This window comes from Polaribacter sp. MED152 (assembly GCF_000152945.2).
Lineage (GTDB): Bacteria > Bacteroidota > Bacteroidia > Flavobacteriales > Flavobacteriaceae > Polaribacter.
Genome location: NC_020830.1, coordinates 807,400 through 922,742 on the forward strand (window position 1 = coordinate 807,400; position 115,343 = coordinate 922,742).

The 115,343-nt window shown below is 29.9% G+C and carries 107 protein-coding genes, 1 tRNA gene and 1 other RNA gene (2 of these 109 only partly in view); 51 read left to right on the plus strand and 58 right to left on the minus strand.

Annotated features, from left to right (window positions below; translation table 11 throughout):
• From MED152_RS03700 to MED152_RS03710, 3 genes are all read left to right on the plus strand, one after another.
• A protein-coding gene (locus MED152_RS03700; RefSeq protein ID WP_015480518.1) for an FAD-binding and (Fe-S)-binding domain-containing protein crosses the window boundary here: on the plus strand, nucleotides 1-523 show its 3' end. 2,381 nt of this gene lie to the left of the window's left edge; the window shows 523 of its 2,904 coding nt (coding positions 2,382-2,904); its start codon lies beyond the left edge, outside the window; its stop codon occupies nucleotides 521-523.
• Nucleotides 524-598: 75 nt separating this feature from the next.
• Nucleotides 599-1,843 (plus strand): nitrate/nitrite transporter, encoded by a 1,245-nt coding sequence (locus tag MED152_RS03705; protein ID WP_015480519.1) that lies wholly within the window; start codon nucleotides 599-601, stop codon nucleotides 1,841-1,843.
• A gap of 145 nt (nucleotides 1,844-1,988) precedes the next feature.
• Nucleotides 1,989-2,435 (plus strand): hypothetical protein, encoded by a 447-nt coding sequence (locus MED152_RS03710; protein WP_015480520.1) that lies wholly within the window; start codon nucleotides 1,989-1,991, stop codon nucleotides 2,433-2,435.
• A 71-nt stretch (nucleotides 2,436-2,506) separates the two neighbouring features.
• On the opposite strand, the gene MED152_RS03715 is transcribed toward MED152_RS03710, so the two are convergent.
• Complete coding sequence (locus MED152_RS03715; protein WP_015480521.1) at nucleotides 2,507-3,346, minus strand: OmpA family protein; 840 nt, start codon at nucleotides 3,344-3,346, stop codon at nucleotides 2,507-2,509.
• A 60-nt stretch (nucleotides 3,347-3,406) separates the two neighbouring features.
• Nucleotides 3,407-6,043: a valine--tRNA ligase gene (locus MED152_RS03720; RefSeq protein ID WP_015480522.1), complete on the minus strand. Its 2,637-nt coding sequence runs from the start codon at nucleotides 6,041-6,043 to the stop codon at nucleotides 3,407-3,409.
• 124 nt (nucleotides 6,044-6,167) lie between these two features.
• Between MED152_RS03720 and MED152_RS03725 the strand changes: the two genes are divergently transcribed.
• Nucleotides 6,168-6,575, plus strand: coding sequence for a DUF1573 domain-containing protein (locus MED152_RS03725; RefSeq protein ID WP_015480523.1), 408 nt, complete (start codon nucleotides 6,168-6,170; stop codon nucleotides 6,573-6,575).
• On the opposite strand, the gene MED152_RS03730 is transcribed toward MED152_RS03725, so the two are convergent.
• A complete protein-coding gene (locus MED152_RS03730; protein WP_015480524.1) occupies nucleotides 6,576-7,913 on the minus strand; it encodes an aspartyl protease family protein in 1,338 nt (445 codons plus the stop codon).
• Between the two features lie 151 nt (nucleotides 7,914-8,064).
• Here MED152_RS03730 and MED152_RS03735 point away from each other — a divergent pair, with 151 nt between their 5' ends.
• Together MED152_RS03735 and murB are read left to right on the plus strand one after the other, a co-directional pair.
• Nucleotides 8,065-9,255 carry a pyridoxal phosphate-dependent aminotransferase gene (locus MED152_RS03735; RefSeq protein ID WP_015480525.1) on the plus strand — a complete coding sequence of 397 codons (1,191 nt, stop codon included), beginning with the start codon at nucleotides 8,065-8,067 and terminating at the stop codon, nucleotides 9,253-9,255.
• Nucleotides 9,256-10,266, plus strand: a complete 1,011-nt coding sequence (gene murB, locus MED152_RS03740) for a UDP-N-acetylmuramate dehydrogenase (protein ID WP_015480526.1) — start codon at nucleotides 9,256-9,258, stop codon at nucleotides 10,264-10,266.
• 56 nt (nucleotides 10,267-10,322) lie between these two features.
• On the opposite strand, the gene MED152_RS03745 is transcribed toward murB, so the two are convergent.
• The 8 genes from MED152_RS03745 to MED152_RS03780 all read right to left on the minus strand — a co-directional run bounded on the left by MED152_RS03745 (nucleotide 10,323) and on the right by MED152_RS03780 (nucleotide 15,519).
• Nucleotides 10,323-10,994, minus strand: a complete 672-nt coding sequence (locus MED152_RS03745) for an SCO family protein (RefSeq protein ID WP_015480527.1) — start codon at nucleotides 10,992-10,994, stop codon at nucleotides 10,323-10,325.
• The gene (locus MED152_RS03750) at nucleotides 10,963-11,571 is read right to left on the minus strand and encodes a toxin-antitoxin system YwqK family antitoxin (protein ID WP_015480528.1); all 609 of its coding nucleotides are present in this window, start codon (nucleotides 11,569-11,571) and stop codon (nucleotides 10,963-10,965) included. The genes MED152_RS03745 and MED152_RS03750 overlap by 32 nt, the downstream gene beginning before the upstream one ends.
• A complete protein-coding gene (locus MED152_RS03755) occupies nucleotides 11,558-12,352 on the minus strand; it encodes a YHYH protein (RefSeq protein ID WP_015480529.1) in 795 nt (264 codons plus the stop codon). Before MED152_RS03755 ends, MED152_RS03750 begins: the two co-directional genes overlap by 14 nt.
• Before the next feature lie 19 nt (nucleotides 12,353-12,371).
• Nucleotides 12,372-12,665 carry an EF-hand domain-containing protein gene (locus MED152_RS03760; RefSeq protein ID WP_015480530.1) on the minus strand — a complete coding sequence of 98 codons (294 nt, stop codon included), beginning with the start codon at nucleotides 12,663-12,665 and terminating at the stop codon, nucleotides 12,372-12,374.
• Nucleotides 12,666-12,746: 81 nt separating this feature from the next.
• A complete protein-coding gene (locus MED152_RS03765; protein WP_015480531.1) occupies nucleotides 12,747-13,904 on the minus strand; it encodes a cytochrome-c peroxidase in 1,158 nt (385 codons plus the stop codon).
• Nucleotides 13,905-14,018: 114 nt separating this feature from the next.
• Nucleotides 14,019-14,513 (minus strand): Spy/CpxP family protein refolding chaperone, encoded by a 495-nt coding sequence (locus MED152_RS03770; protein ID WP_015480532.1) that lies wholly within the window; start codon nucleotides 14,511-14,513, stop codon nucleotides 14,019-14,021.
• Nucleotides 14,514-14,518: 5 nt separating this feature from the next.
• Complete coding sequence (locus MED152_RS03775) at nucleotides 14,519-14,827, minus strand: hypothetical protein (RefSeq protein WP_015480533.1); 309 nt, start codon at nucleotides 14,825-14,827, stop codon at nucleotides 14,519-14,521.
• Between the two features lie 116 nt (nucleotides 14,828-14,943).
• A complete protein-coding gene (locus MED152_RS03780) occupies nucleotides 14,944-15,519 on the minus strand; it encodes an RNA polymerase sigma factor (RefSeq protein WP_015480534.1) in 576 nt (191 codons plus the stop codon).
• Between the two features lie 101 nt (nucleotides 15,520-15,620).
• Between MED152_RS03780 and MED152_RS03785 the strand changes: the two genes are divergently transcribed.
• From MED152_RS03785 to lipA, 5 genes are read left to right on the plus strand one after another with little or no spacing between them, the layout of a single operon-like run.
• Nucleotides 15,621-15,824 (plus strand): hypothetical protein, encoded by a 204-nt coding sequence (locus MED152_RS03785; RefSeq protein ID WP_015480535.1) that lies wholly within the window; start codon nucleotides 15,621-15,623, stop codon nucleotides 15,822-15,824.
• A gap of 12 nt (nucleotides 15,825-15,836) precedes the next feature.
• Nucleotides 15,837-16,934: a glycosyltransferase gene (locus MED152_RS03790; protein ID WP_015480536.1), complete on the plus strand. Its 1,098-nt coding sequence runs from the start codon at nucleotides 15,837-15,839 to the stop codon at nucleotides 16,932-16,934.
• On the plus strand, nucleotides 16,931-17,494 hold the full coding sequence (locus MED152_RS03795; protein WP_015480537.1) for an RNA polymerase sigma factor: 564 nt from the start codon (nucleotides 16,931-16,933) through the stop codon (nucleotides 17,492-17,494). Before MED152_RS03790 ends, MED152_RS03795 begins: the two co-directional genes overlap by 4 nt.
• A gap of 53 nt (nucleotides 17,495-17,547) precedes the next feature.
• Nucleotides 17,548-18,768, plus strand: a complete 1,221-nt coding sequence (locus tag MED152_RS03800; protein WP_015480538.1) for an Nramp family divalent metal transporter — start codon at nucleotides 17,548-17,550, stop codon at nucleotides 18,766-18,768.
• 40 nt (nucleotides 18,769-18,808) lie between these two features.
• A complete protein-coding gene (gene lipA / locus MED152_RS03805) occupies nucleotides 18,809-19,678 on the plus strand; it encodes a lipoyl synthase (RefSeq protein WP_015480539.1) in 870 nt (289 codons plus the stop codon).
• A gap of 1,031 nt (nucleotides 19,679-20,709) precedes the next feature.
• Here lipA and MED152_RS03810 read toward each other — a convergent pair.
• The 4 genes from MED152_RS03810 to MED152_RS03825 form a co-directional block, all read right to left on the minus strand.
• Nucleotides 20,710-22,080 (minus strand): pyridoxal-phosphate dependent enzyme, encoded by a 1,371-nt coding sequence (locus MED152_RS03810; protein ID WP_015480540.1) that lies wholly within the window; start codon nucleotides 22,078-22,080, stop codon nucleotides 20,710-20,712.
• Between the two features lie 167 nt (nucleotides 22,081-22,247).
• A complete protein-coding gene (locus tag MED152_RS03815; protein WP_015480541.1) occupies nucleotides 22,248-23,210 on the minus strand; it encodes a sodium-dependent bicarbonate transport family permease in 963 nt (320 codons plus the stop codon).
• A gap of 81 nt (nucleotides 23,211-23,291) precedes the next feature.
• On the minus strand, nucleotides 23,292-23,600 hold the full coding sequence (locus tag MED152_RS03820) for a hypothetical protein (RefSeq protein ID WP_015480542.1): 309 nt from the start codon (nucleotides 23,598-23,600) through the stop codon (nucleotides 23,292-23,294).
• A gap of 10 nt (nucleotides 23,601-23,610) precedes the next feature.
• Nucleotides 23,611-23,856: a hypothetical protein gene (locus MED152_RS03825; RefSeq protein WP_015480543.1), complete on the minus strand. Its 246-nt coding sequence runs from the start codon at nucleotides 23,854-23,856 to the stop codon at nucleotides 23,611-23,613.
• A gap of 81 nt (nucleotides 23,857-23,937) precedes the next feature.
• On the opposite strand from MED152_RS03825, the gene MED152_RS03830 reads away from it, so the two are divergent.
• The gene (locus tag MED152_RS03830; protein WP_015480544.1) at nucleotides 23,938-24,861 is read left to right on the plus strand and encodes a LysR family transcriptional regulator; all 924 of its coding nucleotides are present in this window, start codon (nucleotides 23,938-23,940) and stop codon (nucleotides 24,859-24,861) included.
• A gap of 6 nt (nucleotides 24,862-24,867) precedes the next feature.
• On the opposite strand, the gene MED152_RS03835 is transcribed toward MED152_RS03830, so the two are convergent.
• Entirely contained in the window at nucleotides 24,868-26,103 is a 1,236-nt protein-coding gene (locus MED152_RS03835) for an ABC transporter permease (protein WP_015480545.1), read from the minus strand.
• Nucleotides 26,104-26,107: 4 nt separating this feature from the next.
• Between MED152_RS03835 and MED152_RS03840 the strand changes: the two genes are divergently transcribed.
• On the plus strand, nucleotides 26,108-27,376 hold the full coding sequence (locus MED152_RS03840) for an exo-beta-N-acetylmuramidase NamZ domain-containing protein (protein ID WP_041383367.1): 1,269 nt from the start codon (nucleotides 26,108-26,110) through the stop codon (nucleotides 27,374-27,376).
• A gap of 1 nt (nucleotide 27,377) precedes the next feature.
• Here MED152_RS03840 and MED152_RS03845 read toward each other — a convergent pair whose 3' ends face one another.
• Nucleotides 27,378-27,902: a YkgJ family cysteine cluster protein gene (locus tag MED152_RS03845; protein ID WP_015480547.1), complete on the minus strand. Its 525-nt coding sequence runs from the start codon at nucleotides 27,900-27,902 to the stop codon at nucleotides 27,378-27,380.
• A 76-nt stretch (nucleotides 27,903-27,978) separates the two neighbouring features.
• Here MED152_RS03845 and argS point away from each other — a divergent pair, with 76 nt between their 5' ends.
• The 8 genes from argS to MED152_RS03885 all read left to right on the plus strand — a co-directional run bounded on the left by argS (nucleotide 27,979) and on the right by MED152_RS03885 (nucleotide 40,085).
• Nucleotides 27,979-29,754 carry an arginine--tRNA ligase gene (gene argS / locus MED152_RS03850; protein WP_015480548.1) on the plus strand — a complete coding sequence of 592 codons (1,776 nt, stop codon included), beginning with the start codon at nucleotides 27,979-27,981 and terminating at the stop codon, nucleotides 29,752-29,754.
• Nucleotides 29,755-29,840: 86 nt separating this feature from the next.
• On the plus strand, nucleotides 29,841-31,229 hold the full coding sequence (gene lpdA, locus MED152_RS03855; RefSeq protein ID WP_015480549.1) for a dihydrolipoyl dehydrogenase: 1,389 nt from the start codon (nucleotides 29,841-29,843) through the stop codon (nucleotides 31,227-31,229).
• Nucleotides 31,230-31,463: 234 nt separating this feature from the next.
• Nucleotides 31,464-32,477, plus strand: a complete 1,014-nt coding sequence (locus tag MED152_RS03860) for a HEAT repeat domain-containing protein (RefSeq protein WP_041383368.1) — start codon at nucleotides 31,464-31,466, stop codon at nucleotides 32,475-32,477.
• Nucleotides 32,478-33,974, plus strand: coding sequence for a glycosyltransferase (locus MED152_RS03865; protein ID WP_015480551.1), 1,497 nt, complete (start codon nucleotides 32,478-32,480; stop codon nucleotides 33,972-33,974).
• A gap of 20 nt (nucleotides 33,975-33,994) precedes the next feature.
• A complete protein-coding gene (locus MED152_RS03870) occupies nucleotides 33,995-36,931 on the plus strand; it encodes a tetratricopeptide repeat protein (RefSeq protein WP_015480552.1) in 2,937 nt (978 codons plus the stop codon).
• A gap of 98 nt (nucleotides 36,932-37,029) precedes the next feature.
• Complete coding sequence (locus tag MED152_RS03875) at nucleotides 37,030-39,135, plus strand: DUF4838 domain-containing protein (RefSeq protein WP_041383370.1); 2,106 nt, start codon at nucleotides 37,030-37,032, stop codon at nucleotides 39,133-39,135.
• 20 nt (nucleotides 39,136-39,155) lie between these two features.
• Nucleotides 39,156-39,680: a DUF1573 domain-containing protein gene (locus tag MED152_RS03880; protein WP_051058576.1), complete on the plus strand. Its 525-nt coding sequence runs from the start codon at nucleotides 39,156-39,158 to the stop codon at nucleotides 39,678-39,680.
• Between the two features lie 24 nt (nucleotides 39,681-39,704).
• On the plus strand, nucleotides 39,705-40,085 hold the full coding sequence (locus MED152_RS03885; RefSeq protein ID WP_041383372.1) for a LysM peptidoglycan-binding domain-containing protein: 381 nt from the start codon (nucleotides 39,705-39,707) through the stop codon (nucleotides 40,083-40,085).
• A 49-nt stretch (nucleotides 40,086-40,134) separates the two neighbouring features.
• Here the strand turns inward: MED152_RS03885 and MED152_RS03890 are convergent, their stop codons facing one another.
• Nucleotides 40,135-41,622, minus strand: a complete 1,488-nt coding sequence (locus MED152_RS03890; protein WP_015480556.1) for a hypothetical protein — start codon at nucleotides 41,620-41,622, stop codon at nucleotides 40,135-40,137.
• 137 nt (nucleotides 41,623-41,759) lie between these two features.
• On the opposite strand from MED152_RS03890, the gene MED152_RS03895 reads away from it, so the two are divergent.
• A complete protein-coding gene (locus MED152_RS03895; protein WP_015480557.1) occupies nucleotides 41,760-42,362 on the plus strand; it encodes a hypothetical protein in 603 nt (200 codons plus the stop codon).
• Here MED152_RS03895 and rlmF read toward each other — a convergent pair.
• The gene (gene rlmF, locus MED152_RS03900; RefSeq protein WP_015480558.1) at nucleotides 42,359-43,213 is read right to left on the minus strand and encodes a 23S rRNA (adenine(1618)-N(6))-methyltransferase RlmF; all 855 of its coding nucleotides are present in this window, start codon (nucleotides 43,211-43,213) and stop codon (nucleotides 42,359-42,361) included. The two genes, MED152_RS03895 and rlmF, sit on opposite strands and share 4 nt — an antisense overlap.
• On the minus strand, nucleotides 43,213-44,805 hold the full coding sequence (gene bshC, locus MED152_RS03905) for a bacillithiol biosynthesis cysteine-adding enzyme BshC (protein WP_015480559.1): 1,593 nt from the start codon (nucleotides 44,803-44,805) through the stop codon (nucleotides 43,213-43,215). Before bshC ends, rlmF begins: the two co-directional genes overlap by 1 nt.
• A 203-nt stretch (nucleotides 44,806-45,008) precedes the next feature.
• On the opposite strand from bshC, the gene MED152_RS03910 reads away from it, so the two are divergent.
• Entirely contained in the window at nucleotides 45,009-47,483 is a 2,475-nt protein-coding gene (locus tag MED152_RS03910) for a M14 family metallopeptidase (RefSeq protein ID WP_015480560.1), read from the plus strand.
• Between the two features lie 40 nt (nucleotides 47,484-47,523).
• Here MED152_RS03910 and rimO read toward each other — a convergent pair whose 3' ends face one another.
• The 10 genes from rimO to MED152_RS03960 form a co-directional block, all read right to left on the minus strand.
• Nucleotides 47,524-48,879 carry a 30S ribosomal protein S12 methylthiotransferase RimO gene (gene rimO, locus MED152_RS03915; protein ID WP_015480561.1) on the minus strand — a complete coding sequence of 452 codons (1,356 nt, stop codon included), beginning with the start codon at nucleotides 48,877-48,879 and terminating at the stop codon, nucleotides 47,524-47,526.
• A gap of 57 nt (nucleotides 48,880-48,936) precedes the next feature.
• Nucleotides 48,937-50,583, minus strand: coding sequence for an amidase family protein (locus MED152_RS03920; RefSeq protein ID WP_015480562.1), 1,647 nt, complete (start codon nucleotides 50,581-50,583; stop codon nucleotides 48,937-48,939).
• A gap of 90 nt (nucleotides 50,584-50,673) precedes the next feature.
• Nucleotides 50,674-51,645, minus strand: a complete 972-nt coding sequence (gene ftsY / locus MED152_RS03925) for a signal recognition particle-docking protein FtsY (RefSeq protein WP_015480563.1) — start codon at nucleotides 51,643-51,645, stop codon at nucleotides 50,674-50,676.
• Between the two features lie 200 nt (nucleotides 51,646-51,845).
• Nucleotides 51,846-51,998 (minus strand): DUF4295 domain-containing protein, encoded by a 153-nt coding sequence (locus tag MED152_RS13490; protein WP_015480564.1) that lies wholly within the window; start codon nucleotides 51,996-51,998, stop codon nucleotides 51,846-51,848.
• A gap of 53 nt (nucleotides 51,999-52,051) precedes the next feature.
• The gene (rpmG, locus tag MED152_RS03930; RefSeq protein WP_015480565.1) at nucleotides 52,052-52,234 is read right to left on the minus strand and encodes a 50S ribosomal protein L33; all 183 of its coding nucleotides are present in this window, start codon (nucleotides 52,232-52,234) and stop codon (nucleotides 52,052-52,054) included.
• A 30-nt stretch (nucleotides 52,235-52,264) separates the two neighbouring features.
• Nucleotides 52,265-52,504 (minus strand): 50S ribosomal protein L28, encoded by a 240-nt coding sequence (gene rpmB / locus MED152_RS03935; RefSeq protein ID WP_015480566.1) that lies wholly within the window; start codon nucleotides 52,502-52,504, stop codon nucleotides 52,265-52,267.
• A gap of 81 nt (nucleotides 52,505-52,585) precedes the next feature.
• The gene (locus tag MED152_RS03940; protein ID WP_015480567.1) at nucleotides 52,586-53,830 is read right to left on the minus strand and encodes a competence/damage-inducible protein A; all 1,245 of its coding nucleotides are present in this window, start codon (nucleotides 53,828-53,830) and stop codon (nucleotides 52,586-52,588) included.
• A 318-nt stretch (nucleotides 53,831-54,148) separates the two neighbouring features.
• Nucleotides 54,149-54,757: a fumarylacetoacetate hydrolase family protein gene (locus tag MED152_RS03950; RefSeq protein ID WP_015480569.1), complete on the minus strand. Its 609-nt coding sequence runs from the start codon at nucleotides 54,755-54,757 to the stop codon at nucleotides 54,149-54,151.
• Nucleotides 54,758-54,764: 7 nt separating this feature from the next.
• Nucleotides 54,765-55,634: a formyltetrahydrofolate deformylase gene (purU, locus tag MED152_RS03955; protein WP_015480570.1), complete on the minus strand. Its 870-nt coding sequence runs from the start codon at nucleotides 55,632-55,634 to the stop codon at nucleotides 54,765-54,767.
• Nucleotides 55,635-55,654: 20 nt separating this feature from the next.
• On the minus strand, nucleotides 55,655-56,494 hold the full coding sequence (locus tag MED152_RS03960) for a 1,4-dihydroxy-2-naphthoyl-CoA synthase (RefSeq protein ID WP_015480571.1): 840 nt from the start codon (nucleotides 56,492-56,494) through the stop codon (nucleotides 55,655-55,657).
• 69 nt (nucleotides 56,495-56,563) lie between these two features.
• Between MED152_RS03960 and MED152_RS03965 the strand changes: the two genes are divergently transcribed.
• The gene (locus MED152_RS03965) at nucleotides 56,564-57,721 is read left to right on the plus strand and encodes a hypothetical protein (RefSeq protein WP_015480572.1); all 1,158 of its coding nucleotides are present in this window, start codon (nucleotides 56,564-56,566) and stop codon (nucleotides 57,719-57,721) included.
• A gap of 60 nt (nucleotides 57,722-57,781) precedes the next feature.
• Here the strand turns inward: MED152_RS03965 and MED152_RS03970 are convergent, their stop codons facing one another.
• From MED152_RS03970 to fsa, 3 genes are all read right to left on the minus strand, one after another.
• Nucleotides 57,782-58,204 (minus strand): hypothetical protein, encoded by a 423-nt coding sequence (locus tag MED152_RS03970; protein WP_015480573.1) that lies wholly within the window; start codon nucleotides 58,202-58,204, stop codon nucleotides 57,782-57,784.
• On the minus strand, nucleotides 58,204-59,862 hold the full coding sequence (gene menD / locus MED152_RS03975) for a 2-succinyl-5-enolpyruvyl-6-hydroxy-3-cyclohexene-1-carboxylic-acid synthase (protein ID WP_015480574.1): 1,659 nt from the start codon (nucleotides 59,860-59,862) through the stop codon (nucleotides 58,204-58,206). The genes MED152_RS03970 and menD overlap by 1 nt, the downstream gene beginning before the upstream one ends.
• 119 nt (nucleotides 59,863-59,981) lie before the next feature.
• Nucleotides 59,982-60,635 carry a fructose-6-phosphate aldolase gene (gene fsa, locus MED152_RS03980; protein WP_015480575.1) on the minus strand — a complete coding sequence of 218 codons (654 nt, stop codon included), beginning with the start codon at nucleotides 60,633-60,635 and terminating at the stop codon, nucleotides 59,982-59,984.
• Nucleotides 60,636-60,812: 177 nt separating this feature from the next.
• Here fsa and MED152_RS03985 point away from each other — a divergent pair, with 177 nt between their 5' ends.
• Entirely contained in the window at nucleotides 60,813-61,844 is a 1,032-nt protein-coding gene (locus MED152_RS03985) for a hypothetical protein (protein WP_015480576.1), read from the plus strand.
• Here the strand turns inward: MED152_RS03985 and MED152_RS03990 are convergent.
• Both MED152_RS03990 and ffs read right to left on the minus strand, forming a co-directional pair.
• Nucleotides 61,841-62,644: an SDR family oxidoreductase gene (locus tag MED152_RS03990; RefSeq protein ID WP_015480577.1), complete on the minus strand. Its 804-nt coding sequence runs from the start codon at nucleotides 62,642-62,644 to the stop codon at nucleotides 61,841-61,843. The two genes, MED152_RS03985 and MED152_RS03990, sit on opposite strands and share 4 nt — an antisense overlap.
• A gap of 51 nt (nucleotides 62,645-62,695) precedes the next feature.
• Nucleotides 62,696-62,794: signal recognition particle sRNA small type (gene ffs, locus MED152_RS13495), an RNA gene on the minus strand.
• Nucleotides 62,795-62,967: 173 nt separating this feature from the next.
• Here ffs and MED152_RS03995 point away from each other — a divergent pair.
• The 4 genes from MED152_RS03995 to MED152_RS04010 all read left to right on the plus strand — a co-directional run bounded on the left by MED152_RS03995 (nucleotide 62,968) and on the right by MED152_RS04010 (nucleotide 68,122).
• Nucleotides 62,968-63,495: a DUF4199 domain-containing protein gene (locus MED152_RS03995; RefSeq protein WP_015480578.1), complete on the plus strand. Its 528-nt coding sequence runs from the start codon at nucleotides 62,968-62,970 to the stop codon at nucleotides 63,493-63,495.
• A gap of 67 nt (nucleotides 63,496-63,562) precedes the next feature.
• Entirely contained in the window at nucleotides 63,563-64,519 is a 957-nt protein-coding gene (locus MED152_RS04000) for a glycosyltransferase family 2 protein (protein WP_015480579.1), read from the plus strand.
• Nucleotides 64,520-64,577: 58 nt separating this feature from the next.
• Nucleotides 64,578-66,293 (plus strand): phospho-sugar mutase, encoded by a 1,716-nt coding sequence (locus MED152_RS04005; protein ID WP_015480580.1) that lies wholly within the window; start codon nucleotides 64,578-64,580, stop codon nucleotides 66,291-66,293.
• Nucleotides 66,293-68,122, plus strand: a complete 1,830-nt coding sequence (locus MED152_RS04010; protein WP_015480581.1) for an ABC transporter ATP-binding protein — start codon at nucleotides 66,293-66,295, stop codon at nucleotides 68,120-68,122. The genes MED152_RS04005 and MED152_RS04010 overlap by 1 nt, the downstream gene beginning before the upstream one ends.
• Here the strand turns inward: MED152_RS04010 and MED152_RS04015 are convergent.
• The 3 genes from MED152_RS04015 to MED152_RS04025 form a co-directional block, all read right to left on the minus strand.
• Nucleotides 68,119-71,571 carry a pyruvate carboxylase gene (locus MED152_RS04015; protein ID WP_015480582.1) on the minus strand — a complete coding sequence of 1,151 codons (3,453 nt, stop codon included), beginning with the start codon at nucleotides 71,569-71,571 and terminating at the stop codon, nucleotides 68,119-68,121. The two genes, MED152_RS04010 and MED152_RS04015, sit on opposite strands and share 4 nt — an antisense overlap.
• Nucleotides 71,572-71,794: 223 nt before the next feature.
• A complete protein-coding gene (locus MED152_RS04020; RefSeq protein WP_015480583.1) occupies nucleotides 71,795-72,565 on the minus strand; it encodes a DUF1647 domain-containing protein in 771 nt (256 codons plus the stop codon).
• A 10-nt stretch (nucleotides 72,566-72,575) separates the two neighbouring features.
• The gene (locus tag MED152_RS04025) at nucleotides 72,576-73,988 is read right to left on the minus strand and encodes a CCA tRNA nucleotidyltransferase (protein ID WP_015480584.1); all 1,413 of its coding nucleotides are present in this window, start codon (nucleotides 73,986-73,988) and stop codon (nucleotides 72,576-72,578) included.
• Nucleotides 73,989-74,107: 119 nt separating this feature from the next.
• On the opposite strand from MED152_RS04025, the gene MED152_RS04030 reads away from it, so the two are divergent.
• Nucleotides 74,108-74,911: an alpha-1,2-fucosyltransferase gene (locus MED152_RS04030; RefSeq protein WP_015480585.1), complete on the plus strand. Its 804-nt coding sequence runs from the start codon at nucleotides 74,108-74,110 to the stop codon at nucleotides 74,909-74,911.
• The gene (locus MED152_RS04035; RefSeq protein WP_238559157.1) at nucleotides 74,908-75,657 is read left to right on the plus strand and encodes a glycosyltransferase family 25 protein; all 750 of its coding nucleotides are present in this window, start codon (nucleotides 74,908-74,910) and stop codon (nucleotides 75,655-75,657) included. Before MED152_RS04030 ends, MED152_RS04035 begins: the two co-directional genes overlap by 4 nt.
• Before the next feature lie 3 nt (nucleotides 75,658-75,660).
• Here the strand turns inward: MED152_RS04035 and MED152_RS04040 are convergent, their stop codons facing one another.
• Both MED152_RS04040 and MED152_RS04045 read right to left on the minus strand, forming a co-directional pair.
• Complete coding sequence (locus tag MED152_RS04040; protein ID WP_015480587.1) at nucleotides 75,661-76,410, minus strand: glycosyltransferase family 2 protein; 750 nt, start codon at nucleotides 76,408-76,410, stop codon at nucleotides 75,661-75,663.
• 12 nt (nucleotides 76,411-76,422) lie between these two features.
• Nucleotides 76,423-77,238: a 2,3,4,5-tetrahydropyridine-2,6-dicarboxylate N-succinyltransferase gene (locus MED152_RS04045; protein WP_015480588.1), complete on the minus strand. Its 816-nt coding sequence runs from the start codon at nucleotides 77,236-77,238 to the stop codon at nucleotides 76,423-76,425.
• Between the two features lie 187 nt (nucleotides 77,239-77,425).
• Between MED152_RS04045 and ruvX the strand changes: the two genes are divergently transcribed.
• The 5 genes from ruvX (at nucleotide 77,426) to MED152_RS04070 (ending at nucleotide 80,344) form a co-directional block, all read left to right on the plus strand.
• Nucleotides 77,426-77,836 carry a Holliday junction resolvase RuvX gene (gene ruvX / locus MED152_RS04050; RefSeq protein WP_015480589.1) on the plus strand — a complete coding sequence of 137 codons (411 nt, stop codon included), beginning with the start codon at nucleotides 77,426-77,428 and terminating at the stop codon, nucleotides 77,834-77,836.
• A gap of 79 nt (nucleotides 77,837-77,915) precedes the next feature.
• On the plus strand, nucleotides 77,916-78,506 hold the full coding sequence (gene def / locus MED152_RS04055; RefSeq protein ID WP_015480590.1) for a peptide deformylase: 591 nt from the start codon (nucleotides 77,916-77,918) through the stop codon (nucleotides 78,504-78,506).
• Nucleotides 78,507-78,534: 28 nt separating this feature from the next.
• A complete protein-coding gene (locus tag MED152_RS04060; protein WP_015480591.1) occupies nucleotides 78,535-78,954 on the plus strand; it encodes a DUF5606 domain-containing protein in 420 nt (139 codons plus the stop codon).
• Nucleotides 78,955-78,999: 45 nt separating this feature from the next.
• Nucleotides 79,000-79,779 carry a nucleoside triphosphate pyrophosphohydrolase gene (mazG, locus tag MED152_RS04065; protein WP_015480592.1) on the plus strand — a complete coding sequence of 260 codons (780 nt, stop codon included), beginning with the start codon at nucleotides 79,000-79,002 and terminating at the stop codon, nucleotides 79,777-79,779.
• A gap of 67 nt (nucleotides 79,780-79,846) precedes the next feature.
• Nucleotides 79,847-80,344 carry a nuclear transport factor 2 family protein gene (locus MED152_RS04070; RefSeq protein WP_015480593.1) on the plus strand — a complete coding sequence of 166 codons (498 nt, stop codon included), beginning with the start codon at nucleotides 79,847-79,849 and terminating at the stop codon, nucleotides 80,342-80,344.
• A gap of 7 nt (nucleotides 80,345-80,351) precedes the next feature.
• Here the strand turns inward: MED152_RS04070 and MED152_RS04075 are convergent, their stop codons facing one another.
• Complete coding sequence (locus tag MED152_RS04075) at nucleotides 80,352-81,458, minus strand: NAD(P)/FAD-dependent oxidoreductase (protein WP_015480594.1); 1,107 nt, start codon at nucleotides 81,456-81,458, stop codon at nucleotides 80,352-80,354.
• A gap of 148 nt (nucleotides 81,459-81,606) precedes the next feature.
• On the opposite strand from MED152_RS04075, the gene MED152_RS04080 reads away from it, so the two are divergent.
• The gene (locus tag MED152_RS04080) at nucleotides 81,607-81,897 is read left to right on the plus strand and encodes a hypothetical protein (RefSeq protein WP_015480595.1); all 291 of its coding nucleotides are present in this window, start codon (nucleotides 81,607-81,609) and stop codon (nucleotides 81,895-81,897) included.
• A gap of 29 nt (nucleotides 81,898-81,926) precedes the next feature.
• Here MED152_RS04080 and lon read toward each other — a convergent pair whose 3' ends face one another.
• Nucleotides 81,927-84,380: an endopeptidase La gene (lon, locus tag MED152_RS04085; protein ID WP_041383375.1), complete on the minus strand. Its 2,454-nt coding sequence runs from the start codon at nucleotides 84,378-84,380 to the stop codon at nucleotides 81,927-81,929.
• Nucleotides 84,381-84,577: 197 nt separating this feature from the next.
• Between lon and MED152_RS04090 the strand changes: the two genes are divergently transcribed.
• From MED152_RS04090 to MED152_RS04105, 4 genes are all read left to right on the plus strand, one after another.
• Entirely contained in the window at nucleotides 84,578-85,522 is a 945-nt protein-coding gene (locus tag MED152_RS04090) for a hypothetical protein (RefSeq protein ID WP_015480597.1), read from the plus strand.
• Between the two features lie 93 nt (nucleotides 85,523-85,615).
• Nucleotides 85,616-86,182 carry an RNA polymerase sigma factor gene (locus tag MED152_RS04095; RefSeq protein ID WP_041383377.1) on the plus strand — a complete coding sequence of 189 codons (567 nt, stop codon included), beginning with the start codon at nucleotides 85,616-85,618 and terminating at the stop codon, nucleotides 86,180-86,182.
• On the plus strand, nucleotides 86,172-86,696 hold the full coding sequence (locus tag MED152_RS04100; protein WP_015480599.1) for a hypothetical protein: 525 nt from the start codon (nucleotides 86,172-86,174) through the stop codon (nucleotides 86,694-86,696). The genes MED152_RS04095 and MED152_RS04100 overlap by 11 nt, the downstream gene beginning before the upstream one ends.
• Nucleotides 86,697-86,726: 30 nt before the next feature.
• Entirely contained in the window at nucleotides 86,727-87,461 is a 735-nt protein-coding gene (locus MED152_RS04105; RefSeq protein WP_015480600.1) for a head GIN domain-containing protein, read from the plus strand.
• Nucleotides 87,462-87,530: 69 nt separating this feature from the next.
• Here the strand turns inward: MED152_RS04105 and MED152_RS04110 are convergent, their stop codons facing one another.
• Together MED152_RS04110 and MED152_RS04115 are read right to left on the minus strand one after the other, a co-directional pair.
• Complete coding sequence (locus tag MED152_RS04110) at nucleotides 87,531-88,706, minus strand: GlmU family protein (RefSeq protein WP_015480601.1); 1,176 nt, start codon at nucleotides 88,704-88,706, stop codon at nucleotides 87,531-87,533.
• Nucleotides 88,707-88,804: 98 nt separating this feature from the next.
• Nucleotides 88,805-89,581 carry a choice-of-anchor V domain-containing protein gene (locus tag MED152_RS04115; RefSeq protein WP_015480602.1) on the minus strand — a complete coding sequence of 259 codons (777 nt, stop codon included), beginning with the start codon at nucleotides 89,579-89,581 and terminating at the stop codon, nucleotides 88,805-88,807.
• Between the two features lie 184 nt (nucleotides 89,582-89,765).
• On the opposite strand from MED152_RS04115, the gene MED152_RS04120 reads away from it, so the two are divergent.
• On the plus strand, nucleotides 89,766-90,329 hold the full coding sequence (locus MED152_RS04120) for an acyl-CoA thioesterase (RefSeq protein WP_015480603.1): 564 nt from the start codon (nucleotides 89,766-89,768) through the stop codon (nucleotides 90,327-90,329).
• Between the two features lie 52 nt (nucleotides 90,330-90,381).
• On the opposite strand, the gene MED152_RS04125 is transcribed toward MED152_RS04120, so the two are convergent.
• From MED152_RS04125 to hemA, 9 genes are all read right to left on the minus strand, one after another.
• Nucleotides 90,382-91,719 carry a dihydrolipoamide acetyltransferase family protein gene (locus MED152_RS04125; protein WP_015480604.1) on the minus strand — a complete coding sequence of 446 codons (1,338 nt, stop codon included), beginning with the start codon at nucleotides 91,717-91,719 and terminating at the stop codon, nucleotides 90,382-90,384.
• A gap of 184 nt (nucleotides 91,720-91,903) precedes the next feature.
• A complete protein-coding gene (gene hemF / locus MED152_RS04130) occupies nucleotides 91,904-92,806 on the minus strand; it encodes an oxygen-dependent coproporphyrinogen oxidase (RefSeq protein ID WP_015480605.1) in 903 nt (300 codons plus the stop codon).
• Entirely contained in the window at nucleotides 92,796-93,554 is a 759-nt protein-coding gene (locus MED152_RS04135) for an EI24 domain-containing protein (RefSeq protein WP_015480606.1), read from the minus strand. The genes hemF and MED152_RS04135 overlap by 11 nt, the downstream gene beginning before the upstream one ends.
• 5 nt (nucleotides 93,555-93,559) lie before the next feature.
• Nucleotides 93,560-94,588, minus strand: a complete 1,029-nt coding sequence (gene hemE / locus MED152_RS04140; protein WP_015480607.1) for a uroporphyrinogen decarboxylase — start codon at nucleotides 94,586-94,588, stop codon at nucleotides 93,560-93,562.
• 44 nt (nucleotides 94,589-94,632) lie between these two features.
• Nucleotides 94,633-94,989, minus strand: a complete 357-nt coding sequence (locus tag MED152_RS04145) for a four helix bundle protein (RefSeq protein WP_015480608.1) — start codon at nucleotides 94,987-94,989, stop codon at nucleotides 94,633-94,635.
• 23 nt (nucleotides 94,990-95,012) lie between these two features.
• The gene (gene hemL, locus MED152_RS04150) at nucleotides 95,013-96,305 is read right to left on the minus strand and encodes a glutamate-1-semialdehyde 2,1-aminomutase (RefSeq protein ID WP_015480609.1); all 1,293 of its coding nucleotides are present in this window, start codon (nucleotides 96,303-96,305) and stop codon (nucleotides 95,013-95,015) included.
• 10 nt (nucleotides 96,306-96,315) lie between these two features.
• Nucleotides 96,316-97,281, minus strand: coding sequence for a porphobilinogen synthase (gene hemB, locus MED152_RS04155; RefSeq protein WP_015480610.1), 966 nt, complete (start codon nucleotides 97,279-97,281; stop codon nucleotides 96,316-96,318).
• Nucleotides 97,282-97,285: 4 nt separating this feature from the next.
• Entirely contained in the window at nucleotides 97,286-98,878 is a 1,593-nt protein-coding gene (gene hemC, locus MED152_RS04160) for a hydroxymethylbilane synthase (protein ID WP_015480611.1), read from the minus strand.
• Nucleotides 98,879-98,888: 10 nt separating this feature from the next.
• On the minus strand, nucleotides 98,889-100,124 hold the full coding sequence (hemA, locus tag MED152_RS04165) for a glutamyl-tRNA reductase (protein ID WP_015480612.1): 1,236 nt from the start codon (nucleotides 100,122-100,124) through the stop codon (nucleotides 98,889-98,891).
• A gap of 203 nt (nucleotides 100,125-100,327) precedes the next feature.
• On the opposite strand from hemA, the gene MED152_RS04170 reads away from it, so the two are divergent.
• The 5 genes from MED152_RS04170 to MED152_RS04190 all read left to right on the plus strand — a co-directional run bounded on the left by MED152_RS04170 (nucleotide 100,328) and on the right by MED152_RS04190 (nucleotide 104,273).
• Complete coding sequence (locus tag MED152_RS04170; RefSeq protein WP_015480613.1) at nucleotides 100,328-101,212, plus strand: helix-turn-helix transcriptional regulator; 885 nt, start codon at nucleotides 100,328-100,330, stop codon at nucleotides 101,210-101,212.
• A gap of 12 nt (nucleotides 101,213-101,224) precedes the next feature.
• Nucleotides 101,225-101,740, plus strand: a complete 516-nt coding sequence (locus tag MED152_RS04175; RefSeq protein WP_015480614.1) for a TrmH family RNA methyltransferase — start codon at nucleotides 101,225-101,227, stop codon at nucleotides 101,738-101,740.
• 69 nt (nucleotides 101,741-101,809) lie between these two features.
• Entirely contained in the window at nucleotides 101,810-102,826 is a 1,017-nt protein-coding gene (hemH, locus tag MED152_RS04180) for a ferrochelatase (RefSeq protein WP_015480615.1), read from the plus strand.
• A gap of 102 nt (nucleotides 102,827-102,928) precedes the next feature.
• Nucleotides 102,929-103,534 (plus strand): CopD family protein, encoded by a 606-nt coding sequence (locus MED152_RS04185; RefSeq protein ID WP_015480616.1) that lies wholly within the window; start codon nucleotides 102,929-102,931, stop codon nucleotides 103,532-103,534.
• The gene (locus MED152_RS04190) at nucleotides 103,518-104,273 is read left to right on the plus strand and encodes an ATP-binding protein (RefSeq protein ID WP_015480617.1); all 756 of its coding nucleotides are present in this window, start codon (nucleotides 103,518-103,520) and stop codon (nucleotides 104,271-104,273) included. Before MED152_RS04185 ends, MED152_RS04190 begins: the two co-directional genes overlap by 17 nt.
• Before the next feature lie 4 nt (nucleotides 104,274-104,277).
• On the opposite strand, the gene MED152_RS13385 is transcribed toward MED152_RS04190, so the two are convergent.
• The gene (locus MED152_RS13385) at nucleotides 104,278-104,706 is read right to left on the minus strand and encodes a response regulator (protein WP_015480618.1); all 429 of its coding nucleotides are present in this window, start codon (nucleotides 104,704-104,706) and stop codon (nucleotides 104,278-104,280) included.
• Nucleotides 104,703-108,785 (minus strand): chemotaxis protein CheB, encoded by a 4,083-nt coding sequence (locus MED152_RS13390; RefSeq protein ID WP_015480619.1) that lies wholly within the window; start codon nucleotides 108,783-108,785, stop codon nucleotides 104,703-104,705. Before MED152_RS13390 ends, MED152_RS13385 begins: the two co-directional genes overlap by 4 nt.
• Nucleotides 108,786-109,623: 838 nt before the next feature.
• Here MED152_RS13390 and MED152_RS04205 point away from each other — a divergent pair.
• Entirely contained in the window at nucleotides 109,624-110,325 is a 702-nt protein-coding gene (locus tag MED152_RS04205; protein WP_015480620.1) for a response regulator, read from the plus strand.
• A gap of 51 nt (nucleotides 110,326-110,376) precedes the next feature.
• On the opposite strand, the gene MED152_RS04210 is transcribed toward MED152_RS04205, so the two are convergent.
• Nucleotides 110,377-110,461, minus strand: a tRNA-Ser gene (locus MED152_RS04210).
• Between the two features lie 239 nt (nucleotides 110,462-110,700).
• On the opposite strand from MED152_RS04210, the gene aroC reads away from it, so the two are divergent.
• The 3 genes from aroC to MED152_RS04225 are packed head-to-tail and all read left to right on the plus strand — an operon-like array spanning nucleotide 110,701 to nucleotide 113,802.
• Nucleotides 110,701-111,765, plus strand: coding sequence for a chorismate synthase (gene aroC / locus MED152_RS04215; protein ID WP_015480621.1), 1,065 nt, complete (start codon nucleotides 110,701-110,703; stop codon nucleotides 111,763-111,765).
• Nucleotides 111,766-111,808: 43 nt separating this feature from the next.
• Nucleotides 111,809-112,900, plus strand: coding sequence for a heparan-alpha-glucosaminide N-acetyltransferase domain-containing protein (locus MED152_RS04220; RefSeq protein ID WP_015480622.1), 1,092 nt, complete (start codon nucleotides 111,809-111,811; stop codon nucleotides 112,898-112,900).
• The gene (locus MED152_RS04225) at nucleotides 112,900-113,802 is read left to right on the plus strand and encodes an alpha/beta hydrolase fold domain-containing protein (RefSeq protein WP_015480623.1); all 903 of its coding nucleotides are present in this window, start codon (nucleotides 112,900-112,902) and stop codon (nucleotides 113,800-113,802) included. Before MED152_RS04220 ends, MED152_RS04225 begins: the two co-directional genes overlap by 1 nt.
• Here the strand turns inward: MED152_RS04225 and MED152_RS04230 are convergent.
• Entirely contained in the window at nucleotides 113,795-115,075 is a 1,281-nt protein-coding gene (locus MED152_RS04230) for a YaiO family outer membrane beta-barrel protein (protein WP_015480624.1), read from the minus strand. The genes MED152_RS04225 and MED152_RS04230 overlap by 8 nt on opposite strands.
• On the minus strand, nucleotides 115,072-115,343 hold the final stretch of the coding sequence (locus MED152_RS04235) for a sulfatase-like hydrolase/transferase (protein WP_015480625.1). It continues 2,155 nt past the right edge of the window; 272 of the gene's 2,427 nt are visible here — the last part of the coding sequence; its start codon lies off the right edge, out of view — the gene reads right to left on this strand; its stop codon occupies nucleotides 115,072-115,074. Before MED152_RS04235 ends, MED152_RS04230 begins: the two co-directional genes overlap by 4 nt.

The following is a 115,343-nucleotide window of genomic DNA, read 5'->3' on the forward strand; positions in this document are numbered from 1 at the left end:
TATTGTAACTGCGGATACACCTTTAATTGGCATTGAACCCTCAGCAATTTTAACGTTTAGAGATGAGTATTTACGTTTGGCTGATGATAAAAAAGCTGCTGAAAAAATTGCTAAAAACACCTTTACTTTCGAAGAATTTTTAGCCAATGAAATAAAAGAAGGTAATATTAATGATAAGTTGTTTACTCAAGAAGAAAAGCAACTAAAGATTCATGGACATTGTCATCAAAAAGCATTATCAGGAACAAGTTCTAGCTTTCAAATTATGAATTTACCTAAAAATTATAAGGTAACAATCATGAATACAGGATGTTGTGGAATGGCTGGTTCTTTTGGTTATGAGAAAGAACATTATGATGTTTCAATGCAAGTTGGTGAAGACACATTGTTTCCAAAAGTTAGAAATTGTAGTTCAGATACCGAAATTGTTGCTGCAGGTACAAGTTGTAGACATCAAATTTATGATGGTACTAACAGAATTGCAAAACACCCAATTACAATTTTAAAAGAAGCCTTAATTTAATTAAAGTCAGTTCTATTTTTGTATTTTTAAAGTCTAACCTAGAAAACTTTGATACAAAAGAAAAAAATTGCATCCATGTTCTCCTTAATCATAGCAGGAGAAGCCATTTTTCTATTACCTTTTATTTTAATGCGTGTTTTTAAACCTGTAATTAGAGACGCCTTTTTAATTTCTGATGCTCAAATAGGTGAAGCACAAGCCCTATATGGAATTACTGCTGTTGCTTCTTATTTTTTTGGTGGATTTATTGCAGACAAATATGAACCTAGAAAATTACTAACACTCTCGTTAATCCTTACTGCTTTAGGTGGATTTTGGTTAACCTTAATGCCATCTATCATTGGTTTAAAAGCACTTTATGCATTTTGGGGAGTATCTACCATACTTTTATTTTGGTCTTCCTTAATAAAGGCAACTAGACAATGGGGTAACCAGAATAACCAAGGTATTTCTTTTGGTTTATTAGATGGTGGAAGAGGTTTTTTTGCTGCAACCATTGCTTTATCTGGAGCAGGAATTCTAACTTATTTTTTTCCAGAAAAAGGAGTTGAAATTACTTTTGAACATAAAGTAGAAACATTGCAATACATTATTGGATCTATAACAACTATTGTTTTTTTAATAGCTTTATTAGTTTGGCTATTTATTCCAAAAGGAAAATCAGAATTTAAAGAGAGTAAAGAATTTCAATTTGACTTTAAAAAGGGATTTAGTTTAATGAAGCAGAAAAAAGTAATTTATCATTCTATAATAATATTTTGTGCTTATTGTTCTTATAAATTAACAGGCGTTTATGGCACATATGCCAAAGATGTTTGGAATTACAGCCTAGAAGAAGCTACTTATTTTGCAGTTCTTATTCAATATATTAGACCAATAGCAGCAATAACAATTGGTTGGATTGCAGACAAGTATATGCCTTCAAAAATTATAATTCCAAGTTTTTCTTTACTTATTATTGCTTCTTTACTATTAGGATTGGGTTTATTTAATACCTTACCAATAGCTTTATCTTTCAGCACATTTATAATGATGGCATTAGGTACGTATGCCTTAAGAGGATTGTATTTTGCTATTATCGAAGAAACCAAAACTCCAATTCAATTTACAGGTACATTAGTTGGTATTATTTCTGTAGTTGGTTTTACTCCTGATATTTTTATGTCTTTGTTTAACGGTTATATGTTAGGCGAAAATCCAACAATTGTTGAATATCAGCATTTATTTACAACATTTACCATTATTCCTATTGTTGGTTTATTGGCTACATTAGGGTTTAGAAAAGCCATCAAAACCACTAAAAACCAACATATTAAATAATAAATTCTTGTATTATTTTATTTTTAAGAAGTAAAAAAACAAAGCCCAATTTTTATCTTTAAATGTAGTTTTAGACTTTCTTTAAGACAGTTTTGTTAAAATTTAACTATTTTTGTTTAAAGATTAACTAAAAACTATAAACACTATGTCAAAAGAAAAAATTATATTCAAAAATGCAATATTAATCGTCTTAATGATTGGAGGATTCTTTTTCCTATCTAAAGCTTTAGGCTTAGAGGGTAATCCTTATTTAAGATTTGTAAATTTAATATTTGTATTGGTTGGTATTAGACAAGCTGTTAAAACAAATATTGAAACAAACAACATGACTGGTTATGCCAAGAATGCAGGTGTTGCTTTTGGTACTTCTATTATAGGAGTGTTATTATCTACAGTAGGAGTTTTAGTATATATTGAATTTATAAATCCTGAATTTTTAAGTACAATGAATAATTCATTTTTAATAGGAGGAGATTTATCTATATACGAATTGTTATTTACCCTTGTAATAGAAGGTATTGCTTCATCTGTAGTAGGTTCATTAATTGTAATGCAGTTTTACAAAAATCATGGAAAATCTGATGATATATAAAATATCATTATTATAAATAAAAAAAACACTCCAAATTGGAGTGTTTTTTTTTGACCTATTTTTTGTTAACGTTACTTTTCGCTATTTAAAAGTGCAAAAAACTTATTAATATTAGGTAGAATAACAATTCTAGTTCTTCTATTTTTCGCTCTATTTTCAGAGGATGTATTTGGCAATAAAGGCACAGTATCTCCTCTACCAGAAGCAATTAACCTACTACCATCAATCTTAAATTTATTTTGCAATAAACGAACAATTGAAGTGGCTCTTTTTACACTTAAATCCCAATTGTCTTGAACTGTTGCATTGCTAATTGATTGAGAGTCTGTATGCCCTTCAATCATTATATCAATACTTGGCTCAGACTCTGCAATATCAGCAATTTTAGTAATTAAAGATAGTGCACTTTCTTTAACTCGATAACTACCTGTGTTAAACAATAGTTTATCTGAAACAGAAATCATAACCACTGTTTCATCTATATCAATGTCTAGTTCATCTGAGTTTAATAGTTCTGCTTCACCCAAAGTTTGAGTAATAATATTATAAGATAAAGCTAGATTTAGTGAATCTTTTAAAGTTTTTGCTTCTGCTAATTTTTTAGGATCCACCTTAGCTAGAGTTGCATCCATAATTGCTCTGCCTTTATCAGAAATAACAATATTATCGCTATTTACATCAAATTTTAAAGCATTTTCTTCTTCTAAATTTGCATTATCGTCTTTTAAAGAATTGATTTTATCATAATACATTTCAACTCTTCTGTCTATTTCTTCTTGCTTTAATTGTAGCTTTTGAAGATTGCCTTTAGCATCTGTATATTTATTTTCTAACTCAACATATTTCTTTTTAGAAACACAGGAAGTCATCATTAACATACAAATTGATACTGGTAAAATTAAATTTCTCATTTCGTTTTATTTTTAGGAGAAATTAAATATAACCAATTTATTATGGATGGCTAAAAGATTTTATTTTAAAGAATTTAAACTACCAATAATGGTTTCTATTTTAGCTAGAGTATCTGCCTCTTTCTTGCGTTCTAAAGTAATTACCTTTTCTGGTGCATTAGCAACAAAACGTTCGTTAGATAATTTCTTTTGAATACCTACTAAAAAGCCTTGGGCTCTTTTTAATTCTGCAGATAATTTTTCAATTTCAGCTTCAACATCAATATTGGCAGCAGAAATAGGCACAAAATATTCGTTAGATTTTACTCTAAAAGATGCTCCATCAACTTTTTCTGACACATAATTTATAGTTGACGTATTTGTAAGTTTTTGAATTATACTATCAAATTTAACAGATGTATTAGCGTTATTAACCACATACAATTCTACTGCATCTTTAAACGCAATATTCTTATCTTTTCTAATAGTTCTAATACCAGAAATTACGCCTGTTGCAAATTCAAACTCATTAATAATATCTGCATCAAACTCATTTTGAACAGGATATTTTGCAATAATTAAGGCTTCTTCAGAAGTTCTTTCTGCAATAAATTGCCAAATTTCTTCAGTTAAGAATGGCATAAATGGATGCAGAACTTTTAAATTGTTTTCTAAAACTTCAATAATTGCATCAAAGGTTACTTGATCTATTGGGTGTTGATAAGCTGGCTTCACAATTTCTAATAACCATGATGAAAAATCATCATTTATTAGTTTATAAATGGCCATTAAAGCATCAGACAGTCTATATTTAGAAAAGTGATCTTCAATTTCTGCTAAAGCTTTTTGAAACTTAGCTTCATACCAAGATAAACCAATTTTTGCAGTTTCTGGCTGCTCTAAACTGGCATCTACCTCCCATCCTTTTATCAAACGAAAAGCATTCCAAATTTTATTGGCAAAACCTTTTCCTTGCTGACATAAGTCTTCATCGAATAAAATATCATTTCCTGCAGGCGCACTTAATAACAATCCAACTCTTACACCATCTGCACCATAATCATCAATTAATTTCAATGCATCTGGTGAGTTCCCTAAAGACTTAGACATTTTACGTCTTTGTTTGTCTCTAACCAAACCTGTTAGATAAACATTTTCAAATGGTTTTGCGTCTTTATATTCATAACCTGCAACAATCATTCTTGCTACCCAGAAAAATAAAATATCTGGTCCTGTAACTAAATCGTTTGTTGGGTAATAGTATTTAATTTCTTCATTTTCAGGATTTCTAATTCCGTCAAAAACAGACATTGGCCATAACCAAGAAGAAAACCAAGTATCTAAAGCATCTTCATCTTGTTTTAAATCAGACGTTGCTAATGCTTTATTTCCTGTTTTTTCTTTTGCTAAAACTAAAGCTTCTTCTATATTTTCTGCTACAACAAAATCTTCTTTTCCATCTCCATAGAAAAAAGCGGGTATTTGCTGACCCCACCAAAGTTGACGAGAAATGTTCCAATCACGAACATTTTCCATCCAATGACGATAGGTGTTTTCGAATTTCTTAGGTACTAAGTTAATTTCAGTATCATCACCTAAAACAGCATCTATTGCAGGTTTTGCCAAATCTGTCATTTTTAAAAACCATTGATCTGATAACCTTGGCTCAATAACAGCTTTTGTTCTTTCTGATGTACCAACTTTATTCGTATGTACTTCAGTTTTTACTAAGATTCCTTTTTCTTCTAATTCCTTGGCTATCTCTTTACGAACTACAAAACGATCTTTACCTTGATAATGCAACCCAAAAGAGTTTAAAGAAGCATCATCATTAAAAATATCTATTACTTCTAACTGATGTTTATCTCCTAAATTTTTATCATTTTCATCATGAGCAGGAGTTACTTTTAAGCAACCTGTACCAAATTCTAAATCTACATATTCATCTTCAATAATAGGTATTACTCTATCACATAAAGGCACAATTGCCTTTTTCCCTTTTAAATGAGTAAAACGTTCATCGTTTGGATTGATACAAATTGCAGTATCTCCAAAGATGGTTTCTGGTCTTGTTGTTGCAATAGTTAAAGTGTCTTCTGAACCTTCAATTTTATATTGTAAATAATATAAATTACCTTGTCTTTCCTCATGAATTACTTCTTCATCAGACAATGTAGTTTTGGCTTCAGGATCCCAATTTACCATTCTATAACCTCTGTAGATTAAACCTTTGTTGTATAAATCTACAAAAACCTTAATTACAGATTCAGACATTTCTGGGTCCATCGTAAAAGCGGTTCTTTCCCAATCGCAAGAAGCACCTAACTTTTTAAGTTGTTCTAAGATAATTCCACCATATTCATCTTTCCAATCAAATGCATGTTGTAAAAACTCTTCTCGAGTTAAATCGCTTTTAGCAATACCTTGCTCTTTTAATTTAGCTACAACTTTAGCTTCTGTAGCAATAGATGCATGGTCTGTTCCTGGCACCCAACAAGCATTTTTACCTTGTAAACGTGCACGTCTAATTAATACATCTTGAATTGTATTATTAAGCATATGACCCATATGCAAAACCCCTGTAACATTTGGTGGAGGAATTACAATAGTATAAGGTTCTCTTTCATCTGGAGTTGAATGAAAATAATTATTTTTCATCCAATAAGAATACCACTTATCTTCTACCTTACTTGCATCATATTTAGATGGAATTGCCATACTTTGGAATCGTTTTTGATATATAGTTGGCAAAAATACAATTCTCTTTTTTGTAGAGAAAATTAGCCATTGATTTTTTAAAATAAAATATAAACCCTAATTTTACAGTATTAAACCCTTAGTTATGAAAGTATTCGGATCTTTTTTAGTTGTTTTTTTAATTTCTTTTTCCATAAATGCTCAAGAATTTAAGTTTGAAAAAGAAACTATAGATTATGGTAAAGTGAATAAAGGTTCTAATGGCGAGAGTACTTTTGTGTTTACAAATGTGGGTGATGCTCCTTTAATAATTAAAAATGTAAGATCTACTTGTGGTTGTACAGTACCTAAAAAACCAGAAAAGCCAATTATGCCTGGAGAAAAAGGAGAAATTAAAGTTTCTTATGATACCAATAGAATTGGTGGTTTTTCTAAGTCGATTAATATTTTTTCGAACGCTAAGAATGCTAGAAAAGTAATTCGAATTAAAGGCGTTGTTCTAACAGGAGTTTCTATGGAGAAAGAAAAAAGTATTGTTTCTGATTCTCAATAATTAGATTTTTTTCTCTAGAAAAAATTCAAACTTCATTTTTTGCTCATTTCTTAAAACGGTTATCCTTATTCGTTTTTTGTCTCTTTCTTGAAATTTCTGATTGATAGATTCCAGTGTTAAATCTGCAGCATTTGCATTATTTAGCTTTAAAATGATATCACCTTTTTGAAGACCTGCAACATGACTTGGTGAACCTTTAACCACATTTCTTATTTTAAAGGATGGCTTAAACTTATAAGAAAAACCGCTAATAAAATTAATTGTTTTACTGTTTTCAGATCCTTTGCTAATAGGAGTTGAAACTATGGTTTGTCTTTCTTTTACCAATTGTTTTCCACTGTAAATAACATCTAAGCCACTCATATTGTAATCAAAACCATTAGTTAAAGAACCATTTTTTTTCAACATTAATTTCTGATTAGCATAATCAAACCAAACAATGAATCGCTTTAAAATACCAGCACCTATACTTCCATTTCTATCTTTTACACTCCTTGCGTTTTTGGTGGATACTGAATCTAGAAAAGATACAGTTGGCTCTTTAACCATATAATTACCTAATTGTACAGCTGGTATTCTACTTCTTTTGCCATAAATAGTACCACTTAAACCTTCACCTAATATATCTGTAAAAAAACGATTTGGCGTTTGAATATTGTATTTGGAATTTTCGAACAACCAAAGTGCATCACTGCCTCCTGTGTCTATCAATAATTTAACTTTGGTAAGTTTATTACCAATAGTGTCTAACTTTATATCTGTATTTATATAAGGTTTCTTTCGATGAAATGTTAACGGAAAAACTTCGCAATTTCTGCAGGCTTTGAGTTTAACTTTTTTAGGGTTGTAAAAGTGAATATACTTTGTTTTGTAATTGATTTTAACAATAAAATTTTTAAGTAAATCATAACCCAAAATCCCATGGATTGTAATTCCCATTTTACCGGATAAATCAAAATAATCTCTTAGAATTACATATACAGATTCATCATTACTTTGAATATTTTCTACAGAAATTTTATTGCTTTTAGACATTAATGCTTCTACAGCATCACCTTTACCTAAGCCTTGAAGTTTAATTTTCTCTAAATTATTTAAACCTAAACTATCATTTTTGGTGATGTTAAAAAGAATGGTTTTAGTAACACCAGAATCTAAAATAAACGATACCTTTTTATCATTAATTTTAAGAGGTACAACTATTAAATTATTTATCAATTTAAACTTAACACTAACTTTCTTTTTCTTCTGATTCAAAAACCGAAAACCTTCTTGTGCTTCTGTATTGATAAACCAGAATATGAAAAGTAAAATAAATATGGATTTTCTATGTTTCAAATGTTTCTTTTAACTTATCTATTTAAATATACAAATTATGATTTGCTTTATTAAAAAAATGAGCGGGAAACCTTTTAAAGATTATGAAATTTAACAAGACTTTTAAAATTAATTTCGCAAATTTGCAGGAAAATTTAAGTAAAAAATTATTATGCCTTCAATATCTATCAAAGGACTTCATATGCCAGAATCACCAATTAGAAAATTGGTGCCATTTGCTGAAAATGCGAAAAAGAGAGGAACTAAGGTTTATCATTTAAATATTGGTCAGCCAGATATTAAAACACCTCAAATAGCTTTAGATGCTGTTAAAAACAACACTATAGAAACCTTATCTTATGCACGCTCTGAAGGTTCTGAAGAATACAGAACTAAATTGGCAAACTATTATGCAAACCATAATGTGAATGTATCTGCAGATAATATAATTGTTACTACAGGTGGTTCAGAAGCCTTACTTTTTACTATTGGTAGTATAACAGATGCAGGTGATGAAATAATTATTCCTGAACCTTTTTACGCAAATTATAATGGGTTTTCTACAGCTTCTGGAGTAACAGTTGTACCTGTAATTTCAAAAATTGAAGATAATTTTGCTTTACCAAAAATTGAAGATTTTGAGAAGCTAATTACAAAAAATACAAAAGCTATTTTAATTTGTAATCCTGGAAATCCTACAGGATACATGTACTCTAAAGAAGAGATTCTAAAATTAAAAGAAATTGTTTTAAAACATGATCTTTTTCTTATTGCAGACGAAGTTTATAGAGAATTTGCTTATGATGGTTTAGAGCATACCTCAGTAATGGCTATAGAAGGTTTAGAAGATAATGCTATTGTAATAGATTCAGTTTCTAAAAGATATAGCATGTGTGGTGCAAGAATTGGTTGTATTGTTTCTAAAAATGAAGCATTTATAGCAACAGCTATAAAATTTGCACAAGCAAGATTAAGCCCACCCACTTATGCTTTAATTGCTAGTGAAGCTGCTTTAGATACACCTCAAAGTTATTTTGATGATGTAAAAGCGGAATATGTTCAAAGAAGAGATACTTTAGTTGCTGAATTACAAAAAATAAAAGGTGTAAAAGTAGCCATACCAAAAGGTGCTTTTTATTGTGTTGCTGAATTACCAGTTGCAGATACAGATGATTTTGCAAAGTGGATGTTAGAAAGCTTTAACTACAATAACGAAACTGTAATGGTTGCACCAGCAAGCGGATTTTATTCTACTGAAGGCGAAGGAAAAAATCAAATTAGAATGGCATATGTTTTAAAGAAAGAAGATTTAATTAAATCTGTAGAAATTCTTAAGAATGCCCTAGAAGCTTATCAAGCATAATTGAATATCAAAGAAAACATATCATTAAAGGAGTACAATACTTTTGGTATTGATGTAAATGCAAAACGATTTGTAAGTGTAAATTCAGTTTACCAACTACAACAATTACTTAAAGCAGAAAAAAATGTATTTCTAATTTCTGGAGGTAGCAACATGCTACTTACCAAAGATATTGACAAACTAGTTGTACATATTGATTTTAAAGGAATATCAATAGACAAAGAGGATGATGATTTTGTTTATTTAACAGTAAACGCAGGAGAAAATTGGCATGATTTTGTTTTGTATTGTGTAGCTCAAAATTATGGAGGATTAGAGAATTTAGCCTTAATACCTGGTAATGTTGGTACTTGCCCAATACAAAATATTGGGGCATATGGTGTGGAAGTTAAAGACACCATAACAAAACTAGAAGCTGTTAATCTAGAAACTACAAAGTTAGAATCATTTTCTAATGAAGATTGCAATTTTGGCTATAGAAATTCAATTTTCAAAAACTCAGTAAAGGGGAAATATGTAATTACTTCAGTTGCGTTTAAATTAACCAAAAGAAATCATAATTTAAATACTTCTTATGGTGCTATTGAAACTGAATTGGCTTCTAAACAAATTACTGAACCAACTTTAAAAGATATTTCAGATGCAGTTATTGCAATTCGAAAATCAAAATTACCTGATCCAAAAGAAATAGGAAATAGTGGAAGTTTTTTTAAAAATCCAGTGATTTCTAAATCACACTTTTTAGAACTTCAAAAAGAGTATCCTAATATACCAAATTATATCATTTCTGAAAATGAAATAAAAGTACCTGCTGGCTGGTTGATAGAAACTGCAGGGTTTAAAGGTAAGCGTTTTGGAAATTATGGAGTTCATGAAAAACAAGCTTTGGTGCTTGTAAATTATGGCAATGCTTCTGGAAAAGAAATTTATGCTCTTGCTGAAAAAATTCAAAAAGAAATTCTCACTCAATTTAAGATTGATTTAGAAATTGAGGTAAATATTATAAAATAAAAAACCTTGTAATAAATACAAGGTTTCTTCTGTAAGTATTCCCCCAAATACAAACATTAACTTTTTTGAAGCGTTTTTATATCAGCAATTAACTGCTTTACCGAATTTTTATTCAGACCATTATAAATGCCTCTTATGTGTTTGTTCTTATCTATTAAAATAAAGTTTTCTGTGTGCAGAAAATCGTCTATTCCTTTTGGTTCACCTAAATCATTTTCTACAAAATAAGATGATCTTCCTAAATCATAAATTTCTTGTTTCTTTCCTGTAACCAGATGCCAATTATTTCCAATATTTTTTTCTATGGCATAATTCTTTAATTGAGCTACAGAATCAATTGACGGTGTTACTGAGTGCGAAAGCATTAAAACAGAATTATCTTCTTTAAAAGCTTCTTGTACCAAATGCATATTTTTAGTCATTAAAGGGCAAATTCCTGGACAAGTAGTAAAGAAAAAATCAGTTACATAAATTTTATTCTTAAAAGTATCTTGTGTTACTTGCTCTCCATGTTGATTTGTAAATTCAAAATCAGGAATTTTATGAAAATCTTTTAATTCTTTATCATTAGATGCAATCCATTTTGGCGTAAATGAAGCTTCGTTATAATAAGGCAAAGCCTCTACTCTACTTGATAACGTATTCTTTTTCTGTTTTTTACAACTAAAAATTAAAAGCGCTGTAAAAAATAAAATACTATATGCTTTTACGTTCTTCAATTTTTTCATTTTTAAGTTGATAGCACAAATTGGCTCTTTGCATCCCGAAAATTCGCCCATTTTTCGCTTCATAATTCACATAAATAGTTCCATTTTCTAGCCAAGCTTGTTGTAATCCATCTTCTTTACCCTGAGTAAGGTTTCTTTTTTTAGCTAATTGACCACTAGAATACCATACTTTCTGAACACCTTCTAGTTTACCATTTACATAATTAGATGCTGCTATAAGATTTCCTTCTTTATCGTAATTCAACTTTTTACCATGCAATTGATTGTTTACATAAAAGGCTTTTCTTTTTATGCCTCCATTTTTAAAGAACATAAAATTATCACCTTCTCTTTTACCATTGTAAAACGTTGTTTTTTCTGATATACTGTCATTCGCATATCGTTTTACGCTATAACCATTAAAGGGCTTATTATTATAAAACCACTTCCCTTTTAATGGATCTAACTTTAGTTGACTTTTATCAACAAAAACATTTTTAATTACCTTTTTAGAATGCAAAATAAGCTCTTGATTCTCCTGCTTTTGACAAGCAAGAAAAATAAAAATAGCAATTATGTAATATTTAGTTAATCGCATTTGGTGTACCTTGGTAAGGCCCTGCAAACGCTAAGTACCTACCTGTTGTAGAATATAAATCGTTAATAATATGATAGTGATAAAGCTCTTCAGTAGAATGTTGTGTTGTACTTGTATGCCCTCCAGAAGCATCTAATCCTGTTGGGTAAGTTCCTGTTGAACTACATTTTCTACCATAGATAAAAAATCCGTCAGAAATAATACCTACTAATTTATCATCATCATCTGTAAAAGCTAAAGGCTCTAAATGATAGTGATACTGAGAAGGACCAATATGAGCACCAGCATAATCTAAACTACCAGCTGCACTATCTAAAGGCCCATTACCTTCTTGATCATTGTAAATGTATGCACCACTAACTGCAATACCAATGGCCCCTAAACTCGTTGCTGTTGTTGAGCTTGCAACAGAAGCAGAAGCAGATACAGTTAAAGAACCAGATAAATCTCTGCCAGAAGTATCAATTCTTGTTGGTGTCATGTTTGCTTCAGATGTAACAGTTGGAGCTACATATAATGGATGACTCTCACTCCAATATGGAGTTGTATGATTTGGCAAACCTGTTGTTTCTATGGTGATTGAAGTTCCATTTCCAGAAATATAGATATCTGTTTCATCTTCATCAAATTCTTCGAAAGCAGTTGGTAATTCTGTAATTACATCTGCGTTAGTAGTATCATCAATAATGGTATCTACTTCATCATCATTAGAACTACATGCTATAAAAGCACTTATAGAAACTGCTGCAAATACTATTGATTTTAAAAATTTAGTTTTCATAATTGTTTGGCTTATTGGTTTAATTGTCTTCTCTTCTTTCTGGTCTCTCTGGTCTTTTAGGCTTTGGTGCCTTTTTTAATTCTTCTTTAGAAATAAAACCATCTTTATTGGTATCAATCTTTTTAAAATCTTGTTTTAATGGGCCTTTTGCTTCTTTCAAAGAAATTTTTCCATCTTCATTTGTGTCTAAATCTTTAAAAATCTTTTTTATTGATGGTGGTCCTTGTCTTTTTTCATTTTCTCTGTTTTCTTGACCAGAAGTGGTTAACACTCCAAGTGCAACAATTAATATGGTTAAAATTGATTTTTTCATGATTATGTTTTAATGTTCTATTAGTTAAGATGTGCTTATTTTAAAATACTTGCGCTCTTAACTTTTTTTTAACTTTATCATTTACTCATTATTAATGAAAGGATCTGAAAACTTCTCATCAAAAATAAACTCTTCATCTGTTAAAGTTCTTAAGAAATTTACCAACGCCTGTTTTTCTGTGTCTGTTAGATTAAGTCTTCTTACTCCATTTCCTTGACGTAATCTACCATCTAACTCTGCACTATTTTGCACACCTGAATTGTAATGTTCAATCACCTCTTCTAAAGTTGAAAAACGACCATCATGCATAAATGGTGCTGTTAATTCTATATTTCTTAAAGAAGGTACTTTAAATTCACCATCATTTCTACCTTCATCAGTTAAAACTGCATCTAAACCATTATTTCTTGCTCTATCTCCAACAAAGGCATTTGTATCATGACAATCTGAACAACGAGTTCTATTACTGAAAAACAAGTTTTTTCCTAAGTTTTCTGATGCTGTAAAGTTTGGAAAATTCGCATTTTGATTGTTCGTCTGTGCTAAACCTTCATCATACTTTGATTGATAAGAAACCATAGATCTTACAAATTGTGCCAAGGCTAAAGCAATTCGTTCGCTAGAAATTTCATCATCTCCAAAAGCTCTAGTAAATAAGACTGAATAATAGGCTTCGTTTTGCAATTTACTCTCCAATTCATCTAATGTTAAACCCATTTCCACAGCGTCTTGAATAGGTAATAATACTTGCTCTTCTAAACTCTCTGCTCTTTCATCCCAAAAGAAACGACCATTATCATAAAATTTGGCGTTGGCTAAACCCATTGAATTTCTTGCAGTTAGCTCTCCGTTAAAACCTACACTTAAAGTATTTACATCAGAAAAACCTGTAGATTGATCGTGACATGAAGCACAACTCACAGCATTATTTACAGACAATTGCTTATCGTAAAACAAAACCCTACCTAAAGTAGCACCTTCATCCGTAATTGGATTATTATTAGGTGTATTGTCTTCTTGGGCAGTGCCATTTGCCAAAAAATGATTTGGTAGAATTACATTTTCGTAATTGAAAGAATTGGCAGGTAAATTTAAAGTTTCAGCTAAAATATCTAAGTCTGAATTTGAATCTATATCTATAGTAACATCATCTGTTAATTCTAAATATTCATTCTCTGATGAGCAAGACAGGAAACTTACAACTAAAAGAAGCGTAAGAAATTTGTGGGTAAAAGTCATAATTTTAAAATTTAAGTAAATAAAAAGTAAAATTGCTCCATATATCTAATTTTTGGTTGATATATGTTTAGATGACTTCTTGTTAAAAAACTTGCAAAAAAAAGTTAAAATAAATTATCTAGGTGGTGGAGGCATTCTTCTTTTAGGAGGAAAACCATTGCCATTTCTATTGGGTGGCCCAGGTCTTTTACCTCTTAATGCTTGTTTAATTATTTTATCAAATTTAACCTTCTGCTCCTCAGTACATATGGCTCTAACTTGTTTAAAAAATTCGAAAACCTCTAACTCTTTTTCTACTTCTAACCTGCTTGTTCTTTCTATTATATCTCTTGTATTTACATTGCTGTCATTCGTTTGAAAAGAACTAAAAAGAGCATCTTTTTGATGAGTAATTTGTCTTTCAAAATGTTGCATTTTATCTTTATGCTCTTCATCTAACTCAGTAAAAGTTTTCTTTTGAGCTTCAGTAAAATCTAGTTGATTTATTAGAAAATTTCTTGCTGGAGGTTTATTATTTCTTTGATGAGGCTTAGCAACCAACATAAATATTAAAACTCCATTTAATATCACCAAAACCGTTATTAAAACTACAAGTAATTTTGTTTTCATACGTTTTAATTTAATAAACTAGTTTGCGATTGCAAATTATACTCTTGAGCAAAACCTTCTATATTATTAGGGTTTGAAGTTTGTTCTTCTATATTAAAAGCATAATAGAAAGCTGAAACATTTATACACAATACAATTGCTAAAACTGCCCATTGTAATTTAGGTGTAAACCAACTGTAAACTTTGGAATCCTTTTCTTTTTCTTGCTCTATTTTTTGCAAGACTTTATGCTTAAAAAAATGATTTACTTTCACTTCTTTAATAGAATCTAAGACCTCTAAATGTTGTTCTAAATTGTTGTTTCTCTTTTGCATTTTATTTCTTTTGACTGCTCAAAATAATTTTATAATTATTTAGATGTATTCTATTTTTAAAACTTGCGGAAATTTTTAAATTATTTTTTAAAAACCTCTTTTTCAAATAATTAAACTTACCTATTTTTATTTAAGTTACTTAATTTCTCTTTTAAATTTTTCTTTGCTCTAAACATAATAGATTCTACAGAAGATAAACTTTTACTAGTTATTTCCACAATTTCTTGGTAACTTTTACCATCAATTTTAGCCAATGTAAACACCACTCTTTGTGATTCTGGCAATGTATTTATTGCTTTAAATATAGTTGCAGCTTGTTCTTTATTTTCTAAAATAATTCCTGGGTGCTTAAACTCTGTAAAGTAATTTGTTTTATCAATCGGAATTGCATTACCCACTATAGATTGCATAAAGGCAAATCTCTTTTTAGTATTTTTTTTCCGAATAAATTCTAGACTCTTATTCGTGGCTATTCTATATATCCATGTAGAGAGTTTAGAATTACCTTTAAATTTATGTATAGATCTAAAAACCTCCAAAAACACTTCTTGGGCAATATCTTCTGCATCTTCTTTATTGGGTACAAAAGACATACAAGTATTAAATACTTTCTGCTCGTAATCATTTAACAATATGCCAAATGCAGAAGATTTACCCTCTTGTAATTCTTTTATAAAATCTAGTTCGCTCAATGATAATTGCCTAAAAAAGTAAACATACAAAAAAGTTAAAACTATACTACATAAGTAGATATCTATTTCACTTTTAATTCTATAATTTGTAACTTTGCAGTATGAAATTATTATTACTTACTTTAGGGCTTTTAGCATTAGGTGTTGCTGGTATTGCTATTAAAATTTGGGCTAAAAAAAATGGTGAATTTGCAGGTACTTGTGCTAGCCAAAACCCAATGTTAAATCAAGAAGGTGAAGCCTGTGGTTTTTGTGGTAAAACTCCAGATCAATTCAGTACCTGTGCTGAACCAGAACATAAATAAGCCATTTTAGCAATGCTACTAACTGTACTTTTCTACGCTTTTGTAGTTGTTACAGGAATTCAAATTATTTATTATCTTTTATTTGCTACCATTTTAGGTAAAAAGAAAAAAGAGGTTGTAAATTCTAAAGAATATCCAATAACTGTTATTGTCTATAACAAGAATAATGGTAATACATTGGTTGAAAACCTTCCTAGTCTTTTAAATCAAAATTACGCTAAGTTTGAAATACTTATCGTTGATAATAATTCTAACGATAATACTCTTGATAGTGTTGAAGGTTTGGTTGAAAAGCACAACCATTTAAAAATAATTCAAGTAGAAAACAACGAAGCCTTTTGGGGTAATAAAAAGTATGCACTTACGCTTGGAATTAAAGCTGCAAAATACGATCATTTATTATTTACAGATTCGCAAACTAAAATATTAAGTACGAATTGGATTTCTGAAATGAGCTCAAAATTTTCTGATACAAAGACCATCAATTTAGGATATAGAAAATTTACAAAAAACTCAACGTTTTTAAACTTATTGGCTCGTTTCGAAAACTTAATAAAAGCTTTACAATGTTTTTCTTACATTAAAATCAATAGCCCTTTTATGGCTTTTGGAAAAAATTTGGCTTATGAGAGACAAGAGTTTTTTAAAGTAAAGGGTTTTATTTATCATATTAAAATTAATAATGGTGAAGATGATCTTTTTATAAGAGATGCAGCAACGAAAGAAAATATTACTTATACTATTTCATCTGATAGTTTTGTAGAAACTGAATCTCCAAAATCGTTAAGTGAATGGTTTGCAACATTAAAATCCAATAGGTCACTTCAAAAACATTATAAATTCAAACAACAGTTACTTCTGCATCTATTTACAATTTCTAAGGTGTTATTTTACGTTTTGGGTACATCAGTATTTTTCTTTTTTTCTTGGAAAATAATACTACCAATTGTTTTAGTTTATTTCTTAACGCTATGGATTGTTGTTGGAGTTTCTAGCAAAAAATTAGAAGAAGCTCAACTCGTTTTCTTTTTACCAATTCTAGAAATTTCTTTAGTATTGATTCAAATTAGTATATTTATTGCTAATTCATTTTCAAAATCAAATCGTTGAGCAAAGAAGATTTAGTACTTAGAGAAAATATTGCTAAAGCTAAAGAAGGCAATCAAGCCGCTTTTCGATATTTATTGAACCTTTATTGGGTAGAAGTTTATGGTTTTTTACTAAAAAGAATTAATAATGAAAATGAAGCAGAAGATATAGCCATACAAGCCTTTTCTAAAGCTTTCGACAAAATAACCACCTTTGACGATAATTATACTTTTAAGACTTGGCTAATTACCATTTCTAAAAATGTACATATAGATTTAGTTCGTAAAAAGAAAATATCTGTTGCTACAGAAACAACCAAAGACCAAGAAGAGAAAGTTTATTTGGTTGCTGATGAAAACCCTACACCAGAAGATAAAATTATTAGAGAACAGAATTTAGCAAAGCTTTTGAGAGATATTAGACAATTAAAACCTAAATATCAAGAAGTGATTCAGTTAAGGTATTTTCAAGAACTTAGTTATAAAGAAATTGCACAGCAAACCAACGAACCAATGAATAATGTAAAAGTTAAGTTGTTACGTGCTAAAAAATTACTGGCAGAAATCATCAAGAAGTCTTAGCTTTTATTAAGGCCTAATTCGACTTTAATTCTGCATATAAAGCACAAAACCTCATGAAGAAATCATTCTTGCAATCTTTAGGACCAGGCCTTTTATTTGCTGGTGCTGCAATAGGCGTTTCTCATCTTGTACAGTCCACAAGAGCTGGTGCAGATTTTGGTTTTGGTTTACTTTGGGCACTTCTATTGGTAAATTTATTTAAGTATCCCTTTTTTCAATTTGGCCCAAGATATGCAGCTGCAACAGGCGAAACATTACTTGATGGTTACAAAAAATTAGGAAAATGGGTTTTAGTACTTTACTATATTATCAACTTTGCTACTATGTTTACAATACAGGCTGCAGTTACCATTGTTACTGCAGGCTTAGCGTCTCAATTATTTGGCTTAACTGATAATCTTGTAGTATGGTCACTTATCATTATGTCAATCAGTATTCTGTTACTGATAATTGGTAAATACAAATTATTAGATAATATGATGAAATTTATCATTATCATTTTATCTATAAGCACAGTTGCTGCAGTAATAATAGCACTTAATAATTCTTCGGATGCTTTTGATGTAACTCAAATTATACCTTCAGGCACTGTAGAATTAACCTTTTTAATTGCCTTTTTAGGATGGATGCCTGCACCTTTAGACATTTCTATATGGCACTCAATTTGGTCTGTAGAAAAAAGAAAAGTAAATAACATTGTTATAAAACCAAAAGATGCCATTTTTGATTTTAATGTGGGTTATGTTGGCACTATTATTTTAGGAGTTTGCTTTGTTTTATTGGGGGCTTTAGTTATGTATAAATCTTCAGAAACATTTTCTAATAAAGGTGGAGAGTTTGCCTCTCAGTTAATAAACTTATACACAAAAAACTTAGGTGCTAAATCGTACATTTTTATTGCTATTGCTGCCTTTACAACTATGTTTAGCACAACCATAACTACTTTAGATGCATCTCCTAGAGCCATGAATTTAAGTACAAATTTAATCTTCAATAAAAAATTTAAGTTTGGTTATTGGTTTTGGCTAGGGTTATTATTTATTGGAACTTTATTAATACTACAGTTTTACATTGCAAATATGGGAGTTTTGGTTAAAATAGCAACAATTTTATCTTTTTTAACGGCCCCTTTCTATGCAATTTTAAATTATATTTTAATAACAGGAAAGCACACACCAAAAGAGCATCAACCAAAAATTTTTACCAAGATTTTAAGTTTAATCGGAATTGTATTTTTAATTGGATTTAGCCTGTGGTTTTTAACTAATATTTAAATCTTTTCTTCGTAAATTTGCATTCTAATCTAGAATGATAATGGCAATAGAAACTGCAGTACTTCCAGAAAGACCAAAAAAACCAAAATGGTTACGTGTAAAACTACCTGTTGGTAAGAAATATACAGAATTAAGAGGTTTAGTAGATAAATACAAACTAAATACCATCTGTACAAGTGGTAGTTGTCCAAACATGGGCGAATGTTGGGGAGAAGGAACTGCAACCTTTATGATATTAGGAAATATTTGTACACGTTCTTGTGGGTTTTGTGGTGTCAAAACTGGTAGACCAGACACAGTTGAATGGGATGAGCCAGAAAAAGTAGCAAGATCTATTAAGTTAATGGGCATTAAGCATGCTGTAATTACCTCTGTAGATAGAGATGATTTAAAAGATGGTGGTTCTATCATTTGGGCAGAAACTGTAGATGCTATTCGCAGAGCAAACCCAAATACAACTTTAGAAACCCTTATTCCCGATTTTCAAGGTAACACTAAACAAATAGATAGAATTATAGAAGTTGCTCCTGAAGTAGTTTCTCATAATATGGAAACAGTTCGCAGATTAACTAGAGAAGTGAGAATACAAGCTAAATATGATAGAAGTTTAGGTGTTTTAAAATACTTGAAAGAAAATGGTATGAGAACCAAAACTGGTTTAATGCTAGGTTTGGGTGAAAAGGAAGAGGAAGTAATACAAACAATGAAAGATTTAAGAGCTGTAAATTGTGATATAGTTACTATTGGTCAATACCTACAGCCTACAAAAAAACATCTTCCAGTGAAAGAGTTTATTACTCCAGAACAATTTAAAAAATATGAAACTTTAGGTTTAGAAATGGGCTTTATGTATGTAGAAAGTGGTGCTTTAGTGCGTTCTTCTTACAAAGCTCATAAACATGCTAAATAATTAGCAAAAAAATTAAATTCAAATAAAGTTTGGCACAGAGTTTGAATATAATAAAATGAAAGCAACGTAGTAAACTGTTTTCATTGTGTAAATTTATTTGAATTAGTTGATTTAAAAAACCACCTTAAAAGGTGGTTTTTTTTTTGTGTAATTAAAGCGAAAAAAAAATCGCCTATCTTTTAAATTCTAGACGATTTTTTATAACATATTATAAATCCCCCAATTCGTAATAGTTATGAAACAAATAAACAACTTTATTGAGTTTTTCGTCAAAATAGCCGATGAACGACTCTTAAGTGTCGACGAATGACATTTTACCTTCGATAATCATTTTTAGAAAACTTTAACACTTTTTAAATAATAACTATCTTAAAACAAAAAAACACCTAAAAAAAATTTAGGTGCATTTTGATAACTTAATATAAATCCCCCAATTCGCAAAAGTTATCTGATTCAAAGAAACAACTTTATTAAGTTTAAAAATGTAAGTGCTCGCCTATAACAAATTTACTATAGACGAATGGAAAATAAGTTTCGACTACCTTTATTTACAGAAAGTATATAACAAAAAAACGTCTAAATATAATTTAGACGTTTAATTTTTGCTCATCCAATGGATGTTTTATTTTTTAGGTTAGTTTTATTAAATTATATTGTTTAAGAACTTTTTTAAAATAAAAAACACCTAAAATAAATTTTAGGTGCATTTTGATAACTTATTATAAATCCCCCAATTCGTAAAAGTTATCTGGTTCAAAGAAACAACTTTATTGTGTTTAAAAATTTACGTGTTCGCCTATAACAGATTTACTGTAGACGAATAGAAAGTAAGTTTCGACTACCACTATTTACAGAAAGTATAAAACAAAAAAAACGTCTAAATATAATTTAGACGTTCCGTTTTTGCATCTCTAAAATGCATCTTCTACTTTTTAACCTTGTTCAAATTTATGACATTTAACGATGTTAAAAATCATTTATTCGACCATCAGCATCTAATTATCGACCAAGGGTATAATTATCGAGATTTACTAAATTGAACTAATTACATCGTACTTTGTTACAATGTGATAATTACCATTTTCTAAATCTACCAATACTGCTTCATTTTCTTTAGAAATCAGTTTAGATATTGCATCTATCTTTGCAGATTTCTTAACTATTGGATATGGTTTACCCATAATGTCTTTAATAGGTTTATCTGCAATCTCTTTATCTGTAATGAAACTTCTTAATAAATCTGTTTCATCTATTGAGCCTACAAAACCTTCTGCGTCTTTCACTGGAATTTGAGAAATCTTAAATTCCTTCATTCTTTCTATAGCATGCGAAACCAATTCTTCTGTTTGTGCAGTTACTAAAGGTTTATTTTCATGATTTTTAATTAAATCAGCTGCTGTTTTTACCTCTTCTTCCAAAAATCCACGATCACGCATCCAATCATCATTAAACATTTTACCTACATATCTACTTCCATGATCATGAAATAAAACAACCACAACATCATCTTTGGTAAAATTATCTTTTAATTGTAATAAACCTTTTATGGCTGCTCCAGCTGAATTACCCAAAAACATGCCTTCTTCTTTTGCTAATTTCTGTGTGTAAATTGCAGCATCTTTGTCTGTAACTTTTGTAAAACCATCAATAACATCAAAGTTCACATTTTTTGGTAAAATATCCTCACCTATACCTTCTGTGATGTAAGGGTAAATTTCATTTTCATCGAAAATTCCTGTTTCATGGTATTTTTTAAATACAGAACCATATGTATCTATCCCCCAAACTTTAACTGTTGTACCAGCTTCTTTGGCTTTCATCTTTAAATAAGAACCTACACCAGAAATTGTACCTCCTGTACCAACACCAACTACAAAATGGGTTACTTTACCTTCTGTTTGTTCCCAAATTTCTGGACCTGTACTTTGAAAGTGGGCTTTACAGTTGCTTGGATTATCATATTGATTTACGTACCAAGAATTAGGAGTTTCTTCTCCCAATCTTTTAGAAACAGAATAATAAGATCTTGGATCTGATGGATCTACATTTGTAGGACAAACTACAACCTCTGCTCCTACAGCTCTTAAAATATCCATCTTTTCTTTAGACTGCTTATCAGACATAACAAAAACACATTTGTAACCTCTAACTATTGCTGCTAAAGCCAAACCCATACCTGTATTTCCAGAAGTACCTTCTATAATGGTTCCTCCAGGTTTTAACCTTCCATCTGCTTCTGCATCTAAAATCATTTGTAAGGCCATTCTATCTTTTACAGAATTTCCTGGATTAAAAGTTTCATATTTTGATAATACCAAACAAGGTAATTCCGCTGTTAATTTGTTCAACTTAACAAGTGGTGTATTTCCTATTGTTTCTAATATATTTTCTGCGTAATTCATCTTATTCATTTATAGAACAAAGGTAAATTATTTTTTATGCGCTAACGAAATGAGAGAAAAGAAATATTAACTAATCCTTACTTTTAATAGCCTTACGATTATCTTATTTAAATTTTAATAATCGTAAAGCTATTTTCTTTTAGAATTTGATAATATTTAAGAATTGACTAGCATACACCTATAATACATAAATACAAAGGCATACCTATTGTAATATTAAAAGGGAAAGTTATGGCTAAAGCCATTGGTATATATAAACCTGGATTTGCTTTTGGAGCAGCCAACTTCATTGCAGCTGGTACTGCAATATAAGAAGCACTTGCTGCCAAAATAGACATTAGCAACCTGTTACCAATTTCCTCCATGAAAAATCCGCTTAATACTGCAACTATACAACCATTTATAATTGGAATAATAATAGCGAAGGAAACTGTAAACCATCCTTTCTTAAGTAAGGCTTTTAGTTTTTGACCACTTACAATACCCATATCTAATAAAAAAACGGCTAAAAATCCTTTAAAGATATCTGTGGTAAAAGGTTTTATACCTTCTGCTTGGGCATCATTCGTAAAATATCCCACTATTAAACTACCAATAATTAACACTACACTTCCATTGGTTAAAGAGTGATGTACAACACTTTTTAAAGAGCCTTTATTTTTTTTATTCGAGCTAAAAATGGCAATTAGCATCACTCCTACTATAATAGATGGTGCTTCCATTAACGCCATTACAGCAACCATATGCCCACCAAAAGGGATGTTCGACATCTCTAAAAATGAAATAGTAGTTACAAAAGTTACTGCACTAACAGAACCATATGCAGAGGCAATAGCACCAGAATTTTCTACACTTAATTTAATTCTTAAAATAAAGTAGCAGTAAATAGGTACAACTACTGCTAGTAAAATTCCAAATAAAAGTGCGTTAATAATCTCTGAAGTAATAACACTATGAGCCAATTCTTGACCACCTTTAAAACCAATAGCTAAAAGAAGGTATAATGATATAAATTTAGACGAGTTTTCTGGAATTCTTAAATCACTTTTAATATTAACCGCAACAAGGCCTAAAAAGAAAAATAATAGTGCTGGGTTGGTTAAATTATCTATTAAATAATGTAAATCCATAGGTTAAAATTTGGCATAAAAAAAGTAGGAAAGCCTTTTACAAGTCAGTTCTCCTACTCTAATATGTTGGTTGGTTGTATTTTACTCTTCTAATGTAATATTGATTGTACTAGAAATTTTAATGTTCTGACCTTTACTTTCTAGAGCTCTTAAAAAAGCTTTAGTTTCCTTTTTATCGGTCAATAATTCTGCAATTCTAGAATTGTCATAAAGACATTCATCATTAATGTTTCCTTCGGTTTTAGACAACCTTTGAATTTTGTGAAAGTTAATTTTTACGTTTAAAACATCATTAATAATATTTAAAGCCTCTCCTTTAGTAAAAGTACCTTCTATTAGTTGAATACTTTTTTGCTTAGTTTCTGTTGATGTTACTGCAGATTCGTTCATGATTATTTATTTATTTTTTGATTTTATTTGAATTAGAACTTTTAATGAAAAGAATCATTAAAATAATTATTTCGGAAATGAGCAATTCTTGAATAAACGGACTTTCTAAATTAATCGCCAATAATGTAAAGCCTGAAAAAACAATAGCTGCCAAAACCATAATAATTGTACTTAATTGACTTTTAGTTATTTGCAATACAACATCGTTATTAGAATTCTTTTTTTTCTGGGTCACATTTAAAGTTGCTAAATCCATCGTTTTATTTTTTTACAAAGGTGCAACACATTTTTAATATATTTTTATATATATTTATTATGTTATATATAAATATATTTTATGAACTATACTTTACATCAACTTGAAATTTTTAAAAAGGTGGCAGAATTAAAAAGTGTTACCAAAGCTTCTGAGCAACTATTTATGTCTCAACCAGCAGTTTCTATTCAATTAAAAAACTTTCAAGATCAATTTAAACTACCACTTTTTGAGATTGTAGGTAGAAAATTATATATCACAGAATTTGGAAACGAAATAGCTGAAGCAGCTACTAAAATTTTAGATGAAGTATTGGCCATAAACTATAAGTCTAATTTATTTGAGGGTAAATTAGCTGGTAAGTTAAAATTATCTATTGTTTCTACAGCTAAATATGCAATGCCTTACTTCTTAACCGATTTTATAAAAAAGAACGATAGCGTAGATGTTACTATGGATGTTACCAATAAAATGTCTGTAATTAGAGCTTTAGAAAATAACGAGTGTGATTTTGCCATGGTTTCTACAATTCCAAAAAAATTAAAGATTGACACCATTGAACTCATGAGTAATCAAATGTTTTTTGTGGCTGGCAAAGACTATAAAAACAATACTAAAGAGGTTAACTTAAAAGACTTAAATAAATCTATTTTTTTATTCAGAGAAAAAGGTTCTGCAACTCGTTTAGCCATGGAACGTTTTTTAATAAAACATAAAATCGAAATTCAAAAAAAGATGGAACTTACTTCTAATGAAGCTGTAAAACAAGCTGTAATTGCTGGTCTAGGAATTTCAATTATGCCAATTATTGGTATACAACAAGCCTTAAAAAACGGTGAATTACAAATTTTAAATATTAAAGGTTTACCCATAGAAACTACTTGGAATTTAATTTGGTTAAAAACCAAAAACTTATCTAATGTAGCTAAAGCTTTTAGAGATTATATTTCTGAAAATAAAAACGATATTATAAAAGAACAATTTCCAATACCGCAAATCAGCTAATAAGGTTTAAGCAAACTTAATAGACTTTGAAGGATCTATTTTAGTGATAATAACTGAAGGAATTATCAACATTAAAAAACACAAAATGAGCGTACCTAAATTCAATAACAGAACTGCCCAAAAAGAAATATAGACTGGCATTGTTGTTACATAATATGTATCTGGATTTAAAGTAATAATCTTAAAATAGTGCTGAATGAATATGATAGATAAACCAATGATATTTCCCCATAAAAGCCCTTTTAAAATTAGGTAAGACGCATTGTAAAGAAACACTTTTCGGATGCTTGTATTACTACTACCTAAGGCTTTTAAAATCCCTACCATTTGCACACGCTCCAATATTAAAACCAACAAAGCAGTAATCATGTTAATACCTGCTATAAAAATCATAATAGCAATAATAAACCACACATTATTATCAAATAATTTAATCCAACCAAATACATTTGGGTAAGCCTCAATAATTGATTTGCTATTTAAAGTTACAGCAATTTCATTATTAATCTCCTCTCCCTTCTCAGTTATCGTATCGAATTCATCTAATAAAACCTCAAAACCTCCAACTTCATTTTCAGTCCATTTATTCAACTTTTGTACCTCCCTAATATCACCAATCATCATATTTTTATCAAACTGAGCAAATCCAGAATTGTAGATACCAACAATTGTATATTTTCTATTAGAAGGTATTTTACTATTGGCAGTTTTAACAAATGTGGCAGTTATTGTATCATTTAACTTTAACTGTAAACGGTTTATAATAGTTTGTGATAAAAGAACCCCTTTAGTTCGAGGTTGATTAAAATCTGGCAAGTTGCCTTCTACTAAATACTCTTTAAAAAAGGTCCAATCATAATCTGTAGAAACACCTTTAAAAACAATACCCTCAAAGTCTGAATCTGTTCTTAAAATCCCTACTTTATTCGCAAATACTTGCACATTTTTAATACCTGAAATATCTTTAAATTCAGGATAGAAATCCTGGTTAACAGAAACTGGAGTTGTAGAAACATCAGAGTTATTATTATCGTAATTTACAATTTGAATATGACCTTTAAATCCGGCCATTTTATCTCTAATTTTGTATTGCAAACCAGCACCTGTAGCAACAGCAATAAGCATAATTATAATACCCAAAGCAATTGCAGTTATCGCAATTTTTATTATTGGAGATGATATGCTATTTTTATACTTTTTGCCAGCAATAATGCGTTTTGCAATAAATAACTCGTAATTCAAATTAATGATTCTTTTAAAACTTCGTAAAAGTACCTATTTATTTTTGTTTTTGCTGATGAATTTTCAGCTGATTTCTTGTGCTCAAAAAGTACAAAACAAGAAAATTGAGCAAAAAAACACAGCCAAAGAAATAGTAGAAATAATTCCTGCAGCAAGCAGATTTAATCTTTATACGGATTTATTAAAAGATAAAAATGTTGCAATTGTAGCCAATCAAACCTCTGTTGTTCAAATACTACAAAGAGCAGAAGTGGCTCCAAATATTATGGGTTCTAAAAAAATTACTCAACATTTGGTTGATTATTTAAACAGTAAAAAAAACATCAATGTTCAAAAAGTATTTGCACCTGAACATGGCTTTAGAGGTAAAGCAGATGCAGCAGAATTTGTTAAGGATGGTAAAGATGCTAAAACAGATTTACCTATAATTTCTTTGTATGGTAAAAACAAAAAACCAACAGCAACACAATTAAAAAATATAGATGTCGTAGTTTTTGACATTCAAGATGTTGGTGTTCGATTTTATACATATATATCAACCTTACATTATGTTATGGAGGCTTGTGCAGAAGCAGCAATCCCAGTTATAATTCTAGACAGGCCAAATCCAAATGCACATTATATAGATGGCCCAACCTTAGAAATGGAGCACACCAGCTTTGTTGGTAAACATCCTGTTCCTGTAGTTTATGGATTGACAATTGGTGAATATGGTAAAATGATTAATGGTGAAAAATGGCTAAAAAACGGAATTCAATGTGATTTAACTGTAATTCCTATTGAAAATTACAACCATGATTCTGAATATCATTTAGCTGTAAGACCTTCGCCAAATTTACCAAATGACAAATCTATAAACCTATACCCTAGCTTAGGTTTTTTTGAAGGCACAACTATTAATGCAGGAAGAGGAACTGAGTTTCAATTTCAAAGATATGGAGCTCCTTTTTTCCAAAAAACAGACTTTAGTTATACTCCAAAACCAAATTTTGGGGCTAAATATCCAAAACATAGAAACCAATTATGTTATGGTGTAGATTTATCTCATACAAAAAAAATATCAGCAATTAATTTAGAATGGTTGATTGACGCCTATCAAAAAACTCCTAAAACCGAAAAGTTCTTTGGCAGCACTTTTACCATTCATGCTGGTAACACTAAATTACAACAACAAATACAAGAAGGATTATCAGCTAAGGAAATTCGAAAAACGTGGAAAAAAGATTTAGAAAGCTTTCAGCAAATAAGAGTAAATTATTTAATTTACGATTAAATTATTTCCTACGTTTTTTCTCTTTATACTCATAAGGCATTACGTTTTTTAAATTCTCAACAATATTATATGTAGCTGGACATACAAATGTATTGGCAATAGTTAAATCAGTAATTTGAATAAATTTTCTTCTATCTGTGTGAGGATACTCTGCACAGGCTTTTGGGCGAACATCGTAGATAAAACAGCTATTATCACTTTCATCTAAAAAAGTACAAGGAGAAGATTTTAAGACCATAAAATCATCTGTATCCCTCTCTAAATATTGCTCAATAAAATCTGTAACCTTCATTTTTAAGTGTTTAGAAATACGTTCTATATCCTTAACCGTAAAAATTGGGCTAGTAGTTTTACAACAATTACCACATTCTAAACAATCTGTTTTTGCAAATTCCTTATCATGCAAATCTTGCATAACGTAATCTAAATTTTTAGGTGTACGTTTTTTTAAATTTGCAAAATATTTCTTGTTTTCTTTAAGTGCTTCTTGAGCCAATTTTGGCAATTGTTCTAATCGTTTTTGCATTTGCGAAAATTACGATATTTCCCTTTAAAAATATGCTTATTTTGTGTATTTTCGCGACTTAATTTTTTAGGGGTTTATGAATATTCAGCATATAATAGAAAGCAATGTTAAAAAAGGTTTTTCAACCTTGTATAATACAGAAATTCCTTCTGTAGAGTTTCAAACAACTCGCAAAGAATTTGAAGGTGATATTACTGTTGTTGTTTTCCCAATGTTACGATTTAAGAAAGGAAATCCTGTTCAAATTGGTGAAGATTTAGGAAAGTATTTAGTAGAACACGTTTCAGAAATTACAAATTACAATGTTGTAAAAGGATTTTTAAACCTAGTAATTTCAGACGCTTTTTACTTAGATTTTTTCAACTCGATTTATAAGGATGAAAATTTTGGCACAGCAGCCGCTAAAGAAGATGAGAAAGCTATTATGGTTGAATACTCATCACCAAACACAAATAAACCACTTCATTTAGGTCATGTACGTAATAATTTACTTGGTTTTTCTGTTTCAGAAATTATAAAGGCCGCAGGTAAAAAGGTTTACAAAACACAAATAATTAACGATAGAGGTATCCATATTTGTAAATCTATGTTGGCTTGGCAAAAATTTGGAGAAGGTGAAACACCAACTTCTACTGGTTTAAAAGGAGATAAATTAGTTGGTAATTATTACGTAAAATTCGATCAAGAATATAAAAAAGAAATTGCAAATTTAATTGCAGAAGGTAAAACTGAAGAAGAGGCTAAAAAAGAAGCACCATTACTTTTAGAAGCACAAGAAATGCTGAGAAAATGGGAAGCTGGAGATGATGAAGTAGTTTCACTTTGGAAAGAAATGAATGGTTGGGTGTATGATGGCTTTGAAACTACATACAAAAATATGGGTGTTGATTTTGATACTTTGTACTATGAAAGTGATACTTACCTCTTAGGTAAAGATGTAGTAGCCAAAGGCTTAGAAAAAGGTGTTTTTTATAAAAAAGAAGATGGTTCTGTTTGGTGCGATTTAACTGATGAAGGTTTAGACGAAAAAATTGTTTTACGTTCAGATGGCACAGCAGTTTACATGACTCAAGATATTGGTACAGCCATACAAAGAGTAAAAGATTTTCCAGATGTTGGTGGTATGGTTTATACTGTAGGTAATGAACAAGATTACCATTTTCAAGTGCTATTTTTAATCCTGAAAAAATTAGGATTTGATTGGGCGAAACAATTGCATCATTTAAGTTATGGAATGGTAGATTTACCTTCTGGAAAAATGAAATCTAGAGAAGGTACAGTTGTAGATGCAGATGATTTAATGGTGGAAATGACCACAACTGCTAAAGAAATTTCTGAGGAGTTAGGAAAATTAGATGGCTATTCTGATGATGAGAAAAACGAACTGTATAAAACCATTGGTTTAGGAGCATTAAAATACTTTGTTTTAAAGGTAGACCCTAAGAAAAGAATATTATTCGATCCAAAATCTTCGGTAGACTTTCAAGGAAATACAGGCCCTTTTATACAGTACACTTATGCCAGAATTCAATCAATTATTAGAAAAGCTGAATTTGATTATTCCAATTCAGTAACTATTGATTTGCATGAAAAAGAAAAAGAATTACTAAAACAATTGGCTTTATTTCCAGAAACTATACAACAAGCTGCTTCAAATTATTCACCTGCAGTCATAGCGAATTACACTTACGATTTGGTAAAAGAGTTCAATTCTTTTTATCAAAATGTATCAATTTTAGGGGAAGAAAATCAAGATAAAAAAATATTTAGAGTACAGTTATCTAAAAAAGTAGCAGATACTATAAAAATAGCGTTCTCTCTATTGGGTATTCAAGTACCTGAAAGAATGTAAACAATAAAGAGTTTAAACTTTTTATATTAACAATCATTGTTTAAATTTGCCTTTGGCAAAATCATCAATTAGAAAATAATAAAATCATGAAATACGATATTATAATTATTGGAAGTGGACCTGGAGGTTATGTTACAGGAATTAGAGCTTCTCAATTAGGTTTTAAAGTTGCAATTGTAGAGAAAGAATCTTTAGGAGGAATCTGTCTTAACTGGGGTTGTATACCAACAAAAGCATTATTAAAATCGGCGCAAGTTTATGATTATTTAAAACATGTAGATCAATATGGTCTTAAAGCAGAAGCTATAGACAAAGATTTTGATGCTGTTATAAAACGTAGTAGAGGTGTTGCAGATGGAATGAGCAAAGGTGTTCAATTCTTAATGAAGAAAAACAAAATTGATGTAATTAATGGTTTTGGTAAAATCAAAACTGGTAAAAAAGTAGATGTAACTGCAGAAGATGGTACTGTAACAGAATATTCTGCAGACAATATTATTATTGCAACTGGAGCTCGTTCTAGAGAATTACCAAACTTACCACAAGATGGCGAAAAAGTAATTGGTTACAGAAAGGCAATGACTTTACATAAACAACCAAAATCTATGATTGTTGTAGGTTCTGGTGCTATTGGTGTAGAATTTGCACACTTTTATAACACAATGGGTACAGAAGTAACTATTGTAGAATATATGCCAAACTTAGTTCCTGTAGAAGATATCGATATCTCAAAACAGTTCGAACGTTCAGTGAAAAAATCTGGAATAAAAGTGATGACAAACTCATCTGTAGAATCTGTAGATACTTCAGGTGAAGGTGTTGTTGCCACTGTTAAAACTAAAAAAGGAGAACAAAAATTAGAAGCTGATATTTTATTATCTGCAGTTGGAATAAAATCTAACATCGAAAATATTGGTTTAGAAGATGTTGGTATTATTGTAGATAGAGATAAAATTTTAGTAAACGATTACTACCAAACTAACATTCCTGGTTATTATGCTATTGGAGATGTTGTGCCTGGTCAAGCTTTAGCACACGTTGCTTCTGCAGAAGGTATTACTTGTGTAGAAAAATTAGCTGGTTTACATACAGAACCAATAGATTATGGGAATGTTCCTGGTTGTACTTATGCAACTCCAGAAATAGCATCAGTAGGATTAACAGAAGCAAAAGCAAAAGAAGCAGGTTACGAATTAAAAGTTGGTAAATTCCCATTCTCTGCTTCAGGTAAAGCAAAAGCAGCAGGTACACCTGATGGTTTCGTAAAAGTTATATTTGATGCTAAATATGGTGAGTGGTTAGGTTGCCACATGATAGGTGCTGGAGTTACTGATATGATTGCAGAAGCAGTACTTGGTCGTAAGCTAGAAACAACTGGTCATGAAGTGTTAAAAACCATACATCCTCACCCTACAATGAGTGAAGCTGTAATGGAAGCTGTGGCTGATGCTTATGATGAGGTAATTCACCTATAAAATATGACAGTTCAAAGAAAAACGTCATATCAGAAGTAGCTTTTATAGTATTTTTGGAGAAGTAAATCCCCCACTAAAACGATTAAATTAAATTTAGAAAATCAATAAATGGGTTTCGTTGAGTGGTTTCTTTCTTTTGTCTATAAGATAAAGACCTTCCCCTTAATAATACAAATAACAATTGTATTAACAATTGTATTAACAATTGTATTCATTGTTGCAACCATTGCATTGATGATTACTATTGGTACAATTAGAAGAAGACATAACAGATTACAGAAAACACTAAAAAATAGTGTTCCTGAAATTGTTAAATTGTTTTCAGAAATTTTGTTTACAGAAAAAGAATTTTCAGAACAAGAGATATTCTCAGATTTTGAAGAAGTTGTAGATGAGGTTAATAGGGAGTCTTTAGATATTGCTGTAGATGTTTTGGTCGAATTTAAAAACGACCATAGAGAATCAGAAAAATATCCTTTAATTATTAGTGCATTAGGCATTGTAGAACATTTGGAGCGTAAATTCGACTCACGTTCTAACAAAGAGAAAATTGACGCCTTTCAAGAAGCTTTTGTATTAGATTTAAATAAATTTGATTCAAAAGTATTACGTTATGCTTACAGTAAAAATAAAGTAATACGTAAAGAAGCAAGAAACTCTTACCTAGCACTTAGTTCTAATGATCCTTACCGATTTTTTGACGAATTTGATCGTGATTTAAGTAAGTGGGATGAAATAGAATTAATGCAATACCTTAAACTACAAAAAGAAAGAGGTAACTTAGAAGGGTTAGGTAAATGGATTAACTATTCTAAAAACGATTCTTTAGTAGTTTTTCTTATTAAAATGGTTGGTTATTTCAATCAAAAAGGTATTGACGAAATTTTGTTAGAAAAGCTAGAAGATGAAAATGCCTTGGTAAGAGCCCAGGCTATTTTAACATTAGGAGAATTGCATATTTCTGAAACAGAACAAGATTTAATTGACAGATATTATACTGAGCCAGAAATTTGTCAAGTGGCTATTGTAAAAACCATTAGAAAATTTAATAGTGGTAAATCTTTAATGTTCTTAAATGAAATATTTAAAGAATCTAACAATACAGATACTAAGAAAATTATTGCTGAGGCAATCTTAAATTATAGTTATGAAGGTAAAATTGCCTTTCAAAATTTAAAAAGTACACTAAAGGGTTTCGAACTTACCATTTTGAAACATGTAGAAACTCCGTTAATTAAATATAAATAGATGTTTGAAATTTTTGTAAAAGTTTACGAGTATTTTATATTTTTCTATGCTACTGCATTAATTCTTAGCTACATAGTATTAGCTATCTTTTCTTTTATTGCCATCAACAGGTATAAAAGTTACAATACAGATATAGATGATGAAGAATTATTAAGCTCTCACCTTGCACCAGGAATTTCGGTGATTGCACCTGCATATAATGAAGAAAAAACAATTATTGTAAATGTAAAATCATTATTAACCTTAAACTACCCATTATTTGAGGTAATTATTGTTAATGATGGTAGTAAAGACAAAACATTAGATTTATTAATAGAGGAGTTCGATTTAGTAGAAGCACCATTTGCCTACACAGAAAAAATTAAAACAAAACCTTACAAAAGAACCTTTAAATCTACCAATCCAAAATACGACATTCTTACTATTGTAGATAAACACAATGGTGGTACTAAAGCAGATGCCTTTAATGCAGGTTTAAATGCATCCGTATTTCCATATTATTTAAACACAGATGTAGACTGTATTTTAGCAAGAAACACACTAACTAAAATGATTAAGCCCATTTTAAATGCAAAAGTTAGGGTAATTGCTGTAGGTGCAACTTTAAGAATGTCTAACAATTGTGAAATTGAAGAAGGTGTAATTACAAGAGTAAGACCACCAAAAGCTTTAATTCCACGTTTTCAAGAATTAGAATACATTCGTTCGTATTTGTTAGGAAAAATGGGTTGGGAGTTAATTAACTCTGTACCTAATGTTTCTGGAGGATTAGGAATGTTTGATAAAGAAATAGCCATTAAAGCAGGTGGTTATGGTGCAGACTCTCATGCAGAAGACATGGATATGATGACACGTATGGCTGCACATATGATGAACAACAGACTTGATTATAAAATAGGATATATACCTCTTTCTTGTTGTTGGACAGAAGGTCCACCAAATTTACAGATTTTAGGACGTCAACGAACAAGATGGGCCAGTGGATTATTTCAAATGTTTAGTGAACATAGAAAAATACTTTTTAACCCAGGCTACAAAAGACTAGGTATGATCACATTTCCATACATTTTTATATTTGAGTTTTTAGCGCCAATTATAGAAGCATTTGGAATTTTATTCTCTATATTTTTATTATTCTATGGTTACGTAAACTGGACGTTTGCACCATTAATTTTATTATACTCATACACGTTTGCATTAATGATTTCATCAATTGTAATTATTTGGGATCAAATGACGTTTAAATATTACAACACAACAAGAGAAGTACTCACGCTGTTTTTAACAGCATTTATAGAACCCATAATTTATCATCCATTAATTATGTTCTTCTCATTAAAAGGTTATTTCAGTTTTATTACATCTCAAGAACTTGCTTGGGGTACAATGACAAGAAAAGGATTTGACAATGATGACAAGAACAAAAAACAAGATGGAGATGGAAAGAGTTCAGGAGATAGCAGTGCTTCTAAAGATTTTGAACCAATAAAAACATAAGTTACATAGTTTATTCAATTATGAAAATAAATAAATCTATAGGTATTTTAATTGTGATGTTATTATCACAACTAAATATACAGGCCCAAGAAATATATGATTCTTCGGATTTATATTTTGAAAACGCAAAAGCCAGTATTGCCGAAGAAAATTTTACAAGAGCTGCCAAATTAAGTTGGAGAGGATTACAATTAGCACCTGATGATTTGGATTTAAAGACCCTTCTTGGTGCTGCAAATCTGCAATTGGGTAGATATGATACTGCTAGATGGGTATTAAGACAGGTATATGAAAAAAGACCAAAAAATACAGATATCTTAAAGTACTTAGTAAATATTGAACAAACTACGCAAAGATATTCTGATGCTATTTGTTTTGTGAACGAACTTTTAGAAATTACTCCATACTCTAGAGGTTGGCACAGGCGTAAAATTGCCATTTATAAAGAAATGGGTAATTTCGAAGAAGCAGAAAGAGCTTTAAAACGTATTTATCAAATTTACCCTAATGATAGTGAATTAAAAGAAGAATATAATTACATAATGATTGGTGATGGTGATGAAGCCATTAATAGTAAAAATTATGAAGAAGCCAGTGAAATTTATAAAACCATAATTACCAATACTCCAGAAAACAAAGATGCGTATATAGGTATAATTAGAAACGAAATGCAAAAGGGTAACCCTGAAGCAGCTTTACAATATACCAATAGATCATTATTAGAATTACCTTTAGATAGAGAACTGGTTGAAAAGAAAATAGGTTTATTGGAAGCCTTAGGCAGGCATGAAGAGGCTATTGTTTATATAGAATCTAAACCAATCAAAGACGCTTTTCCTGATATTTATAAAAATACAAGACCTTATTTAATGCAGCAATCTGCAGATTTTAATGAGTATAATGATCCTTATGAAATCAATAAAAAATTGGCAGAAACTGGTAATTCTGTTGCCCTAGATTATGTTATAAAAAATGCTTTAGGTAAGGGTTATTATGTAGATGCTGAGTATTTTTTAAATATCGCCTTAAAAAGAAGTCCAAACTCTAAAGACTATTTGATTAAACAAATGGAGCTTTATAAAGCTACTCTTAATACTGAAGAATACAACAAAGCAGTTTTAGAATTACATGAAAAATTCCCAACAGATACAGATATTACTTATGCCTACAATAAGTTAATGTATGATACTGCTAAGAATTATGTAGCAAGCAATCAAGACCAATTAGCATTACCAATTTTTGAAGAGTTAGTGTCATCACCAGATTTTCAAAAAGAAGCTGAACAACAGATTTACGGTATTTATATTTCTCAACAAAAATATGATGAAGCTACAGATCAAATAGACAAATTAATAGGTTTAGACCCAAACAATCCAGATTTTCTAAGAAGAAAATCTACTTTGTATCAAGAAATGGAATTGTTTGATGATGCCTTGGAAATCACTAGAAATTTAGAGCAAAACTATCCTTTAAATCAAACTTACCCAGCTTTATATGTAGATCAGATTGAAGCTTATGCCACTTATTTAATGAGAGAACAAAGGTATAGAGCTGTAATACCAGTTGTTGAAGATGGGTTATCTAGAGAAAATAATAACAAAAGATTATTAGATATAGCTATTAATGCTGCTTCTGCTATACCAGATTATGAAAAAGGAATCAATTATGGTTTAAGTGCTTTAAGTTTTTATCCTAACAACAAAAATTTTAAACTTAAATTATCTAATTTATATTCTCAAAATCAAGAATATGCAAAAGCAAAAGGGGTTTTAGATACTTTAAGAACAACTTATATTTACGATAGAAAAATTAAAAATGCTTTAGCTGAAGTACTATTTTACAGAGCAAAAGCGCAGGAAGAAGATGGTTTGGTAGAAGAAGCTTTAGTAAATTACGATTCTGCTGTTTCTTTAAATCCAGATGATAGAGGTTCTTTAATGAGAATGGTTAATTTACATATTACTCAAAAACCTAGTAATGAATCTTTAGAATTTATAAATGAAAAATTAGAGGAAAGACCAGATGATAATTTCCTAAAATATAAAAAAGGTATTGTTTTTGAATTGTTAAAAGAATACGATTCTGCTTACTACTATCAGAAATTTAGAGAAATAGACAATCCTTTTGAAAAGCAAGAATGGAACTTAGTTCTAGAAACACTTAGAGCTGCACAACTTAAAAATCAAATTGCTGCAACCTACTTGCAAGCAACCTCAGATTCTATTGCATTTAGTACCTCTTTAGCCAGTTTAAACTATAGTAGGGAATACACTAAAATGACTTATGGTGCAGACATTAATTATGCTGCAAGAACCTCAGGAGTTGGTGTTCAAGGTGGAGTAAATGTATCAAGAATTTTTACGGAAACTATTTACGCTGACGTTGGTTTATTAGTAGGAACACGTTTTTTTCCGAAGTTTAAACTATATGGAAATGCGTATAAAGGTTTCAAATCTGGCTATGAAGCTCAAGTTGGGCTAAGTTTTGCAAGATTACAGAATGATCAGAACTATTTAACCTTAAGTCTTGGAGGCTCTAGAACTTGGGAAGATATTTGGGTACAAGCAAGGCTCTCCTTCTCTCCTACTTCTGTTCCTTTTGTAGACAACACAACCATACCATCTACAACCACATTTCAAAGCTTTCTCTATACCAATGTTATGGTTCAAGCACGGATAAATGTAAACGCAAGAAAAGATTATTTCTCTGTAATTGTTTCAGGTGGTAGTGCTCCATTTGACCAGCAGTTAGAGTTTCAAGATAATACCTTCTTAAACTTTACAAATGTAATGGTTGGTGCTGGTTATATGTATCATATGACACCAAGATCATCATTATTGGTAAATGGAACGTGGATTAACTTCTTAAGTAACCAAACTACAAGCAACCAAGTTGTATTAGATCAAATTTATACCAATCAATACAATTTATCTGTTTCGTTTATTACTAGATTTTAAGTTCATCTCTAAATTTAAAACAGCTAATGTTTAAAAAATACATCTTCTTAACCTTATGTTTTTTAAGCTTTATATCATGTGCGCAAAACAAAGTTACTTTGTACTCTAAACAACATAATATTGCTCCTAAAATTAGCATTCCACTTGCTGCTGATATTTTGGTGAGTAATGCTGCCAATGATTTTAATGCAAAGTTTAAAAAAATTACTGGCCAAGCTTTACAAATTGAAAGGAGTAATAGTTTAAATAAAAACAGTAATTATATTTTATTAAGAGTTAACCCTACTCAAAGAGATGCTTACTGTGTTTACAAAAGAGACAGAAACATTACAATACAAGGCACTACAGCTCAAAACTTATTTTATGGAATTAGTGATTTCTTTAAAAGATACACCAACTTGAATTATGAAATTTTAGAAAATTCTTTAGAAGATTATCAGTTAACTTCAGATATCGAAATTCCTGAAGTTTTCAATCATTGTTCCTCTCCTACATTCGCATATCGTGAGCCTTACTATTCTCCTAATTTTAATCCTGATTTTAGAAATTGGTACAAAACAAATTACTTAGAATTAGAATGGGGTATTTGGGGTCATAACTTGCCTAAAATTTTAAAAGATTACGATTTACCTGAAACAGCTTATGCCAAAGTAGGTAAAAAACGTGTTGAAAGTCAGTTTTGTTTTACCAGTGATAGTCTTTTAAAGTTTACCAAAGAAAGTGTAAAACGTATTTATGATAGTGATCATGCATTGAATAAATTCATGATTTTACCAAATGACAACAGTTTAGTTTGTACTTGTAGTACTTGTACTGCAGTTGGTAATACAGCTAAAGATGCTGCACCTGCCGTTTTTAGTTTTATGAATAAACTAGCGCAAAGTAATAGAAAAGCAACTTTTTTTACTACTGCTTATGTTACTGTTAAAAATGTACCCAAATTTAAGCCAGAACCAAATACAGGCCTATTTTATAGTACTATAAGTATTCAAAAAGGTATTCCCATAGAAAAAAGTAAATATTTTGATCAGTTTGAGGCAGACATCAAAAAATGGAGAAATTACCTTCAAAACGTATACATTTGGGATTATACCGTAAATTTTGACAATTACTTTGATATCTATCCTACTTTAAAAGTTACCCAAGAAAATTTAAGGTTGTACAACAAATTAGGAGTTAATGGTGTTTTCTTACATGGTAGTGAGTATAACTACAGCACATTTCAAAAATTAAAAGCATCTGTTTTAGCCAAATTACTTTGGAACCCTAATTTAGACATAAACCAAGAAGTAACCTCTTATTTTAATGCCAAGTATTCTAAAAAATTAGCAGAAGTTCTAGGTAACTATTACAAGTTTATAACTGAAGCTTTTTATTTAAGCAATAAAGAATTATCTATTTATAGTGGAATTCATGAAACCGCTAAAAAGTATTTAGACCCAAAAGTTTTCTTTGCTTTTTATGATGAGTTAGATACACATACACAAGCAAATAAATTTGATAAAGACTATCTCCAAATTGCAACAGCTTTAACCTTTTTAAAGTTAGAAATTATGAGAGATTATGGGTTTGGCCAATATGGCTTTGCTAATCTTAATGATAAAAATGAAATCATTGTAAAAAATGATGCTGCTATTTTATTAGATCATTTAACTGCCTATAGCAAATCTGCAAAACTAGATACGTATAATGAAGTGGGTTATCAACTAAAAGATTATATAGATAGCTGGAGAAAAACCATCTACAGAAATCATAAAAAGAAAAATTACTTCTTTAAAAAGCCTTTTGAAGTAATTTCTAAGATGGATGAAGATTACACAAATACAAAAGTGTTAAACGATGGTGCATTTGGGTTAAAAGATTACAATACAAATTGGCATATTGCATCTATAGATAATTTAACTCTTAAAATAGAGAAAGAAACCATACAAAAATCAGAAAAAATAACGTTTACGTTTTTACAAGATATTAAACACAATATTTTTTTTCCAAGTTCTATTGAAATAATGGATGAAAAAATGAAAATCATAAAAAGATTAAGATTGCCTCTAGATGATATTAAATTAGACACAAAAGAGGTTACTATAGATTTGCCAACATCTTTTGATAGAAAAGATTTGCCAGATACTTTTATTGTTAAAATCACTAAAAGCACTATAGAAGGTAAGAATGCATTAGCATGTGATGAAATTATTTTTAATTAAAAAAGATTAAATTTACAATGATGAGAAAATTTATTTTACTTCTATTTATAGCAATCACCTCAATTTCTTGTGAATTAAGAAAACCAGATATAGATAACGTTCGTAAAACAAAAATGGAGATCATAGATCCTGAACGTCATTATTATCCTATTTTACGTGGTTCAGAAATTACAGCTACCTACAAGTTTTATAATAGAGGAAATGAGCCTCTAATTTTATATGATGTACAGGCCTCTTGTGGATGTATAGACATAGATTTCCCTAAAACTTCTATTGGTAAAGATGATTTTGGATTTATTGTTTTAGATTATGACAGTGCTAAGAATATAGGTTATGTAGAATTTTACGTAACTATTTTAGCCAATACAGAAAAAGATGTATTTACCACTATTAAGTTTGACTTAAATGTGGTTACCTCTCCTCATTACACACAAGACTATGAAGAAATCTATTTAAGAAGAAGAAAAGAGAAACTAGCAGGAGAAGTTGATGGTGATTTAACACAACAAGGTTATTACACAGACGAAGAAAGAACTATTAGATAATAGTTAAGAATTAACTAAAATAAAATGAATATGAAAGCAAAGTACCAGAGTGTATTAGATTTAGGAGAAAAATTAAACATCAAAAATGGAGATGTTAAAGAAGAAGATGGAAAATTAAAAATTTGGGGGACTGCTCATACACAATATGAAAAAGACCTAATTTGGGATGAAATAAAATCTGTTGGAGGTGACAACCCAAGCGATTTAATGGCGGATATTAAGGTAGATGATAAATCTGTATATGCATATCATACTGTAGAAAAAGGAGAAACGTTAGGGAAAATAGCGAAACATTATTATGGTAATGCATCAAAATACACTGTAATCTTTGAAGCAAATACAGACCAATTAAAAAGTGCTGATCTAATTCATCCAGGTCATGAATTAAAAATTCCTAATCTTTAAGATTTGAATTTTAAAATTAAAAAACCGAAGTTTAAACTTCGGTTTTTTTTTATATCAATGAATTTTTTAAACCACTTTCTATATTAAGCCAAAAGTAATTCCAAAAAGATTTTGTTTGGTCTCGCTTTACTTCTTTTATTTCTGCATCAGCCAATCCTCTCCCAGATTCGTCTTTAACAAATAAATTTACTAGCCAGCTTATAACTTTCTTCTTATGCTTCTCTTGATCTAAGATTCTTAATTTAAGATCTTCAAAATCCATTTGCATTTTACCATTAGAAATATAATTATTCCCTTCTATATCAAAATACATTTTATGTATGGCACCCTCAACTTTTACATTCATAGTTGGTAATAAAAAAGAACTCATATCTTCAGATTTTAAATTAAATAAACTACCATTCAATCTAAAATCATCTTCTTTATTATTTATATCAAAAGTCCATTTTATATTTAAAGGAGAATCTTTCATAAAACTAGCTTTAATTTCAGCTACAGTCATTTTCTCTTCTTTAATATAAGAATTGTTAATGTTGGTAATATTTGCCTCTAAATCATTAAAAACAAGAATTCCAGCTTTATTTTCTTTCTTGGTTAATTCTTCATAAACTAACCTAGAGTTATTAATTTGTAACGTTTTTACATCTAACTTTAAAGGTAATTGTCTAAGACTTTTACTATACAAATTTTTATGTTTTCTAGAATGTTGCAGAACTGTAGCATCTAAGTATAGATCAAAATTAGTTTCATCAATTACAATTTCATCTACACCTAAAGACAAAGAATCTTGCTCTTCTATGCTGAAGTTTGAAACCTTTATTTTTTTTGTAAATAAATTTAATAACTCTTGCTCTTTCTCTACAAAATAAATGTATTCTTTTCTAGTCTTGGTAGGTTTTATAAATAAGCTATCAATAACCAAATCGTTATTAGTGATTGAAATTTTACCAATTGAAAAATCTTGAACTTCAGATAATGTAGTTTCAAAATGATTAATTTCAGAAGTTATACTTTCTACAGTAAATGGTATTTTTTTTGATGAATTTAAATCTAATTCAAAATCATCTAAAGAAACATATAACGATTGAATTTTAAGAGGATAATTATTTTTTTTCTCAATAGCTACCTCAATATTTTCGAGAGAAATATTATCAATATTCACAAGTGATAGTTCCTTACTTTTTGTAGAATCTATTTGAACTGTGTCTACTTCGTTTTCAATTAATATACCAACAATTTTAGCGTTCGAAATTTTAAAATCATTAAGATGAATTTCTTTTTTACTGAAATATTTATAGTAAGATAGGTCTTTAATGCTAATATTTTCAGCAGAAATTGTTAAGCTATCTTTTGCATAAAATACTTCTGCTAATTCTAGATTTCCACTAAGAAAACTAATATCTAAATCAGAATATGAAACGCCTTCAGACTTTAAATAAAAGGCAACTTTTTTTGCAGCATAATTATCTAAAACCTTAAAAATTACAAACAAAATTAATGCAACAATTAAAATTTTAAATGGCTTTTTTTTACCCATGATTTTTGGTTAATTAATCGTTTTAAAATATACTGCAAAAAAATGAATTGAAAAGCCAATTCTTAACTAAACAAAAAAATGAGTTTTCAAAAGTCATATTTTATTTAAGATTGGTACTTTTACGCAAAATCTAAGCATTGATTCTTAATACTAAAAAATTTACTAAAGAGTTTCTAAAGTCGCTTCTTAAGCTAATAATAGCAGGAGTTTTTATAGGTATACTTAAAAAATACGATGAATTAATTGCGTGTATTTTAATTTTAAAAATTATTCATAATATCTATATAGAAATAGTATTACCAAAACAAAATAAGAATTGGATATTACTAATTGGTATGCTTTTAACTGGTTTTGGAGGTATTGTAGGCGAAACTTGGGGTGTTGTAAATGGTTATTGGGAATATCATGTGGTTACTAAAGCTATACCTTTATGGGTTCCCTTTGCATGGATGCTGGCCTTTCATTTCTTGTACAAACTAGAACGAAATTTAATTCCACTTTTAGAAGATCAATCACAGAAAAATAAAATTATTTTGGCAATAATTTTAGCTTTAATTTTACCTGCTTTTGGTGAAGTAGTTACTATTTATTTAGGAGTTTGGACCTATTATTGGCCTTATCAAATACTTGGTGTGCCTTTGTATGCTTTTTTATGCTTATTGTTTGTGCATATGCTAGTATATGTAATATTACATTTTATTTGCAAGAGATATAAAATTAATGATATCGTTTATCATTAAAATCTCCAACAAACAATTCGTGTAACCTTATTTCCTTGTTGCATTGGTATTGTTTTAAATTCTGTAACTCCCAATTTTTGAGAGGAAGCTTTTAAACTTTCTACATTTTCTTTTTTAGAAACCAAACTTGTAAACCATTTGCTCTTTTTTGGTTGCAAAGAACTTTCATATAAATAGGTATGTAAAAATGCTTTTTCACCTCCAACATACCAAAGTTCGTTATTATTACCAGAAAAATTACGAACAGCGTTATTTCCTAAATTTCTACTTTTTCGTTTGTTAGCTCCTTGAGCTTCTTCTGCAGATTTGTAGAACGGAGGATTACACATGGTTGCTGAAAAGGAATCATCATCTTCTAAAATATCTTTAAGAATATGCTCTTCTTTAAATTGTTGACGTAATTCTATGTTATCAGTAAAATTATTATCATCAATATTATCTTGAGCAGTATCTAAAGCATCTAAATCTATATCTGTAGCAACAAAACTCCAGTTGTATTCTGCAACTCCTAATAAAGGATAAATACAGGTTGCACCAGTACCAATATCTAAAATCTTAATATTCTTTTCATTGCCCAACAAATCACTTAAATGATGAATATAATCCAATCTTCCTGGTATTGGAGGACATAAATTTTCATCTGGAAAATCCCAAACAGAGATGTTTTTGTAAGTAAACAACAAAGCTTTGTTGAGTTCTTTTACAGCCTGTGGATTTGAAAAGTCGATAGTTATTGAATTGTATTTATTGGTGATAATAAATTCTTCTAAAATTGGATTTTGTTTTACCAAAACATCAAAATCATATCCTTTATTAAATCTATTGTCTGGATGAAGGCCTTTATTTTTCATTAAATTTCTAAGATTGTAAATTCTAAATGCAAAGGGTTTAATTCCTCTTTTAAAATGGTTAAAAATCTAGACCCAAATTCTAAATAATAGTTCGAAAAATTTCGTTGACGCTCTTCTAAAGATTCGTTTGGTAATATCTCATTTTGCAATAGCGTAATTCTATCTACCAAATCTTTCTGTCTGCGTTTTTCTGCTCTGAGTAAACGTTTCTCAAGGTTTTCTAAACCTTTAACTTGCTTTCTTTCCTGAGCATTTACGGCATTTAAAAAAGTAACATCCGTTTTTTTGGCAACTTCTTTTAAATCTTTAAATTGATTTTTTAAGTATTCAATTTTATCAGAGAAATCAGTTTCAATATCAGTATTTGCTACTACTTTTGCTGAAATTAAATCAAACTGATTTAAGAAAATTTCCTTTTTAGAAATATTCAATTTTTCTAATTTACCTGCTTGTTTTTCCGAAATAACCTGCACAGAATTTCTTAATAATAAAATTGGAAAAGGTATATGTACTTCATTAAAATACCCTTTTAACTCTAGCCAATAAGCCAATTCTCCTCCTCCACCAATATAACATAGATTGGGTAAAATTACTTCTTGATATAAAGGTCTCATAATTACGTTAGGAGAAAATGCTAAAGGATTTCTCTCTACCTCCAACAAAATTTCCTCTTTTGTAAAAGAGTATTCTGTGTTAAGTACCTTAAAAAGTTCATCTTCAAATATAATGCGCTCCCTAAAACCTTCCCCTAAATAAAACAGATTTATTTCTCTAGGATTAACCTGAATTTTATAGTTTTTTTCTAATTCATGAATTGATTTAGAAACGGCTTTAAATGATGATTCTTGTTGAAACTCTTGCTTTACAAATGGTGCAAATAAGGTTTTTAGTTGTGCATCATCTCCATCAACAATAACCAAACCATAAGCTTTAAAGATTTCATTAGCTATAAAACGAGTGGCATCAGCTAAATTATTATGTTCTAAATATCCTTTCGTAAATAAACTTTTTAAATAAATGGCATTTTTAGAATTACCTAAATGCTCAGAAAAAACATCAAAAACGTCTTTTAAACCTTCAGTAGAAAACCTGCCTACTGCTCCACCATCTTTTCTATTCCAAGCTACTTTTTTACCATCAAAATTAAAATAATTAATTTCTTCAAAATCATGGTCTTCTGTAGCCATCCAATAAATAGGAACAAAATTTTTATCAGGAAATTCTTCAGACAGCTGTTCACATAAGTTTATGGTAGAAAATATTTTATATAAGAAATATAAAGGCCCTGTAAATAGGTTTAATTGATGACCTGTGGTTATTGTAAAAGTGTTCTCCTCTTTCAGTAATTCTATATTCGATTTCGTTTCTTCAGAAACCTGAAACATATCATATTGTTCAGTTAATGCTGAAGCTAAAACCTTTCTGTTTTCTACTGGAAATGAGTTTTCTTTTTCTACTAATTGTTTCCTAAATCCTTCTAAATCAGGAAAATTATTATAAAATGGTTTAAGATTTTCATTTTGCTCTAAATAATGATGCATTATTTCTGAAAAAAAGCCGGTTTCTTGAAAAGGAATGTGTGTTACTTTCATAATTAATAACGCCTTTTATTGCAACACTCAGAATCTAAAATAGAAATCATATAGTTTGGTTAAATTTTCGATAAAAATACAACTATTTTAAGCGATGTTAAAAATTGTAAAACGCTCTAACATATTTTTAACTTCATCAGGAAAAGGTCACTACAATTAGTAAATTATATTGCTTACATTTGGAGAAATTCAAATTTAAATTCATGAAAATTAAGGCGTTTTTCTTTTTATTTTTAATCTCATCAATTTCAGTTTTTGCACAATCAGTAAAATCTCCAGCAGAATACTTAGGTTATGAAATTGGTAGTAGATTTACAAGACATCATCAAGTTGTAGATTACTTTAAATATGTAAGTAACACATTGTCAAATGTTAAATTAGAAAAATATGGTGAAACCAATGAACATAGAGAGTTGTATGTTACCTATATCTCATCTCAAGAAAATATCAATAATTTAGAAACGATTAGAAAACAAAATTTATCTCAAACTAAAAATAGCAATGCTAGTTCTAGTGATAAAGCTATTGTTTGGCTGAGTTATAACGTGCATGGAAATGAGGCCTCAAGTACTGAAGCTTCTATGTTAACACTTTTTGATTTAGTAACAAATAAGAAAGAATGGTTAGAAAATACTGTTGTTATTATAGATCCTTGTATAAATCCTGATGGAAGAGATCGTTATGTAAATTGGTACAATCAAGTAAAAAGTACTCCTTTTGATATTGGGCAAGATGCCAAAGAACACCATGAACCATGGCCTGGAGGAAGACCAAATCATTATTTATTTGATTTAAATAGAGATTGGGCTTGGGCTACACAAGTAGAAAGTCAGCAAAGAGTTAAAATTTATAATAAATGGATGCCTCATATTCATGTAGATTTTCATGAACAAGGTATAAATAATCCTTATTATTTTGCGCCAGCAGCAGAACCATTTCATGAAATTATTACAGATTGGCAGCGTGATTTTCAAACCCAAATAGGAAAAAATCATGCTAAATATTTTGATAAAGAAGGTTGGTTATATTTTACTAAAGAGAGTTTTGATTTGTTATACCCAAGTTATGGAGATACCTACCCTACTTTTATGGGCGCAATTGGTATGACATATGAACAAGCTGGTCATGGAAGAGCTGGGTTGGGTATTGAGACAGATGAAGGTGAGGTATTAACTCTAAAAGATAGAGCCATTCATCATAAAACGACAGGATTATCTACTGTTGAAATAGCATCTAAAAATGCCGAAAAATTAAATATTGAGTTTAAAAAATACTTTAATAATGATAATGTAAAGTATAAAAGCTTTTTAATTAAGAATGAAAATCAGGATAAAATTAATCGCTTAAAATTACTATTAGATAAACACGAAATTAGTTACGAAACTGCTAAAGGAGGTACTGTAAAAGGGTATGACTTTTCAACACAAAAAGAAGCTAAATTTAATGCTTCTAATAACGATTTGGTAATCCATACAGATCAACCAAAAGGAAAGATGGTTAATGTACTTTTTGAACCTTCAGCAAAGTTGGTAGATTCTTTAACTTACGATATTACTGCTTGGTCATTACCTTATGCTCATGGTTTTAATGCAATTGCATCTAAATCAAAATTAGCCTCAAACACTTATAATGATAAAGATTTTACACCTAATAATACTATTGATAAAAATGCTTATGCCTTTATTTTTAAATGGAATAGCTTAAATGACGCTACTTTTTTGGCAGATTTATTACAGCATAATATTATACCTCGTTTTTCTGAAAAACCATTTACTACAAGCGGAAAATCGTTTGAAAGAGGAACAATAATCGTATTAAAAAATGATAATAGAAATTCTAATTTTGCTGACAATCTTATAAATATTGCTAATAAGCATAAAAGACAAGTTACTACAACATCAACAGGTTTTTCTGATGCTGGAGTAGATTTTGGTTCTTATTCTGTAAAACCAATCAATAAACAAAAAGTTGCTTTGCTTTCTGGTGAAGGCACATCTTCTTTAAGCTTTGGTGAAATTTGGCACTTTTTCGAAACAGAGTTAAAATACCCTTTAGTCATTATAGATTCAGATTATTTTGGAAGAACAGATTTCTCGAATTACGACGTTATTATACTTCCTAATGGATATTATAATAGTATTTTAAATAAATCTACTTTAGATAAATTAACTTCTTTTGCCAGATCTGGAGGTACAGTTATAGCAATAGGAAGTGCATTAAATAGTTTTGCTGATAAAAAAGGATTTAGCTTAACCAGAAAAAAACTTGAAGATAAAAAAGACAATAATCTATTGCCTTATGCAGCTCAAGAAAGAAATAATGTAGAAAATTTAATTACGGGAGCAATCTTTAAAAGTACCATAGACACTACGCATCCTTTAGGGTTTGGTTACAAGAGTGATTACTTTTCTTTAAAATTAAGTGGTAGTACTTTTAACTATTTAAATTCTGGCGTTAATGTTGGTTATTTTGATAAAAATGCCACAAATGTTTCCGGATTTGCTGGTAAAACAGCCTTGAAGAATGTACCTGAATCACTTTTATTTGGAGTAGATGAAAAAGGCAGAGGAAGTTTTGTATATATGGTTGACAACCCTTTATTTAGGTCTTTTTGGGATAATGGAAAGTTATTCTTAGCAAACGCCGTTTTTCTCTTAAATTCAGATCAATTAAAATAAATAAAAAACCACTCTTAATTTGAGTGGTTTTTTTTACTGTTTATTTTGTTCTTTTTTGATGCAAAGGTTGTGGTTTTTCTTGCTTCTTAACAGGTGTTCCATACAAATCATAATCTCCTGCTTCATAAATCTCTACATCTATAAATTCACCAATTTTAATATAATGCTCTCTAGCATCAACCAAAACATCATTATCTACATCTGGTGAATCAGATTCTGTACGTCCGTAAAAATATTCGCCATCTTTTCTATCAAACAAACATCTAAATGTTTTGCCTACTTTTTGTTGATTCAATTCCCACGAAATTTGAGATTGAACTTCCATAATTTCATTTACTCTTTTAAACTTTACCTCTGCAGGAACATCATCTTCCAATACATAAGCCCCAGTATTTTCTTCATGCGAATACTCAAATGCACCAAGTCTTTCAAAACGCATTTCTTCTACCCAATCTTTTAACTCTTGAAACATTTCTTCAGTTTCACCAGGATAACCTACAATAAGGGTAGTTCTGATTGCCATTTCTGGAACTGCTTCTCTAAATTTATGGATTAAAGCTGTTGTTTTTTCATGAGTTGTACCTCTTTTCATAGATTTTAACAACTCTGTATTGATGTGTTGTAAAGGTATATCTAGATAGTTACATACTTTAGGTTCACGTTTCATAACTTCTAAAACATCCATTGGAAAACCTGTAGGAAAAGCATAATGCATTCTAATCCATTCTATACCATCTACTTTTACAAGGGCTTCTAACAATTCAGCTAATGCACGTTTTTTATAGATATCTAAACCATAATAAGTTAAATCTTGTGCTATAAGCATAATTTCTTTAATTCCTTTTTCTGCTAATTTTGTAGCTTCAGTAACTAAATCTTCAATTGGAGTAGATCTATGTTTGCCACGCATTAAAGGAATTGCACAAAAAGAGCAAGGCCTATTACAACCTTCTGCTATTTTTAAATAGGCATAATGTTTTGGAGTAGTCGTTAAACGTTCACCAATTAACTCATGCTTATAATCTGCTTCTAAAACCTTTAATAAATTGGGTAAATCATGAGTACCAAAATATTGATCTACATTCGGAATTTCTGCTTCTAAATCTGGTTTATATCGCTCACTTAAACAACCAGAAACAAAGACTTTATCAACTTCACCAGCCTCTTTTCTTTTTGCATAATGCAAAATAGTATCTATAGATTCTTCTTTTGCCTTACCTATAAATCCACAAGTATTAATAACCACAATGTTTCCATCATCATTTACATCTTCATGAACCACGTTTTTACCATTGGCCTTTAATTGTCCCATTAAAACTTCACTATCGTAAACGTTTTTAGAACATCCTAAAGTAACTACGTTAATTTTATTTTTCTTGATGGTTTTTGTACGCATTCCATTTTTATTTAAGCGAGTGCAAAAATAGTACTTTTTAAATGATTGATATTCTTTCTATTGATAGTTTTTAGGCATTTTTCTAGCTTTTGTTAATTGCTCAAAAGCATAGCCTAATTCTAATAAATTTCTTTCCTCAAAAGGTTTACCCACAAAGGTTAAACTTATTGGTTCTCCAGAAGTTTTATACCCCATAGGAACAGTTAAAGTAGGATGAAATGAAACAGCTGCAATACCTGAATGATAATTGTTAATAGATAAAATAGCATCTAAATCCTCACTCTCTAAGGCTTGTAAATACTTATTTGCTTCTGTCTTTAGATTTTCTTTAATGACTTCTAATTCTGCAATTGTGGTTTGATCTCTTTCTATACCTTCAAAAAGTTGCTGCCCATAAGGAGCTCTTAATAAAGAATCTTTTTTATTAAACTCAATTACATCTTTTACATTTTTAATGAATAATGATTTATCTGCATTTTCTGATAAATATTTAGGTAAATCATACTTCATATCAATATTCAATAAAGTCACAAATCCGTTAAATGAAATTTCAGGTGGCGTAATTTCTACTATCTCTACACCCACTTTTCTCATTTTCTCAATATTCAAAGCATAAATTGAATCTGTTAATAATGGTTTAAAAACACCTATTCTTTTACCCTTAAAACTATTTCGAAATCCGTTTTGAACATACTCTTCATCAATTTCTTTGGATTTGCTATCATTTTGATCAAAGCCTCTCATTGCATTCATAAAGATGGCATTATCAATTACATTCTTGGTCATTGGTCCAGGCGTATCTAAAGTGCTAGAAATAGGCACAATTCCTGTTCTACTCAAAACACCAATGGTAGGTTTTAAACCTACTACAGAATTCTGACTTGAAGGTGATGTAATAGATCCTGATGTTTCTGTACCCACAGCTGCTACTGCAAAATTTGCGGCTACAGCTACTCCACTTCCAGAAGAACTTCCTCCAGTTTCAAATTCAGCTCTTCCATAAGGATTTAAGGTTTGTCCACCAATGGCTGAATAACCTAAAGGACACCCAGAACAAAAGAAATAAGCCCATTCACTTAAGTTTACTTTACCTAAAATAAGGGCTCCATTGGCTCTTAGTTTTTCAACTATAAAAGCATCACTTTTCGAATAATTTCTTTGCAAAGCCAATGCACCAGCAGTGGTAGGCATTTCTTTTGTATTAATATTATCCTTTAATAAAACAGGCATACCATACATAGAAAATTCTGAAACGTTCGATTTATTTGCATCCTTTTCTCTAGCCTCTTTTAAGACATTAGGATTTAAAGCTATAATTGAATTTAAAGATAAAGTAGAATCACTTTCGAACTTTCTAATTCTATATAAATAAAAAATTGTTAATTTTTCATAAGATAAAGTACCATCTTTTACATGACGTTGTAAAGTGGGAATATCTTGCTCCAAAATAAGAGGTTTCAAATTATTATATTCTTCATCAGAAAATTTCTTTAATTCAGACTGAAATGGTTTATAAACTTCATTCATATCTAAAACTTTAGATTGAAAAAGTTTAAATTTCATTCTGCCATTTTTATGATTTCGCTGAGCTTCTAAAGCAGCAGTTTCATCATACTTTTTAAATTGAAACTCAGTTTCATTTTCCTGGTTCTTACAAGAGATTAAAACCAGTGAAGCAAATAGAAATAAAAGTGATTTTTTCATTAGAGTAAATTTATAGTCAAATATAAGAAACAAAAAACACCTTTTATGAAAAACATAAAAGGTGCCTTTATAATTTTAAGAAGTAAGCTTTTATTTAAAGAAAGAATCTACAAACTCTACTTTATTAAAAACTTGTAAATCATCTATACCTTCGCCTACTCCAATATATTTTACAGGAATCTGAAATTGGTCTGATATACCAATAACAACTCCACCTTTTGCTGTACCATCTAATTTGGTAACTGCTAAACTAGTAACTTCTGTAGCTTTAGTAAACTGTTTGGCTTGCTCAAATGCATTTTGCCCTGTAGAACCATCTAAAACCAATAAAACATCATGAGGTGCATCAGAGACCACCTTCTGCATCACACGTTTTATCTTTGTTAACTCGTTCATTAAATTTACTTTATTGTGTAAACGACCTGCAGTGTCTATAATAACAACATCTGCATCTTGTTTAACTGCAGATGTTAAAGTATCAAATGCTACAGATGCAGGATCTGAACCCATTTCTTGACGAATTATTGGCACATCTGTTCTGTCTGCCCACACTTGTAATTGATCTATAGCTGCTGCTCTAAAAGTATCTGCAGCACCTAAAACAACTTTTAAACCTTGTTTTTTAAATTGACTTGCCAATTTACCAATAGTAGTAGTTTTACCTACACCATTTACACCCACTACCATCAAAACATAAGGCATTTTCTTACCCTCTTTTTTAGGGATTTCAGGTATGGTAAAATCGGTTTCGTTACCAACGTTTGTTTCAGAAAGCAAACCTGCTATTTCTTCACGAAGAATTGCATTTAACTCATCTGTACCTACATACTTATCTTTAGCAACTCTAGCTTCGATTCTGTCAATAACTTTTAAAGTGGTATTTACACCAACATCAGAAGCTACTAAAACCTCTTCTAAATTATCTAAAACATCATCATCTACTTTAGATTTACCAGCAACAGCTTTAGATAGTTTACCAAAGAAACTTTCTTTAGTTTTTTCTAAACCTTTGTCTAAAGTTTCTTTTTTCTCTTTTGAAAATATATTTTTAAAAAAACTCATATCTTTTATTGATTTAAATATCAAGAATTAAAAAATATTGATATCTAATTTATTGTTGCTGTAATTGCTTATTAGACTGTTTCAAATATTTGATTCACAATCATACACAAAATACAGTGTATAAAAATACGTAATTATAAGGCATAAAAAAAACTACTTTCTATTTCTAAAAAGTAGTTTCTAAATTATATATAAGTTGATTATTTTTTTGCTAAAAATTTATCAACTTCTGAAGGATCCATAATTGCTTCAACAAACATGTAAGCTCCTGTTTTTGGAGACTTTACCATTTTTATTGCTTTACTTAATCTTTTTGATCCTGTTTGTAACGATGCTACTGATTTCTTTGCCATGTTAAAATGTTTTTAATCTATGTGCTCTATTCTGAGTTCTAGATTGTTTAGAATTACTTAATTTCTTTGTGAACAGTCATTTTCTTTAAGATAGGATTAAATTTCTTAATCTCTAATCTATCTGGAGTGTTCTTTTTGTTCTTTGTAGTAATGTATCTAGAAGTACCTGCTTGACCAGATGCTTTGTGCTCTGTGCACTCTAAAATTACTTGAACTCTGTTTCCTTTTTTTGCCATCTCTGTATAATTTTATTAGCTAGAACCTAATTATTTTGTTAAAAATCCGTTAGCTCTTGCTTCTTTGATAACTGCAGAAATTCCTTTCTTGTTAATATTTTTTAAAGCAGACGCAGATACTTTTAAAGTTACCCATTTATCTTCTTCTGGAATATAAAAACGCTTGGTCATTAAATTAGCGTCAAATGTTCTTTTAGTTCTATTTAATGCTTTAGAAACATTGTTTCCAACCATTGCTTTTTTTCCTGTTAATTCACAAACTCTAGACATCTTCTTAGACAGTTTTATAGTGTTATCTCTAAACGAGGTGCAAATCTACAAATAAATCTAATTCTGAACAAAACAATTTTGCTAATTTTTTAATATTTCTTTTTGCAGCATTTCTAATGCTTTATTTACAGTTTTATCGATAACCCTTCCTCTTGGTTTTCCAAAATTAAACTCTTCTACCAAAACTTCTTTTCCTGAAGCTATTGCAATAAAAACTACACCTACACTTTTATCATTATGATCTGTGGTTGGACCTGCATTACCAGTAACAGCAATTGCATAGTCTGTTTTTAGTTTTTCTTGTACTCCAACTACCATTTCTTTGGCTACCTCTTTACTTACAACTGTATTACTTTCTATGGTTGCTTTTGATACATTTAACAAACTTTGCTTCAACTCTGCAGAGTATGCTACAATACTACCTTTAAAGTAGGCAGAAGAACCTGCCACAGAAACTATAGTAGCTGCAATTTTACCACCTGTTAAACTTTCTGCTGTTGCTAAAGTTTTATTCGAGTTTTTTAAAAGTGTTCCTATTTTATCTTCTAGCTTTCCTCCTTCATCAAAACCACTTATAATATCTGGAATTAATGTATACAATTTTTCTATTTGTTCATCAATAGCCTTTTCTAAGGTTGATTTATCATCACCTTTAGCAGTTAAGCGTAAACGAACTCTACCATAATTAGGTAGGTAAGCCAATTTCACAAAAGATGGTAAATTATTTTCAAACTCTTCAATTCGTTCTGCAACCACACTTTCTCCTTGGCCATAAGTCATAATTGTTTTGTGGACAATAAAAGGTAGTTTAAATTGTTTTTGAATTTTAGGCAACACTTCATACTTCATTAAACCTTTCATTTCATTTGGTACACCAGGTAAAGAAACAAATACTGTATTGTTTTCGTAAAACCACATTCCAGGTGCTGTGCCATATAAGTTTTTTAGAACACTTGCTTTAGTAGGTAACATTCCCTGTAATCGATTAGATTCACCAAAAGGAATTTTATATTTCTGAAATAACTCCTTTATATGTGTTACAACATCATTATTCAGTTCTAAATGATCATCAAAATAAGAAGCTATAGTATGTTTTGTAATATCATCTTTTGTTGGCCCTAAGCCACCTGTAAGAATTACAATATCTACTCTTTGCTCAGCTTCTTTTAAAGCTGCTAAAATATGTTCTTTATCATCTTGAATGGAAGATATTTGATGCACAGATACACCAATCTTATTTAATTCTGTTCCTATCCACTGAGAATTGGTATCAACGATTTGCCCAATTAAAATTTCATCTCCTATAGTAATTATCTCTGCTTTCATTGCGCTCCTATTTCATCTATTTCTAAGTTGGCTTTGCTCTTTTTTTCTAAAAACAACTTCATCAACCTAAAACATATTATACTAATTATGATACTTAAAACTATTGATAAATTTCTGTGATAATCAAGATTTTGGTCTACTTTAAAATCAGTAAATAAACCATATAATACTAGGTAAATTATTCTTATTAATAAACTTATTACAAAACCAAGACAAAAATAGATTACATTATTTTTCTGATATCTTTTTGCTAGAAAAACAAAACATATGCCCATTAAAATACAGACAAATATTTGAAAAATAAAATTTATCAAACTGTTATTTTACTCTAATATTAAAAGATTCTTTACCTTCTATAACCCCTTTTAGGTTATCGTTTTCTACAACTTTTCCTACGCCAGCAGGTGTTCCTGTAAAAATTATATCCCCTTTTTTTAACGTGAAGTACTGAGAAACATAGGCAATTAATTCATCTACTTTCCACAACATAGCAGCTGTATTTCCATTTTGTACTATTTCATCATTTTTAACCAATTGAAAATTTAAATCATTTATGTTAAAATTTTCTTTTGGATAAAACTCACCTATTACTGCACTGCCATCAAAAGCTTTTGCTTTTTCCCAAGGCAAGCCTTTTTCTTTACATTTTGCCTGTACATCTCTTGCAGTAAAATCTATACCTAGCCCAATTTCATCATAATATTTATGAGAAAACTTGGCATCTATATGCTTACCAACTTTATTAATTTTTACTAATACCTCTACTTCATAATGTACGTCATCAGAAAATGGTGGAATAAAAAATGGATTTTTTCTTGGTAAAATAGCAGAATCAGGTTTTAAAAATACAACAGGATTTTCTGGTTTTTCATTTTCTAACTCCTCTATATGTTTTGCGTAATTGCGCCCAATACAAATTATTTTCATAATTGAATTATTCTCCTGTTTCTGGAAATACAATTGCTCTATTTCCTGAAACTATAATTTGATTATTTAAATGATATTTTACTGCTCTTGCCAATACTAGCTTTTCTGTATCTGCACCAATTCTTTTAAGAGTTTTGGTGGTGCTTTCATGATTTACATGCTTTACATCTTGATCTATAATTGGCCCTTTATCTAAATCTTCTGTGGCATAATGAGCTGTTGCTCCAATTAGTTTAACTCCTCTTTGATAGGCTCTCTCATAAGGATTTGCTCCTTGAAATGCTGGTAATGAAGAATGATGAATATTTATAATTTTACCCTCATAATCGTTAATGAAACCAGAAGATAGCACTTGCATATACCTAGCCATAACAATTAAGTCTATATTATTCTCTTCTAATAATTCTCTTACCTGTGCTTCTTGCTGCAGCTTTGTATCTTTCGATATTGGTAAATGATAATAAGGTATACCAAACATATCTGCTACATACCTTAATTTATCATGGTTACTTATTACTAATTTTACGTTACAATTTAAACCACCTTCTCTAGATCTTTCTAACAAATCGTATAAATTATGGCTTGTATGTGAAACCATTATAGCTACATTTTGCACTTCATCTCCATAATTAACAGACCATTTAAAATCTAAAGGCGTTGCAAGGTCTAAAAAGTCTTTTTCTAAAGAAGATTTAGAAATATCTGAACCCTCAGAGTTCAGGCGAATTCGCATAAAATACGTGTTCTCTAAAGCATTTACATATTGCTGACAACTTAGAATATTGAATCCTTTCTCAAAAAAGAAACTGGTAATTTTAGCTACCAAACCTTTTTGATCTGGACATTGTATTAAAAAAGTTACGACTTGTGATTTCATTGTATTGAATTAGGATTGAACTATGGAATCCATTTTTTAGGAAAGTTTGGTTTACGCTTTTCTAAAAACGCATCTCTACCCTCTTTTGCTTCATCTGTCATATATGCTAAACGAGTAGCTTCACCTGCAAATACTTGCTGACCAACCATGCCATCGTCTGTTAAATTCATGGCAAACTTTAGCATTTTAATAGAAGTTGGACTTTTCTCTAAAATTTCTTGTGCCCACTCATAAGCTGTACTTTCTAACTCATCATGTGGAATAACTGCATTTACCATTCCCATTTCATAAGCTTCTTGTGCTGAATAATTTCTACCTAAAAAGAAAATTTCTCTTGCTTTTTTCTGACCTACCATTTTGGCTAAATACGCAGAACCATAACCACCATCAAAAGACGTTACATCTGCATCTGTTTGTTTAAAAATAGCGTGTTCTTTAGAAGCCAAAGTTAAATCGCAAACCACATGTAAACTATGGCCACCACCAACTGCCCAACCAGGAACAACAGCAATAACTGCTTTTGGCATAAAACGTATTAAACGTTGAACTTCTAATATATTTAATCTGTGATACCCATCATCACCCACATAACCTTGATGACCTCTTGCTTTTTGATCTCCTCCAGAACAAAAAGAATACACACCATCTTTGGTACTTGGTCCTTCTGCAGAAAGTAAAACTACCCCAATAGAAGTATCTTCACCTGCATCATAGAAAGCATCATATAATTCTTTTGTGGTTTTTGGTCTAAATGCATTTCTAACATTTGGTCTGTTAAATGCTATTCTTGCTACACCATTACATTTTTTATACGTAATGTCTTCATATTCTTTAGCAACTTTCCATTCAGGTTGTATCATATTTTTGTATTTTGTACGTTCTTGTTACCGTTAAAACTTCTTTGTTTACAAAAATAAACATTCTAACTTATGATTAAGAAATCACTATCACTTATATTTTTACTTTTTTGCTTTTCTGGTTTTTCTCAAAACATTATTACCAAGCAATTAGAATCTGACATATTAGAAACTACTAGAAATTTAAGAATTTATATCCCTGCAACTTATGAGCAAGACAGTATTAAAAACTACCCCTTAACTATTGTTTTTGATGAAGAATATCTATTTGATACTTATGTTGGTAATGCAAAACTTTTTGCAAAGAAAGACAAAGCTCCTCAACAAATTATTGTAGGTATTTCTATGGATGAAACAAGAAGTCAAGATATTTCTTTTGACAGAAATTCTGGAAGATTATCTACAACTGCGAACTACTTTTACGAATTTGTAAGAGATGAAGTGATTTTCTATATGGAAAGCACCTATAGAACATCGCCTTTTATAACTATTGTAGGTCAGGGCTATTCTGCAAATTTAGTAACACATTATTTAAAAGAAAATACAGCTTTTATCAATGCATTTGTATGTATAAACCCAAGTTTTTCTGATTTTATAGGGCAAGAACTACAGAGATACAACTTGCCAAAATATCAAAAAGAAGACAACACTTTTTATTTTTACACGAATAATGCAACTTCTTTTTCTAGCCAAAAAAAAGTTAAAATAGATCAAGTTCAAAAAGGTTTATCTGGTTTAGAAATTAAAAACTTTAATGTTGTTAATGATGTTATAGAAACACCAAGCGCAGTATCAGCAATGGGAGAAGCAATACCAAGAGCATTAACCAAGATTTTTGAGGTTTACTCTGCAATATCGAAAGAAGAATATGAAAAGAATATTAAAGAGTTATCTCCTGAAGATGCCATTTATTATTTAGAAAACAAGTATTTAGAAATCGAATTTTTATTTGGAACCAATTTAGGTATTAGAGAAAAAGATATTTATGCTATTGAAAACATTATTATAGAAAAAGAAAATGGAGATAAGTTAAGAGACTTTGGTAAAATGATCTTAAAGCTTTTTCCTTCATCGCCTTTAGGAGAGTATTATATAGGTAGATATTACGAAACTGGTAAAATGTTTAAAAAAGCGCTAAAATATTATAAAATTGGGTATGGAAAAATGGATCCTGCAGATCCTAATTCTGATGCTTATTACGAAAATATTTTAAGACTTGGTGGTCAATAATATAAGTTGGCAGTACAAATTTTATTCAATAATAACTGCCAACTTTAAACTGTATTCTGATTACTGATTTATAAGCTCTATCCTATCTTCTTTAATAACTATTAATTTATTTTTATAAAGATTCCCTACAGCTTTTTTAAATGCTTTCTTACTCATTTTCATGTGAAAACGTATAGAATCTGGAGAGCTTTTATCTGTCAATAATAAAAAACCTTCTCTACTATCTTTTAACTTTTGTAAAACTTTTTCTACATCAGAATCAATTACATTTCTAAAACCTTGAGGACGTAAAGAAACATCTATTTTACCATCTTCTCTTATGTTTTTAATGTAGCCAGTAACCTCCATATTTTCTTCTAATGGCTGAAAAACTTCACTTCTAAAAAGTAAACCATCAAACTCTTCATTAATTAAAACTGTATAACCTAAACCTGTTTCAGTTTCAATTACTAACTGCACTTTATCTCCTTCTTGTAAATCCATTATTTAATATATTTAAAGTATTCTTTTAAAACTTTATCATTCTCTAAACTTGGTGTAAAGATTTCTAAAATTTTAGGTTGATTTGATTCTTTATAAAAATTTTCTAATTCTTTTTGAACAGAAATCGTAGAAAACGCTTTGCTATACTCAAAATTATGCATTTTACATAAATGCTCTGCTGTTAAACAATGAGGCGTTTCGAAATATTTTGTGGCGTTTGTAGTTTTAGGACCAGGAATAATTTTAAAAATTCCACCTCCTGAATTATTCACTAATATAATTCTAAAATTTGTTGGTATATTCTTATTCCACAAACCATTACTATCATAGAAAAAACTTAAATCTCCAGTAATAAAAATAGTTTGTCTGTTACAGGCATAAGCTGCACCAATAGCTGTAGATGTGCTACCATCAATACCACTTGTACCTCTATTACAAAACACTTCTAAAGTACTGTCTATAGTAAACATTTGCCCATATCTAATAATAGCACTATTACTAAATTGCAACTGACTATTTTTAGGGATACTTTCTAAAACTTGCTCAAAAACCTTTAAATCAGAATGTGCTATAGTTTCTAAATATTGAACATGTTTTTGCCTTCTCTCATTTCTTACAGCCAACCAATTTGGTTGATAATTACTCTGTTTTTTAGAAATGATGCTATTAAATTTACTAAAGAAATCTACAGGTTTTGTTTGTATAAATTCAGACAAGCAGAAAAAAGTATTGGTTGCTTTTTTCTCATCAATATTCCAGTGATGTTTAGGTTGATAATCTCTTAGAAAACGTTTAATCCTTTTAGAAACTATCATGCCACCAAATGTGATAAGAATGTCTGGTTGTAACTCTTTAAATTCTTCTTCTCCCAAAGAAAAAATAAGTTGATCTATAGAGTTTATAGCTTTAGAATGATGCAGATTAGAAGTAGTTTCTGTTAACAAAATAACTGAATCATCTTCTGAATATAAATCCATCAATTTATGCAATTCTGTATCTGGATGATTCACACCAATCACTAACATTTTCTTATCAGAACTGTTCCATATTTTAGCCAATTCATCATAATTGATATTAGAATTATCTAAAGAACTCATACTTATATGAGGAAAATGAAAATCTTCTAAATCGCTTACAGTATCATACAATGGCTCATCAAAAGGTACATTAATATGAACAGGACCTTTGTTTGAGTTTGCCAATTGTAAAGCCTCACCTATTAATTGGGCATTCCTAGTTTTAAACTTTGGATTTTCAATCAAGTTGGCAGAAAATAGAATGTGATTTTCAAACACATTTTCCTGACGAATTGTTTGTCCATCACCAATATCTATAAGATGCTTTGGTCTATCAGCAGAAATAACAACTAAAGGTATATTACTATAAAACGCTTCTGCAATTGCAGGGTAATAATTTAGTAAGGCAGAACCAGAAGTACATAAAACTGCAACCGGTTTTTGAGTTTGCTGTGCAATACCTAGCGCAAAAAACGCAGCACACCTTTCATCTACCACACTTAACGTTTCAATTTCTGGATGATTAGAAAAACCAATAGTTAAAGGCGCATTTCTAGAACCTGGAGAAATAACAACAGTATCAACATTAAATTGATGACAAGCTGCTATAACTAATTGTGCAAGTTCTTTTTTTGGGTACATAAAAATCTTTAGTGATTTAAATGCAAAGTTACGAAGAGATAAAGATTTAAAAGAAAAAAAAGCCAGAAACTAAATTGAATTTAATTTCTGGCTTTTTATATAATTTATTTGAAAAGAAATTAGTTTCCTTTATTAAAATCTGCTAAAAATTTAGCTAAACCTATGTCTGTTAATGGGTGCTTTAATAAACCTTCAATAGCACTTAAAGGTCCTGTCATAACATCTGCACCAATTTTAGCACAATCAATAACGTGCATTGTATGTCTTACAGAAGCAGCTAAAATTTCAGTTTCAAAACCATAATTGTTATAAATAGTTCTAATTTCTGCAATTAGATTTAAACCATCTGTAGAAATATCATCTAATCTACCAATAAATGGTGACACATAAGTTGCACCAGCTTTTGCAGCCAATAATGCCTGACCTGCTGAAAATACTAAAGTTACATTTGTTTTAATTCCTTTAGATGAGAAGTATTTACAAGCTTTAATGCCATCTTTTATCATAGGTAATTTTACTACAATCTGAGGGTTCAATGCTGCCAAAGCTTCACCTTCTTTAACCATACCATCAAAATCTGTAGAAATAACCTCTGCAGAAACATCTCCATCTACTAATTCACAAATTGCTTTGTAATGATTAATGATATTATCTTGACCAGTAATACCTTCTTTAGCCATTAATGATGGGTTTGTTGTTACACCATCTAAAACACCTAAAGCTTGTGCTTCTTTAATCTGCTCTAAATTAGCAGTATCTACGAAAAATTTCATGCGTTGAAAATTAAATTTATTTTCGTCAAAGATAAAAAACTATCACTTTTCTAATGTCCATTACTCAATTATTTTTTACACATATTCGCTTAGATAAAAATGCTTAATTTTTGTTAAATAGTATCTCAATTCGTTTTTACTTTATAAAACCTTTACTTTTGTAAAAAAGAGTCTATTTTGAATTTTATAAAAACGTTTGGTTTACTGCTAATTCTTTGTCTAGCAACATCTTGTTCTACAACTAGCTCATCAGAAATTATAGATCCTGTTACTCCTGAAATAGAAGAATGCGTTAATACTGATATTTCTATTTCTGAAGCAGATAATATTGTTGTTCCTCATGCTACAAACCCTGTTGTTTGGGAAGGTTCTTATAATGATGAAACAGTAACAATCAGCTTTACAACACCTGTTGGTACTGATGGAGAAACTGAAACTAAAGCTTTTATTTTTGATAAAAAAGATGACTGCCTTACTAAAAATAGAGCTTACGAATATTATAATGGAGAAAATGTAGACGTTTCTGCTGTAACAGAGATGGAGGTATCAGAATTTTATATCAAAGAGTATATTGAAGATGAAAAATTTATAGGTTATGTTGTGTATACAGATCCTCATGATAAAATTACCTATTCAAAAAAATTCTATGTTGAATTTACCACAGATGATTTTAAAGTAGACATTACCAATTTTCTACTTTTTGAAGATTGTTTATTAGACAAATTACCAATAGAAATAGACCTTAATTCTGATGGAATTGTTGATTTTAATTTAACTTATGAAGAAGTAAATGATGTTGGTAACAGACCAAGATACAATCAATACACCATTAAATTAACATCTACGTTTGAAGAGCAAAACAAGATCTTATCTCCTATTAAAAATCAAGAGCCTTATTTTATTGTGCATGAACCGCCATTTACATCAGAAAATAAAACACAATATATTAATGGTGTAAAAGATGCTTTAGATATTTTTTACGAATATGAAGCTCCTTATCAAAACTTTAATTATTTCTTAGACAATACCTTAACCTATAGTAGTACTTTAAAGAACAATAAAGACGATTACTATATAATTAGTATGTCTTTAAACAACGAAACCTATTATGGTTGGATTAAACTTACTGTAAATACTCAAAATTGTGAAGCTGCAATTTTAGATACTTTTTTAAACACAACTGCAGATGAGCATGTAAGTGTGAATTAAAGTTTGTAATGATTCATTAAAATTTTCTCATAAATTCTATCTGGAAGAATTCGTTTTAAAACAATCGAAAACTTTTCTAAAGTATTCCCTACTTTATAGTGTATTTTAGGATTTTTAGTGTTTGTGATTTTATAAATTACTTTAGCCATTTCAACAGGATCTTTTCCCCCATCAACATCTGCATCAATAATTTTTAAATTATTCTCATAATCTTCTTTGTAAGCAGAATTTTCAAAAACTGGTGTATGATATCTACCTGCTGCAATATTTGTTGCAAAATCACCAGGAGCAATACTTACTACATTTATACCAAAACCTTTTACCTCCATACTAACTCCTTCTGTAATCAATTCTAAAGCTCCTTTAGATGCTGAATACAAACTTCTAAATGGCAAACCCATATAACCAGCAATAGAAGTAATATTAACAATAGTACCAGAGTTCTGTTTTCTCATTTTTGGTAAAACAGCTTTCATAACATCAATAGCTCCGAATAAATTGGTGTCGAAAACAGATTTCATTTCATTAATAGGAGTGTCTTCAATAGCACCTGTAATTCCCATTCCTGCATTATTTACCAAAACATCCAATCTTCCTTTCTCATTAATAATTTGATCTACAGCAGCTGTAATAGATTCATTTTTTAAAACGTCTAATGCAATTAATTTAAAAGTAAAGTTTTCTTGGTTTTTAGGATTTCTGCTAGTTCCATAAACAAAATATCCTTTTTGTTGCAAATAAGTGGCTACAGCCTTACCAATTCCTGAAGATGCACCTGTAACTAAAACTACTTTAGACATAATTTCTATTTTAAAAAATCAATATTACAAAATCTAAATTTAGGGCACAAAAAATGGCAAGCTACCTACATCACACTGCTACAACCTAATACCTTTGCTGTGTTCCCACCCTGGAGGATTCAAAGGGAGCTAGTTGTGTAGAACTTGCCACTGCAAATTTACATTCTATTTTTAAATTGACAATTAAAAAAATATTAAAATTTTTGTAACAATTATAACTTCTTGATTACTAATAAAATGTTTTTGGATGAACTTATTTTATAGGAAATTAGTCATCTATTAGAAATTAATATATTTGTAAAACATCAACTAAACTTTAAAAAATGGAAAATCAAGTAAGTAGTAAAGGTATTATTTTAAACAACGGTTTATATTACGGAATCGTTTTAATTTTAGCTAGTCTTGTTATTTATGCATTAGGAATGCATTTAGACCCAACAGGTGGTTACATTAATTTTGCTGTAATTGCAATTGCAGTAATTGCTTTTCCTATTATAGGAATGTCTGCTTTCAAAAAAGCAAATGGTGGTTTTATGACTTGGGGACAAGGTGTTAAAATTGGTGTAGGTATTGTAATTATTGGTTCTTTATTAACCATTGTTTATCAGCATATTTTTACTGCATTTATTGAACCCGAATTTTATACTCAAGTAGAAGAAATTACAAGAAAAACTTTATACGATAATGGGTTAACAGAAGAACAAATTGAAACTCAAATGGAAATGACCAGCAAGTTCCAAGGTACAATAATTGGTGATGCTATTGGTTTATTATTCATGGCCTTTATTGGTTTTGTAGTTTCTGCAATTGTAGCCGCTGTGAAGAAAAAAACAGAAGAGGAAACATATTAAACTGTTAGAAATACGTCCTTCTAGGATACTTTCTTAACTTTACAACTTGTAACTATATAGAAGAAATATGGAAATTTCGGTAGTAATACCACTTCTTAACGAAGAAGAATCTTTACAAGAATTACACGATTGGATTGCAACTGTTATGCAATCCAATCGTTATTTATATGAAATTATTTTTATTGATGATGGTAGTTCTGATAACTCATGGCAAAAAATAGAAGAGTTATCCTCTAAAAACAAGTCAGTTAAAGGAATCCGTTTTCAAAAAAACTATGGCAAATCTCAAGCCTTAGATGCTGGTTTTGAATTAGCCCAAGGTAATGTTGTTATTACTATGGATGCAGATCTACAAGACAATCCAGAAGAGATACCAGAACTTTACAATTTAATTGTTAATGAAAATTTTGATTTAATTTCTGGATGGAAAAAGAAACGTTATGACAATGTAGTTACTAAAAATATACCATCTAAATTATTTAATGCAGCTGCCAGAAAAACTTCTGGTTTAAAACTTCATGACTTTAACTGCGGACTAAAAGCCTATAAAAATGAGGTAATTAAAAGTATAAAAGTAAGTGGAGAAATGCATAGATACATACCTGTTCTAGCCAAAAATGAAGGTTACAATAGAATAGGAGAAAAAGTAGTACAACACCAAGCAAGAAAATATGGTGAAACTAAATTCGGGATGGATCGTTTTGTAAATGGTTTTTTAGATTTAATTACCATTTCTTTTTTATCTAAATTTGGAAAAAGACCTATGCACTTTTTTGGTCTTTGGGGTACTTTTATGTTCTTATTTGGAACTTCTGCTGCTTTTTATATTGGTGCATATAAATTATATAAGGTTTTTAATAACATAAAAACCATTCTTGTTACAGATAATCCTTGGTTTTATATTGCACTAACTTCTATGATTCTAGGAACCCTATTATTCTTAGCAGGATTTTTAGGAGAACTAATCATTAAAACAAAAAACACCGAAAAACACTATACAATAAGAGAAAAACTTAATTTCTAACTGTATATTTGTATTAAACCAAATAAAAAAATTACTATAAACCATTAAACTCTAACTCATGACAGACTTTGTAAATAAAGCAAAACAGTGGTTAACACCAACTTTTGACGCAGAAACACAATCGGAAATTCAAAATTTAATCGACAACAATCAAGCTGAATTGGCTGATCGATTTTATAAAGATATGGAGTTTGGTACTGGTGGTATGAGAGGTGTAATGGGTGCTGGTACTAATAGAATTAATAAATACACTTTGGGTAGAGCAACCCAAGGCCTATCTAACTATTTAGTAGATAATGTTTCTAAAGATCAAATAAGAGTAGTAATTGCTTACGATTGTAGACACAACAGCAAAAAATTTGCTAAAGTAGTTGCTGATGTTTTATCTGCAAATAATATTAAAGTTTTTCTTTTTGAAGATTTAAGACCAACTCCAGAATTGTCTTTTGCAGTTCGTCATTTAAATTGTGATGCAGGTATTGTTTTAACAGCTTCTCACAATCCACCAGAATATAATGGTTACAAAGTGTATTGGGCTGATGGTGGACAAATTGTACCTCCACATGATAGTGGTATTATAAGTAAAGTAAATGCTTTAGAATTTTCAGAAATTAATTTTGATGCCAATGAAGATTTAATTGAAGTTATTGGTAAAAATGTAGATGATGTTTTCATAGAAGCTTCTGTTAAAAACGGTTCTTTATCAGATAAAATTGATAGAAATAGTCTTAAAATTGTTTTTACGCCTTTGCATGGTACATCAATAATGTCTATACCTCATACCTTAAAAGGTGCAGGATACACAGATGTTCATATTGTAGAAGAACAGCGTAAGCCAAATGGAGATTTCCCTACTGTAAAATCACCAAATCCAGAAGAGCCAGAAGCTTTACACATGGCTACTGAATTAGCGAACAACATTGGTGCTGATATTGTTATTGGTACAGATCCTGATTGTGATAGATTAGGGGTTGCTGTAAGAGATTTAAATGGCAATATGAAACTGTTAAATGGTAACCAGACAATGGTTGTTATGACAGATTTCTTATTAAAAAAATGGAAAGAAGAAGGTAGATTAAATGGTAAAGAATTTATAGGTTCTACAATTGTATCTACAGAACTTGTAAACCAAATAGCTGCAAAATACAATGTTGAAACCAAGGTAGGTTTAACTGGTTTTAAATGGATAGCTAAAATGGTTGTTGATTTTCCTGAACTAGAATTTATTGGTGGTGGAGAAGAAAGTTTTGGTTATATGGTTGGTGATTTTGTAAGAGATAAAGATGCAGTGACTGCTACATTATTAGCTTGTGAAGTTGCAGCTTATGCCAAACAGAATGGAAGTTCTTTCTATCATGAATTATTAAATATTTACATAGAAAATAGCTTTTATAAAGAACATTTAATTTCAATTACCAAAAAAGGAATGGATGGTGCTGCAGAAATTCAGCAAATGTTAAGTGACATGAGAAACAATCCATTAACTGAGATTGATGGAGAAAAAATAGAATCACTTTCTGATTACCAAGCATCAACTAGAAAAAATTTAATTACTGGTGAGGTTTCGAACATGGATATCCCAAAATCTAATGTACTTATTTACCAAACAGCTTCTGGAACTAGAATTGCAGCAAGGCCTAGTGGAACTGAGCCTAAAATTAAATTTTATTTTAGTGTAAATGCTCCTTTAGACAAAATCGAAAATGCAGAAAAAGTAGAAGATGCTTTAGATGCTAAAATTCAAAGAATCATAAAAGAGATGAAATTGAATTAATGGGTTATTTTAAAGATATTCTTAAATATGAAAGAAAGTACAGAAAGTTTACGTTATTAAATGTAGTCTTTAATATTTTCTATGCCATTTTTAATGTTCTTTCTGTCCTTGCATTTATTCCTGTTTTAGGCATATTATTTGAAACAGACAAAGACATTGTTGTAGAACCTACTTATGAAGGTATTACAAGTATTGGATCTTATTTAAAAGAAAGCTTTTACTTTTTTATATCAGAAAAAATAGAAAATGATGGTCAAATAAAAACATTGTTATTCATATGTTTATTAGCACTTTCATTATTCTTTTTAAAGAACTTTTTCAGGTATTTAGCCTCTTACGTGATTACATTCTTAAGAACAGGAATTGTTAAAGACTTAAGAGACAAACTATATCATAAAATTGTAGAACTACCAATTTCTTACTTTACAGAAAAAAGAAAAGGAGACATTATTGCAAGAATGACTGCTGATGTTCAAGAAGTAGAAGTTTCAATTTTAACCTCAATAGAAACTATTGTTAGAGAACCACTTACTGTTGTAATTGCAATTTCTATTATGCTTTTTATGAGTGTTAAATTAACGCTGTTTGTTTTTATATTATTACCAGTTTCAGGATTTATCATTTCATCAATTAGTAAAAAATTAAAAGCAAACTCGGTTAAAGCACAGCAAGAAACTGGTACATTTTTATCATTTATAGAAGAAACACTTACAGGTTTAAGAGTTATTAAAGGTTTTAATTCTGAAAAGATTATAGAGAGAAAGTTTAATGCATCTACCACTACCTTTAGAAATTTGATGACCAGTGTTTTTCATAGGCAAACGTTAGCATCACCTATGAGTGAATTTTTAGGGTCTGCAACAATTATTGCTATTTTATGGTTTGGTGGTAGAGAGGTTTTATCAAACACAAGTTCTTTACAACCAGATGAATTTATGGGTTATATTGTATTATTCTATACTGTATTAAACCCAATAAAATTAATTACAACTTCTTACTACAACATTCAAAAAGGTGAAGCTTCTGCAGAAAGAATTATGTCTGTTTTAAATACAGAAAATCATATCAAAGACAATCCAAATGCTATTGTTAAAGCTTCTTTCGATAGTAAAATTGAGTTTAAAAACATATCGTTTAAATACAAAAAAGACTATGTTTTAAAAGACTTTTCTTTAACTATTAATAAGGGTGAAACTGTTGCTTTGGTTGGCCAATCAGGAAGTGGTAAATCTACTTTAGCAAATCTAATTACTCGTTTTTACGATGTAAATTCTGGTGATATTTTAATTGATGGTGAAAGCATTAAAAACATTACTAAAAAATCTTTACGAGATTTAATGGGTATTGTAACGCAAGAATCTATTTTATTTAATGATACTGTAGAAAATAATATAAAATTGGGTACAGAAAATGCAACTGAAGCAGAAGTGTTAGAAGCTTCAGAAATTGCGAACGCAAATGAGTTCATTCAAAATTTACCTGAAAAATTCCATACTAATATTGGTGATAGTGGAGGCACTTTATCAGGAGGTCAAAAACAGCGTTTATCTATTGCTAGAGCTGTATTGAAAAATCCGCCAATTATGATTTTGGATGAAGCTACATCTGCCTTAGATACAGAATCTGAGCAACTTGTACAGTTAGCTTTAGAAAAGATGATGCAAAATAGAACCTCTTTAGTTATTGCTCATAGATTATCTACCATACAAAAAGCAGATACAATTGTCGTAATGAAAAAAGGTGAAATTGTAGAAAAAGGTAAACACGATGAGTTACTATCCAAAAAAGGTGAATATTTTAAGTTAGTAACTATGCAAAGCCTATCTTAATTTAAGCTTAAAACTAAATCATCAGCGTTAACAATTGTACCTTCAGTTAATATGATAGTGTCAATTTTACCATCATCATTGGCTGTAATTGTAGTTTCCATTTTCATAGCTTCAATAATAAATAAAGGCTGATTTCTAGTTACCTTTTCTCCTTTTTTAACTAAAATAGTAGACAATAACCCTTGCAAAGGTGCACCAATTTGTTTGCTATTATTTTTATCAGCTTTTATATTTTGAACTGATGTAACTTTGATAGACTCATCTTTAATCTGCACTGTTCTTCCTTGTCCATTTACTTTAAAATAAACAGTTACAAATCCTTTTTCATTAGCTTCACTAATAGAATCTAACGTAATTAATACAGTTTTACCTTTATCTAAATCAACAGTAATCTCCTCTCCTATTTCCATGCCGTAAAAGAAATTTTTGGTAGGTAAATTGGTTAGATTATCGTATTTTAAATGTGTATTAAAAGCATCTAAAAACACCTTTGGATATAATTTATAGGATAAGAAATCTGTAAAATCAATTTTTCTACCCAAGTCATTTTCAAATATTCTTCTAAATTCTGCATATTCTTTATCAAAATCTACAGGTGGTAAATGTGCATTTGGTCTTTCTGTATAGGGAGATTGATCTTTTAAAATAAGCTTCTGTAATTTTTCTGGAAAACCACCAACTGGCTGACCTAAATCTCCTTTAAAGAAACTCACCACAGATTGAGGAAAAGAAATAGTATCACCTCTTTCCAAAACATCTTTTATAGTTAAATTATTACTTACTAAATATTGAGCCATATCACCAACAACTTTAGAACTTGGTGTAACTTTTACGATGTTACCAAAAAGTGTATTTACTTCTCCATACATTTTTGTAATTTCATGAAAACGACCTTCTAAACCTAAAGCTTGTGCTTGTGGTTTTAAATTTGAATATTGGCCACCAGGAATTTCGTGTTTAAATACTTCTCCTGAGCCCGACTTTAAGCCAGATTCAAAAGGATAATAATATTCTCTTACAGTTTCCCAATAGTTAGAATACTCATTTAAGGAAGTAGCATTCATAGGGTTTTCCCTTTCGTGAAACTTCATCATTTCTACAATTGAGTTAAAATTTGGTTGCGATGTTAAACCAGACAAGCCACTTAATGCAACATCTACAACATCTACACCTGCCTCAATTGCTTTTAAATAAGTGGCAGATTGTATAGAGGATGTGTCATGTGTATGCAAGTGAATTGGAATGTTTAATTCCGATTTTAAAGCAGTAACCAATTCTGAAGCTGCATAAGGTTTTAACAAACCAGCCATATCTTTAATTGCCAAAATATGTGCGCCTGCATTTTCAATTTCTTTGGCTAAATTGATATAATATTTTAAATTGTATTTAGTGTTTTTTACATTTAAAATATCAGAGGTATAACAAATAGAACCTTCTGCTAAACCTTGTGTTTTTGTTCTTACATGCTCTATGCATGGAGCAATCGATTTCATCCAATTTAGAGAATCAAAAATTCGGAATAAATCAACTCCATTTTCCCAAGATTGTTCAACAAATTTACCAATTAAATTGTCTGGATAGGCAGTATAACCAACACCATTAGAGCCCCTTATTAACATTTGCAATAGCACATTTGGCATTTTTTCTCTAAGCAAACGTAATCTTTCCCATGGATTTTCATGTAAAAATCGTAAGCAAACATCAAAAGTGGCACCTCCCCAAACTTCCAGACTAAAAATATCTGGATGGTTTTTAGCATAGCCTTCTGCAACTTTTAACATATCGAAAGTTCGCATTCTGGTTGCCAACAAACTTTGATGCGCATCACGCATTGTAGTGTCTGTGAAATGTATTTTCTTTTCGTTTTTCAACCAATTAGAAAAACCTTCTGGCCCTAACTCTGTCAGTAAATCTTTTGTTCCTTTTGGGTAAGCTGCATTAACATCAAAAGCGGGAATTTTGGGTTTTACAAATGTTTTTGTTGCATCAAATTTCTTAACATCTGCATTGCCATTAATAGTAACATCACCCAAATAAGTAATTATTTTATTAGCTCTATTTCTAGGTGCTTTAAACTTAAATAAACTTGGTGTAGATTTAATAAAGTTTACTGTAATTGCACCTTTTCTAAAAGTTTCGTGCTGAAGTATATTATCTAAAAAAAGCATGTTAGTTTTTACACCACGAATTCGAAATTCGCCAAGAGCCCTTCTAATTTTACGAGCAGCACCATCTAAAGTTCTACTATTTGCAGTAACTTTTACCAACATAGAATCAAAAAACGGAGATATTGTAACACCTTGATAAACGCTACCTGCATCTAATCGAATACCAAAACCTGAAGCACTTCTGTAGGTAGATATTGTTCCAAAATCTGGTTTAAAATCATTTTGCGGATCCTCTGTAGTTATTCTACACTGCAGTGCATAACCGTTTATTTTAATAGACTCTTGATTCGGAATTTTTATTTGTTGATCAGATAATTTATAACCTCCAGCAATAAAAAGCTGTGTCTTCACCAAATCTATATTTGTTACAACTTCTGTAACAGTATGTTCTACTTGTATTCTTGGATTAACCTCTATAAAGTAAATTGAATCATCATCATCTACTAAAAATTCTACAGTACCAATATTATTGTAATTTACGGCTTTACATATATCTATTGCATATTTGTAAAGTGCATCTTTTGTTTCTTGCTTTAAACCATAAGAAGGTGCAAACTCTATTACTTTTTGATAGCGTCTTTGCACAGAGCAATCTCTCTCAAATAAGTGAACTGTATTACCAAAACTATCTGCAACAATTTGAATTTCAATATGTTTCGGGTTTTCAACAAATTTTTCTAAAAAAACAGTGTCATCTCCAAACGCATTTAATGCTTCTCTCTTACTTTCGCCATAAGCTTTTTTAAGTTCATCTGCTTTTCTAATAACTCTCATTCCTCTACCTCCACCTCCAGAAGCAGCTTTCAACATTATTGGGTATCCAATTTTTTCTGCCTCTTCTAAAGCTATCTCAATACTTTCTAAAGGGTTTTTGTTACTTTTTATAATAGGTATATTATTATCTATTGCAACTTTCTTGGCCGTAATTTTATCTCCTAAAGATTTTAAAACAGATACTTTCGGTCCTACAAAAATAATATCGTTTTCTTCACATTTTTGAGCAAAATTGGCATTTTCAGATAAAAATCCATACCCAGGATGAATGGCATCTACTCCATTATCTTTTGCAACTTTAATTATTGCATCAATATCTAAATAAGGTTTTAAAGGTTGATTATCTTCACCTATTTGATAAGATTCATCAGATTTATATCTATGCAAAGAGTAGCGATCTTCGTATGTATAAATTCCAACAGTTTCTACATTAATCTCTGCACAAGCTCTAAAAATTCGAATAGCAATTTCTCCTCTATTTGCAACTAATACTTTTTTAATTTTCATAACGATCTGTAGGTTTTTAGCGAATGTTCGCTGTAAAAATACAAAACGCAAGTTAGAGTTTAAGTATTATTTATAACAATTTACTATTATTTGTAATTATTTAATATAAAATACTCACTAATTCTACTGATAATGTAAAAAGTAAATTAAAAAAATAATAAACTATAATGCCAGTAAAAGTTTAATAAATGAATTAAAAGCTAAAAATTAAGAGTAGTTGAGCTTAATCTATATCTTGATGTAATTTGAACCCAAACTTTTTAAAGGTCATTTTTTTAGAAATTTCAGGAATATGCTTATAAGCTAAAACAGATAAAATCGCTTGATCTTGCCTATGATTGTCTCTACTACTACCCTCAGGAGCAATTACCTTTTTATTTAAAGCTGCATCTTTCCATTTTTCAATAACCACTCTAGCAGTTTCGCAATTATAGTTTACAGCAATACAAGCACCATTTAAATTGGTTTGTTTAAGCAACGTTTTATTGTTTGATACTTCTAAAATTTTTAAAGATTTATAGTGTGTCCAATCAGCAATTGTGTCTTTAGAAAATGGTGAATAAAACCCTAAATATTCAATAACTTTTCGTAAGCTTTTTAACTCTTGAGTAATTACATTACCAGCATCAATCCAACAAACGGAACATTTAAATTCATTTAAAACTTTATGCACTATTACTGGTTTCCAAGCATACTCTCCTGCATTACTCTTAATATTGAAATACGCTGGATATTTAGAATAATCAAACTTCCTTAAATCAACAAAGTCAAAAGATTGTTCTAGAGATAATTGTTCTTCTTCTGTTAGCCCTAAATCAAAAACTACAGTTTTAGTATTCTTTTCAAAAGTTTTAATACTATTTAGAAGTTGGCATAAACTTTTATAGTGAGAGCTATCAGAACCTGTGACTAGAACTAATTCTTGTTTGTTATCAAAAGATTTTAACTTAAGTTCTAAAAAAGCTGTGGAAATAAAGTTTGAAACTTTTTGCATAAATCTTAAATCATTTTCTTTTTAACCCTAAATCTAATCCTTTTTGAATCATAAAATCATATGAAGGTTGATGTTCATTAGGTATTTCTCCTTCTAAAATTGCCTCTTTTATAGCCTCTTTTATTTGACCAATTTCTCTACATGGTTTTAAGTTAAAGGCTGTCATAATTTCTTCTCCAGTAATTGGTGGCTGAAAATTCCTTATTCGATCTCTTTCTTCTACTTCTTTAATTTTCTTTCGAACAAGCTCAAAATTCTTATGATATTTTTTGAATTTTCTAGGATTTTTAGTGGTGATATCTGCTTCACAAAGAGTCATTAAATCGTTAATTTCTTCACCAGCATCAAACACCAAACGTCTAACTGCAGAATCTGTAACATCTGAAGCTAAAACTATTGGCCTAGAACTTAATAACACCATTTTTTGAACAAATTTCATTTTGGCATTTAAGGGCATTTTTAATCTCTTAAAAATTTTATAAACCATTTTAGATCCTACAAACTCATGACCATGAAATGTCCAACCCACTTTTTTACTAAAACGCTTTGTAGGCGCCTTTCCAATATCATGCAACAAAGCAGCCCATCTTAACCATACATCTTCTGTATTTTTAGAAATATTATCAACAACTTCTAATGTGTGATAAAAATTATCTTTATGTTTTTGGCCTTCTACTTCTTCTACTCCTTTTAAAGCAATTAACTCAGGTAAAATCTGAGGTAGTAATTTTGTTTTTTCTAATAACAGAAAACCTATAGAAGGTTTTTTAGCAGCTAAAATTTTATTCAACTCAACTACAATTCTTTCTTTTGTAATTATTTTTAAACGATGTGCATTTTTAGAAATTGCAGCCAAAGAAGATGCTTCAATCTCAAAATTTAATTGAGTTGCAAATCGAATTGCACGCATCATTCTAAGTGGATCATCAGAATAGGTTATATCTGGGTTTAATGGAGTTCTAATAATCTTATCCTCTAAATCCTTCATTCCATTAAAAGGATCTAATATATCACCAAAATTGGCATCATTTAAACTTAAAGCTAATGCATTAATTGTAAAATCCCTTCTATTTTGATCATCTACTAACGTTCCAGAAGAAACTTGCGGATTTCTACTATTTTCTGTGTACGATTCTTTTCTAGCACCAACAAACTCGATTTCTATATCTTTATAACGTAACATGGCTGTACCATATGTTTTAAAAACTTGAACCTTTGGTTTATTAGGCAACAACTTAGAAACTTGTAAAGCCAAATCAATTCCACTACCAACAGCAACAATATCAATATCTTTAGCTGTGCCTCTATCTAAAAAGAAATCACGCACATAACCTCCAATCACATAGGCATCTATTTCTAGATTTTTTGCAGCTTGTGAAATAAAAGTAAAAATTTCTGAGGTTAAGGCTTCTTTGTAATTCATGTGTTTTTGAAAAAATGCAAATTTATTGTTTTCAGATGTTTTAAGCGCCAATTGGCAAAAGAATTTGTGATAACATTCGTACTTTTGTACGTACTCAATTTTAAATTTAGAAAATTTTAATGGTTGTTGTTAGAATTCTTGGTGGACTAGGAAACCAAATGTTTCAATATGCGTATGCAAAATCCTTGGCTGAAAAAGGATATGAAGTACAAATTGACATTTCTAAATTTAAAAGCTATAAACTTCATGGAGGCTATCATTTAGATAAGTTTAGAATTGATTTAGAGACTGCAAATAGTTCTTCAGCTTTTCTATCTAAAATTGGTTTAAAGAAAACCATAAAAGAGCCTAATTTATTATTCCATAAAGATCTTTTGAAGGTTAACAACAATGCCTTTATCAAGGGATATTTTCAGGCAGAGCAATATTTTAGTGATATTAGAGAAATTCTAATAAATCAATTTAAAATTAAAAAAGAATTAGCTAAATCTACTTTAGCCATTAAAAATCAAATAGAATTATTAAAAACTACTTGCTCTCTGCATGTGAGAAGAGGAGATTATATTTCCGATAAAAAAGCAAACAAAGTTCATGGTACTTGTGATTTAGATTATTACAGCAGCGCTATTGAGCACATTTCAAAACAAAATTCAAATGTTCATTTTTTTGTTTTTTCTGACGATATTGCTTGGGTAAAAGACAACTTAAACATAACTAATGCCACTTATATTGATCATAATGTAATTCCACATGAGGATATGTATTTAATGACTTTGTGCAACCATAACATTACAGCCAACAGCAGTTTTTCTTGGTGGGGTGCTTGGCTAAACCAAAATCCCGATAAAATTGTGATAGCTCCTAAAAATTGGTTTGTAGATAAAGAAAATGAAGTTGCTTGCAAATCATGGATAACATTATGATATCTTACAAATTCTATTATATAAATCTAGATAAAAGCACTGAAAGACGTGCTTTTATGGAAGAACAATTCAACAAATTAAATATACCAATAACCAGGATTTCAGCTACTTATGGAAAAGATTTAGACCCTAAAATATTAAAAGAAGAAAAAAGAAAACATAATATTTTAGCACACTACCCTTTACCCAATGATGGTGAAATTGGTATTTGCTTAACTCATTTTAAATTATGGGAGTTTTTATCAAAACAACCTGAAGATTTTTCGATTGTTTTAGAAGATGATGCGTTAATTCAGAATAATTTTACTGAAGATTTAGAACAACTTTTATCTCAAATTACAATTAACGACTTTATTGATATTTCAGGAAAAAAAGGGTTTTATGCTTTAGAAAAAAACACTTTATTAACTAAGTTTTTAATGCCTCCTGTTTTAATGATAGGTCAAGTCATAGGTAAAAATGCAGCACAGAAACTAACTAATAATTTAAGTGATTATTATGCACCTATTGATGTAATGAAGCAAGATGTTTACAAACATAAAGTTCCGTTATTTTCTACCAACAAACAATATGTAAAAAGTATTGATAAACAAATGGGTGGTAGTACTATTCAGCAAAACAACATGATTGCTTGGAAAAAAGTGATTCGAGAAATTTTTAGGCCTTTTTGGCAACTTATTTCTTTGGTTACGTATAAATTCCAAAGATGTGTTAGAAATTACTTTTTTTACAAGACAAAACAATAAAACTTATTTAACATTTCTGTTATAAAGCCATAGTTTAATATATCTTGTTAGCACAGCATAACCCTGGGTAATTGACAATATTAAACCAGTATAGCCATCTAAAAAACCTCTTTTTAAAATAAAGTGAGAAAAAACTCTGTAAATAGGTTTTATAACCAAATGAAATGCATGAACTGCTCTCCCTTTTGCATGCAAATCTCTAGCTTTTAATTCTGCATATTGATGTATTTTAGATATAAAATGATCATAATTTTTATATCCAAAATGATCTATTTTACCTTTAAAAAAACCTATTTCTCCATTAGTTTTAATAGTTTCGTGAACAATACCTTGGTATTTACAAAACTCTTTTAAAAATAGACGAACAACTTTATCTCTTTGCCATCCAGAATATTTTATTTTTTTACCTGCAAAATAAAAGCTTCTTCTAACATAAAATCCCACTTTTCCTTTTGGGTTTTCTACAGCCTCTAAAATTTCCTTTTTTACTTGTGGAGTTACTCTTTCATCTGCATCTAAAATATAGATCCAAGGATGCTTTGCCTGTTCAATTGCAAAGTTTTTTTGAGAAGAAAAATCATCAAACTTACGTTTGATGATTTTTACTTTATGTTTTTCTGCCAACAAAACAGTATCATCTGTACTATAAGAATCAATTACTATAATTTCATCAGCAAAACTAACTGTCTTAATAGCTGCTTCAATATGAATTTCTTCATTTAAAGTCGGAATTATAGCAGTGATTTTAGTCATATAAAATAATCTTTAAACAGCTACATCATACTCACGTAAAGCATCGTTTAAAGATGTTTTTTTGTTGGTACTTTCTTTTCTTTTTCCAATAATTAATGCACAAGGCACATTGTATTCACCGGCTGCAAATTTTTTAGTATAACTTCCAGGAATTACCACAGATCTTGCAGGTACTAAACCTTTCATTTCCACTGGCTCATCACCTGTTACATCTATAATTTTAGTACTCATTGTTAACACAACATTTGCACCTAAAACCGCTTCTTTTTCTACTCTTACACCTTCTACTACTATACATCTAGACCCTATAAAAGCACCATCTTCTATAATAACTGGAGCAGCTTGTAATGGTTCTAAAACACCACCAATACCAACACCACCAGATAAATGTACATTTTTACCAATTTGAGCGCAAGAACCAACAGTAGCCCAAGTATCAACCATGGTACCTTCATCTACATACGCACCAATATTTACATAACTTGGCATTAAAATAGTTCCAGCAGAGATATAGGCTCCATGTCTTGCAACAGCATTTGGTACAACTCTTATACCTCTGTCAGCAAAGTTTTTCTTTAAGGGAATTTTATCATGATATTCAAAAATACCAGCTTCTAAAGTTTCCATTTTTTGAATAGGAAAATACAAAACAACTGCTTTTTTAACCCACTCATTTACTTGCCAACCATTCTCTATAGGTTCAGCAACTCTTAATTCACCTTTATCCAATAAATCAACTACTTCTCTTATTGTGTTAATCGTTTTTTCTTCTTTTAATAAATCACGATTTTCCCAAGCTGACTCTATAATTTCTCTAATTTCTTCCATTTTAATATATTGATTTCTGCAAATATAAATCGATTGTTAAAATACAGAGCGAATATACATTTTTTAAACATATTAGTTATGATTGTTTAAATTATTGAATGCATTTTATTAAACTCTACAATATTATAAACTGTATTTTATTCTTTGTTAGAATTTAAGGTTTATTTTTGTACAAAATAATTTTAAGTTGGGAAGAATTTTAGCCTTAGATTTTGGAAAAGTACGAACAGGAATTGCTGTAACTGATGAGTTACAAATTATTGCCTCTGGTTTAAAAACAGTTGCCACAAATGAATTGCTGCCTTTTCTAAAAAACTACCTTAAACAAGAAAAAGTAGAACTTATCTTATTGGGTAAACCTAAACAAATGGATAATTCTGATAGTGAAAGTGAGGTTTTAATTAAACCTTTTCTAGAAAAACTCGAAAAAACGTTTCCTAAAATTCCTTTAAAAAGAGTTGATGAACGTTTTACTTCTAAAATGGCTTTTCAAACTATGATAGACAGTGGTTTAAAGAAAAAACAACGTAGAAACAAGGCTTTAGTTGATGAAATAAGTGCCACAATTATCTTACAATCTTATTTATATAACCAATAATATTAAGAAGATTTTTTGAATTCAAAATTCGTAATTCGTAATTCTAAATTGTACTTTTGCAATCTTTAAAATTAAAAAAATGATTTTACCTATAGTTGCTTATGGAGATCCTGTTTTAAGAAAAATGGGAGTAGAAATAGATAAAGACTACCCTAATTTAAAGGAGCTAATTGCAAACATGAAAGAAACCATGTACAATGCTTCTGGAGTTGGGTTGGCTGCACCACAAATTGGTAAAGCAATTCGTCTTTTTGTTATTGATGCATCACCTTTTGCAGAAGATGATGATTTAGATGATGAAGAAAGAGCAACATTAAAAGATTTTAATAGAGTATATATTAATCCAAAAATCATCGATGAAGAAGGTGAAGAATGGACATTTAATGAAGGTTGCTTAAGTATACCAGATGTTAGAGAAGATGTTACTCGTAAATCTAAGGTAACCTTAGAATATCAAGATGAAGACTTTAATACGCATACTGAGGTTTTAGACGGCTTAGCTGCTAGAGTTTTTCAGCATGAATACGATCATATAGAGGGTGTATTATTTACAGACAAAGTGTCTTCACTTAAAAAGAGATTAATTAAAAGAAAATTAGAAAATATATCTAAAGGAAAAATAAGAGCAGATTATAGAATGCGCTTTCCTAATTTAAAGAAGAAAAAATAAAGTCTATTCTAGACAAAAAAATATTAATATGGAATTTAGTAAAATTATTTCAGTAGCTGGTAAACCAGGCTTATTTCAAGTAATATCACAATCTAAAAACGCTATTATTGTTCAAGGTTTAAATGACAATAAAAGAGTGGCAATTAACGCAACACAAAACGTAAGTTTATTAGAAAATATAGCCATCTATACTTACGAAGAAGATTTACCATTGTTAGAAGTATTTAAAGCAATGTCTGAAAAAACTAATGGTGAAAAAGCAATTTCTCATAAAGAAAGTGGCGCAAAACTAACTAGCTTTTTTGCAGAAGTTTTACCTAATTATGATGATGAAAGAGTGTACACTTCTAACATTAAAAAAGTAATTCAGTGGTACAATCTTTTAGTTGATGCAGGCATGGACTTCACTGCTGTTTCTGAAGAAAATACTGCAGAAGAAACTGAGTAGTTTCATCATAATAATTATCAGTTTATAGGTCTAATAAAGTTTATAATGAATTCTAGGAAAGAACAACTTGCTGCATTTAATCGTCTGTTAGATATTATGGATGATTTGCGTGAGAAATGTCCTTGGGATAAAAAACAAACTTTAGAAAGCCTTAGACATTTAACCATTGAGGAAACTTACGAATTAGCAGATGCAATTCTTGACAATGATTTACAAGAAATCAAAAAAGAATTGGGTGATGTTCTGTTACATATCATCTTTTACGCAAAAATTGGAAGTGAAAAAAATGCTTTTGATATTGCAGATGTTGCCAATAGTATTTCTGATAAATTAATTGATAGGCATCCTCATATTTATGGTGATGTTAAAGTTGAAAATGAAGAAGATGTAAAACGAAATTGGGAACAACTAAAACTAAAGGAAGGTAATAAGTCTGTTCTGGAAGGTGTTCCTAAAAGTTTACCTGCAGTTGTAAAAGCCAATCGTATTCAAGATAAAGTAGCTGGAGTTGGTTTTGACTGGGAAAAACCAGAGCAGGTTTGGGAAAAAGTACAAGAAGAACTTTCAGAATTGAATGACGAGATAAAAGCTGGTAATTCAGAAAACATAGAAAAAGAGTTTGGCGATGTTTTGTTTTCAATGATTAACTATGCTCGTTTTATAAATGTGAATCCAGAAAACGCATTAGAAAAAACGAATAAAAAATTTATTAATCGATTTCAGTTTTTAGAAGAGGCCGCTAAAAAAGAAGGTAAAAACCTATCTGACATGTCTTTAACTGAAATGGATGTTTATTGGGAAGCTTCAAAAAAACACTTTTCTTAGCATACTAATCTCAAATAATTAATTGGCTATTTTGCTTATCTTTAGCAAGATAAAACATCTATTTATTATGAAATTAGCCAAAACTACCTTATTCTCTAGTCTTCTTTTTATTTTTTCACTCACCACATCTTGTAATGTTAGCAATAGCAAAGAGAATACTTTTGAAGAAAAAACATACAATCAAGAAGATTATGACAATGTAAGAGGTGCTATTTTAGATTATGTAGAAGCTCTTTATTTGGTAGATTCTACCAGAATTATAAAAAGTGTAGATCCTAAATTAAGAAAAGTTGGTTATTACTTTAATCCTGAGAAAAAAGAATACATAGATAATTTAGAAATGACACATCAACAATTGGTAAGATTGGCTGCAAGGTGGAACTCAGATTTTGATCAAGCTGATGAAAACTCACCTAAAGAAATAGAAATTTTTGATGTTAATTCAAAAACTGCGTCAGCAAAATTAACTGCAGCTTGGGGTATTGATTTATTTCATTTAGCTAAAGTTGATGATACTTGGAAAATTGTAAATGTAATTTGGCAAAGCCAGCCAGAACTTGAATAATAAATTGCTATTCTTGTTCTAAACCATATTCTCCAGAAAGCGATCTTATAGATCGTTTACTAGGAATCAATTTTGATAGAAAGACTATAAAATCCATCACAAAATTATTTTGAGAGTATTTAAAAAAGCGTTCTTGACTTCTTTTAGATCTTTTATAGTTTTCAGAAAACCGGTTTCTCCAAAGCACTTCATAGTCTTTTAACTTTGTTAAATCATTAGATTCTAATGCTAAAATTATGGCCTTATTTGCCATTATTGCAGACTCAAAAATAAACTTATAACCCTCACCAACTATAGGGTTTACTTGAGATACACTATCGCCTACACATACTAAATTATTCAGCACAAATTTTTCTATAACAGGTGTAATTGGTATGCTCCCTCCTTCTACTTTATCATTATCTTTTTCTACCAACTTTTTAATCATTGGTATTTCTAATATTTGATGTAATCTATTCTTTAAATCCTTAACAATAGCTTCATCAAAAGTACCAAAGCCAATAATGGCTCTGTTATTTTTTAAGGGAAAAATCCAACCATAACCTCCTTGATACATCTCTCCAATCAGCAAAAAGATTTCTTTAGTATTTCCTTTATATTTTACATTATACTCAACACCTGTAGCCAATTGTGTTTTCTTTGGTAGCAAACCAACTTTTTTACTCAATACACCATTTGTACCTGAAGCATCCACAAAAATAGTAGCTGAATATTCTTTTTTATTCTGATCTATTACTGAAGTAAAGTGATGATTATCATCAGTAATAATCGATTTAATATTGGTATTTAATTGAATGGTTACAAATTTTCTATCAATAGTTTCTACCAATTCTTCATGTACCTTTTTCTTATCTAAGGTATATAAATCTGCCTTTAATGAACTCTTTACTGAATTAGAATGAAAGGTAATTTTATTAATTTTTTGCGCTACTACATTGTTCGATAAATTAAATTCATCAAGGTTAATGAAACTAGCAAGGGTATTGAAAGAGAATTCTAAAAGCTGTTTTTTTCGATCTAAAACAAGTACTTGCTTTTTAGATTTACTCAATTCTCTAGCTAACATTAACCCTGCAGTACCTGCACCAACAATAATTACATCAAAATTTTTCATAGCATTTAAAAGTACCGCAAATTAAATTTAAATGCATAATAAACAAAATTAGCAGGCGCTTTTTATTACCAAAAATATACCCAGTTTTAGGTATTTCAACTAACATTAAATTCTACTAGTTTTGAGTATTAACTAAAAATAAATTTTTATGAAAAAGAGAAATCGATTTTTACTACTGTTGTTAACAGTATTTACAATCAGCTTTTATAGCTGTGAAGAACTATTTGGAATTGAAGAAGAGGAAGATGCAATAATCAACTCTACTGTTTGTGATGGTTATGTAGGACCTAGCAATATAGACCAGCAATATGATTACCAATGTCAAGCAGCTTATGCTTACAAGTGTAATGGTCAAGATGATGCTTTGAGAAAGCAATGTGCTTATTACAAAGAGTTACAGAGGCAATTAGATTTGCCTGATTGTGATTATTGCGATTAAAAAAAGCCTCCAAATTGGAGGCTTTTTTTTTACACTAATTTCTTAGCGTTTTTAACTTTTTGCTTTGTAAGTGCAATATCTAAAACCTGTTTCATTTCTGTAACATAATGAAATGTTAAGCCTTTTAAATAGCTTTCTTTGATCTCTAAAATATCTTTTCTATTGTCTTCACACAGAATAATTTCTTTGATATTTGCTCTTTTTGCAGCTAGTATTTTTTCTTTAATTCCGCCAACTGGTAATACTTTTCCTCTTAAAGTTATTTCACCAGTCATTGCAAGTTTATTCTTTACCTTTCTTTGGGTATAGGTAGAAACTAAAGACGTTAACATTGTAATACCTGCACTTGGCCCATCTTTAGGAGTAGCTCCTTCAGGCACGTGAATATGTACATTGTATTTTTCTATGATTTCTGGTTTTATACCAAATTCTTCTGCATTCGATTTAATGTATTGTAAAGCTATAGTTGCAGACTCTTTCATTACTGTACCTAAATTTCCAGTAATAGAAAGCGTTCCTTTTCCTTTAGATAAAATAGATTCAATAAAAAGAATATCTCCACCAACAGAAGTCCATGCTAAACCAGTAACTACACCAGCAACATCGTTATTTTCGTACTTACCTCTATTTCTTGGTGTTCCTAAAATTTCTTCAACTTTTTCAGTAGATAAATTAACATCATACTCTTCTTCTAAAGCAATAGACTTTGCTGCAAAACGTACAACCTTAGCCACTTGTTTTTCTAAACCACGTACACCAGATTCTCGAGTATAACCCTCTACAATTTGCTCAATTTGCTTTTTACCTAATTTTAAATCTTTGGTTGTTAACCCATGTTCTTTTAATTGTTTAGGTAACAAATGTCTTTTAGCAATTTCTACTTTTTCTTCAATAGTATAACCAGTAACATTTATAATTTCCATTCTATCACGTAAAGCCCAAGGAATTTGTCCTAAATTATTGGCTGTTGCAATAAAAAGTACTTTAGACAAATCGTAACCCACTTCTAAATAATTGTCATAGAAGGCTGTGTTTTGCTCAGGATCTAATACCTCTAACATTGCAGAAGATGGATCTCCTTGATGACTTTGCCCCAATTTATCAATTTCATCTAATACAAAAACTGGGTTAGATGTGCCTGCCTTTTTAAGATTTTGAATTAATCTTCCTGGCATTGCACCTATATATGTTTTTCTATGTCCTCTAATTTCTGCTTCATCTCTTAAACCTCCCAAAGACATTCTTACATACTTACGTCCTAAAGATTCTGCAACAGATTTACCTAAAGATGTTTTACCAACTCCTGGAGGCCCATATAAACAGATTATTGGAGATTTCATATCGTTTCTAAGCTTTAAAACTGCTAAATACTCTATAATTCTCTCTTTTACTTTCTCTAGTCCAAAATGATCTCTATCTAAAACTTTGGTTGCATGCTTAAGGTCAAATTTATCTTCAGAGAAAACTCCCCAAGGTAATTCTAACATTAACTCTAAGTAGCTTCTTTGCACTCCATACTCTGCAGCCTGAGGGTTCATTCTTTTTAAACGCGCTATTTCTTTATCAAAGGTTTGAGCTACTTCTTTGCTCCACTTTTTCTTTTTAGCTTGTTTGCGCATTTCTTCTAATTCTTGATCATTAGAAACACCCCCCAATTCTTCTTGAATTGTTTTTAATTGCTGATTTAAATAGTACTCACGCTGTTGTTGGTCTAAATCTTCTCTTGTTTTGGACTGAATATCATTACGTAATTGTAATTTTTGAAGTTCTTTATTTAAGTTTTTAAGTGTTAATAATGCACGTTCTTTTAAGTTATCTTTTTCTAGAATAACTTGTTTTTGCATTACACTTAAATCCATATTAGAAGCAATAAAATTGACTAAAAATGAATTAGATTTAATATTTTTTATGGCAAAAGAAGCTTCACTAGGCAACATTGGGTTTTCCTTAATCACCTCTAAAGCTTGTTCTTTTATAGAATCTATAATTGCATCAAACTCTTTTTTATCTTCAATTTCTCTATCTTCTAAAGCCTCTTTAACTGTAGCTTTTAAATAAGGCTCAGTTTGTACTAACTCGTCTATTTCAAAACGTTTTTTACCTTGAATGATTACTGTTGTATTACCATCAGGCATTTTTAAAACTCTTAAAATCTGAGCTACAACACCAGTTGTATGAATATCTTTTAATGTTGGCACTTCCTCTTCTTCATTACGTTGTGCAACAACACCAATTATTTTATCTCCTTTGTTGGCTTCTTTTATCAATTGAATAGATTTATCTCTACCTGCTGTAATAGGTATTACAACTCCTGGAAATAAAACTGTATTTCTTAAAGGTAAAATTGGCAAAACTTCTGGTACGCTTTCTTTATTAATGATTTCTTCATCTTCAGGCGTCATTAAAGGAATCAACTCAGAATCTTCATTCATAATATTCTGAAAAGACAAACTGTCTAATTTTATTACTTTTGATTTGCTCATATGCTTTATATATGTCATTCTGACATTATTGAAAATACTTATCAAACATCAGAATTCTATTTTAAAAATTAAAATATTCATTATCAATTATTTACATAAAATAGATTGATAATTCATCTAAATAAAACAATTAATATGCCATTTCATAATTATTACTAAAGTTGACTTATATTTATATCGTTTGTAAATAGTAGTGAATGTCATCAATTACAGTAAAAAATATTCAATATAAAGGTTGGAAAGAGGCTCTAGAAATTTCAAATTCTGATATTCAGCTAATCGTAGTTCCTGAAGTTGGTAGAATTTTGCACTATAGCCTGATAGATGGCGAAAATATATTCTATGAAAATTCAGATTTTAAAGGTAATTCATTTAAAAATGGAACCTTTTATAATAACAAAACTGAAGCTCCAAACGTGGGTGGAAATAGAGTTTTACCTTGTTCTGAAGATTATTTTCATGAAATTTCTGGGTATAGACACATCCCTGATCCTTTTATAAACGCGAGTTCTTATTCTATTTCTTATTTGACTAATGGTGTTATTTTAAAAAGCCCTATTAGTGATTTTCTTGGGATTCAAATAGAAAGAAAAATCACTGTAAATGAAACTGGAAGTGATGTTTCAATACATCAAAAACTTACCAAAGTAAAATCCACAAAAAATACGCTACTATCAAAAATACCTTTAACCATTTGGAGTTTATCTAAAATTAAAACTCCAAATACTGCTTATGTAAAACTTGCAAATAAAAGTATTTTTAAAAATGGTTATACCATTTCTAAATGGCCAGATGCAAAAAATCATGCAGCTAAAAACATTTCTGTAGAAAATGGAATTTTAAAGTTAAAATCATCAAATAAGTTACCTCAGAAAATTGGAGCAGATGCAAAACATTGGGTTGCTGGTTATTTAGAAAACCATCTATTTATAGAAAGTTTTACGTTTGATGAAACTTCAAAATACCCAGATTTTGGAACATCAATTACGATTTTTGGAAATGATTTATTTAGTGAATTGGAGGTTTTGAGCCCTGAGAAACATTTGGAATTAGGAGAGTGCATTGAATATCAACTACAGTGGAGTCTTCACAAAATGCCTACAAACAAAGAGGCTGAAGAATATTTACATCAATTGCATTAATCAAAATTTAACTTCTTTTAAAAAGAAGTAAATTTATTTTGAGAAACTGTCACAAGTTAAAAACAGTTTAGTCTTTAGTATAGAAGTTTTTAATTGGAAGCTAATCAACCACATATAACCAACCTATTAGAACGCTGCAAATCGTCAGATAAAAATGCGCAGCTGAAGATTTACAATGCCTATTATAAAGCAATGTATAATTCAGCCCACAGAATTTTAAAAGATAGTTTTGAAGCTGAAGATATTATGCAAGAAGCCTTTTTAACGGCTTTTACAAAATTGCATTCGTATAAGGGTGAGGTTGCATTTGGTGCTTGGTTAAAACGAATTGTAATTAATAAAAGTTTAACTCAATTAAAAAAGAATAGTAGGTATCAAGAAGTTAAGTTAGAAGTGATACCAAATACAGAAATTGAAGATGAAGCCATAGATTATAGAGGATTAAATCCTAAAATGGTGTTAGATACGCTTCAAAATTTAAAAGAAAATTACAGAGTTGTGCTCACTCTTAATTTAATTGAAGGATTTGATTATGAAGAAATTGCTCAAATTCTAAATTACACTAATGAAAATGTAAGAACTACAGTTTCTAGAGCAAAAAAGAAATTAAAGCAAGTGTTACTTGCAGAAAATATACAAGCGCAAGCATATGGAAGATAAATTTGAACATTTTTTTTCTGAAAATAATTTTGATTTTCAAGAACCACATTCAGGACACTTAGAACGTTTTGAGCGTAAATTGAATCAACCTAAAAAAGTGAACAGAACTTCTTGGAAATGGTTGTCTGTTGCAGCATCTGTAGTATTGGTACTGGGTTTTTGGTTAGGTAATAATCATCAGAAAAATAAAATTGATATTGCTAAAGCAAATCCTAGTGTAGAAGAAATACAGAACTATTTTATAGCTACCATAAATGATGAGCTAAAAACAATAGAAAGTAATAGAAGTTTAGAAACAGAAACAATTATTGAAGAAGCTTTAAATGATTTAGAAGATTTGGAGGAAAGCTACATTATACTAACTACAAAGCTTTCTCTAGCAACTAATAGAAAGAAAATTATTAAAGCGATGATTAAAAACTACGAGGAGCGTTTAAAAATTTTAGACAATTTATTATTAGAAATTGATCAGATAAAGAATCCAAAAATTATTGAAGACGAAATCTATATTTAAAAGTAAAATCAACATAAAAACCCATAAAACATGTTAAAAAAAATTACAATTGCCCTATTTATTGCTGCCTTTAGTTTTTCAACAAACGCACAAAACTGGTGGGGAAACAGTAAAAAAGTGAAAGGAAATGGAAATGTAATTACTGTAGATAGAACTACATCTAATTATGATGGAATTGCTATTGGAGGCTCATTTGATGTAATTTTAATGAAAGGAAAAGAAGGCAACATTAGCATTGAAGGAGAAGAAAACTTAATACCCTATATACAAACAGAAGTAAAAAGAGGTACACTACAAATTAAATTTGATAAAAATATTAATGTTAGAACAACAAGAAGATTAACTGTTACTGTAACTTATGATGATATAGAAATGGTTTCTTTAGGTGGTTCAGGTAATATTAAAAGCAAAGGAACTATTAAAACCAATGAATTTAAAGTTTCTATAGGTGGCTCAGGTAATATTTCTTTAGATATTGAAGCAGATGAAATAAGCTCTAACATTGGTGGCTCAGGTAATATTAAATTATCTGGCTATGCAAATGAATTAAATTGCTCTATTGCAGGTTCTGGAAGCATAAAAGCCTATGAGTTAAAAGTTGATGTTTTAAATGCCTCTATTGCAGGTTCTGGAAGTATAACTACTACAGTTGCGAATAAAATTAAAGCAAATGTGGTTGGTTCAGGAAGTATTTATTACAAAGGTAACCCTTCTGATATTAGTAAAAAATCTGTAGGTTCTGGAAGTGTAATTAACAGAAATTAATTATTTGAAATTAAATAAAAAAGCAGTCATTTTCATGACTGCTTTTTTTATATATGGAATTAATACTATTTAATAATTTCTGTATTTCTTAGTTTCTTCAAAAACGTTCTCTAAAATTCTCTGTTCTACAGCATCAAAAGTTAAATTTCTACGCTTCATCACAACATCTGCTACTTCAAAAACTTTGTTGGTTTTGTATTCTGTAAATCCAGATGCTCCTCCCCAACTAAAACTTGGCACAAAATTTCTTGGAAAACCACTTCCAAAAATATTAGAAGAAACACCAATTACTGTACCTGTATTAAACATGGTATTTATTCCGCATTTCGAATGATCTCCCATCATTAAACCACAAAATTGTAATCCAGTTTTAGCAAATCTACCTGTTTCATAATCCCATAATTTTACTTCTGCATAATTATTTTTAAGATTAGAATTGTTTGTATCTGCACCTAAATTACACCATTCACCTAAAACCGAATTTCCTAAAAACCCATCATGACCTTTATTTGAATATCCCATTAAAACTGAGTTATTCACTTCACCACCAACTTTACAATAAGGGCCAAGTGTTGTTGCTCCGTAAATCTTAGCCGATAATTTTAAAACCGAATTTTCGCACATAGCTAAAGCACCTCTCACTACACAGCCCTCCATTATTTCAGCATTTTTACCAATGTAAATTGGACCATTTGTAGCATTTAATGTAGCAAAAGTCAATTTTGCTCCTTCTTCTATAAAAATGTTTTCTTTGTTGATATATTGAACACCTTCTGGAATTGGTTGAGATGTTCTATCTTTTGTAACAAGCTCAAAATCTTGGGCTATTGCTTTATCATTTAGCGAGAAGATATCCCAAGTATTCTTAATTTGTAAAACATCTTCATTAAAATCAATTTGCTTATAATCATTAAAATCAACTTCTTCTTGTTTATCTGAAGTATGAAACGCAATTACATCATCTCCTTTAAAAATAGCTTCGTTTTTACCAAGATTTTGAATTTGATTTACCAAACTTTCTGTTGGACAAAAAGAGGCGTTAATCAAAATGTTTTCCTCTAACTCAACCATTGGGTATTTTTCTTCTAAATACTCTTCTGTAATAGTGGTAGTTGTTAAGCCTAAGTATTTTTCCCATTTTTCTCTAATGGTTAAAATACCAATTCTTAAATCTGCCACTGGTTTCGTAAAGGTAAATGGTAGTAAAGCATTTCTTACACTACCATCGAATAAGATGTAATTCATTTTTTTGGTTTTAAAGCATCACAAATTTACTTTAATTAAGGCATATAAAAAACCGATTGCAAAAATACAATCGGTTCATTCCTTAAATTAAGTTTTTTTTACTGCTTGATAAATTTTTGAGTACCAATTTTATTATCAGCGATTACTTTAAGAATATAAATACCTGTTGCTAAATCTCTAACATTAATAGTTTTAGAATTGGCATCTAAATTTTGAGTATATGCTAATTTCCCAATTTGATCATAGAATTCAACAGTCACTTTTTCTGATATTTCTGGTAATTCAATATTTAAAATATCAGTTGCTGGGTTTGGATACATTGCAAAATCAATTCTTTGAGCATCTGAAATGCTTAAAGAGGCTGCTTGTGTATTAACTAATACAACTTGATCATTACCACTAAATGAACCTTGACCAGCACTTGCATTTACAGCAGAGTAAAATGTTACAGCTCCTAAATCTGTAGAAGGAGATCTCCAAGTAAAAGACCAATCTCCAGAACTTGAAGGTGTAGAATGTGTTATGGAAGCTCCACTATTAATAATTCTTGAACCTGAACCTGCTGTAAAAGCGCCAATTTTAGTATCAGAACTATTTTCTGCTGTTAATTGAAAACCAACAGAACTTGAGCTAGATGTTGTATTTATAGTAATTGTATAGTCTGTATCTAAAGCATAACCAGCTGCTGGTATATTAGATGTAATGACCGCTGATGCATCTGTAACTGCTCCTGGATGACAGGTAACACAAGATGCTCCTCCATCTCCTGGAGAACCAGATCTGGCATCATTTCTTCCTCCTGAACTCGACATTAATAAAAATGCGGATACAGGAATTGCTAATAAAATAAATTTGAAAATGTAATTTTTATTCATAGTTGTAAATTTTAAGTTCTTGCTTGATTTTTTAAATTTAAGATAAATTAACTTATAAATTACTGATTAACAAACATAAATAAAGTGAGATGGGAAAATTTACCCCTAAAAAGGAAAAAACAGACTTAAAATTTAACCACAAATCTCAATTTTATAAAATACAAAAGAGTTGTACTTTTGATTTATGGCAGAACTAAAAAAAGAATTTAAGCAAATTGGCGAATCTCAAATAAACATAACTGAATTGATGTTACCATCACATTCTAACTTTAGTGGTAAAATTCATGGGGGTCATATTTTAAATTTAATGGATCAAATTGCATTTGCCTGCGCATCAAAACATTCAGGTAACTATTGTGTTACAGCTTCTGTTAATAAAGTAGACTTTTTGAATCCTATTGAGGTTGGTGAATTATTAACTATGAAAGCCTCTATAAACTTTACAGGCAGAACGTCTATGGTAGTTGGTGTACGCGTAATTTCTGAAAATATTAGAACAGGAGAAACTAAGCATTGCAACTCTTCTTACTTTACAATGGTTGCTAAAGATGATGAAGGAAAAAGTGTACCTGTGCCTGGCATAATTTTAACTACTAAAAAGGAAATAAGACGTTTTGCTAGGAGTATTATTAGACAACAAGAAGGTAGAAATAGAACCTCTAGATTCAATACAAAAACATTTAAAATTGATGATTATTTGCCATTGTTTGAAAACAGTAATTCAAAAATTGAATTAAAAAACAAATAAAAAAAGCTTAGAAATTAATCTAAGCTTTTTATAAAGTCAAATAATTACAGATTTAGAAATCTTGATTTACATCCCAAGCTTCTAAAGTTTCTTTTAATGTTTTAATAAACATACCACCAAGTGCACCGTTTACAACTCTGTGATCGTAAGAATGTGAGACAAACATTTTTTGTCTAATTCCAATAAAATCACCTTCTGGAGTTTCGATAACTGCAGGTACTTTACGAATTGCACCTAAAGCTAAAATAGCAACTTGCGGCTGATTAATAATTGGTGTACCCATTACAGAACCAAAACTACCTACATTAGTTACTGTATAAGTTCCTCCTTGAATTTCATCTGGTTTCAAAGCGTTGTTTCTCGCTCTATTTGCTAAATCATTTACAGATTTAGTCATGCCCACCAAATTCAATTGATCTGCGTTTTTAATTACGGGTACAATTAAATTTCCATCAGGTAAAGCAGCAGCCATACCTAAGTTTATATTTTTCTTTTTGATAATCTTATCACCATCAACAGCAATGTTTATCAAAGGATATTTTTTTATTGTAGAAGCAACAGCTTGCATTAAAATTGGTGTAAATGTTAACTTTTCACCTTCTCTTTTAAAATAAGCATCTTTTACCTTACTTCTCCACTTAACAATATTGGTAACATCAATTTCTATAAAAGATTGCACATGCGCAGAAGTTTGTACAGAATCTACCATATGTTTAGAAATAAGTTTACCCATTCTAGACATTTCGATAATTTCATCTTCTCCATTTACAGAAACTGGTGCAGCCTTAGCTACAGGCTTATCAGAAGGTTTTGAAGCAACCTTTGGCTTAGCTACTTCTTGCTTTTGTGGAGCATTGTCTTTATTTTCTATATAAGATAAAATATCATCTTTCGTAACTCTACCATCCTTACCTGTTCCTGAAATATTCTCTAACTCATCCATAGAAATACCTTCTGTTTGAGCAATATTTCTTACTAATGGAGAGTAAAATTTTCCAGAATCTGAAGTTTTTGCAATTGGTGCAGCTAGAATTTCTGAGGCTTTTTCAATAGTTTTTTCAACTTCAGCAACTTCTTGAGGCTTTATCTCTTCTTTATTTGGTGCAGATGCAGAAGTATTGGCACCAGCATTGTTATTTGCATCTCCTCCTTCTGTTTCTATAACTGCAATAGTTTCTCCTACTGCAACAACCTCATCTTTCTCAAATAAAATTTCAACTAAAGTTCCTTCAACTTCAGAAGGTACTTCAGAATCTACTTTATCCGTAGCAATTTCAACAACAGCTTCATCCAATTCAATAGTATCTCCTACCTCTTTTAACCAAGAAGTAATTGTTGCTTCTGCAACACTTTCTCCCATTTTTGGTAACTTTAATTCAAATCTTGCCATTCCTGTTTATTTTTTGGATTGCAAAAATACGAAAAAAGGAACAGAAATTCACAAAAATTCGGATTGAAAATAATTTACAATAACCAGGTTTTATTAAATTATTAACAAAATAACGTTAAATCATTAAATTATCTTTAGTGTAAGCGTATAAAACAGCCTATTAATTACAGAATAATCAATGAAACTAAACCCAATCTTTAGGATTTGCTAAAACTTTTAGTAGTTTTTCTTCTGGTGAATTTTCTTCTGGATGATGATTGTACTTCCATTGTACAACAGGAGGCAAACTCATTAAAATACTTTCTATTCGTCCATTTGTTTTTAAACCGAATAAAGTTCCTCGATCATGAACAAGATTAAATTCTACATACCTACCTCTTCTCACCTCTTGCCAGTCTTTGTGATCTTGAGTATATGTTGAGTTTTTTCTTTTTTCTACTATTGGCACATAACTATCTAAAAAACTATCACCTATTTCTGTAACGAAATTGTATCTGTCTTCAATTGTAAATTGTTCTGTATGCTTTAAATAATCAAAAAACAAACCTCCAATACCTCTGGCTTCATTTCTATGCGTATTCCAAAAATATTCATCACATGTTTTCTTAAACTTCGGATAAAATTCAGAATGATGTTTGTCACAAGCATTTTTACATACATTATGAAAATGGGTAGCATCTTCATCAAATAGATAATAAGGTGTTAAATCTTGACCACCACCAAACCATTGGGTAACAATATCTCCAGTTGAATTATACATTTCAAAATAACGCCAATTTGCATGCACAGTTGGCACAAAAGGGTTTTTAGGATGCAAAACCAAACTTAAACCGCAAGCAAAAAAATTACCTTCTTTGACTTTAAATTGATTTCTTAGCACTTCTGGCAATTCACCATGCACTGCAGAAATGTTTACACCTCCTTTTTCAAAAACGGCTCCATTTTCTATAACTCTGGTTCTTCCTCCTCCACCTTCTTTGCGATCCCAAAGGTCTTCTTTAAACTTTGCAGAACCATCCACCTCTTCTAACTTAGAGGTAATTGAATCTTGTAAATTCTCTATATAAGCATAAAACTTATCTTTCATAAACCAAGTTATTTTTTTCGTGCATTAATTGCACCGTTTTTTTCGAAGCTGCTGTTACAGAAAGTGGTAAAACAATGATTATACCAACAATTGGTATTAATAAAAATAGCATAAACACTATTCCATTACCTATAACATAACCTTTATTTCTGCTTACAAATTGTACACTTTCTTTATAGTTTAAATGACGTTCTAAGGTATAATCCATATTTCCAAAACCAGCATAGTAAGCCTGAACTATAAATAGTAAAATGGTTGAGAAAATATTAACAACAGGAATAAATTTTAGAACCAAAATAGGAACTGTTATAATTAATTCTTTGAATAGGTTTCGAATATTTATTCGAATTCCCCTTAGTAACTGTTCTGTATTTGAAGTTTTTCTGTGCAAATGCGAAACATCACCATAAAAATGTTTCTCAATTTTTTCTGAAACAGGACTCATAAATGGCGCAGACAAAGCCATTATAATGTGTTTGTATAAAATTAAACCTATGATTAAAACAATTAAGCCACCAATAAAATTACTGATAGAAGAAAAAACTTCTTTTCCCCAATCCCAAATCCAGACTTTGGAAATATGAACACCAACATTGTCTGATAAAACATAAGCCTCTACACCAATTAAGATTGCTGTGCAAAAACTAATCAACATAGGTATTATAAAATATTTCCAAAGTTTTAAATCTGACATCAGTTTAAAAACTCCTGCATATTCTTTAATACCTAAAATGATGTTTTGAATCATTATTCTTACTCTGCTTTGTATTCTTTTACAGCATCTACAAATGCTTTTGCATTTTCAACAGGAATGTTTGGTAAAATTCCATGTCCTAAATTTACAATGTATTTGTCTTTCCCAAATTCATTAATCATTTGGGTTACCATTTTTTTAATTTCTGATGGTGAAGAAAATAATCTGGAAGGGTCAAAATTACCTTGTAATGTAATTTGACCTCCAGATAAATATCTTGCATTTTTTGCAGAACATGTCCAATCTACACCTAAAGCTGAAGCTCCTGATTTAGCCATATCACTTAAAGCAAACCAACAACCTTTACCAAAAGCAATTACTGGTGCATCATCTTTTAAGGCATCAATAATTTGTTGCATGTATTGCCAAGAAAATTCTTGATAGTCTACAGGAGATAACATACCACCCCAAGAATCAAATACTTGCACAGCATTTACACCTGCTTTTACTTTTTCTTTTAAATAAGCAATAGTAGTATCTGTAATTTTTTGTAGTAATGTATGTGCCACAATTGGGTTTGTAAAGCACAATTCTTTGGCTTTATCAAAGTTTTTAGAACCTTGACCTTGTACACAATAACACAAAATTGTCCAAGGTGAGCCTGCAAAACCAATTAACGGAATTTCATCATTCAGTTTTTCTTTGGTTGCTTTAATAGCATCCATTACATAACCCAAAGAATCTTGAATATCAGGAATAATTACTGAATCTAAATCTTTTTGCGAACGAATTGGATTTGGTAAATACGGCCCAAAATTTGGTTTCATTTCCACTTCTATATTCATAGCTTGTGGAATCACCAAAATATCTGAGAATAAAATTGCAGCATCCATACCATACCTTCTGATAGGTTGTACTGTTATTTCTGAGGCTAATTCTGGAGTTTGGCATCTTGTAAAGAAATCGTATTTCTTTTTGATTTCCATAAACTCAGGCAAATATCTTCCTGCTTGTCTCATCATCCAAACTGGAGGTCTATCTACAGTTTCACCTTTTAACGCTCTTAAAAATAAATCGTTTTTTATCATCTTATAGCTTTTGGCTATTAGCTTTTAGCTTTTGGCTTTGGCTTTTAGCTATTCTTTATTGTATTTATTAATCCGTTTATCACTTTACCTTCTTCAGCAATTAATTCAAAAATAGGGGTTAATTCTTCTAAACGAATCAAACCTAATTCCTGAATAATTATTAACTGTGTTTCAACTTCAAAAAGTGAACCTATTGATATTTCTAAAAATCTTTTAAACTCAACTTCACTATTTCTACTTGAACCCTCAGCTATATTTGATGGAATAGAAACAGCTGCTCTTGTAATTTGACTTTTTAATCCAAATTTTTCATCATCAGGCAACTTCTTAGCAACTTTATAAATCTCTTTGACAATAATAATGCCTTGACTCCAAATCTTAAGTTTTCTAAAATTTCTCACTGTTTATCACTAAAAGCAAATAGCTAAAAGCTATCTGCTACTTTTTTCATTGCTTTGTCAGTAGCATTCGCTATTATTTTAATATCCTTATCTGAGATTGCTGAATTTAAAAACCAAGCTTCAAATTGACTTGGAGGTAAAAAGACTCCGTTTTTAATCATTTCCCAAAAGAAAACTGCAAACTTTTGGGTGTCTGAAGTTTGAGCTTCGTTAAAATTAGTGACTTTACTTTTTGTGAAGAAAGGGTTCATCATTGAACCAAATCTATTCACAACTAAATCTACATTATATTTTTTAGCAGATTCTAAAAGAATCACCTCTAAAATAGCACCAATTTCCTCGAATTTATCATAAGGATTTTGCTTTTTCAATTCGGTTAATGTTGATATTCCACCAGCCATTGCTATTGGATTTCCAGACAAAGTACCTGCTTGATACATTCCTCCTAAAGGTGCAACATTTTCCATAATTTCGTTTCTTGCACCATAAGCTCCCACAGGAAATCCACCACCAATTACTTTACCTAAACAGGTGATATCTGCAGTTACTCCTAATTTTTCTTGAGCTCCTCCAAAAGTAGATCTAAAACCAGTCATAACTTCATCAGCAATTAAAACAGCTCCGTTTTTATTGGCCAATTCTTTTAAATCTTTTAAGAAATCGTTTTGTGGAATTACAACTCCCATATTACCACCAATAGGCTCTATGATTACACCTGCAATATTATCATCATTTTCAAAATGCTTTTTTACACTTTCTAAATTATTGTATTCTGCAATTAACGTGTTTTTTACAGCTCCTTCAGGCACACCTTTTGAACCAGGTAAACTTAGTGTTGCTAAACCAGAACCAGCAGCTACCAATAACGCATCTTGATGCCCATGATAACAACCAGAAAATTTGATAATTTTATCTTTACCTGTATATGCTCTTGCTAAACGAATTCCGCTTAAAACAGCTTCTGTACCCGAGTTTACAAAACGAACTTTATCCATTTCTGGAAACGCATCACAAACTATTTTTGCTAATTTAATTTCCGCTTCTGTAGATGCCCCAAAAGAATATCCTTTTTTTAAGGCTTTTTTAGCCGCTTTTTCTACAGCTTTGTGTCTGTGACCTAAAATCATTGGTCCATAAGAAACTACTAAATCTACATATTCATTTCCATCAACATCTACAATCTTACTTCCTTTTGCTTTTTTTATAAACAAAGGATTTCCACCTACTGAAGAAAACGCTCTTACAGGTGAATTTACTGCACCTACAAGATGTTTTAATCCTTTTTGATATAACTCTTCTGATTTACTAAATTTCATCTTTAAGCTTTTAACTTTTTAATAATAATCTTGCTGCCTCTTTTGCAAAATAGGTGATGATAATATCTGCACCTGCTCTTTTCATAGACAACAAACTTTCCATCATTACTTTCTCTCCATCAATCCAGCCTTTTTCTGCAGCAGCTTTAACCATTGCATATTCTCCACTTACATTATAACATGCAATAGGTCTATCAAAATTATTTTTTAAATCTCTAATAATATCCAAATAAGATAAAGCTGGTTTTACCATTAAAATATCAGCACCTTCTTGATCATCGAAAGTGGCTTCTCTTAAACCTTCATCTCTATTTGAAGGATCCATTTGATAGGTTCTTCTATCACCAAAAGTTGGTGCAGAATCTGCAGCATCTCTAAATGGCCCATAAAATGCTGATGCATATTTTACTGAATAGGCCATAATTGGCAAGTTTGGATACCCAGAATTATCTAAAGATTGACGAATCATATCTATAGTACCATCCATCATACCTGAAGGTGCAACCATATCTACACCAGCTTTTGCATGTGATATAACTTGCTTGGCAATATTTACCAAAGTTGCATCATTATCTACATCATTGTCATGAATAATTCCACAATGACCATGAGAAGTATACTCACAAAAACATACATCTGTAATTACGTACAAACTTGGATAATTGGTTTTGATAAAACGAATTGCTTGTTGCATAATTCCATTATCATTCCATGTCTCTGTACCTTCATCATCTTTTTCTGAAGGAATACCAAATAGTAAAACTGCTGGTATATTTAGAGAAACTACCTCATCTAACTCTTTAGAAATAGTATCTAAAGAATAACGTTTTATACCTGGCATAGAAACAATTTCTGTTTCTATATTTTCACCTTCTTCTATAAATAATGGATAAATAAAATCGTCTACAGAAAGTTTGGTTTCTTTAACTAACCTTCTAATACCCTCTGTTTTTCTTAATCTTCTTGTTCTAAACATTTTCTTAGTTTGATGTAAAATGACTGTTCACCAATTCTAAAACCGAATCTACGCTAGGTAAATTAGCTACTTGAACATTTTCGAAATGTTTTCTTGCTTCTTTTGCAGTGGTTTCACCAATACAAAATGCAATCTTATCTGCACTATTTTTTGTTAAGTAACTCTCTATACCTGAAGGACTATAAAATAATACTCCAGTAATTGAATCATCTAATTTTTCTGGACTTAACATTGTTTTGTAAGCTTCAACCTCGTTTACAACAATATAATGAGATTGTAAATACGCAGGCAAAATATCTAAACGAACATCACTACAGAAATAAGTTACTTTCTTATTTTCTAACTCATTAGATAAATATTCTGCAAGTACTTTTGCATTTTTAGCAGCTTTAGTAACCTTACCAATTCTGTTTTCTATTAATTTTTTAGTTCGTCTACCAACGCAATAGATGTTTTTAAACTTCATTTCATCTTTGGTAAATGAATTTAAAAGTGCTTCTACTCCATTCTGACTTGTAATAACAACGTTTTCGATTTCGTTTTTCATCACCTTAGGAGAAATTCTATTAAATCGAATTTTTATAAAATCGCTATCTTCTATACCTATTGCAGAAGACAAAACTTCTTTTTGCAATTCTGATAATTTTTTGGTTGAGTAAACAGAAGCTATTCTTTCACCTACTTCTTCATCTTCTGCAATTAACTCTTTACCACCTCTATTAATTACATAATCTGCGCAATCTTTGGCCAAATACCTATGGCTACCTAATTTAGCAGTTTTTGTTACTGTAATTTTCTTAGAACCATCTCTTTTTAATAAAATTCCTTTAAAATTGATTTCTTGAGTTTTCTCATCAACATAAGCTAAAGCACCAATTGGAGCTGTACAACCACCCTCTAACAACCTAAGAAATTCACGTTCTATACCCACACAAACTTTGGTTTCATAATGGTTTAATTGTTCACAGGCATCAATTACAAATTGATCTTTTTCTAAACAAGCTAACATAATTGCACCTTGTGCAGGTGCAGGAATCATCCATGTTAAAGGTATTGCTCCTTTTTCTCTTAACCCTAATCTTTCTAAACCAGCAGCAGCAAAAATAGCTCCATTCCAAGTTTCGCTATTTTCTAACTTGCTTAAGCGAGTATTTACATTTCCTCTTAAATCTTCTACTTTATGAGTTGGATACCTATTTAACCACATTGCTTTTCTTCGTAAACTACCAGTAGCAATAATTCCTCCTGGTTGACCGAAAAATTCTTCTGTATCTTTTAAAACTAACAAATCTGAATAATTAGCTCTCTTTAAAACTGCACCTTGCATAATTCCTTCTGGCAATGCAGTTGGTACATCTTTTAATGAATGAACAGCAATATCTATATCTTCATTTAATAAGGCAATGTCTAAATTTTTAGTGAAAATTCCGGTAATACCTAACTCATACAAAGGCTTATCTAAAATAATATCTCCTGTAGATTTTATAGGAACAATTTCGGTTTCATAACCTAATTCTTCTAATTGTTTGCGTACTTTGTTTGCTTGCCAAAGAGCCAATTGACTTTCGCGAGTTCCTATTCTAATCGTTTTTTGCATTAAGTAGTTTTTAAGATTGAAAAACCTTATTGATGACCTCTAAACTTTGTGCAACAGATGTTTCTTCATCTTTTAAGTGTTTCACAAATTGAGTTGTTATTTTTTGTATGAATCGTGAAGTTACTATTTCTGCTTGACTTTCATCAAAATCTGCTATTTTTTTCCTTTGAAAGTTAATTTCATCGTTTTTAATAGTTTCTAATGATTGTTTTAAAGCTGCAATGGCTGGCGTAAATCTTCTATGATTTAACCAATCATTAAATTCAGATTTATGTTTTTCTATAATTGCCTCTGCTTTTGGTATTTCTTGTTTTCGAGCTGCCAAAGTTTCATCTGTAATTTTAGATAGTTCATCTACATTTACCAAAGAAATATTGTCGAAATCAGTAACATCTTTCGCTACATTTTCTGGCATTGATAAATCTAAAATTAATAATTCTTTATCACCTGAAATATATTGCTTTGTAATAGTTGGTTTATCTGCACCAGTAGAAACAATTAATACATCTGCATTATTTACTTCTTCTGTTAAATTTTCTATAACCGATTTTCTTATAGAATGATGTTCTTTTACAAACTCAGCAGCTTTTTCTTCTGTTCTATTCACCAAACAAACAGATTTGTTTTGTGTATACTCTGCTAAATTTTTACAAGTATGTTTTCCCATTTTTCCCAATCCAAAAACTAATATATTTTTCGAATTGTAATCTGGTAAATTTTTAATGATATACTGCACAGCTGCATAAGAAACAGATGTAGTTCCAGAACTTAAACGAGTATCGTTCTTTACTTTTTTACTTGCCTGTAGCACACTATTTACCAATCTTTCTAAGTATGCATTCGTAGTTTTATGCAATTTGGCCATTTTAAAAGCTTGCCTTAATTGCCCTACAATTTCATAATCTCCTAAAATTTGACTTTCTAAACCAGTACCTATTCTAAATAAGTGATGCACTGCATCCTGATTTTTATACACATTAGAAATAGAAGCAAATTCCTCTACTGTACCTTCAGAGAAATGACACAATAATTGAATTAATTGGTAAGGATGTTCTGCGAAACCAGAAATTTCGGTTCTGTTACAGGTAGATAAAATGAAAACACCTTCAAAGTTTTTAGCCTTAGCTAATTCCAATAACGCAGCCTGATTATCTTTAGATAAAGAGAACTTACCACGAGTATTTGCATCTGCTTTTTTATAACTGACGCCAATATTGTAAAAATGTGTTTTCGCTGTTTCTAACATAAACCTTAAAAGTGGTACAAAAGTATAAAGAGTTCTTAAAAAAAAATATCGCTAAAAGTACTTTAAATAACGTTCTATGTTTTTTAGATGCTAAATGAGATAAAAACATTCAAAATTCCTTATTTTTGTTGACAGTAAAGGATTTGCGGTAATTTTATATAGAACCATTCTAAATAAAAGCAGATTGAAATAAATATTGGATTATGTTTAAAAATGTCGGAGAAAGTACTTTAGACGAAATTAACCTAGAAAAAGGTTTTTATGTTCTTCATTTTCAGAACGAAAGCAAAGAAGTAGAGAGCTTTGAACGCGAAATAGATAGCACTTTTATTCAAATTCATTTTTGTTTACGAGGTAAATCTAAATTTTTGTTCAATAATAGTTCTTATTCGTTTGATGTTTTAGACAACAGATCAATACTACTCTACAATCCTCAAAGAACGTTACCAATTAACTTAGAGATACAGCCAAAAACAACACTTATTTCTTTATTAATATCTATAGAAAAATTTCACTCCTTGTTTTCCAAGGAATCTGGTTACATTCCTTTTTTGAGTGATGAAAATAGCAACAAAAAATATTATGATGATGCAGAAATAAAACCAACTGTTGCTATAGTATTGCAGCAAATCATCAACTCTAACATCAATAGCTCTATAAGAGACTTGTATGTAAAAGGTAAAGTTTACGAATTACTAAGTTTACATTTTCAAAAAGATGAAACTGCAGAAGGTGAATATTGTCCTTTTTTAGTAGACGAACAGAATGTTTTAAAAATTAGACAAGCCAAAGAGATTATTATTTCTAGAATGGCAGAACCACCTAGTTTGCAAGAATTAGCTAATGAAATAGGCTTAAATATTAAAAAACTAAAAGAAGGGTTTAAACAAATTTATGGTGATACCGTTTACAGTTTTCTATTCGATTATAAAATGGAGCATTCTAGGCGACTTTTAGAAACTAACCAATACAATGTTAATGAAGTGGGCACACAGGTTGGTTACAGCACTGCTAGCCATTTTATAGCTGCTTTTAAAAAGAAGTTTGGCACTACACCAAAGAAATATGTAATGAGTTTAAATCAATAGCACCTAATTATAGTGAAGCAGTTAACGCATAATGATGTAGAAAACCAACAGCAAAAGTTTCCAATAACTATTGTTTGTGATGCTATTAGAACTCCAGAAAATATAGGCATGTGTTTTCGAATTTCTGAAAGTTTTGGAGTAGAAAAAATCTATTTTCATGAGAACTCCCCTTCTATAGAAAACAGAAAAGTAATTAATACTGCCAGAAATACCATCAACCAAATTGAATACCAAACTTATTCTGAGTTTGACCAACTCATTCAAGAATTAAAACAAAAAGGAAACACCATTATAGGCATAGAAATTACTGATAAAAGTATCGATATTCAAGATTTTGATTTTAAAAAATATGAAAAAATCGTACTACTTTTGGGTAGTGAAAGAAATGGGATTGAGAATATAAATTTGGTAGATGAAACCATAGCTATACCTATGTATGGTAGAAATTCATCTATGAATGTAATTCACAGTTTAGCCATTACACTTTACGAAATAACAAATCAACTAAAAATAAAGAGCAATTATTAGTTGTCATTATATAATAAGTTCTGCAAATGAGATCAGAACAGCATAAAAAATGAACTAAATTCAGCAAACATGAAAGGAGTTTTATTAGTAAATTTAGGATCACCAGCAAGCACATCAACCAAAGATGTTAGAAACTATTTGGAAGAGTTTTTGATGGATGAGAGAGTAATAGATGCCCCAAAATGGTTAAGAACCATATTGGTAAAGGGTATTATTTTAAATACAAGACCAAAAAAATCTGCAAAAGCATATAAAAAAATATGGTGGGAGGAAGGTTCTCCATTAATTGTTTTATCGGAAAGACTATTAGAAAAAGTTCAGGAAAAAACCGAACTGCCTGTAGCTTTAGCAATGCGTTATGGAACACCATCAATAAAAATGGGGCTTCAAGAATTACATGATAAAGGTGTTACAGATGTTTTAATTGTTCCTTTATATCCACAACATGCTATGGCTACTACTGATACAATTTTAGTATTAGCAGAGGAATTAAGACAGGAATTTTTCCCTCAAATGAAATTTAATCACATACCTGCTTTTTACCATAAAAAAGACTACATCAAAGTATTGGGAGACAGTATTAAAAACCATTTAGAAGGCAAAGAATGGGATAAAATTTTGTTTTCTTATCATGGAATTCCTGAAAGGCATGTGCGTAAATCAGATATTACAAAAAGCCATTGCAACCCTTCAGATAGCAAAAATTTTACATGTTGTAAAACAGAATCTCCAGCTCACGAATTTTGTTATAAACATCAATGTTATGAAACCACATGGCAAGTTGTTGAATACTTGGGTTTAGAACCACATCAATATTTTGTTTCATTTCAATCAAGATTAGCAGGAGATCCATGGTTACAGCCTTACACAGACAAAATGTTAGAAAAATACCCAGAAGAAGGTGTTAAAAAACTAGCAGTTGTAACTCCGGCTTTTGTATCAGACTGTTTAGAAACTCTTGAAGAAATTGCGATGGAAGGTAAAGAAGACTTTTTAGAAGCAGGTGGAGAAGCTTTTTATGCAATACCTTGTATTAATGATAATGATGATTGGGTTGATGTTTTAGTAAATTGGATTGAAGCTTAAAATTAAATTTAAAAGTCATTCCTTATATTGCATTTCACTTAAATGTCATTTAAAACTGATTTTATGACTTTAATTATTAAAAATCTAAAATATATTTAGAATATGGATTTTCTATACATAAAAGCATTACACATTATTTTTGTAGTAACTTGGTTTGCAGGTTTATTTTACATTGTACGTTTATTTATTTATCATACAGAAGCAGAAACCAAATTAGAACCTGCAAAAACAATTTTGCAAACTCAGTATAAATTAATGAGTAAAAGGCTTTGGTATATTATAACCTGGCCATCTGCCATTTTAGCAAGTATTTTTGCTTTTTGGATGTTGTATACAAATCCATATTACTTATCTGAACCTTGGATGCATGTGAAACTTACGTTTGTTTTAGGCTTGTATTTTTACCATGGTTTCTGCCAAAATATTTACAATAAACTTCAAAAAGATATTATAAAATATTCTGCGTTTAGATTACGTATTTTTAATGAAGTTGCCACTTTAATATTATTTGCGGTCGTTTTTCTGGTTACCATAAAAAGTGCTATTAATTGGATTTGGGGTGTAGTTGGAATTATATTATTTGGTGTACTTTTAATGTTAAGCATTCGTATTTACAAAAAGATTAAAGAAAAAAAGTCTTGGGATAAAGCAGAAAAAGAAGTCTTAGAACAAGAAAATACTACCTCAGAAAGTGGAGAACAATTATAAGGAGCAACTATTAGCGCTGCAAAAAGAACACGATGAATTACTTGCCAAAAACAAGCATTTATCTGAACAAAATAAGGAACTGAAACAGTTTTCTCATTTAGCTTCTCATGACCTGCAACAACCTTTAAATAACATTATCTCTTATTTAAGCTTGTTAGACAGCAGTAAAGACAAGTTAGATGATATTGGTAAATTGAGCCTAAAAGTAATTAGCAAGTCTACTGCCAAAATGAAAAGTTATATTTCTTCTTTGTTAGATTTGTCTTTAATTGGTAATTCTAAGAAATCTGAAAAGGTTGTTCTAAAAGAGGTTTTAACAGATGTAAAAGATGCCTTATACCAACAAATTACAACTTCAAATGCTGACTTATCCTTTAATTTAATAGATCATCAAATTGAAGGAATTAAAAATGATTTTTATTTGCTCTTTTTAAACATCATAGAAAACGCAGTAAAGTTTCATAAAGAAGGTAGCACACCTAAAATTATAGTTACATCAGAAATTAAAGACAACAATTACTTGTACACCATTGCTGATAATGGAATTGGAATTGCTAAGGACCAATTTGACACTATTTTTGAAATTTTTAAAACATTACATCCAGATGAAGAATTTGAAGGTGTAGGTATTGGTTTGGCGCAAGCAAAAAAAATAACCAAACTTTACAATGGTAAAATTTGGTTAGATTCTACACCCAATAAAGGCACTACATTTTATATAAGTTTTCCTAAAGGATAATATACTACCAGATATTGGTCATTAAATTGGCAACCATTTCTTTCGTTAATGGTTTGTTTAAAAACATATCAATATCGTCATTAGATTCTATTTTTTCTTTTTCTTCATCTATTAAAGAGGTTGATAAAACTACAATTTTAGGTCTGTTTTCCTTAAAATTTTTAGTGGCCGTATACAACTCTATAAAACGAAAACCGTTCATAACTGGCATATTTAAATCAACCAAAATTAAATCTGGTTCAATAAAGTTATCAGTTTTATTTTTGTATTGGCCTTCACCTAACAAATAATCTAAAGCATCTTTGCCATTTCTAGAAAATATAATATTTTTTGTAGTTGGTAATCTTTCAAATACAATCTGATGAAATCTACTCGTAGAAAAATCATCATCTATCAGCATTATATTATACTTATTTATTTTCGATTCAATCATTCCTCATTGTTTTTAAAACAAAGTGTAAAAGTAGATCCTTTACCCAATTCACTCTCCAGTTTTATATCTCCTCCTGTTTTATCTAATATTTTTTTAATTAAATACAAGGCTAATCCACTACCTTCATGCTCATCTGTAGCTCTTTTAAACAAACCAAAAACATGTTTTTTATGCTCATTTAAATTAATACCAATACCATTATCTTTAATAGAAATACAGTTAAAACCATCTTCTTCAAACGTTTTAATATCTATTTGCAAATCTCTTTCTGGAGATTTATATTTAATAGCATTATTTAAAACATTTTGAAGCATACTATTAAAATGTGGCTCAGAAAACAACACAGTTTTGCATTCAGAAAAATCTTGATTTACAGTTATATTTCTCTTCTCAATAATTGATTTAAAACTACTTATAACACTATTAAAAGAATTTTCTACATCAATATCTGTTAAGTTATCTAAAACTTGAGTTCTTGCTTTAGCCACAGACATTAAATTAGATAATGTTTCTGTAGCGTTTTTAATATTCTGCTCAATCCATTTAATGGCCTCTAAAGACGTTTCATCAACAATTTTCTTATCTTCTTTCAGTAAAGATAAAAACGAACTTATATTATTAATAGGCGCTTTCATATCATGCGTACTTGCATAAGTAAGTTCTTCTAACTCAGACATAACTTGTTTTAAATCTGTAATATCTCTCCAAGAAGATGAGCTATATAATATATTACCATTTTTATCTTTGATAGAGGATACATTTAGATTCACTTCTATAAAGCCTCCTCTTTTTTTATTAATTTTTAGCTCTTTATTTGTAACCTTACCTTCTTTTTTGAAAAGTTCAAAAGCTTTTTTAGCATCTTCTTGAGATTCTTGATGATAAATATCTAAGATCTGAGACCCAATAATTTCTTTTCTGGTAAACCCAGTTTTATCTAATAAGGTTTTGTTGCATTCTATAATTTCGCCATTTTTAGGATCTACAGAAACAAACATATCTGGAGCATTATTATACAAACGCTTATATTTTTGTGTGGTAAGCTCTAATTGACGAGTTCTATCTTTTACCTCTTTTTCTAAATTTTCATTTGCTGCCTTTAATTTTGCTTCTGAATCTTTAATATAAGTAATATCTGTAGCAACACCAATATGCTTTACAAAATCTGTACCTTCAATTCTTTCAAATATAGTATCTAAAGATAAATACCATCTGTAATCACCATCTTTATGTTTAATTCTATAATCAAACTCTAAAACTTCTCCATCTTTTGAATTATTTATATTTTCAAAATGTTTTACTACTCTAGGTAAATCATCAGGATGCATAATTGTTGGCAGCATTTCTGCTCCCATTTTTTGAATCTCCTCAGTAGAGTACCCTAATTGATTCATTAAATCTTTGTTGGCATATTCATTAGATTGTGTTTGCTGATTAAAGATGTATAGTATATTTGGAGTTACCTCAAATATTTTCTCTAAAAATTTATTTTTCTCATCTAAGGTCTTTTCTAATTTCTTAAGTTCTGTTATGTCTACAAAAGAAATTACTACTCCTTCAATATTCTTTTGAGAGTTTATAAAAGGATGCAGCCTTTTTAAATACCATTTTTTATTTTGATGAAATATTTCTTTCTCGTAAGGAATTCCAGTGTTTAATACATTGTAAATGGTATCTATAAATGTATGACCATCTGTTTCACCAAAAGTAGAATTAAAGTGCGCTATTGGCCTACCTAAATCGCTATCAATAATATTAAAGAATTTTTTTACAGTGGGCGTAAACTTTCTAATTCTTAAATCTTTATCTAAAAAAATGGTACCTATTTCAGTACTATCAATTACATTTTCTAAATCAGAATTAATTTCTGCTACCTCTACCATTTTTTCTTGGTACTCAGCATTTACAGTGTGTAATTCTTCGTTAACACTTTGCAACTCTTCATTTGTACTTTGCAATTCTTCGTTAGAAGAAAGCAATTCTTCATTAGTTGCTTGCAACTCTTCATTAGAGGTTTCAATTTCCTCTACCATAGATTGTAGATTGGCCTTAGTATCCATCAACTCTTGTTCTAAAAGAACAATCCTTTCTTTATCAAGCTCACTTAAATTAAAACCTTCTTGAACTACAGCTGTGTTATTCCTTTTTGCATTTTCTGTATCAATAACATTAGATTGAGCTAAAAATAAAATCAAATAAAGATTACTTAAACTATTAGGTGTAATCTTAACTGGGTTTACTATTAAAGTTATAGTTTCAAGGTTACTTCTGTCATCAGAAACTAAAATATCTTTATAAATTACCTTTATACTTTCCTTCTCAGCTTTACGCAAAGCTGTGCTTAAAGCTATTGCAATGGGTTGAGGTAATATTTTTAAAATGTGAAAAGATCGTAATCGTTTTTTTGGAAATTGAAAGAAATTTCTAAAATTACCATCTGCACTTATTAAATCAAAATCCTTATCTACAAAAGCACTTGCTGCCCCAAATTCTTCCAACAATGCATCTGCAAGAGTTTCATTCAGCACTTTATCTTGTAAGGTTTGCCTACTCATTACCTCTCTAGAAAATTGTTCTGAAGATGAAAAGGTTTTGTTATAGTAACCCATATCTAAAGTCTTAGTAGGCGCTACATTTTGATATATCCTCCATTTTCTAGACAATACTTTAAGAGAGGAAGAAAACTGCCCTATAGATTCACTTGGCCCTAAGAATAAATATTTATCAGGATTTAAGGCATAATGAAAAGTACCAATAATTTTTTGCTGTAAAGCAGAATTTACATAAATCAATAAATTTCTACACGTAATTAAATCCATTTTAGTTAAAGGCGGATCTTGAGCTACATTGTGCTGTGAGAAAATTATCATTTTACGTATTTCAGGTGAAATGTTGTATAAATCTCCCTTTTGAATAAAATACTTTTTTAACAATTCTAAAGAAACATCAGCTACAATACTTTGAGTAAATGAGCCTTTATTTGCTTTATGAATTACTTCTTTATCTAAATCTGTTGCAAAAATTTTAACATCTTGAATAATGTTATTCTCATCCATATATTCTTTAAGCAAAATAGCTAAAGAATAGGCTTCTTCTCCAGAAGAACAACCCACAGACCAAATTTTTACTCTTTCTTTTGGGCCTTTATTTTTAAATAATTCAGGAATAACATTTTTCTTGATAAAATTAAAAGCTTCTATATCTCTAAAAAACTTAGTAACCCCAATTAAAAACTCTTTATTTAAAATTTCTAATTCATTCTCATTCTCAAATACATAGTGCAAATAATCTCTTATAGTTTGCGCTTTATTTACACTCATTCTTCTTTCTACTCTTCTTATCAGCGTAGGTAGTTTATAGTCAGAAAAATCGATATCTGTTTTTTTATGTACTAATGAAATTAGCTTTTCAAAGTCTTTTTTAAAGATTGAGTTTTCATCATCTTCAAAAGTACTTAATGACTTAGGATGCTGAATAAAGTTTACTAATTCTGTTGGTATGTCTGATACTGGCAAAACATAATCTACTAAACCTGTGGCTATTGCACTATTAGGCATACCATCAAATTTGGCATCTCTTGGCTTTTGCACCATTAACATTCCACCATATTCTTTAATAGTTCTAATACCTCTAGTACCATCAGAACCTGTACCAGAAAGTACAATACCAACAGATTTTTCTTGTTGATCTACTGCCAACGACTTAAAGAAAATATCAATAGGTAAGTTTAAATCAAAGCCTTTGGGCTTATCTGTTAAATGCAACACACCATTCTTAATGGTCATGTTTTTCTTTGGCGGAATTAAATAAACATTACCAGCTTCAATAACAGAACCATCCTCTACTTCATGAATGGGTAATTCAGTGTTTCTAGACAGTAAATCTGCCATTAAACTTTTATAATCTGGTGATAAGTGTTGTACAATTACTATGGCATGGTTAAAATCGCTTGGTAAATTATCGAAGAAAAGCTTTAAAGCCTCTAAACCTCCTGCTGATGTTCCTATACCTACAATAAAAGAATCTTTATTTACAATACTTCTACCCCCCTTTTGATCTTTGGTTTCTTTGCTATCCATGAGTTGCTGGTTAATTATGATAAAGATAATTTTTTAAAAATTATTTTAAAAATATTTGGAGACTAAAATATTTTTTATAAATTGTAACTAATTAAGACAATAATCGACGAAAAAAGACATTCAACCTTCCCCCACTAAATGACTTTTTTTCGGAATTAAAAAGAAATCTTAATTAAAAAGAGCTGGATGTCACCAGCTCTTTTTTTTTTTTGCTTAAAAAAAAGAACCAACGTTTTAAAAAGCGTTAGTTCTTATGTGATAGCCTTCCCCACAAAGGTTATGAGCCAAAATTAAAAGACAATTTCATTATATTCAAAATAATTTAACAACCATTTTCGACAACACTTTCTCTATTTTCGACATAAAGTTACTCTAATTGAAGAACATTTAAAGCACAAGATTTTTATATAGATTATACAAATTAGCGCTACTTTTAAATATATTCTTATAGTAAATAGCTTTCTTATTTTGTATCCAAAATACTTTTCCATAAAAAAAAAGAACCAACATAAACGTCAGTTCTTTTACTTGATAGCCTTCCCCACAAAGGTTATGATTCAAATTTAATAGACATCTTTAACATATGTTAATAAATCATTTAACTATTGAAGACTTAAAAACAACCATTTCAGACACATAGAAATTAAAACATAATTTAAATTACTAACTTTCTAGTAATAGAACCAACTATATATCAGTCTAAATTTATACTCAAATCACTTGATAAATCATTCTATAATTATTTTATATTCATATAGTTCCGAATTAATAATTGATCTTTTTCCAATAAAATTTACTATTTTAGATTTATAAACCTTCTGTTTAGCCTTAAAAATTTATGAAAACTAAAATTTTAGTAGTTGATGATTCTATAGATTCTAGGATCTATGTTTCTAGTATCTTATCTGATTATGAAGTTTTAGAAGCAAAAAGTGGCGAAGAAGCTTTAGATACCATTTCTAAGGTCAATATTGATTTGCTAATTACTGATTACAACATGCCAGAAATGGATGGTTTTGAGTTAGTTTCCAAAATTAAGCAGAAGAAATACGAGTTTCCTATTATCATAATAACATCACTTACTTCTTTAGATAAGAAGAAAAAAATGCTAAGGTTGGGTATAGATAATTATGTTTACAAGCCATTTTTCAAAGAAGAATTAATTAACATAATTTCAAGAGCTATTGTATACCACAAAACAGTACTTTCTTCTAAAAGCAAATTAGACTTAGATACTAATGATCAATTTGAAGATTTTAAAACAAAAACAGAACGAATTCTTTTTGAAAACGTAGATAATTTTAATTTTTCCATAGAATCCTTGGCAGAAGAATTTGAGATTTCTACAAAAACATTAACTAGAAGAACCAAGGCAATTTTTGGTCAAACTCCAAATCAGTTAATGATTGAGTGCAGGTTAAATGTGGCTCAAGAAATCATATCACAAAATCCGAGAATTAGTTTAAAAGAAACTGCCAAAAAAGTCGGACTCAAAAATACGACCTACCTAAAAAGTAGATTAAAAGAAAAATTTAAATAGAAAAATTTAAAAACTAAAAAATCCCGTAATTTCTTACGGGATTTTTTTTTGCGGAGAAAGAGGGATTCGAACCCCCGGACCTGTTACAGTCAACAGTTTTCAAGACTGCCGCATTCGACCACTCTGCCATTTCTCCAAGTGTCTCATCAGGTATTTCCTGAATGCGGATGCAAATATAGAAAGCTTTTTCATTTTGTGAAACAAAAAATCCAATAATTTTTATTTTTTTTGAATATGGCTAATTTATTTTTTTAACACGCTAAATAACAGAACTTTAAAAATATTCAAGAAAATTAGAAATCGTATTTACAATAAGAAGAATAGTGTTTAGTTCTAGTCTTTATTATATTTGTTGCTTAATCTTAATTAATACTGATGTCTTTTAATTCTTTTGGTAATTTATTAAAGCTAACTACGTTTGGAGAATCTCATGGAACAGCTATTGGAGGTGTAATTGATGGTTTTCCAGCAGGTGTAGAAATCGATCTAGACGCAATTCAAAAAGAACTGGACAGACGTAAGCCTGGACAATCAAAAATAGTTACACAAAGAAAAGAGCCAGACACTGTAGAATTTTTATCTGGTATTTTTGAAGGTAAATCAACTGGTACTTCTATTGGTTTTATTATTAAAAATACAAATCAAAAAAGCAAAGACTACAATCACAATACTAACGTTTACAGACCCTCTCATGCTGATTATACTTATGATCAGAAATATGGATTGCGCGATTTTAGAGGTGGAGGAAGAAGTTCTGCACGTGAAACTGCAAATTGGGTTGTTGCTGGAGCTTTGGCTAAACAGCTAATTTCGTCAATTAAGATTAATGCGTTTACATCATCAGTAGGAGACATCTTTATGGAAAAACCATATCAAGATGTTGATTTTTCGAAAACAGAACAAAATATTGTTCGTTGTCCTGATGAAGAAAGTGCAGAAAAGATGATCACAAAAATTAAAGAAATACGCAAGGCTGGTGATACTATTGGTGGCACAATTACTTGTGTTGCTCAAAATATGCCAATTGGTTTAGGAGAGCCTATTTTTAATAAACTTCATGCAGAATTAGGCAAAGCAATGTTGTCTATTAATGCTGTTAAAGGTTTTGAGTTTGGAAGTGGATTTTGTGGAGCAAAAATGAGAGGTTCTGAACATAATGACATTTTTAATGCAGATGGTTCTACACAATCTAATTTATCTGGTGGTGTACAAGGTGGAATTTCTAATGGTATGGATGTGTATTTTAGGGTTGCTTTTAAACCAGTAGCGACTATTATGAGTGCTCAACAAACTATTAATTCTGAAAATGAAGTTACAGAAATTACAGGAAAAGGAAGACATGATCCTTGTGTTGTGCCTAGAGCAGTGCCAATTGTAGAGGCAATGACAGCTTTAGTTTTAGCAGATTTTTACTTACTTAACAAAACTCGTAAAATCTAAATTCACTCAATTTTAAGTATCTTCCCCTAAAAATCTTATCTTTTTGAGAAACAGTAGATTATATTTTATTGATATTGTTAGAGCATTTGCTATTTTAATGATGCTTCAAGGTCATTTTATTGATGCTTTACTTGATCCTGTTTTTAGAAATCCTGAATTTACTACTTATAAAATTTGGTCTTATTTTAGAGGAATAACAGCACCCACTTTTTTTACAATTTCTGGTCTAATATTTACCTACCTTCTTCTTAGAGCGAAAGAAAAAAATGAAGATAAAAAAAGGATGCGTAAAGGAATTACAAGAGGACTTTTTTTAATAGGTGTAGGTTATTTGCTAAGAATCCCTTTTTTAGCTTGGCTCACAGGGCACTTTAATACCTATTTTTTGGTGATTGATGTTCTACAAATTATTGGACTTAGCCTTATTTTAATTATATCTATTTATTTCTTTTCGCTAAAGAAAACCTATCTTTTTTCAGCAGTAACCCTAGTTTTAGCACTAAGTATTTTTGTGTGCGAACCCTTATACAGAGGTATTTCTGTTGACAGCCTTCCTATATTTTTAAGCAATTATATTTCTAAGGCAAATGGTTCTGTTTTTACCATAATTCCATGGTTTGGTTATGTCGCATTTGGCGCATTTGTTGCAACTATTTATTATAAAAATGTACACAAGCAATATTTTAAGGAAATAATGATTTCGATTTTTACGATTATAGGAATTATTTTGATTAGCTACTCATCTGCCATTTTAGTTTATTTATCAAAATTATTTGATATTCAATTATTTATGGATTCAGCAAGCTATAATTATTTGTTTACAAGATTAGGTAATGTTTTGCTTTACTTTGCCTTTTTCTATGCATTCGAAAACTTTTTAAAAATTCCGATTCTTTTAAAAATTGGCCAAAAAACGCTATCCATTTATGTTATTCACTTTATCATAATTTATGGTAGTTTTACAGGACTTGGTTTAAAACATATATTTGGAAAAAGTTTAAACCCAACAGAAGCAATTTTTGGTGCAGCTCTTTTTCTAGTGATTGTTTGTTTTATATCTTTTTATTATGCAAAAACAAATGCTTTTTTGTATGTACAGCTTAGAAAATTGATTGATAAAAGAAAAAACGCATAATGATATCAAAATTTAAACTTTTTGTAATAATTTCTGTAATAAGTTTTGGTCAATTATCGGCTCAAAAACTTTATCTCACAGATAGTTTTAAGGTTAAAAAAAGAACATTTACCTATCATAAATTAAAACTAGAAAAGAATCTAAAGCTAGATTTATACAGACCAAAAAAACTCAAAACTATAAGACCACTTATTATTTATGTTCATGGAGGTGGATTTTCTGGAGGAAAAAGGAACGATGACGTTTCGAAAACATTCTCTACTGAATTTACAAAATTTGGCTACAATGTTGCATCTATTTCTTATAGATTAACCATGAAAGGAATTGGTTTTGGTTGTAGTACAAAAGCAGATTTAAAAATAAAAGCTTTTGATGAAGCTTCTAAAGATCTTAGTTATGCCATTCAATACTTATTAAAAAAACAAAAACGATTTAAAATAGATACAAGCAAAATTATATTAGTTGGTTCAAGTGCTGGTGCAGAAGCCATTTTACATTTTGCCTACGCTTACAACAACACTATTTTAAATGATGACGTAAAAATTGCAGGTTTAGTATCTATGGCAGGTGCCTTAACTACCTTAAAAAACATTAATTCAAAAACTGCTATACCTACTCAATTATTTCACGGAACTAAAGATGAGCTAGTACCTTACAACATAGCTCCCCATCATTATTGTAAGACTACAGATGAAGGTTATTTGGAATTATTTGGCTCAAGAGCAATTGCAGATCATCTAAAAAAAATTGATAAATCGTACTATTTATATACTGTAAAAAATGGAGACCATAGTTGGAACTCCAGACCCATTTTTGAGGCAAAAGAACATATTTTAGACTTTTTATATTTTGATGTTTTACAGAACAAACAAAGAAAAACAGAAGTTAATACATCTATCTAAAACGTATAGCATAAGAAACTCCTAAAGTAGGATATAGAAAGTAATCTCCTTTCGAAAATGGTTTTTCCTCTCTAAACATACTAGCATTGAATCCCCATAAATTTTTCTTGTTTTTGGTGGAAAAATAATAGCCTAAAACTAAGGCTTGAGAATCTAATTGAAAAATTTCATCACCAGAGAAACCTGGTGCAAATCGATCTAATGCAGGTGATGCACCAAAGCCTGCCTCTATTGTCCAATAATTATCTGCATCACTTGTGTATTTTCTATAAATTAATCGACCAGATTTACTTGTTCCTGGTTCTCCAGGCGTAACATAAGTTCTAAATGCCCAGTAACTATTACCTGTATACCAACCAACAGAACCAGTATAAATAATAGTTTCTGTAGAGAACTTTAACCATCTAAAACCTAATGAAGCTTCGAAACTTTTTGGTAAGGATTTAAACAATTCAAAACCATAACGTTGTGTAGGATTTAAAGGACTATTAGAAAAAGCTCCACTAACATAAGCATACAAACCTTTGGCAATTCTCGGATATAAGTCTATTTCTAATTGATAATTATCTGTTTCGAATCTATTAGAATAATTTATTCTTGCATTGATACTTCCAAATTTTGTTTGTCTTGCATAAGAAAATGAGCTGTAATACATATTTGCTCTACCATTATCACCTTCAAAATCGTAATAATCTGTGGAAACACTAATACCAATTGTATTAAAGCTTAAAGAGGTTTCCAAAGAATTTTTATAATTTAAAACTTCTTGGTTATCAGGATTCAGTTTTATAGCCTCTGTAATTGTTATTAAAGCTTCATCTTTATTACCTCTATTAAACTCAGATTTGGCTTTTAATTGCATTAACTCTGCATCTCCAGGAAATACTTCTAAGGCTTTGTTTGAAAGCTCTAAGGCCTTATAATATTTTTCTGCATATTGTTCGTTTTTAATATAAGCTATCCAATCTGTTTTTCTTTCTTTATCTCTATCTAACACATATTTAAACTCTTTTCTTGCTTTGGCATAGCTACCATCCCAAGAATAAGTACTTGCCAAGAAAGCACGAATACCCAAATAGTTTGGATACTTCGTTAAAATGAATTTTAAAGAATCTTGTGCTTGCTTTCTTTTACCATTAAATGCTAGTTCTCTAGCCGTTTTAAAGGCAGTATCAGGATTACCATTAAATACTTTTTTCTGAGCCACTAATTTATCCGTAGAAAAAATCATTACATTAATCAGTACTAGTAAGGGTATTATTTTTTTTATCATTTTAATGATTCTTTAAATTTGATATATGCATCATTCTTAGGTTGCTTCTTTAAAATACTATCCATTACTATTTCAGCATCTTTAATATTGCCCATTGTTTTATAAGCTCTAGCTAATTTAAATGCAATATCATCGTTCAAAATTTTATTTTCCTTTGCCTTTTTTGCTATTACTTTGGCTTTGTCATTTTGAGAAGACCACCAATACATGTCTAATAATGCTAAATAAGCATCATCATAATAAGGTGCTCTATCTAAAGCATTTAACA

What these genes read in the sequence shown, in the direction of transcription:
- MED152_RS03705 (WP_015480519.1), top strand. Translation starts at nt 599, where the DNA reads ATGTTCTCCTTAATCATAGCAGGAGAAGCCATTTTTCTATTACCTTTT.
- MED152_RS03710 (WP_015480520.1), top strand. Translation starts at nt 1,989, where the DNA reads ATGTCAAAAGAAAAAATTATATTCAAAAATGCAATATTAATCGTCTTA.
- MED152_RS03715 (WP_015480521.1), bottom strand. Translation starts at nt 3,346, where the DNA reads ATGAGAAATTTAATTTTACCAGTATCAATTTGTATGTTAATGATGACT.
- MED152_RS03720 (WP_015480522.1), bottom strand. Translation starts at nt 6,043, where the DNA reads ATGGCAATTCCATCTAAATATGATGCAAGTAAGGTAGAAGATAAGTGG.
- MED152_RS03725 (WP_015480523.1), top strand. Translation starts at nt 6,168, where the DNA reads ATGAAAGTATTCGGATCTTTTTTAGTTGTTTTTTTAATTTCTTTTTCC.
- MED152_RS03735 (WP_015480525.1), top strand. Translation starts at nt 8,065, where the DNA reads ATGCCTTCAATATCTATCAAAGGACTTCATATGCCAGAATCACCAATT.
- MED152_RS03745 (WP_015480527.1), bottom strand. Translation starts at nt 10,994, where the DNA reads ATGAAAAAATTGAAGAACGTAAAAGCATATAGTATTTTATTTTTTACA.
- MED152_RS03750 (WP_015480528.1), bottom strand. Translation starts at nt 11,571, where the DNA reads ATGCGATTAACTAAATATTACATAATTGCTATTTTTATTTTTCTTGCT.
- MED152_RS03755 (WP_015480529.1), bottom strand. Translation starts at nt 12,352, where the DNA reads ATGAAAACTAAATTTTTAAAATCAATAGTATTTGCAGCAGTTTCTATA.
- MED152_RS03760 (WP_015480530.1), bottom strand. Translation starts at nt 12,665, where the DNA reads ATGAAAAAATCAATTTTAACCATATTAATTGTTGCACTTGGAGTGTTA.
- MED152_RS03765 (WP_015480531.1), bottom strand. Translation starts at nt 13,904, where the DNA reads ATGACTTTTACCCACAAATTTCTTACGCTTCTTTTAGTTGTAAGTTTC.
- MED152_RS03770 (WP_015480532.1), bottom strand. Translation starts at nt 14,513, where the DNA reads ATGAAAACAAAATTACTTGTAGTTTTAATAACGGTTTTGGTGATATTA.
- MED152_RS03775 (WP_015480533.1), bottom strand. Translation starts at nt 14,827, where the DNA reads ATGCAAAAGAGAAACAACAATTTAGAACAACATTTAGAGGTCTTAGAT.
- MED152_RS03785 (WP_015480535.1), top strand. Translation starts at nt 15,621, where the DNA reads ATGAAATTATTATTACTTACTTTAGGGCTTTTAGCATTAGGTGTTGCT.
- MED152_RS03790 (WP_015480536.1), top strand. Translation starts at nt 15,837, where the DNA reads ATGCTACTAACTGTACTTTTCTACGCTTTTGTAGTTGTTACAGGAATT.
- MED152_RS03800 (WP_015480538.1), top strand. Translation starts at nt 17,548, where the DNA reads ATGAAGAAATCATTCTTGCAATCTTTAGGACCAGGCCTTTTATTTGCT.
- lipA (WP_015480539.1), top strand. Translation starts at nt 18,809, where the DNA reads ATGGCAATAGAAACTGCAGTACTTCCAGAAAGACCAAAAAAACCAAAA.
- MED152_RS03810 (WP_015480540.1), bottom strand. Translation starts at nt 22,080, where the DNA reads ATGAATTACGCAGAAAATATATTAGAAACAATAGGAAATACACCACTT.
- MED152_RS03815 (WP_015480541.1), bottom strand. Translation starts at nt 23,210, where the DNA reads ATGGATTTACATTATTTAATAGATAATTTAACCAACCCAGCACTATTA.
- MED152_RS03820 (WP_015480542.1), bottom strand. Translation starts at nt 23,600, where the DNA reads ATGAACGAATCTGCAGTAACATCAACAGAAACTAAGCAAAAAAGTATT.
- MED152_RS03825 (WP_015480543.1), bottom strand. Translation starts at nt 23,856, where the DNA reads ATGGATTTAGCAACTTTAAATGTGACCCAGAAAAAAAAGAATTCTAAT.
- MED152_RS03830 (WP_015480544.1), top strand. Translation starts at nt 23,938, where the DNA reads ATGAACTATACTTTACATCAACTTGAAATTTTTAAAAAGGTGGCAGAA.
- MED152_RS03840 (WP_041383367.1), top strand. Translation starts at nt 26,108, where the DNA reads ATGATTCTTTTAAAACTTCGTAAAAGTACCTATTTATTTTTGTTTTTG.
- MED152_RS03845 (WP_015480547.1), bottom strand. Translation starts at nt 27,902, where the DNA reads ATGCAAAAACGATTAGAACAATTGCCAAAATTGGCTCAAGAAGCACTT.
- argS (WP_015480548.1), top strand. Translation starts at nt 27,979, where the DNA reads ATGAATATTCAGCATATAATAGAAAGCAATGTTAAAAAAGGTTTTTCA.
- lpdA (WP_015480549.1), top strand. Translation starts at nt 29,841, where the DNA reads ATGAAATACGATATTATAATTATTGGAAGTGGACCTGGAGGTTATGTT.
- MED152_RS03860 (WP_041383368.1), top strand. Translation starts at nt 31,464, where the DNA reads ATGATTACTATTGGTACAATTAGAAGAAGACATAACAGATTACAGAAA.
- MED152_RS03865 (WP_015480551.1), top strand. Translation starts at nt 32,478, where the DNA reads ATGTTTGAAATTTTTGTAAAAGTTTACGAGTATTTTATATTTTTCTAT.
- MED152_RS03870 (WP_015480552.1), top strand. Translation starts at nt 33,995, where the DNA reads ATGAAAATAAATAAATCTATAGGTATTTTAATTGTGATGTTATTATCA.
- MED152_RS03880 (WP_051058576.1), top strand. Translation starts at nt 39,156, where the DNA reads ATGAGAAAATTTATTTTACTTCTATTTATAGCAATCACCTCAATTTCT.
- MED152_RS03885 (WP_041383372.1), top strand. Translation starts at nt 39,705, where the DNA reads ATGAATATGAAAGCAAAGTACCAGAGTGTATTAGATTTAGGAGAAAAA.
- MED152_RS03890 (WP_015480556.1), bottom strand. Translation starts at nt 41,622, where the DNA reads ATGGGTAAAAAAAAGCCATTTAAAATTTTAATTGTTGCATTAATTTTG.
- rlmF (WP_015480558.1), bottom strand. Translation starts at nt 43,213, where the DNA reads ATGAAAAATAAAGGCCTTCATCCAGACAATAGATTTAATAAAGGATAT.
- bshC (WP_015480559.1), bottom strand. Translation starts at nt 44,805, where the DNA reads ATGAAAGTAACACACATTCCTTTTCAAGAAACCGGCTTTTTTTCAGAA.
- MED152_RS03910 (WP_015480560.1), top strand. Translation starts at nt 45,009, where the DNA reads ATGAAAATTAAGGCGTTTTTCTTTTTATTTTTAATCTCATCAATTTCA.
- rimO (WP_015480561.1), bottom strand. Translation starts at nt 48,879, where the DNA reads ATGCGTACAAAAACCATCAAGAAAAATAAAATTAACGTAGTTACTTTA.
- MED152_RS03920 (WP_015480562.1), bottom strand. Translation starts at nt 50,583, where the DNA reads ATGAAAAAATCACTTTTATTTCTATTTGCTTCACTGGTTTTAATCTCT.
- ftsY (WP_015480563.1), bottom strand. Translation starts at nt 51,645, where the DNA reads ATGAGTTTTTTTAAAAATATATTTTCAAAAGAGAAAAAAGAAACTTTA.
- MED152_RS13490 (WP_015480564.1), bottom strand. Translation starts at nt 51,998, where the DNA reads ATGGCAAAGAAATCAGTAGCATCGTTACAAACAGGATCAAAAAGATTA.
- rpmG (WP_015480565.1), bottom strand. Translation starts at nt 52,234, where the DNA reads ATGGCAAAAAAAGGAAACAGAGTTCAAGTAATTTTAGAGTGCACAGAG.
- rpmB (WP_015480566.1), bottom strand. Translation starts at nt 52,504, where the DNA reads ATGTCTAGAGTTTGTGAATTAACAGGAAAAAAAGCAATGGTTGGAAAC.
- MED152_RS03940 (WP_015480567.1), bottom strand. Translation starts at nt 53,830, where the DNA reads ATGAAAGCAGAGATAATTACTATAGGAGATGAAATTTTAATTGGGCAA.
- MED152_RS03950 (WP_015480569.1), bottom strand. Translation starts at nt 54,757, where the DNA reads ATGAAAATAATTTGTATTGGGCGCAATTACGCAAAACATATAGAGGAG.
- purU (WP_015480570.1), bottom strand. Translation starts at nt 55,634, where the DNA reads ATGAAATCACAAGTCGTAACTTTTTTAATACAATGTCCAGATCAAAAA.
- MED152_RS03960 (WP_015480571.1), bottom strand. Translation starts at nt 56,494, where the DNA reads ATGATACAACCTGAATGGAAAGTTGCTAAAGAATATGAAGACATTACG.
- MED152_RS03965 (WP_015480572.1), top strand. Translation starts at nt 56,564, where the DNA reads ATGATTAAGAAATCACTATCACTTATATTTTTACTTTTTTGCTTTTCT.
- MED152_RS03970 (WP_015480573.1), bottom strand. Translation starts at nt 58,204, where the DNA reads ATGGATTTACAAGAAGGAGATAAAGTGCAGTTAGTAATTGAAACTGAA.
- menD (WP_015480574.1), bottom strand. Translation starts at nt 59,862, where the DNA reads ATGTACCCAAAAAAAGAACTTGCACAATTAGTTATAGCAGCTTGTCAT.
- fsa (WP_015480575.1), bottom strand. Translation starts at nt 60,635, where the DNA reads ATGAAATTTTTCGTAGATACTGCTAATTTAGAGCAGATTAAAGAAGCA.
- MED152_RS03990 (WP_015480577.1), bottom strand. Translation starts at nt 62,644, where the DNA reads ATGTCTAAAGTAGTTTTAGTTACAGGTGCATCTTCAGGAATTGGTAAG.
- MED152_RS03995 (WP_015480578.1), top strand. Translation starts at nt 62,968, where the DNA reads ATGGAAAATCAAGTAAGTAGTAAAGGTATTATTTTAAACAACGGTTTA.
- MED152_RS04000 (WP_015480579.1), top strand. Translation starts at nt 63,563, where the DNA reads ATGGAAATTTCGGTAGTAATACCACTTCTTAACGAAGAAGAATCTTTA.
- MED152_RS04005 (WP_015480580.1), top strand. Translation starts at nt 64,578, where the DNA reads ATGACAGACTTTGTAAATAAAGCAAAACAGTGGTTAACACCAACTTTT.
- MED152_RS04010 (WP_015480581.1), top strand. Translation starts at nt 66,293, where the DNA reads ATGGGTTATTTTAAAGATATTCTTAAATATGAAAGAAAGTACAGAAAG.
- MED152_RS04015 (WP_015480582.1), bottom strand. Translation starts at nt 71,571, where the DNA reads ATGAAAATTAAAAAAGTATTAGTTGCAAATAGAGGAGAAATTGCTATT.
- MED152_RS04020 (WP_015480583.1), bottom strand. Translation starts at nt 72,565, where the DNA reads ATGCAAAAAGTTTCAAACTTTATTTCCACAGCTTTTTTAGAACTTAAG.
- MED152_RS04025 (WP_015480584.1), bottom strand. Translation starts at nt 73,988, where the DNA reads ATGAATTACAAAGAAGCCTTAACCTCAGAAATTTTTACTTTTATTTCA.
- MED152_RS04030 (WP_015480585.1), top strand. Translation starts at nt 74,108, where the DNA reads ATGGTTGTTGTTAGAATTCTTGGTGGACTAGGAAACCAAATGTTTCAA.
- MED152_RS04035 (WP_238559157.1), top strand. Translation starts at nt 74,908, where the DNA reads ATGATATCTTACAAATTCTATTATATAAATCTAGATAAAAGCACTGAA.
- MED152_RS04040 (WP_015480587.1), bottom strand. Translation starts at nt 76,410, where the DNA reads ATGACTAAAATCACTGCTATAATTCCGACTTTAAATGAAGAAATTCAT.
- MED152_RS04045 (WP_015480588.1), bottom strand. Translation starts at nt 77,238, where the DNA reads ATGGAAGAAATTAGAGAAATTATAGAGTCAGCTTGGGAAAATCGTGAT.
- def (WP_015480590.1), top strand. Translation starts at nt 77,916, where the DNA reads ATGATTTTACCTATAGTTGCTTATGGAGATCCTGTTTTAAGAAAAATG.
- MED152_RS04060 (WP_015480591.1), top strand. Translation starts at nt 78,535, where the DNA reads ATGGAATTTAGTAAAATTATTTCAGTAGCTGGTAAACCAGGCTTATTT.
- mazG (WP_015480592.1), top strand. Translation starts at nt 79,000, where the DNA reads ATGAATTCTAGGAAAGAACAACTTGCTGCATTTAATCGTCTGTTAGAT.
- MED152_RS04070 (WP_015480593.1), top strand. Translation starts at nt 79,847, where the DNA reads ATGAAATTAGCCAAAACTACCTTATTCTCTAGTCTTCTTTTTATTTTT.
- MED152_RS04075 (WP_015480594.1), bottom strand. Translation starts at nt 81,458, where the DNA reads ATGAAAAATTTTGATGTAATTATTGTTGGTGCAGGTACTGCAGGGTTA.
- MED152_RS04080 (WP_015480595.1), top strand. Translation starts at nt 81,607, where the DNA reads ATGAAAAAGAGAAATCGATTTTTACTACTGTTGTTAACAGTATTTACA.
- lon (WP_041383375.1), bottom strand. Translation starts at nt 84,380, where the DNA reads ATGAGCAAATCAAAAGTAATAAAATTAGACAGTTTGTCTTTTCAGAAT.
- MED152_RS04090 (WP_015480597.1), top strand. Translation starts at nt 84,578, where the DNA reads ATGTCATCAATTACAGTAAAAAATATTCAATATAAAGGTTGGAAAGAG.
- MED152_RS04100 (WP_015480599.1), top strand. Translation starts at nt 86,172, where the DNA reads ATGGAAGATAAATTTGAACATTTTTTTTCTGAAAATAATTTTGATTTT.
- MED152_RS04105 (WP_015480600.1), top strand. Translation starts at nt 86,727, where the DNA reads ATGTTAAAAAAAATTACAATTGCCCTATTTATTGCTGCCTTTAGTTTT.
- MED152_RS04110 (WP_015480601.1), bottom strand. Translation starts at nt 88,706, where the DNA reads ATGAATTACATCTTATTCGATGGTAGTGTAAGAAATGCTTTACTACCA.
- MED152_RS04115 (WP_015480602.1), bottom strand. Translation starts at nt 89,581, where the DNA reads ATGAATAAAAATTACATTTTCAAATTTATTTTATTAGCAATTCCTGTA.
- MED152_RS04120 (WP_015480603.1), top strand. Translation starts at nt 89,766, where the DNA reads ATGGCAGAACTAAAAAAAGAATTTAAGCAAATTGGCGAATCTCAAATA.
- MED152_RS04125 (WP_015480604.1), bottom strand. Translation starts at nt 91,719, where the DNA reads ATGGCAAGATTTGAATTAAAGTTACCAAAAATGGGAGAAAGTGTTGCA.
- hemF (WP_015480605.1), bottom strand. Translation starts at nt 92,806, where the DNA reads ATGAAAGATAAGTTTTATGCTTATATAGAGAATTTACAAGATTCAATT.
- MED152_RS04135 (WP_015480606.1), bottom strand. Translation starts at nt 93,554, where the DNA reads ATGATTCAAAACATCATTTTAGGTATTAAAGAATATGCAGGAGTTTTT.
- hemE (WP_015480607.1), bottom strand. Translation starts at nt 94,588, where the DNA reads ATGATAAAAAACGATTTATTTTTAAGAGCGTTAAAAGGTGAAACTGTA.
- hemL (WP_015480609.1), bottom strand. Translation starts at nt 96,305, where the DNA reads ATGAAATTTAGTAAATCAGAAGAGTTATATCAAAAAGGATTAAAACAT.
- hemB (WP_015480610.1), bottom strand. Translation starts at nt 97,281, where the DNA reads ATGTTTAGAACAAGAAGATTAAGAAAAACAGAGGGTATTAGAAGGTTA.
- hemC (WP_015480611.1), bottom strand. Translation starts at nt 98,878, where the DNA reads ATGCAAAAAACGATTAGAATAGGAACTCGCGAAAGTCAATTGGCTCTT.
- hemA (WP_015480612.1), bottom strand. Translation starts at nt 100,124, where the DNA reads ATGTTAGAAACAGCGAAAACACATTTTTACAATATTGGCGTCAGTTAT.
- MED152_RS04170 (WP_015480613.1), top strand. Translation starts at nt 100,328, where the DNA reads ATGTTTAAAAATGTCGGAGAAAGTACTTTAGACGAAATTAACCTAGAA.
- hemH (WP_015480615.1), top strand. Translation starts at nt 101,810, where the DNA reads ATGAAAGGAGTTTTATTAGTAAATTTAGGATCACCAGCAAGCACATCA.
- MED152_RS04185 (WP_015480616.1), top strand. Translation starts at nt 102,929, where the DNA reads ATGGATTTTCTATACATAAAAGCATTACACATTATTTTTGTAGTAACT.
- MED152_RS13385 (WP_015480618.1), bottom strand. Translation starts at nt 104,706, where the DNA reads ATGATTGAATCGAAAATAAATAAGTATAATATAATGCTGATAGATGAT.
- MED152_RS13390 (WP_015480619.1), bottom strand. Translation starts at nt 108,785, where the DNA reads ATGGATAGCAAAGAAACCAAAGATCAAAAGGGGGGTAGAAGTATTGTA.
- MED152_RS04205 (WP_015480620.1), top strand. Translation starts at nt 109,624, where the DNA reads ATGAAAACTAAAATTTTAGTAGTTGATGATTCTATAGATTCTAGGATC.
- aroC (WP_015480621.1), top strand. Translation starts at nt 110,701, where the DNA reads ATGTCTTTTAATTCTTTTGGTAATTTATTAAAGCTAACTACGTTTGGA.
- MED152_RS04225 (WP_015480623.1), top strand. Translation starts at nt 112,900, where the DNA reads ATGATATCAAAATTTAAACTTTTTGTAATAATTTCTGTAATAAGTTTT.
- MED152_RS04230 (WP_015480624.1), bottom strand. Translation starts at nt 115,075, where the DNA reads ATGATAAAAAAAATAATACCCTTACTAGTACTGATTAATGTAATGATT.